General features: G+C 73.1%; 103 protein-coding genes, 1 pseudogene and 1 riboswitch (1 of these 105 cut by a window edge). Of the genes and pseudogenes, 67 read left to right on the top strand and 37 right to left on the bottom strand.

Annotation, left to right across the window (positions count from 1 at the left end; all coding sequences use genetic code 11):
* The 3 genes from ACZ3ZD_RS33650 to thiO all read right to left on the bottom strand — a co-directional run.
* Positions 1–342, bottom strand: partial view of a thiazole synthase gene (locus tag ACZ3ZD_RS33650; protein WP_467406009.1) — the 5' portion only. Its footprint begins 453 nt before the window's first position; 342 of the gene's 795 nt are visible here — the first part of the coding sequence; its start codon is at positions 340–342; its stop codon lies off the left edge, out of view.
* Between the two features lie 3 nt (positions 343–345).
* Complete coding sequence (gene thiS, locus ACZ3ZD_RS33645) at positions 346–558, bottom strand: sulfur carrier protein ThiS (RefSeq protein WP_467406005.1); 213 nt, start codon at positions 556–558, stop codon at positions 346–348.
* Entirely contained in the window at positions 555–1,745 is a 1,191-nt protein-coding gene (gene thiO / locus ACZ3ZD_RS33640) for a glycine oxidase ThiO (protein WP_467406003.1), read from the bottom strand. Before thiO ends, thiS begins: the two co-directional genes overlap by 4 nt.
* Positions 1,743–1,854: riboswitch (TPP riboswitch) on the bottom strand. (Overlaps the previous gene by 3 nt.)
* Before the next feature lie 53 nt (positions 1,855–1,907).
* On the opposite strand from thiO, the gene ACZ3ZD_RS33635 reads away from it, so the two are divergent.
* From ACZ3ZD_RS33635 to ACZ3ZD_RS33610, 6 genes are all read left to right on the top strand, one after another.
* Positions 1,908–2,258, top strand: a complete 351-nt coding sequence (locus ACZ3ZD_RS33635) for an avidin-fold protein (RefSeq protein WP_467406000.1) — start codon at positions 1,908–1,910, stop codon at positions 2,256–2,258.
* Positions 2,259–2,290: 32 nt separating this feature from the next.
* The gene (locus ACZ3ZD_RS33630) at positions 2,291–3,523 is read left to right on the top strand and encodes an NAD(P)/FAD-dependent oxidoreductase (RefSeq protein WP_467405997.1); all 1,233 of its coding nucleotides are present in this window, start codon (positions 2,291–2,293) and stop codon (positions 3,521–3,523) included.
* A 64-nt stretch (positions 3,524–3,587) separates the two neighbouring features.
* Positions 3,588–3,953: an Rv2175c family DNA-binding protein gene (locus tag ACZ3ZD_RS33625; RefSeq protein ID WP_366751452.1), complete on the top strand. Its 366-nt coding sequence runs from the start codon at positions 3,588–3,590 to the stop codon at positions 3,951–3,953.
* Positions 3,954–4,048: 95 nt separating this feature from the next.
* Entirely contained in the window at positions 4,049–4,699 is a 651-nt protein-coding gene (gene thiE / locus ACZ3ZD_RS33620; RefSeq protein WP_467405989.1) for a thiamine phosphate synthase, read from the top strand.
* A 96-nt stretch (positions 4,700–4,795) separates the two neighbouring features.
* The gene (gene metF / locus ACZ3ZD_RS33615; protein WP_467405987.1) at positions 4,796–5,719 is read left to right on the top strand and encodes a methylenetetrahydrofolate reductase [NAD(P)H]; all 924 of its coding nucleotides are present in this window, start codon (positions 4,796–4,798) and stop codon (positions 5,717–5,719) included.
* A 56-nt stretch (positions 5,720–5,775) separates the two neighbouring features.
* Positions 5,776–6,678, top strand: a complete 903-nt coding sequence (locus tag ACZ3ZD_RS33610) for an SCO2102 family sporulation regulator (RefSeq protein ID WP_467405982.1) — start codon at positions 5,776–5,778, stop codon at positions 6,676–6,678.
* A 28-nt stretch (positions 6,679–6,706) separates the two neighbouring features.
* On the opposite strand, the gene ACZ3ZD_RS33605 is transcribed toward ACZ3ZD_RS33610, so the two are convergent.
* The 4 genes from ACZ3ZD_RS33605 to ACZ3ZD_RS33590 form a co-directional block, all read right to left on the bottom strand.
* On the bottom strand, positions 6,707–8,209 hold the full coding sequence (locus tag ACZ3ZD_RS33605) for a phytoene desaturase family protein (RefSeq protein WP_467405978.1): 1,503 nt from the start codon (positions 8,207–8,209) through the stop codon (positions 6,707–6,709).
* Between the two features lie 271 nt (positions 8,210–8,480).
* Positions 8,481–9,110, bottom strand: a complete 630-nt coding sequence (locus tag ACZ3ZD_RS33600) for a TetR/AcrR family transcriptional regulator (protein ID WP_467405975.1) — start codon at positions 9,108–9,110, stop codon at positions 8,481–8,483.
* A 47-nt stretch (positions 9,111–9,157) separates the two neighbouring features.
* On the bottom strand, positions 9,158–11,242 hold the full coding sequence (locus tag ACZ3ZD_RS33595; RefSeq protein WP_467405972.1) for a YhgE/Pip family protein: 2,085 nt from the start codon (positions 11,240–11,242) through the stop codon (positions 9,158–9,160).
* Positions 11,214–12,080 (bottom strand): ATP-binding cassette domain-containing protein, encoded by an 867-nt coding sequence (locus ACZ3ZD_RS33590; RefSeq protein WP_467405969.1) that lies wholly within the window; start codon positions 12,078–12,080, stop codon positions 11,214–11,216. Before ACZ3ZD_RS33590 ends, ACZ3ZD_RS33595 begins: the two co-directional genes overlap by 29 nt.
* Positions 12,081–12,240: 160 nt before the next feature.
* Here ACZ3ZD_RS33590 and ACZ3ZD_RS33585 point away from each other — a divergent pair, with 160 nt between their 5' ends.
* The 3 genes from ACZ3ZD_RS33585 to ACZ3ZD_RS33575 all read left to right on the top strand — a co-directional run bounded on the left by ACZ3ZD_RS33585 (position 12,241) and on the right by ACZ3ZD_RS33575 (position 14,389).
* Complete coding sequence (locus ACZ3ZD_RS33585; RefSeq protein ID WP_467405966.1) at positions 12,241–12,804, top strand: SAV_6107 family HEPN domain-containing protein; 564 nt, start codon at positions 12,241–12,243, stop codon at positions 12,802–12,804.
* A 134-nt stretch (positions 12,805–12,938) separates the two neighbouring features.
* On the top strand, positions 12,939–13,709 hold the full coding sequence (locus ACZ3ZD_RS33580) for a methyltransferase (RefSeq protein WP_467405962.1): 771 nt from the start codon (positions 12,939–12,941) through the stop codon (positions 13,707–13,709).
* 296 nt (positions 13,710–14,005) lie between these two features.
* Positions 14,006–14,389 (top strand): DUF3040 domain-containing protein, encoded by a 384-nt coding sequence (locus ACZ3ZD_RS33575; protein ID WP_467405958.1) that lies wholly within the window; start codon positions 14,006–14,008, stop codon positions 14,387–14,389.
* Between the two features lie 81 nt (positions 14,390–14,470).
* Here the strand turns inward: ACZ3ZD_RS33575 and ACZ3ZD_RS33570 are convergent, their stop codons facing one another.
* Genes ACZ3ZD_RS33570 through ACZ3ZD_RS33560 form a run of 3 tightly spaced genes read right to left on the bottom strand, consistent with a single transcriptional unit; the run spans position 14,471 to position 19,253 of the window.
* Positions 14,471–16,855, bottom strand: coding sequence for a transglutaminase TgpA family protein (locus tag ACZ3ZD_RS33570; protein WP_467405955.1), 2,385 nt, complete (start codon positions 16,853–16,855; stop codon positions 14,471–14,473).
* Positions 16,852–18,213: a DUF58 domain-containing protein gene (locus ACZ3ZD_RS33565; protein WP_467405952.1), complete on the bottom strand. Its 1,362-nt coding sequence runs from the start codon at positions 18,211–18,213 to the stop codon at positions 16,852–16,854. The genes ACZ3ZD_RS33570 and ACZ3ZD_RS33565 overlap by 4 nt, the downstream gene beginning before the upstream one ends.
* Positions 18,213–19,253 carry an AAA family ATPase gene (locus tag ACZ3ZD_RS33560; protein ID WP_467405950.1) on the bottom strand — a complete coding sequence of 347 codons (1,041 nt, stop codon included), beginning with the start codon at positions 19,251–19,253 and terminating at the stop codon, positions 18,213–18,215. Before ACZ3ZD_RS33560 ends, ACZ3ZD_RS33565 begins: the two co-directional genes overlap by 1 nt.
* Before the next feature lie 671 nt (positions 19,254–19,924).
* Between ACZ3ZD_RS33560 and rsmH the strand changes: the two genes are divergently transcribed.
* The 16 genes from rsmH to ACZ3ZD_RS33480 all read left to right on the top strand — a co-directional run bounded on the left by rsmH (position 19,925) and on the right by ACZ3ZD_RS33480 (position 37,964).
* The gene (gene rsmH / locus ACZ3ZD_RS33555) at positions 19,925–20,881 is read left to right on the top strand and encodes a 16S rRNA (cytosine(1402)-N(4))-methyltransferase RsmH (protein ID WP_467405946.1); all 957 of its coding nucleotides are present in this window, start codon (positions 19,925–19,927) and stop codon (positions 20,879–20,881) included.
* A gap of 67 nt (positions 20,882–20,948) precedes the next feature.
* Positions 20,949–21,539, top strand: a complete 591-nt coding sequence (gene ftsL, locus ACZ3ZD_RS33550) for a cell division protein FtsL (RefSeq protein WP_467405943.1) — start codon at positions 20,949–20,951, stop codon at positions 21,537–21,539.
* 283 nt (positions 21,540–21,822) lie between these two features.
* Positions 21,823–23,772: a peptidoglycan D,D-transpeptidase FtsI family protein gene (locus ACZ3ZD_RS33545; RefSeq protein ID WP_467405940.1), complete on the top strand. Its 1,950-nt coding sequence runs from the start codon at positions 21,823–21,825 to the stop codon at positions 23,770–23,772.
* A 178-nt stretch (positions 23,773–23,950) separates the two neighbouring features.
* Positions 23,951–25,471, top strand: coding sequence for a UDP-N-acetylmuramoyl-L-alanyl-D-glutamate--2,6-diaminopimelate ligase (locus ACZ3ZD_RS33540; RefSeq protein ID WP_467405937.1), 1,521 nt, complete (start codon positions 23,951–23,953; stop codon positions 25,469–25,471).
* A 4-nt stretch (positions 25,472–25,475) separates the two neighbouring features.
* Positions 25,476–26,882, top strand: a complete 1,407-nt coding sequence (locus ACZ3ZD_RS33535) for a UDP-N-acetylmuramoyl-tripeptide--D-alanyl-D-alanine ligase (protein ID WP_467405935.1) — start codon at positions 25,476–25,478, stop codon at positions 26,880–26,882.
* Positions 26,879–27,952: a phospho-N-acetylmuramoyl-pentapeptide-transferase gene (gene mraY / locus ACZ3ZD_RS33530; RefSeq protein WP_467405931.1), complete on the top strand. Its 1,074-nt coding sequence runs from the start codon at positions 26,879–26,881 to the stop codon at positions 27,950–27,952. The genes ACZ3ZD_RS33535 and mraY overlap by 4 nt, the downstream gene beginning before the upstream one ends.
* Positions 27,934–29,367 carry a UDP-N-acetylmuramoyl-L-alanine--D-glutamate ligase gene (gene murD / locus ACZ3ZD_RS33525; RefSeq protein WP_467405927.1) on the top strand — a complete coding sequence of 478 codons (1,434 nt, stop codon included), beginning with the start codon at positions 27,934–27,936 and terminating at the stop codon, positions 29,365–29,367. The genes mraY and murD overlap by 19 nt, the downstream gene beginning before the upstream one ends.
* Positions 29,368–29,435: 68 nt before the next feature.
* On the top strand, positions 29,436–30,815 hold the full coding sequence (ftsW, locus tag ACZ3ZD_RS33520; RefSeq protein ID WP_467405925.1) for a putative lipid II flippase FtsW: 1,380 nt from the start codon (positions 29,436–29,438) through the stop codon (positions 30,813–30,815).
* A gap of 6 nt (positions 30,816–30,821) precedes the next feature.
* A complete protein-coding gene (murG, locus tag ACZ3ZD_RS33515; protein ID WP_467405922.1) occupies positions 30,822–31,910 on the top strand; it encodes an undecaprenyldiphospho-muramoylpentapeptide beta-N-acetylglucosaminyltransferase in 1,089 nt (362 codons plus the stop codon).
* Between the two features lie 26 nt (positions 31,911–31,936).
* Complete coding sequence (locus tag ACZ3ZD_RS33510; protein ID WP_467405918.1) at positions 31,937–32,731, top strand: cell division protein FtsQ/DivIB; 795 nt, start codon at positions 31,937–31,939, stop codon at positions 32,729–32,731.
* Between the two features lie 279 nt (positions 32,732–33,010).
* The gene (gene ftsZ, locus ACZ3ZD_RS33505; RefSeq protein WP_467405914.1) at positions 33,011–34,222 is read left to right on the top strand and encodes a cell division protein FtsZ; all 1,212 of its coding nucleotides are present in this window, start codon (positions 33,011–33,013) and stop codon (positions 34,220–34,222) included.
* Positions 34,219–34,947: a peptidoglycan editing factor PgeF gene (gene pgeF / locus ACZ3ZD_RS33500; RefSeq protein ID WP_467405912.1), complete on the top strand. Its 729-nt coding sequence runs from the start codon at positions 34,219–34,221 to the stop codon at positions 34,945–34,947. Before ftsZ ends, pgeF begins: the two co-directional genes overlap by 4 nt.
* Positions 34,948–34,953: 6 nt before the next feature.
* Positions 34,954–35,673, top strand: coding sequence for a YggS family pyridoxal phosphate-dependent enzyme (locus ACZ3ZD_RS33495; RefSeq protein WP_467405909.1), 720 nt, complete (start codon positions 34,954–34,956; stop codon positions 35,671–35,673).
* Between the two features lie 128 nt (positions 35,674–35,801).
* The gene (locus ACZ3ZD_RS33490) at positions 35,802–36,443 is read left to right on the top strand and encodes a cell division protein SepF (RefSeq protein WP_467405904.1); all 642 of its coding nucleotides are present in this window, start codon (positions 35,802–35,804) and stop codon (positions 36,441–36,443) included.
* Positions 36,444–36,503: 60 nt separating this feature from the next.
* Positions 36,504–36,794 (top strand): YggT family protein, encoded by a 291-nt coding sequence (locus ACZ3ZD_RS33485; protein WP_030347861.1) that lies wholly within the window; start codon positions 36,504–36,506, stop codon positions 36,792–36,794.
* A gap of 54 nt (positions 36,795–36,848) precedes the next feature.
* On the top strand, positions 36,849–37,964 hold the full coding sequence (locus ACZ3ZD_RS33480) for a DivIVA domain-containing protein (RefSeq protein ID WP_467405901.1): 1,116 nt from the start codon (positions 36,849–36,851) through the stop codon (positions 37,962–37,964).
* A gap of 183 nt (positions 37,965–38,147) precedes the next feature.
* Here the strand turns inward: ACZ3ZD_RS33480 and ileS are convergent, their stop codons facing one another.
* A complete protein-coding gene (ileS, locus tag ACZ3ZD_RS33475) occupies positions 38,148–41,291 on the bottom strand; it encodes an isoleucine--tRNA ligase (protein WP_467405899.1) in 3,144 nt (1,047 codons plus the stop codon).
* A gap of 874 nt (positions 41,292–42,165) precedes the next feature.
* Here ileS and ACZ3ZD_RS33470 point away from each other — a divergent pair.
* The 5 genes from ACZ3ZD_RS33470 to ACZ3ZD_RS33450 all read left to right on the top strand — a co-directional run bounded on the left by ACZ3ZD_RS33470 (position 42,166) and on the right by ACZ3ZD_RS33450 (position 47,222).
* A complete protein-coding gene (locus ACZ3ZD_RS33470) occupies positions 42,166–43,338 on the top strand; it encodes a TraR/DksA family transcriptional regulator (protein WP_467405896.1) in 1,173 nt (390 codons plus the stop codon).
* A 68-nt stretch (positions 43,339–43,406) separates the two neighbouring features.
* Positions 43,407–44,048 carry a signal peptidase II gene (lspA, locus tag ACZ3ZD_RS33465; protein WP_467405894.1) on the top strand — a complete coding sequence of 214 codons (642 nt, stop codon included), beginning with the start codon at positions 43,407–43,409 and terminating at the stop codon, positions 44,046–44,048.
* Positions 44,049–44,110: 62 nt separating this feature from the next.
* Positions 44,111–45,055: an RluA family pseudouridine synthase gene (locus ACZ3ZD_RS33460; protein ID WP_467405892.1), complete on the top strand. Its 945-nt coding sequence runs from the start codon at positions 44,111–44,113 to the stop codon at positions 45,053–45,055.
* Complete coding sequence (locus ACZ3ZD_RS33455; protein WP_467405890.1) at positions 45,052–45,519, top strand: GNAT family N-acetyltransferase; 468 nt, start codon at positions 45,052–45,054, stop codon at positions 45,517–45,519. Before ACZ3ZD_RS33460 ends, ACZ3ZD_RS33455 begins: the two co-directional genes overlap by 4 nt.
* Before the next feature lie 116 nt (positions 45,520–45,635).
* On the top strand, positions 45,636–47,222 hold the full coding sequence (locus tag ACZ3ZD_RS33450) for a Na+/H+ antiporter (protein WP_467405887.1): 1,587 nt from the start codon (positions 45,636–45,638) through the stop codon (positions 47,220–47,222).
* A gap of 25 nt (positions 47,223–47,247) precedes the next feature.
* Here the strand turns inward: ACZ3ZD_RS33450 and ACZ3ZD_RS33445 are convergent, their stop codons facing one another.
* A complete protein-coding gene (locus tag ACZ3ZD_RS33445) occupies positions 47,248–48,354 on the bottom strand; it encodes a mechanosensitive ion channel family protein (protein WP_467405885.1) in 1,107 nt (368 codons plus the stop codon).
* A 105-nt stretch (positions 48,355–48,459) separates the two neighbouring features.
* On the opposite strand from ACZ3ZD_RS33445, the gene ACZ3ZD_RS33440 reads away from it, so the two are divergent.
* Positions 48,460–49,032: a dienelactone hydrolase family protein gene (locus ACZ3ZD_RS33440; RefSeq protein WP_467405879.1), complete on the top strand. Its 573-nt coding sequence runs from the start codon at positions 48,460–48,462 to the stop codon at positions 49,030–49,032.
* A gap of 4 nt (positions 49,033–49,036) precedes the next feature.
* Here ACZ3ZD_RS33440 and ACZ3ZD_RS33435 read toward each other — a convergent pair whose 3' ends face one another.
* The 4 genes from ACZ3ZD_RS33435 to ACZ3ZD_RS33420 all read right to left on the bottom strand — a co-directional run bounded on the left by ACZ3ZD_RS33435 (position 49,037) and on the right by ACZ3ZD_RS33420 (position 53,808).
* Positions 49,037–50,707 carry an alkaline phosphatase D family protein gene (locus ACZ3ZD_RS33435; RefSeq protein WP_467405875.1) on the bottom strand — a complete coding sequence of 557 codons (1,671 nt, stop codon included), beginning with the start codon at positions 50,705–50,707 and terminating at the stop codon, positions 49,037–49,039.
* 117 nt (positions 50,708–50,824) lie between these two features.
* Positions 50,825–51,667 carry a thioredoxin domain-containing protein gene (locus tag ACZ3ZD_RS33430; protein ID WP_467405873.1) on the bottom strand — a complete coding sequence of 281 codons (843 nt, stop codon included), beginning with the start codon at positions 51,665–51,667 and terminating at the stop codon, positions 50,825–50,827.
* Positions 51,668–51,733: 66 nt separating this feature from the next.
* On the bottom strand, positions 51,734–52,414 hold the full coding sequence (locus tag ACZ3ZD_RS33425) for a hypothetical protein (RefSeq protein WP_467405870.1): 681 nt from the start codon (positions 52,412–52,414) through the stop codon (positions 51,734–51,736).
* A gap of 68 nt (positions 52,415–52,482) precedes the next feature.
* Positions 52,483–53,808, bottom strand: coding sequence for a DUF2252 domain-containing protein (locus ACZ3ZD_RS33420; RefSeq protein WP_467405867.1), 1,326 nt, complete (start codon positions 53,806–53,808; stop codon positions 52,483–52,485).
* Positions 53,809–53,998: 190 nt separating this feature from the next.
* Between ACZ3ZD_RS33420 and dnaE the strand changes: the two genes are divergently transcribed.
* Positions 53,999–57,538 carry a DNA polymerase III subunit alpha gene (dnaE, locus tag ACZ3ZD_RS33415; protein ID WP_467405864.1) on the top strand — a complete coding sequence of 1,180 codons (3,540 nt, stop codon included), beginning with the start codon at positions 53,999–54,001 and terminating at the stop codon, positions 57,536–57,538.
* An 80-nt stretch (positions 57,539–57,618) separates the two neighbouring features.
* Here dnaE and ACZ3ZD_RS33410 read toward each other — a convergent pair whose 3' ends face one another.
* Entirely contained in the window at positions 57,619–57,786 is a 168-nt protein-coding gene (locus ACZ3ZD_RS33410; protein ID WP_358637451.1) for a hypothetical protein, read from the bottom strand.
* 225 nt (positions 57,787–58,011) lie between these two features.
* Between ACZ3ZD_RS33410 and ACZ3ZD_RS33405 the strand changes: the two genes are divergently transcribed.
* The 4 genes from ACZ3ZD_RS33405 (at position 58,012) to ACZ3ZD_RS33390 (ending at position 61,875) form a co-directional block, all read left to right on the top strand.
* A complete protein-coding gene (locus ACZ3ZD_RS33405; RefSeq protein WP_467405861.1) occupies positions 58,012–59,232 on the top strand; it encodes an NYN domain-containing protein in 1,221 nt (406 codons plus the stop codon).
* Between the two features lie 58 nt (positions 59,233–59,290).
* Positions 59,291–60,304: an ABC transporter ATP-binding protein gene (locus tag ACZ3ZD_RS33400; protein ID WP_467405858.1), complete on the top strand. Its 1,014-nt coding sequence runs from the start codon at positions 59,291–59,293 to the stop codon at positions 60,302–60,304.
* A gap of 82 nt (positions 60,305–60,386) precedes the next feature.
* Positions 60,387–61,208 carry an ABC transporter permease gene (locus ACZ3ZD_RS33395; RefSeq protein ID WP_467405856.1) on the top strand — a complete coding sequence of 274 codons (822 nt, stop codon included), beginning with the start codon at positions 60,387–60,389 and terminating at the stop codon, positions 61,206–61,208.
* Positions 61,209–61,242: 34 nt separating this feature from the next.
* Complete coding sequence (locus tag ACZ3ZD_RS33390; protein WP_467405853.1) at positions 61,243–61,875, top strand: AAA family ATPase; 633 nt, start codon at positions 61,243–61,245, stop codon at positions 61,873–61,875.
* A gap of 118 nt (positions 61,876–61,993) precedes the next feature.
* On the opposite strand, the gene ybaK is transcribed toward ACZ3ZD_RS33390, so the two are convergent.
* The 4 genes from ybaK to ACZ3ZD_RS33370 all read right to left on the bottom strand — a co-directional run bounded on the left by ybaK (position 61,994) and on the right by ACZ3ZD_RS33370 (position 66,072).
* The gene (ybaK, locus tag ACZ3ZD_RS33385; RefSeq protein ID WP_467405850.1) at positions 61,994–62,497 is read right to left on the bottom strand and encodes a Cys-tRNA(Pro) deacylase; all 504 of its coding nucleotides are present in this window, start codon (positions 62,495–62,497) and stop codon (positions 61,994–61,996) included.
* Between the two features lie 18 nt (positions 62,498–62,515).
* Positions 62,516–63,256, bottom strand: a complete 741-nt coding sequence (locus tag ACZ3ZD_RS33380) for an LON peptidase substrate-binding domain-containing protein (protein ID WP_467405848.1) — start codon at positions 63,254–63,256, stop codon at positions 62,516–62,518.
* An 11-nt stretch (positions 63,257–63,267) separates the two neighbouring features.
* The gene (locus ACZ3ZD_RS33375; protein WP_467405845.1) at positions 63,268–64,320 is read right to left on the bottom strand and encodes a hypothetical protein; all 1,053 of its coding nucleotides are present in this window, start codon (positions 64,318–64,320) and stop codon (positions 63,268–63,270) included.
* A gap of 174 nt (positions 64,321–64,494) precedes the next feature.
* Positions 64,495–66,072 (bottom strand): oxidoreductase, encoded by a 1,578-nt coding sequence (locus ACZ3ZD_RS33370; protein WP_467405842.1) that lies wholly within the window; start codon positions 66,070–66,072, stop codon positions 64,495–64,497.
* A gap of 259 nt (positions 66,073–66,331) precedes the next feature.
* Here ACZ3ZD_RS33370 and hisD point away from each other — a divergent pair, with 259 nt between their 5' ends.
* The 10 genes and pseudogenes from hisD to ACZ3ZD_RS33320 all read left to right on the top strand — a co-directional run bounded on the left by hisD (position 66,332) and on the right by ACZ3ZD_RS33320 (position 73,519).
* Positions 66,332–67,657: a histidinol dehydrogenase gene (hisD, locus tag ACZ3ZD_RS33365; protein ID WP_467405838.1), complete on the top strand. Its 1,326-nt coding sequence runs from the start codon at positions 66,332–66,334 to the stop codon at positions 67,655–67,657.
* The gene (locus ACZ3ZD_RS33360) at positions 67,654–68,754 is read left to right on the top strand and encodes a histidinol-phosphate transaminase (RefSeq protein WP_467405834.1); all 1,101 of its coding nucleotides are present in this window, start codon (positions 67,654–67,656) and stop codon (positions 68,752–68,754) included. Before hisD ends, ACZ3ZD_RS33360 begins: the two co-directional genes overlap by 4 nt.
* Positions 68,755–68,757: 3 nt before the next feature.
* Positions 68,758–69,351 (top strand): imidazoleglycerol-phosphate dehydratase HisB, encoded by a 594-nt coding sequence (hisB, locus tag ACZ3ZD_RS33355; RefSeq protein WP_467405830.1) that lies wholly within the window; start codon positions 68,758–68,760, stop codon positions 69,349–69,351.
* Between the two features lie 3 nt (positions 69,352–69,354).
* Complete coding sequence (locus ACZ3ZD_RS33350) at positions 69,355–69,519, top strand: hypothetical protein (RefSeq protein ID WP_467405826.1); 165 nt, start codon at positions 69,355–69,357, stop codon at positions 69,517–69,519.
* A complete protein-coding gene (gene hisH, locus ACZ3ZD_RS33345) occupies positions 69,510–70,166 on the top strand; it encodes an imidazole glycerol phosphate synthase subunit HisH (protein WP_467405823.1) in 657 nt (218 codons plus the stop codon). The genes ACZ3ZD_RS33350 and hisH overlap by 10 nt, the downstream gene beginning before the upstream one ends.
* A 3-nt stretch (positions 70,167–70,169) precedes the next feature.
* Positions 70,170–70,895 carry a bifunctional 1-(5-phosphoribosyl)-5-((5-phosphoribosylamino)methylideneamino)imidazole-4-carboxamide isomerase/phosphoribosylanthranilate isomerase PriA gene (priA, locus tag ACZ3ZD_RS33340; RefSeq protein WP_467405821.1) on the top strand — a complete coding sequence of 242 codons (726 nt, stop codon included), beginning with the start codon at positions 70,170–70,172 and terminating at the stop codon, positions 70,893–70,895.
* Positions 70,892–71,287 carry a RidA family protein gene (locus ACZ3ZD_RS33335; protein WP_467405818.1) on the top strand — a complete coding sequence of 132 codons (396 nt, stop codon included), beginning with the start codon at positions 70,892–70,894 and terminating at the stop codon, positions 71,285–71,287. Before priA ends, ACZ3ZD_RS33335 begins: the two co-directional genes overlap by 4 nt.
* Positions 71,284–72,039 (top strand): imidazole glycerol phosphate synthase subunit HisF, encoded by a 756-nt coding sequence (gene hisF / locus ACZ3ZD_RS33330; protein WP_467405814.1) that lies wholly within the window; start codon positions 71,284–71,286, stop codon positions 72,037–72,039. The genes ACZ3ZD_RS33335 and hisF overlap by 4 nt, the downstream gene beginning before the upstream one ends.
* Before the next feature lie 74 nt (positions 72,040–72,113).
* Positions 72,114–72,248, top strand: a pseudogene (locus ACZ3ZD_RS33325) (transcriptional regulator); the annotation flags it as partial.
* Positions 72,249–72,280: 32 nt separating this feature from the next.
* Positions 72,281–73,519, top strand: a complete 1,239-nt coding sequence (locus tag ACZ3ZD_RS33320) for an MFS transporter (RefSeq protein ID WP_467405811.1) — start codon at positions 72,281–72,283, stop codon at positions 73,517–73,519.
* A 7-nt stretch (positions 73,520–73,526) separates the two neighbouring features.
* On the opposite strand, the gene ACZ3ZD_RS33315 is transcribed toward ACZ3ZD_RS33320, so the two are convergent.
* Both ACZ3ZD_RS33315 and ACZ3ZD_RS33310 read right to left on the bottom strand, forming a co-directional pair.
* Positions 73,527–73,925 (bottom strand): VOC family protein, encoded by a 399-nt coding sequence (locus tag ACZ3ZD_RS33315; RefSeq protein WP_467405808.1) that lies wholly within the window; start codon positions 73,923–73,925, stop codon positions 73,527–73,529.
* Positions 73,926–73,937: 12 nt separating this feature from the next.
* On the bottom strand, positions 73,938–74,573 hold the full coding sequence (locus ACZ3ZD_RS33310; protein ID WP_467405806.1) for a TIGR03085 family metal-binding protein: 636 nt from the start codon (positions 74,571–74,573) through the stop codon (positions 73,938–73,940).
* A gap of 119 nt (positions 74,574–74,692) precedes the next feature.
* On the opposite strand from ACZ3ZD_RS33310, the gene hisI reads away from it, so the two are divergent.
* The 11 genes from hisI to lgt all read left to right on the top strand — a co-directional run bounded on the left by hisI (position 74,693) and on the right by lgt (position 83,464).
* Complete coding sequence (gene hisI, locus ACZ3ZD_RS33305; protein ID WP_467405802.1) at positions 74,693–75,094, top strand: phosphoribosyl-AMP cyclohydrolase; 402 nt, start codon at positions 74,693–74,695, stop codon at positions 75,092–75,094.
* Positions 75,095–75,105: 11 nt separating this feature from the next.
* Positions 75,106–76,611 (top strand): anthranilate synthase component I, encoded by a 1,506-nt coding sequence (locus ACZ3ZD_RS33300; protein ID WP_467405799.1) that lies wholly within the window; start codon positions 75,106–75,108, stop codon positions 76,609–76,611.
* Between the two features lie 25 nt (positions 76,612–76,636).
* Positions 76,637–77,284: a TIGR02234 family membrane protein gene (locus ACZ3ZD_RS33295; RefSeq protein ID WP_467405797.1), complete on the top strand. Its 648-nt coding sequence runs from the start codon at positions 76,637–76,639 to the stop codon at positions 77,282–77,284.
* A 120-nt stretch (positions 77,285–77,404) separates the two neighbouring features.
* Positions 77,405–77,662 carry an HGxxPAAW family protein gene (locus ACZ3ZD_RS33290; protein WP_467405794.1) on the top strand — a complete coding sequence of 86 codons (258 nt, stop codon included), beginning with the start codon at positions 77,405–77,407 and terminating at the stop codon, positions 77,660–77,662.
* Positions 77,663–77,736: 74 nt separating this feature from the next.
* Positions 77,737–78,168, top strand: coding sequence for a DUF2752 domain-containing protein (locus tag ACZ3ZD_RS33285; protein ID WP_467405790.1), 432 nt, complete (start codon positions 77,737–77,739; stop codon positions 78,166–78,168).
* Between the two features lie 135 nt (positions 78,169–78,303).
* Positions 78,304–79,113 carry an indole-3-glycerol phosphate synthase TrpC gene (trpC, locus tag ACZ3ZD_RS33280; RefSeq protein WP_467405786.1) on the top strand — a complete coding sequence of 270 codons (810 nt, stop codon included), beginning with the start codon at positions 78,304–78,306 and terminating at the stop codon, positions 79,111–79,113.
* A gap of 20 nt (positions 79,114–79,133) precedes the next feature.
* The gene (gene trpM / locus ACZ3ZD_RS33275; RefSeq protein WP_467405784.1) at positions 79,134–79,340 is read left to right on the top strand and encodes a tryptophan biosynthesis modulator TrpM; all 207 of its coding nucleotides are present in this window, start codon (positions 79,134–79,136) and stop codon (positions 79,338–79,340) included.
* A 67-nt stretch (positions 79,341–79,407) separates the two neighbouring features.
* Positions 79,408–80,691: a tryptophan synthase subunit beta gene (gene trpB, locus ACZ3ZD_RS33270; RefSeq protein WP_467405781.1), complete on the top strand. Its 1,284-nt coding sequence runs from the start codon at positions 79,408–79,410 to the stop codon at positions 80,689–80,691.
* The gene (gene trpA / locus ACZ3ZD_RS33265; RefSeq protein WP_467405778.1) at positions 80,688–81,506 is read left to right on the top strand and encodes a tryptophan synthase subunit alpha; all 819 of its coding nucleotides are present in this window, start codon (positions 80,688–80,690) and stop codon (positions 81,504–81,506) included. Before trpB ends, trpA begins: the two co-directional genes overlap by 4 nt.
* A gap of 97 nt (positions 81,507–81,603) precedes the next feature.
* The gene (locus ACZ3ZD_RS33260) at positions 81,604–82,377 is read left to right on the top strand and encodes a DsbA family protein (protein WP_467405776.1); all 774 of its coding nucleotides are present in this window, start codon (positions 81,604–81,606) and stop codon (positions 82,375–82,377) included.
* An 82-nt stretch (positions 82,378–82,459) separates the two neighbouring features.
* A complete protein-coding gene (gene lgt / locus ACZ3ZD_RS33255; protein ID WP_467405773.1) occupies positions 82,460–83,464 on the top strand; it encodes a prolipoprotein diacylglyceryl transferase in 1,005 nt (334 codons plus the stop codon).
* Between the two features lie 64 nt (positions 83,465–83,528).
* On the opposite strand, the gene ACZ3ZD_RS33250 is transcribed toward lgt, so the two are convergent.
* Genes ACZ3ZD_RS33250 through ACZ3ZD_RS33220 form a run of 7 tightly spaced genes read right to left on the bottom strand, consistent with a single transcriptional unit; the run spans position 83,529 to position 91,397 of the window.
* Positions 83,529–84,341 carry an HpcH/HpaI aldolase/citrate lyase family protein gene (locus tag ACZ3ZD_RS33250; protein ID WP_467405769.1) on the bottom strand — a complete coding sequence of 271 codons (813 nt, stop codon included), beginning with the start codon at positions 84,339–84,341 and terminating at the stop codon, positions 83,529–83,531.
* A complete protein-coding gene (locus tag ACZ3ZD_RS33245) occupies positions 84,338–85,561 on the bottom strand; it encodes a CaiB/BaiF CoA transferase family protein (RefSeq protein ID WP_467405766.1) in 1,224 nt (407 codons plus the stop codon). The genes ACZ3ZD_RS33250 and ACZ3ZD_RS33245 overlap by 4 nt, the downstream gene beginning before the upstream one ends.
* Complete coding sequence (gene rbsK, locus ACZ3ZD_RS33240) at positions 85,558–86,451, bottom strand: ribokinase (protein WP_467405763.1); 894 nt, start codon at positions 86,449–86,451, stop codon at positions 85,558–85,560. Before rbsK ends, ACZ3ZD_RS33245 begins: the two co-directional genes overlap by 4 nt.
* Positions 86,448–87,809 (bottom strand): ADP-ribosylglycohydrolase family protein, encoded by a 1,362-nt coding sequence (locus tag ACZ3ZD_RS33235; protein WP_467405761.1) that lies wholly within the window; start codon positions 87,807–87,809, stop codon positions 86,448–86,450. Before ACZ3ZD_RS33235 ends, rbsK begins: the two co-directional genes overlap by 4 nt.
* Positions 87,797–88,975, bottom strand: a complete 1,179-nt coding sequence (locus ACZ3ZD_RS33230) for an ADP-ribosylglycohydrolase family protein (protein WP_467405758.1) — start codon at positions 88,973–88,975, stop codon at positions 87,797–87,799. Before ACZ3ZD_RS33230 ends, ACZ3ZD_RS33235 begins: the two co-directional genes overlap by 13 nt.
* Before the next feature lie 8 nt (positions 88,976–88,983).
* Positions 88,984–90,105 carry an ADP-ribosylglycohydrolase family protein gene (locus ACZ3ZD_RS33225; protein ID WP_467405757.1) on the bottom strand — a complete coding sequence of 374 codons (1,122 nt, stop codon included), beginning with the start codon at positions 90,103–90,105 and terminating at the stop codon, positions 88,984–88,986.
* A complete protein-coding gene (locus ACZ3ZD_RS33220) occupies positions 90,102–91,397 on the bottom strand; it encodes an ADP-ribosylglycohydrolase family protein (RefSeq protein WP_467405754.1) in 1,296 nt (431 codons plus the stop codon). The genes ACZ3ZD_RS33225 and ACZ3ZD_RS33220 overlap by 4 nt, the downstream gene beginning before the upstream one ends.
* A gap of 263 nt (positions 91,398–91,660) precedes the next feature.
* Between ACZ3ZD_RS33220 and ACZ3ZD_RS33215 the strand changes: the two genes are divergently transcribed.
* The 3 genes from ACZ3ZD_RS33215 to ACZ3ZD_RS33205 all read left to right on the top strand — a co-directional run bounded on the left by ACZ3ZD_RS33215 (position 91,661) and on the right by ACZ3ZD_RS33205 (position 98,831).
* Complete coding sequence (locus ACZ3ZD_RS33215) at positions 91,661–92,392, top strand: VIT1/CCC1 transporter family protein (protein ID WP_467405752.1); 732 nt, start codon at positions 91,661–91,663, stop codon at positions 92,390–92,392.
* Positions 92,393–92,863: 471 nt separating this feature from the next.
* Positions 92,864–97,375, top strand: coding sequence for a glutamate synthase large subunit (gene gltB, locus ACZ3ZD_RS33210; protein WP_467406025.1), 4,512 nt, complete (start codon positions 92,864–92,866; stop codon positions 97,373–97,375).
* Positions 97,368–98,831 (top strand): glutamate synthase subunit beta, encoded by a 1,464-nt coding sequence (locus tag ACZ3ZD_RS33205; RefSeq protein WP_467405751.1) that lies wholly within the window; start codon positions 97,368–97,370, stop codon positions 98,829–98,831. The genes gltB and ACZ3ZD_RS33205 overlap by 8 nt, the downstream gene beginning before the upstream one ends.
* A 232-nt stretch (positions 98,832–99,063) precedes the next feature.
* Here the strand turns inward: ACZ3ZD_RS33205 and ACZ3ZD_RS33200 are convergent, their stop codons facing one another.
* Together ACZ3ZD_RS33200 and ACZ3ZD_RS33195 are read right to left on the bottom strand one after the other, a co-directional pair.
* Positions 99,064–100,035 (bottom strand): acyl-CoA dehydrogenase family protein, encoded by a 972-nt coding sequence (locus tag ACZ3ZD_RS33200; protein ID WP_467405748.1) that lies wholly within the window; start codon positions 100,033–100,035, stop codon positions 99,064–99,066.
* Positions 100,035–101,174 carry an acyl-CoA dehydrogenase family protein gene (locus ACZ3ZD_RS33195; RefSeq protein WP_467405746.1) on the bottom strand — a complete coding sequence of 380 codons (1,140 nt, stop codon included), beginning with the start codon at positions 101,172–101,174 and terminating at the stop codon, positions 100,035–100,037. Before ACZ3ZD_RS33195 ends, ACZ3ZD_RS33200 begins: the two co-directional genes overlap by 1 nt.
* 66 nt (positions 101,175–101,240) lie before the next feature.
* Between ACZ3ZD_RS33195 and ACZ3ZD_RS33190 the strand changes: the two genes are divergently transcribed.
* The 3 genes from ACZ3ZD_RS33190 to ACZ3ZD_RS33180 are packed head-to-tail and all read left to right on the top strand — an operon-like array spanning position 101,241 to position 103,847.
* Positions 101,241–102,026: an SDR family oxidoreductase gene (locus ACZ3ZD_RS33190; RefSeq protein WP_467405743.1), complete on the top strand. Its 786-nt coding sequence runs from the start codon at positions 101,241–101,243 to the stop codon at positions 102,024–102,026.
* Between the two features lie 26 nt (positions 102,027–102,052).
* Entirely contained in the window at positions 102,053–102,664 is a 612-nt protein-coding gene (locus ACZ3ZD_RS33185) for a TetR/AcrR family transcriptional regulator (RefSeq protein ID WP_467405740.1), read from the top strand.
* A 25-nt stretch (positions 102,665–102,689) separates the two neighbouring features.
* Positions 102,690–103,847, top strand: coding sequence for an acetyl-CoA C-acetyltransferase (locus tag ACZ3ZD_RS33180; RefSeq protein WP_467405737.1), 1,158 nt, complete (start codon positions 102,690–102,692; stop codon positions 103,845–103,847).
* Here ACZ3ZD_RS33180 and ACZ3ZD_RS33175 read toward each other — a convergent pair.
* Genes ACZ3ZD_RS33175 through ACZ3ZD_RS33160 form a run of 4 tightly spaced genes read right to left on the bottom strand, consistent with a single transcriptional unit; the run spans position 103,831 to position 107,248 of the window.
* Entirely contained in the window at positions 103,831–104,889 is a 1,059-nt protein-coding gene (locus ACZ3ZD_RS33175) for an NAD(P)H-dependent flavin oxidoreductase (RefSeq protein WP_467405733.1), read from the bottom strand. The two genes, ACZ3ZD_RS33180 and ACZ3ZD_RS33175, sit on opposite strands and share 17 nt — an antisense overlap.
* Complete coding sequence (locus tag ACZ3ZD_RS33170; RefSeq protein WP_467405727.1) at positions 104,889–105,629, bottom strand: CoA-transferase subunit beta; 741 nt, start codon at positions 105,627–105,629, stop codon at positions 104,889–104,891. Before ACZ3ZD_RS33170 ends, ACZ3ZD_RS33175 begins: the two co-directional genes overlap by 1 nt.
* Complete coding sequence (locus ACZ3ZD_RS33165; RefSeq protein ID WP_467405724.1) at positions 105,626–106,477, bottom strand: CoA transferase subunit A; 852 nt, start codon at positions 106,475–106,477, stop codon at positions 105,626–105,628. The genes ACZ3ZD_RS33170 and ACZ3ZD_RS33165 overlap by 4 nt, the downstream gene beginning before the upstream one ends.
* Entirely contained in the window at positions 106,478–107,248 is a 771-nt protein-coding gene (locus tag ACZ3ZD_RS33160; protein WP_467405720.1) for an enoyl-CoA hydratase family protein, read from the bottom strand.
* 96 nt (positions 107,249–107,344) lie between these two features.
* On the opposite strand from ACZ3ZD_RS33160, the gene ACZ3ZD_RS33155 reads away from it, so the two are divergent.
* Together ACZ3ZD_RS33155 and ACZ3ZD_RS33150 are read left to right on the top strand one after the other, a co-directional pair.
* On the top strand, positions 107,345–108,139 hold the full coding sequence (locus ACZ3ZD_RS33155; protein WP_467405718.1) for an SDR family oxidoreductase: 795 nt from the start codon (positions 107,345–107,347) through the stop codon (positions 108,137–108,139).
* Positions 108,136–109,059, top strand: coding sequence for an SDR family oxidoreductase (locus tag ACZ3ZD_RS33150; protein ID WP_467405716.1), 924 nt, complete (start codon positions 108,136–108,138; stop codon positions 109,057–109,059). The genes ACZ3ZD_RS33155 and ACZ3ZD_RS33150 overlap by 4 nt, the downstream gene beginning before the upstream one ends.
* 240 nt (positions 109,060–109,299) lie before the next feature.
* Here the strand turns inward: ACZ3ZD_RS33150 and ACZ3ZD_RS33145 are convergent, their stop codons facing one another.
* Positions 109,300–110,181 carry a hypothetical protein gene (locus ACZ3ZD_RS33145; protein ID WP_467405713.1) on the bottom strand — a complete coding sequence of 294 codons (882 nt, stop codon included), beginning with the start codon at positions 110,179–110,181 and terminating at the stop codon, positions 109,300–109,302.
* A gap of 295 nt (positions 110,182–110,476) precedes the next feature.
* Here ACZ3ZD_RS33145 and ACZ3ZD_RS33140 point away from each other — a divergent pair, with 295 nt between their 5' ends.
* Together ACZ3ZD_RS33140 and pepN are read left to right on the top strand one after the other, a co-directional pair.
* On the top strand, positions 110,477–110,827 hold the full coding sequence (locus ACZ3ZD_RS33140) for a chorismate mutase (protein WP_467405711.1): 351 nt from the start codon (positions 110,477–110,479) through the stop codon (positions 110,825–110,827).
* 127 nt (positions 110,828–110,954) lie between these two features.
* Positions 110,955–113,456 (top strand): aminopeptidase N, encoded by a 2,502-nt coding sequence (gene pepN, locus ACZ3ZD_RS33135; protein WP_467405708.1) that lies wholly within the window; start codon positions 110,955–110,957, stop codon positions 113,454–113,456.
* The last annotated feature ends 152 nt before the right edge of the window (positions 113,457–113,608 follow it).

Here is a 113,608-nt window from a genome sequence, read left to right as displayed (position 1 = left end):
CTCCACCGGGTCCGGCAGCAGGGTTCGCTCGTCGGCGATGACCTCCAGCTTCACCAGGTCCGTACCGAGCGCCTCCCGGGCCAGCCGGGCGGTCAGCACGGCCTCTCCGGCGGTGAAGCAGCCCGCCGTGTTGGGCAGCACCCGGATGCCGAGCCGCTCCAGTACCGACAGCACCGAGCCGTGCACGCCGGGGTCCACCCGGCGCATCGCGACCGTGGTCAGCTCCGTGCCGGAGGCGACCAGCGCCCGCTCCAGCACGTCGAGGCTGGGTGCCCCGCCGGTTCCCATGATCAGCCGGGAGGAGAAGGTCAGGTCCCCGAGGACCAGCGGATCGTCGGCCATGGCTCAGCCTCCCTGTACGGCGGTGAGGACCTCGACCCGGTCGCCGTCGGCGAGGGCGGTCGTCGCCCACCGCGCGCGCGGGACGACGGTCTCGTTGACGGCGGCGGCCACCCCGCGCGGCGCGGCGGTGAGGGTCCGCACGAGGGCGTCGAGGGCGGTGCCCGGGGCGATCTCCCGGCGCTCCCCGTTGACGGAAATCAGGACCGGGCTGTTCATACGGGCTGCTCCAGCTTCTCCGGGTGCTCCACGTGGGTCTCCGCGCGCGCGGTGCCGAAGCGCCGCGGGTCGAACGGACGGGCCTCCTCCGGCACTTCCCCGGCGGCCAGGGTGTGCGCCAGCACGTCCCCGGTGACCGGCGTGAGCAGCACCCCGTTGCGGTGGTGCCCGGTGGCCAGCAGCAGCCCGGCCAGGCCGGACGGCCCGAGCAGCGGCGCGTTGTCGGGGGAGCAGGGGCGCAGCCCGGCCCGGGTCTCGGTGAGCGGCAGCTCGGTGATGCCGGGCACCAGCTCATGGGCGTCGCGCAGCAGCTCGTACACGCCCCCCGCCGTGACCGTCGTGTCCCAGCCCAGCTCCTCGCTGGTGGCGCCGACGACCAGTTCGCCGTTCTCCCGGGGCACGAGGTAGACGTGGCTGCCGCGCACCACGGCCCGGACGGTCCGGCTCAGGAACGGCGCGTACCGGGGCGGCACGGTCAGCCGCAGCACCTGCCCCTTGACCGGCCGCACCGGCGGCAGCAGCTCGTCCGGCACGCCTGCGAGCCGCCCGCTCAGACTGCCCGCCGCGAGCACCACCCGGTCCGCACGCAGTGCGGTGCCGTCCGCCGTGGTGACCCCGGCGGCCCGGTCGCGCACCACGTCCAGCCGTTCGGCCCACGCGCGGTGGAACACCACACCGGCCCGCTCGCACGCGGCCACCAGGGCCGCCGCCAGCCGGCGCGGGTCGATCTGGTGGTCGGCGTCCACCCGCAGCCCGCCGCGCACCCCCGGCGCCAGCATCGGCTCCAGACGCCGGCAGTCCCGCCCGGACAGCCACTCCGAGTCCAGCCCCGAGCGCCGCTGGAGGTCGTGCAGTTCCCGCAGGTGGGCGCGGTCGTCGGCGTCCAGCGCGACGGCGAGGGTGCCGCAGCGCCGGTAGCCGAGGTCGTGGCCCGTCAGGTCGGCCAGCTCGGCCGCGAAGGCCGGGTAGCGGCGGGCCGACTCCAGGTTCAGGGCGAGCAGGGTTTCCTCGCCGTAGTGCAGTTCGGTGACCGCGGCCAGCATCCCGGCCGCGACCTGCGCGGCCCCGCCGCCGGGCTCGGGGTCCACCACGGCCGTGGCGAGCCCGCGCTGCGCCGCGCGCCAGGCCGTGACCAGGCCGATGATCCCGCCCCCGATGACGAGGACGTCGGACGTACGTGACGACATGGGCGTCCAGCCCCTCCCTTCGCCGGCATGACCCGGATCAGGTTCGTACGGTCGGAGGCCGCCAGCCTCCCTCTCAGCCCGGTGCGTCCGGGCTCCCGCGAGTGCTTGTACGGTGGCCACCCTAGCCCGCAGCCCTCCTCACCCGTAAGGGAGCCCCGTTCCATGGCCCGGTCGCTCGACGGACTGATCCTCGCCCCGGTGGCGGACCAAGCCCCAGGTCAGGTGGGTACCCGCACCCGGTTCGCCTACCACGAGCAGGACGGCGGGATCTGGGCCGAGTACACGGGCGGCGACGTCGTACGCGGCCGTCTGGTCGGCACCCGGGAGGGGGACCGGCTGGACTTCCGGTACGTGCAGCTGAAGACCGACGGGACGACCTCCTCCGGGCACTGCGTGTCCACGGTCGTGGAGCTGCCGGACGGGCGGGTGCGGCTGGAGGAGACCTGGGAGTGGGAGTCCCAGCCGGGCTCCGGCACCAGCGTTGTGGAACAGGTCACCGGGCAGGCCCCCTGACTGACTGATCGTCACGTGTCTATGGTGATCGGGTGAGCGAGCAGACAGCGCAAGAGGGCACAGTGGCGGGCCGGCGCGTGGTCGTCGTCGGCGCGGGCATGGCCGGGGTGCAGACCGCGGTCGCGCTGCGCGAGCAGGGCTTCCCGGGCGGTGTGACCGTCATCGGTGCCGAACCGCACCAGCCGTACGACCGGCCGCCGCTGTCGAAGGCGGTGCTGCTCGGCAAGGCCGAGGACTCCGCCTTCGAGGTGGACTTCGAGTCCCTCGGAGTCGAGCTGCGGCTCGGCTGCGAGGTGCTGGGCCTGCGCCCCGCCGACCACGAACTGGACACCGAGGCGGGCCCGGTGCCCTACGACGTCCTGGTCCTCGCCACCGGCGCCGAACCGATCCGGCTGCCCGGCGCCGAGGGCGTGCCCGGCGTGCACCTGCTGCGTACCCTGGACGACGCCGAACGGCTGCGGCCCGTGCTGGCCCGGCAGCACGACGTCGTGGTGGTGGGCGCCGGCTGGATCGGCGCCGAGTTCGCCACCGCCGCCCGCGAGGCCGGCTGCGCGGTGACCGTCGTGGAGGCCGCCGAGCACCCGCTCGCCGGCGCCCTGCCCGCCGAGGTCGCCGCGCCGATGGCGGCCTGGTACGCCGACGCGGGCGCCGTCCTGCGCACCCACGCGCGCGTGGAACGCGTCGAGCCCGGCGAGGTGGTGCTCTCCGACGGCACCCGGCTGCCCGCGGGCGCCGTCGTCGTCGGCATCGGCGCCCGCCCCGCCACCGCCTGGCTGGCCGGCTCCGGCATCGAACTGGGCCCGCACGGCGAGGTACTCGCCGACGACCGGCTGCGCGCCTCCGTGCCGGACGTGTACGCCGTCGGCGACTGCGCCTCCTTCCCCTCGGCCCGCTACGGCGAACGGCTCCTCGTCCACCACTGGGACAACGCCCTCCAGGGCCCGCGCACGGTCGCCGCGAACATCCTCGGCGAGACCCCGGCCGTCTACGATCCGGTGCCGTACTTCTGGTCCGAGCAGTTCGGCCGGTTCGTGCAGTACGCCGGCCACCACGCCGCCGCCGACCGCCTGGTGTGGCGCGGCGACCCGGCGGGCCCGTCCTGGACGGTGTGCTGGCTGCGGGAGGGCCGCCTGGTGGCCCTGCTGGCGGTGGGCCGCCCCCGGGACCTGGCCCAGGGCCGCCGGCTGATCGAGGCGGGCCGGACCATGGACCCCCAGGCCCTGTCCGACCCGGCGCGCCCGCTGAAGGACGCCACCGCGGACTAGGACGTTCTCCCAGGTGGACCTGCCTGGCTTCCGACTGTCGGTGGGGGATGGCAGGCTTGTCCCTGTGACCGAGATTGACGCAAAAATCGATGCTCTCGTCCCCGCCTGGCTCACTCTGCCCGACATCGCCGACATGCTCGGCGTCGAGGTGACGCGTGTCCGGCAGCTGGTCAAGGAGGGCCAGCTCATCGCCGTGCGCCGGGGGGAGAACCGGGCGCTGCACGTCCCCGCCGCCTTCATCGACGGGGACAAGGTCGTCAAGGGCCTGGCCGGGACCCTGACGCTCCTGCGGGACGACGGCTTCACGGTCGAAGAGATGATCGAATGGCTCTTCACCCCCGACCCGACCCTGCCCGGCACCCCCGCGCAGGCCCTGAGCGAGAATCGCGGCACGGAGGTGAAGCGCCGCGCCCAGGCGCTCGCCGTCTGAGCCGACCCGCAGCAGGAGGTGGCGTGCGGGCCGGGACGCCCGTACGCCACCGCCCCGCACCACGGGGCACACCGACACCACGGGGGGACCCTCGCATGTCCGACACCGCCCGCGCCGCGCTCGCCGACGCCCGCCTGTACCTGTGCACGGACGCCCGCAAGCGCCAGGGCGACCTGCCCGAGTTCCTGGACGCGGTGCTGGCCGGCGGCGTCGACATCGTGCAGCTGCGCGACAAGGGCATGGAGGCCGCCGAGGAGCTGGAGCACCTGGAGGTCTTCGCCGAGGCCTGCGCCCGGCACGGCAAGCTGCTCGCGGTCAACGACCGGGCGGACGTCGCCCACGCCGCCCGCGCCGGCGTGCTCCACCTCGGCCAGGGCGACCTGCCGGTCCCCGCGGCCCGCGCCATCCTCGGCGACGACATCCTCATAGGCCGCTCCACGCACGCCGAGGCCGAGGCCGCCGCGGCCGCCGTCCAGGAGGGCGTGGACTACTTCTGCACCGGCCCCTGCTGGCCCACCCCGACCAAGCCCGGCCGGCACGCCCCCGGCCTCGACCTGGTCCGCCACACGGCGGCCCTCGGCACCGACCGCCCCTGGTTCGCCATCGGCGGCATCGACTTCGGCACCCTGGACCAGGTGCTGGACGCGGGCGCCCGCCGGGTGGTCGTGGTCCGCGCGATCACCGAGGCGGACGACCCGGGCGCGGCGGCGGCGCGGCTCGCGAAGCGGCTGGTGGACGCCGGCTAGCGCCGTTCTGTCCACCCACTGGACAGAGAAGCGGCAAATCGGGCAAATTTCCGACGTCCGGTTGGGGTACCGTCCACCCCTGGCTAACCTGCCGGTATGGCCCTCGGAACCGCATCCACCAGGACTGATCGCGCACGGACCGTGCGCGAGATGCTCGCCGCCGGCAAGACGACGTACTCGTTCGAGTTCTCCGCGCCGAAGACCCCCAAGGGCGAGCGAAGCCTGTGGAGCGCCCTGCGACGGGTCGAGGCGGTCGCCCCCGACTTCGTCTCCGTGACCTACGGCGCCGGCGGCTCCACCCGCGCGGGCACGGTCAAGGAGACCCAGCAGATCGTCGCGGACACCACGCTGACCCCGGTCGCCCACCTCACCGCGGTCGACCACTCCGTCGCCGAGCTGCGCAACATCATCGGCCAGTACGCGGACGCCGGGATCCGCAACATGCTCGCCGTGCGCGGCGACCCGCCCGGCGACCCGATGGGCGAGTGGGTGCCGCACCCGAGGGGCCTGACCTACGCGGCCGAACTCGTCCGGCTCATCAAGGAGTCGGGGGACTTCTGCGTGGGCGTCGCCGCCTTCCCGGAGATGCACCCGCGCTCCGCGGACTGGGACGCCGACGTCGCCCACTTCGTGGACAAGTGCCGTGCGGGCGCCGACTACGCCATCACACAGATGTTCTTCCAGCCGGAGTCGTATCTGCGGCTGCGCGACCGTGTGGTGGCCGCGGGCTGCGACACCCCGGTGATCCCGGAGGTTCTGCCGGTCACCAGCGTGAAGATGCTGGAACGGTTGCCGAAGCTCAGTAACGCCCGCTTCCCGGACGCCCTGAAAGAGCGGATCCTCACAGCGAAGGACGATCCGGCGGCGGTACGCTCCATCGGTATCGAGTTCGCCACGGAGTTCTGCGCTCGGCTGCTGGCCGAGGGAGTGCCCGGACTGCACTTCATCACGCTCAACAGCTCCACGGCGACCCTGGAAATCTACGAGAACCTGGGCCTGCACCATCCCCCGCAGGCCTAGACCGGCCGCACCGCGATACGACACACTGCGTAGCGGTCACTGGGAGAGGGGCGTACATGGGCTGGACGGTCCTCTACATCGCGTTCGGCGTCGTCGCGCTGTGGTTGCTGGGCGAGGTGCTGCTGCAGTACAAGGCGCGGCTGCGCTGGCGCCTGCTGGCCTTCGCCGGATTCCTCGGCGTCGTGCTGGGCGTGCTGATGCCGTCCGTCATCGTGATCGGGCTGGGCGCGATCGCCTTCGCCGTCGGACAGACCTACGTCACGCTGTCGTTCCGCCGCGGCTTCGCCTCCGGCTGGGCGGTCAAGCGGCCCGAACCGGAGGCCGCCGGCGGCAGCAAGCGCCGCCGCGGCCGGGCGGAGCGCCCGGGGCCCGCCCCGCGGGACGCCGACGCCGCGACCGCCGACGACCAGGCTCCCGACCAGGACGCCCACGGCGGCCCGGCCCAGGGCGCCTACGACGACGACCCCGACCGCGACGACGTCTTCACCCCGGCCCCCTCCCGCACGGCCGGGTCCACCGCCGAGACCACCGCCGTCTACGAGCCGCAGCCCCTCTCCGACGACACCGGCGGCTACGGCCTGTACGGCGACCAGGCCCCCGCGGACACCGCCCAGCAGAGCTACGCCTACGACTACTCCGGGTACGGCCAGCAGGGCTACGGCTACGACACCACCGGCCAGCAGGCCTATGCCAACTACTCCGACCCGTACATCGGCAGCCAGGCCTACGGCTCCTACGACCAGGGCTACGGCCAGCAGTACGGGCAGCAGCAGGGCTACGCCCACGACCCGTACGCCACCGGCGGTTACGGCGAGACCCCGGCCGGCGGGGTGTGGGTGCCGCAGCAGCGCACCGACGAGACCCACACCGGCGAACTCCCGCAGGAGCAGCCGTACCCGCACACCGCGGGCGGGCAGCAGCAGCCCGGGGTCGGGTACGACGAGCAGTACCGCTTCTGAGCAACCCCGCCCCAGCCGGTCGGGCCCGTCACCGCGAGCCGCGGAACTCCGGGCCCTCCACGATCAGTCCGTCCACCAGCGCGCCCGACATGCCGGCGTGCGCGAGCCCGCCGCCGGGGTGCGACCAGCCGCCGACCGCGAACAGGCCCGGCACCGCCGTGCTGTTGGCCGCATGCAGCACACCCCCCGGCCCGGCCAGCGCGGGCGGCGGAACGGCACCGCCCGTGGCGCCCGTCTCCCGCTCGGTGTCCAGCGGGGTGCGCACCTCCCGCCACAGCACCCGCCCGCGCAACCCCGGTACGGCGCGCTCGGCCGCCTCCAGCAGCCGGTCGGCGAAGGCGTCGGCGGCCCCCGGCGCCGCCCAGTCGTACTCCGTGGCGGCCGGCACGGTCGCCGTCAGCACCACGGACTCGTGGCCGGCGTCGGGGCGCAGGGCCGGGTCGTCCGGCCGGTCCACGACGACCTGCGGCAGCCCGGGCAGCGCCCCTTGCCCGGACGGGCCCCCGTCCGCGTCGGCCGCGTGCACCACCGTGCGGTGCACCGCGCCGGACTCCCGCGCCCCGCGCAGCGCCAGGCACACCACCACCCGGCCCGGGTAGCGGTCCTCGGGGGCCGCGGGCACGTCCCGCGCGCCGTACACCTCCCGGTCCGGGAGCAGGCCGCCCAGCCGCCGGGGGCCCACGCCGACGACGAAGTCGGCCTCGGCCACCGTCCGGTCGGCCAGCTCCACCCCGGCCGCCCGGCCGTCCTTCTCCAGGACCCGGACCACCTCGGCGCCGAAGACGAACTCCACCCGGCGCTTCAGGCACCGCTCGTACACCGCGCGCGCCAGCTCCCGGATCCCGCCGCGCACATACCAGGTGCCGAAGGCGTGCTCCATGTACGGCAGCACGGCCGCGCTCGCCGGAGCGGTGCCGGGGTCGACGCTGTACGCGAGCGCGTACCCCTCCAGCAGCCGCACCAGCCGGGGGTCGCGCAGCTCCCGTCCGCCGATCTCGGAGAGCGTGGCCACCCGGTGGGTGCGCAGCAGCCGCTTGTACCGGGTGCCCGGGTACGGCTCCTTGCCGGCCAGCACCTCCCAGTTCGGCCACAGGGGCTCCTCCAGCAGGGGGCGGCGGGTGCGGTCCCAGGCCTCGCGGGCGCGCACCAGGAACTCGCCCCAGCGCTCGCCCGCCCCCGCGCCCAGCGCCTCCTCCAGCGCCGCGACCACGCCCGCGCGGGAGGCGTTCGGCAGGGACACCTCCGTGCCGTCCGCGAAGACGTGCCGCGCGGAGGGGTCGACCTGCACCAGCTCGACGCAGGCCTCCAGCGGCTCCTTGCCGGTCTTGACGAACAGGTCGCGGTACACGGCGGGCAGCGTCAGCAGTCCCGGGCCCGTGTCGAAGCGGAAGCCCTCCCGCTCGAACCGGCGCACCGCACCGCCGTACGTCTCCGTGCGCTCGTACACCACCACCCGGTGGCCCGCGACGGCCAGCCGGGCGGCAGCCGCCATCGCGCCCATCCCGGCGCCGATCACCGCAATCCGTGCCATGCCTGCGACTTTATCGACCACCACTGACAACCCGGCCGCCGGGCGGCCCGGGCGCGGACGGCTGAGTACGCGTACTCAGGCCGCGAGATGAGTACGCGCGCGGATGGGGCGCGGGCCGCCGGGACGGGAGAGTGGGGGCACGACAGGGGGCACGGCCCGGAACCGCCGGCACGGGGCGGCGGAACGGCGCCTGGCACAGGGGGAACGTGAGGCGCCGGTCCGGCAACGGACCGGCGCCTCACGTGCGCGCCCGCGTGACGTCCCCGGGCTGTCAGACCGTGCCGCTGACCCGGCCCTGGAGCAGCCGGGACAGGGCCGCGTGGACGTCGTCCAGGGAGCGCTCCGGCTGGAAGGACTTCCAGTCCAGCGCGGCCACCAGGACCATGCCGACCAGCGCCGCCGCCGTCAGCTGGACGTCGATCTCGTCGCTGAACTCGCCGGCCGCCACGCCCTCGCGCAGCACCCCCTCGACCACCGCGACCGCCTCCCGCCGCACCACCGTCAGCGTGGACTGCCAGGCCCGGTTGGTGCGCCACAGCTCGGCGACGTACAGCTGGGTGAAGGCCGGGTAGCGGTCGATGAAGACCAGCCCCGCGCGGACCATCGCGTCCAGCGCGTCCACCTTGCTGCCGCCCTCGTGTGCCGTCTGCTCGGCCGCCTCCTTCAGGGAGGCGGTGAGCAGGCCGACGCCGTGCCTGAGCAGCTCCTCGAAGAGAACGGACTTGCTCGCGAAGTTGTAGTAGACCGTGCCCTTCGCGACCCCGGCCCGCTCCGCGATCTCGTCCACCGTGGTCGCGGAGAAGCCCTGCTCGGCGATGAGGGTGACGGCCGCCTCGTAGAGCTTCTGCCGGGTGGCCTCGCGGCGCGTGCTGCCGCCGGCCTTGGCGCTGCTGCTTTCCATGGCCCCGATTCTCACAGGTACGCGCGCGTGCGGACGCCGCCCCCTGATCACAGGCTCAGCTCCGGGTGCAGCCGGGCCGTCGTCCACACCTGGTGGCGGCGGGCCGCCAGCGCGGTCAGCGCGAGCGCGCCCGCGGTGAACGCGGTGAGCACACCGCAGGCCTGCCACACCGGGCCGAGCCCGCCGCCCGTGATCAGCCGGCGCAGCGCCTCCACGATGTAGCTCATCGGCAGGAACGGGTGGATCGCGTTGAAGAAGCCGGGGCTGGTCTGCACGGGATAGGTGCCGCCCGCCGAGGTCAGCTGGAGCATCAGCAACGCGAGCACCAGGATCCGGCCGGCCGCGCCGAAGCGGGCGTTCAGCCACTGCACGATCGCCGCGAAACACGCCGTGACCAGGCACAGGAAGCCGATCGTGCCGGCCGCCCGGAGCATCTGCAGCCCGACCGCCCAGTGCAGTACGGCCATCAGCGCCACCACCTGGAGCACTCCCACCGCGACCACCGGCAGCCAGCCGGCCAGCGCGATCCGCGAGGCGGGGGAGCCGGCCGCGAGGGCCCGCCGGTTGAGCGGCGGGATCAGCATGTAGGCCACCATCGCGCCGACCCACAGGGACAGCGGGATGAAGTAGGGGGCGAACCCGGTGCCGTAGTTCGGCGCCTTGTGCAGGTCGTGCGAGGCCAGCTGCACCGGGTCGGCCATCACGCCGGTGCGCCGGTCGCGGTCCTGCTTGTCGTAGTCCGGGATCTTCTTCGCGCCCGAGTGCAGACCGCCGGCCAGCCTCCCCGAGCCGTCCGAGAGCTTGTACAGGCCGCCGTTCAGGGTCTCGGCGCCCGACTTGGCGGTGCCGAGGCCCTGGTCCAGCGTGACCGCGCCGGTGTGGGCGGTGCCGATGCCGGTGTGCAGCTTCTCGGCGCCGGCGGCGACCTTCTGCGCGCCGGTGTTCAGCTTGTTGATCTTCTTGACGGCGTCGTCCACGTCCTCGTACAGGTGCGGGGCGCGCGCGGCGAGGGCGTCGGCCTGCTTCTGCAGCGTGCCGAGGTTGTCCCGCATCGTCTTCAGGTCGCCGTCCTGGTCGGCGATCAGGGTGTTGAGGTCGTCCGCGACGGTGGCCACCTCGGCGGCGGCCGTCCTGGCCCGCTTCAGCTCGGGGCAGCCCGGGTCGGGGAGGGCCACGCCCTCGCAGCGCTTGCGGTAGATCTCGTCGAGGAGGGCGGAGGATCCGTGGGCGACCTTCGCGGCGGCCGGCGCCCTCTTCACCAGCACGTCCAGGTTCTCCTTCACCGCCTTCGCCGAGTCGGAGACCAGCCGGGCGGTGTCCCCGATGGTCTTCTCGTTGGTCCGCAGGAACGGACCCGCCTCGGCGTAGACCCCGTTGACCTTGTCGGCGAGCGCCTGGGTGCCGTCTGCGACCTGCCGCGAGCCCTGCTGGAGGTCGCCGGAGCCGGTGTCCAGCTTCTTGAGCCCCTTGGCCAGCCTGCCGCTGCCGCCCTTGGCCTGCTTCAGCCCGTCCGCGAGGTCCTTGGAGCCCTTCTCCGCCTTCCCGATGCCGCTGTTCAGCTTGTCCGCGCCCTGTGCTGCCGTGACGGTCTTGTCATGGATGTCGGAGAACGACACGAAGATCTTGTCCAGGAAGCTCCGGGAGGCCTTCGCGGACGCCGCCGAGCGCACCTCGTTGAAGACGTTGCGGGAGATCTGGCCGACGATGTAGTTGTTCGCGTCGTTGGTGCGCACCCGCAGGGCGCCGGTCTCCGGGGAGTCGCCGGAGCTGGACGCGATACGGCGGCTGAAGTCCGCCGGCATGGTCAGCGACAGGTAGTAGGTGCCGTCCTCGACACCCGCGCGGGCCTCCTCGTCGCTCACCTCGTGCCACGCGAAGGTCCGGCTGTCGCGCAGCCCGTCCACGATGTCGTCCCCCGCGGTGATCTTCTTCCCGCCCGCCGTGGCGCCCTTGTCGTCGTTCACCAGGGCCACCGGGATCCGGTCCAGACGGCCGTACGGGTCCCAGAAGGACCACAGGTACAGGGCGCCGTACAGCAGGGGCAGCACGAGCAGCGCGACCAGGGCGGCGCGGGGCAGCCTGCCGCGTCCGAAGCGCCTCAGCTCAAGCGCGGCCAGCCTCGGTGAGCGCATCGCCGGCTTCCTCCTTCTTCGGCTCGGGCGTCCGGGGCTGGTCCCCGGGCTCGTGGTCGGGGGCGTTCTCGGGCTTGTCCGCGGGCGCGCCGCCCGCGTCCGTCTCCGGCCCGGGCTCCCGCCGCTCGGCCTCGGTCCGCTCCGCCCGGTCCGTCCGCACGGTGACGCAGTCCCCGGGGGCGGTGCGGCACACGGCGACGACCGTCGTCCCCGCGCGCGTGAGGGACCGCAACACGTCCCAGACGCCCTCGCGTTCGGCGTCCGAGAGCTTCATGTCGATGTCGTCCACGCCGAGCAGCCGGGGCCGGCCGAGCAGGGCCAGCGCGAGCGACAGCCGCACCTCCTGCGGCCGTTCCAGGTCGCGTACGGCCGTCCGGGAGCCCTTCGGGAGCGTGTCGAGGTCGAGTCCGGCGGCGGCCAGGGCCGCGTCGACCCGCTGCCGCGCCTGGCGTGCGCGCTCGGCGCGGGGCCGCAGCAGCTCGCGCAGGGAGCCGTCGAACCGGCGCTGCAACAGGGCCCCTTCGCGCAGGTGCTCGCCGACGGTGAGGGCAGGCTCCAGGTCGGTCACCCCGCTCACGTTGGCCACCGCGCCGACCCGGCGCAGGCCCGCCATGTGCCGGGGGAGTTTGAACCCGCCGACAACGGCCACTCCTTCGGTGGGCTTCATCCGTCCCGTGAGCGCGAGCAGCAGACTCGTGCGGCCGGAGCCGGACGGTCCCTCGATCGCGATCAGCGAGCCGGGCTCCGCGTCCAGGGTGACGCCACGGAAGACCCATCCCCGTGGCCCCTTGAGTCCCAGGCCCTCGGCCCTGACGTCCGCGCCGGCCGTGGCGTCCACTGGCCCCCCTGCGTGACAATTGAACTGACTGGTCAGTGCAAAAGTACGCCCGAACCTACGCTCGACGCAAAGGCCCAGGTCAGAACGGATTGTCAGTGGCATACCGCACGATGGGCACATACGGCATTCGTGCCGTCACCCAGACGACAGGAGGTTCGTCATGGCCCACTCGTCCGCAGCCGCCGCCCGCCGGCGCCGCGCCACCGGCCCTGCCCCCTCACTGACCGGCCCGGCGAGCGACGTGCACCCCGTGCTCCGCCGGGCCACGGCCCCGCCCGCCGCCCTCGACCTGCTCGCCCAGGCCCGGGCCGGACTGGAGGAGGCCACCGTCCAGGACACACCGAACGAGCGCTATGCGACGGCCCACCTGGCCGCCCTGCGCACCGCCGCCGCCGTGCTCGCCGCCCGGGGCCGGCCCGAGACCTCCCCGCGCCGCCGGGCCCGGATCCGCAGCGCCTGGGAGGTACTGCCCGAGATCGCCCCCGAGCTGACCGAGTGGAGCGCGCTGTTCGCCTCCGGCGCCGCGCGCCGCGCCCGCGCCGAGGCGGGCATCCAGGGCGCGGCCGGCCAGCGCGACGCCGACGACCTCATACGGGACGTGGCGATGTTCCTCCGCATCGTGGAGCGCATGCTCGTCCTCCAGCCCGTCCTGCCCCAGCCCCGCCGGGACGACGACACCGGCGCCGACGGCCCGGGTAAGAGGGGGGTGCCGGACGCGGGCTGACCACCCGGTGCGCGCCGGCGTCCGCGGGCCGAGACGCCGGGGCTCGTGCGCCGCCGCGGTGACCGGACGCGGCACGGAAGCAATAGGGTGGACCTCGCCTGATCGTGACGTTCGCCCTGCCGAGGAGTCATCTCGTGTCGGACCCGACGCGCCCCCGCGCCTCTCTCCGTACCGCCGTGGTCTGGGAGGTCCTGCAGGACGCCCTCGACCGCCGGGTCAAGGCCGCGGGCCGGGACTCGCTGGACGTCCTCGACACCGGCGGCGGCAGCGGCAACTTCGCCGTTCCCCTCGCCCGCCTCGGCCACCGGGTCACCGTCGTCGACCCGAGCCCCAACGCCCTGTTCGCGCTGGAGCGCCGTGCCGCCGAGGCCGGTGTCGCCGACCGGGTCAGCGGCGTCCAGGGCGACGCGCACGGCCTGTTCGACGTGGCCGAGCGCGGCGGCTACGACGCCGTCCTGTGCCACGGCGTCCTGGAGTACATGGACGACCCGGCCGAGGGCATCCGCAACGCCGTCGCCGCGCTGCGCTCCGAGGGCGTCCTGAGCGTCCTCGCCGCCGGTCTCGGCGGAGCCGTGCTCGCCCGCGCCCTCGCCGGCCACTTCACCGAGGCCCGGCAGGCGCTCCGGGACCCCGACGGCCGCTGGGGCACCGGCGACCCGGTGCCCCGCCGCTTCACCGCCGAGCAGCTCACCGGACTGGTCGAGGAGGCCGGGCTGCGGGTCGGCGCGGTGCACGGCGTGCGGGTCTTCGCCGACCTCGTGCCCGGCGTCCTGGTGGACACCGAGCCCGGCGCCCTCGACGCGCTGCTGAAGCTGGAGGCCGCGGCGGCCGAACTGCCCGCGTTCCACTCCGTGGCCACCCAGCTGCACGTGCTCGGTGAGACGACCGGTGCCGCCGAGGCCTGAGCGGCTCCCGGCACCGCCGCGCACCACCGGGGCGGCCCGCTGATCAGCACCTCGGCAGCGGATGGAGTACGCCACAAGCCCCCCGATCGAGGGGTTTGCGCCGTATGATCGAGGTACACCACCCGGCATGACGGGTCGGCCGCCGGGGAATGGAAGCTTCAGCGAGCCGGTACGGCCACGACGGATTCCGGTTGGCCGATTGGCGTAGAGGGGCGGGTTTCACGGGGGCGATTCCCTGCCTATCCTGAAGGGACCCCCCGGGTCGCCCCCGGCGACTGCACGATGAGGAGGACTCCGTGCCGCTCTCTGAGCACGAGCAGCGAATGCTTGAGCAGATGGAGCGAGCGCTGTACGCCGAAGACCCCAAGTTCGCGTCGGCGCTTGAGGGAAACGGGCTGCGGACGTACACCCGGCGGCGGGTCTACCAGGCGGTCGCAGGCTTCCTCGCGGGTATCGCGCTCCTCATGGCCGGAATGGTCGCGCAGCTGATCTGGGTCAGCGTGGTCGGTTTCCTCGTCATGCTGGGCTGCGCCGTGCTCGCGGTCACCGGCTGGCGCAAGACCCCGAAGCCGGGGGAGCAGCCCCCGGCGGGAATGCGCCGGCAGGCGCGTCCGAAGCGCTCCGTGATGGACCGGATCGAACAGCGCTGGCAGCGCCGCCGGGACGAGCAGGGGCACTGACCGCCGGCGCTTCCCGCGCCGGCCACAGCAGACACAGGTGAGGGGCGGCCACCGGATGGTGGCCGCCCCTCACCTGTGTGCTCAGCCCCGCTGCCCCGACGGCCGGCGCAGCGTCGGCCGGGCCGCCGCGGCCCGGGCCCGCAGTGCCGACCAGCGGGCCGACACCGCCCACAGCACCCGGACCGAGGAGCGGGGCAGGAACAGCGCCCGCAGCCGCGCCCCGGCGCCCACCCCGGCCCGCAGGCCCTCGGTCACCCGGCGCACGTCCTGCGCCGCGCCCGCCGCCGGGCGCGGCCTCGGCGCGTACAGCACCTGCTCCACCGCGTCCGCCAGCCGGTGCACGGCACCCCCGGCGGCCGGGTCGAGACGCCCGAGCCGGACGATCCGGTCGGCCGCCTTGCGCGGGGTCAGCGACTCGTCCGGCGGGATGCCGTGGTCCCAGGCGCTGTCCGTCAGCTCCTGCCAGGCCGCCAGGGTGTGTCCCGCCGCGCCCTGCGCGGTCCGGGCGTGCCCGCCCAGCCGCAGCGCGCGCACCCGCTGCCGCCACAGCAACGGCGACAGCGGAACCGCCAGGACCAGCAGCCCGCCCAGGGCGATCAGCAGCCCGGCCCACCAGTTCGTGCCGCCGCCGTCGTGGCGCGGGGCCGCCGCGGCGGACGGGCTCCCGCAGGCCTGGAGCCGGCGCAGCTCACCGTCGCAGCTCCCGCTCGCCGAGGCCGAGGCCGAGGGCGCCGCCGACGCGCCCTTGGACGGCAGCGCCTCCTCCGGCAGCGAGCTGCCCGGGGAGTCCGACTGGGTGTACGACGGTGTGGTGCCGCGGGTCGGCGTCGGCTCGAAGCGGGTCCAGCCCACGCCCTCGAAGTACAGCTCGGGCCAGGCGTGCGCGTCCTTCTGGGTCACCGCGATGGTGCCGTCGGCCTGCACGGTGCCGGGCGCGAAGCCCACCGCGACCCGGGCCGGGATGCCGAGGGTGCGGGCCATCGCCGCCATCGCGAAGGAGAAGTGGACGCAGAACCCCTCCTTCTGCTTCAGGAAGTTGGCTATGGCGCCGGGCCCGTGGCCCACCTTCACCGAGGTGTCGTACTGGAAGCCGCCGCTGACCGCGAACCAGTCCTGGAGCTTGACGGCCTCCTCGTAGTGGCTGTCCGCGCCCGCGGTGATCTCCCTGGCGGTGCGCTCCACCACCTTCGGCAGCGAGGCCGGCACCTTGGTGTACTCGCTCTGCAGCGCCGCCGGCGGCTGCGGCGCGGCGGCCAGCTGCCGCGCGGTCGGCCGCACGTCCAGGCTGGTCACCTGGTAGCTCGCGCCGCGCGTGGTCTGGCCGCGGTCGCCGACGAGGGTCATCCCGACCGGCTCGTACCGCCACCGGCCGCCGACCTTCACCCCGCTCGGCGGGTAGGGCATCGGCAGCCAGTTCTGGGCGTACCAGTCGGCCGCCCGGACCGACGTCCGCACCGTGCCCCGCCGTACGTCCGGGCTCAGGCCGGCCGGCGTGGGCAGCTTGTCCGGCACGCCGACGATGTGCCGCTGGGCCGGCGTCCAGGTGGTGCCGTCGAACTCGTCCAGGGAGACGATCCGCAGATACAGGTCGGAGATGTCGTCCGTGTCGGTCCGCAGGGTCAGCACCTGGCGGTCGTCGTTCGTGTTCAGGTTGTCGCGCAGCGACACCAGCGGGTTGACCGCCGAGATCGTGCCCCCGTCGCCGTTGCCCGCCCCCACACCGGTGCCGGCCGCGTCCAGCAGCCCGCCGTGCAGCGCGGGCAGGGCGAGCGGCACCACCAGGGCCACGCCGAGCGCGACCGCGCCGATCCGCCGCCCGGTGCGCACCGGCGCCACCGCACCCGTCTCCGGGGCGCCCGGTCCGCGCGGCGCGCCGCCGAAGACCCGGCCCCACTGGGTGAGCCGGTCCCGGCCCTCCGCGAGCAGCAGCATCAGATAGCCGGCCGCCGCCATCAGGAACCACAGCCAGTCGGCGCCGCCGTCGGACAGGCCCGCGGCCACCGAGTACAGCGCGAGCAGCGGCAGCCCGGCCGGGGCCGCGCTGCGGAAGGTCACCGCGAGCACGTCCACCAGCAGCCCGACGGCCAGCGCCCCGCCGAGCAGCATCAGCCTGATGCCCGGGGTGAGCGGCGCCGGTATCGCGTACCGGCCGACGTCCTCGCCGCCCTGCCGGAGCAGCTCGGCGAAGTACCGGAAGGTGTCTGGGCCGGGGAGCATCCCGGCGACCGCGTGCTGCCGGGCGAAGACCAGGGTCAGCAGCACCAGGGTGGCCAGGGCCTGAGCCGCCACGGTCAGCGACCGGCCCAGCGGCACCCGCCGGGCCGCCGCGCCCACCCCGGTCTGCACGGCCACCAGCGGCACCAGTTGCAGCAGCCAGGTCGGCCCGGCGACCAGCGGCAGCAGCGCGCAGGAGGCCATCAGGGTGGCCGCCGCCGCGCACAGCGCCAGTCGTGCCCGCCCGCTCATCCCCGCGCCTCCCCGCTCACGGCGGCCAGACCGGAACGCTCCCGGTCCGCCTGCCGCCACAGCTCGTCCACCGAGGCGCCGCGCGGCACGCTCAACGCCGTCCAGCCCGCCTCGCGCAGCATCCGCAGCCGCTCCGTGTGCCGGTCGCCCGGGCGGGGCACATCGGTCGCCTCCCGGGTCCAGGTGTCGGGGTCCAGCACGAAGGCGACGGCGCCGCCGCTGCGCCGGCTCATCCTGGCGACCGTCGTGGCCTGCTCCTCGTCCAGGTCGCCGAGGAAGGCGATCAGCAGCCCCTCGTTGCCGCCGCGCAGCACGTCGTACGCCCGGGACAGGCCGGTGCCGGCGGAGTGGTCGATCACCGCGAGGGTGTCCATCATCAGGCCGGCCGCGTCCGCGGTCTCCTGGCCGGCGCCCGCGAACCCGTCGGCGCCCTCGCCGGGCACCGCGCTGCCGCCGTCGGTCAGCAGCCGTACCGTGAAGCCGCGTTCCAGCATGTGCACCAGCACCGAGGCGGCACCGGAGACGGCCCACTCGAAGGCCGAGTCCGGGCCCGCGCCCTCGTAGGCACCGCCGCGGGTGTCCAGCAGGACCGTGCAGCGCGAGCGCCGGGGCTGCTCCTCGCGGCGCACCATCAGCTCGCCGTAGCGCGCGGTGGACCGCCAGTGCACCCGGCGCAGGTCGTCGCCGTAACGGTAGCCGCGCGGGATCACGTCGTCCTCGCCGGCCAGGGCCAGCGAGCGCTGCCGCCCGTCGCCGTAGCCCTGCGCCTCGCCGCCGAAGCGGACCGGGGTCAGCGGGTCCACGCGCGGGATCACCGTCAGCGTGTCGCACGCCGAGAAGGAGCGGGTCAGCTCGCACATGCCGAAGGGGTCCGTCAGCCGCAGCTGCAGCGGGCCCAGCGGATAGCGGCCCCGCAGGTCGGAGCGGACCCGGTAGGACACCTCGCGGCGGCCCTGCGGCTCCACCCGGTCCAGCACGAACCGGGGCCGCGGCCCCAGGACGTACGGCACCCGGTCCTGGAGCATCAGCAGGCCGGTGGGCAGCCGGGAGACGTTGTCCATGCGCAGGTGCACCCGGGCCTCGCTGCCGGCCGGTACGCGCGCGGGGGCGAGACGGCGGCTCGCGGCCACCCGGTAGCGCGTGCGGTACAGCACGCCCGCGCAGAGCAGGGGCAGCACGGCGAGCAGCAGGCCGACCCGCAGCAGCTCGCCCAGACCCAGCACGAACGCGCAGACCGCGGCGGCGATCCCGGCCGCGAGGAAGGAGCGGCCACGGGTGGTGAGACCCGCCAGGGCCGTACGGACCCCGCTGGTCTCCCCGCGGTCGGCCTCCGCCGGCGCGATCCCCCCGGTGCTCATCACAGACTCCGCGGCGGCTGCTGGGGATAGGCCGGGATGGTGCGGCCCAGGCCGCCGAAGCCGCTCTGCCGGCCCGAAGCGGCGGGCACCGGGGTGTGCTGCAGGATCTCCCCCACCACCTGTTCGGCCGTACGGCGGTTGAGCTGGGCCTGGGCGGTGGGCAGCAGGCGGTGGGCGAGGACGGGGACGGCGAGGGCCTGGACGTCGTCCGGCAGCGCGTAGTCCCGGCCGTCGAGGGCGGCGGAGGCCTTGGCCGCGCGCAGCAGGTGCAGGGTCGCGCGCGGGGAGGCGCCGAGTCTGAGGTCGGGGTGGGTGCGGGTGGCGGCGACCAGTTCGACCGCGTACCGCCGGACCGGCTCGGCCACGTGCACCCCGCGGACCGCCTCGACCAGCTTCACGATCTCGTGGGCGTGCGCCACCGGCTGGAGGTCCTCCAGCGGGCTGACCCCGCCGTGGATGTCGAGCATCTGCAACTCGGCCTCGACGCTCGGGTACCCCACGGAGACCCGCGCCATGAAGCGGTCGCGCTGGGCCTCGGGCAGCGGGTAGGTGCCCTCCATCTCGACCGGGTTCTGGGTGGCCACCACCATGAAGGGGCTGGGCAGTTCGTACGTCTGCCCGTCGATGGTGACCTGGCGCTCCTCCATGGACTCCAGCAGCGCGGACTGCGTCTTCGGCGAGGCGCGGTTGATCTCGTCGCCGATCACGATCTGCGCGAAAATGGCGCCCGGCTTGAACTCGAAGTCCCGGCGCTGCTGGTCCCAGATCGACACGCCGGTGATGTCCGAGGGCAGCAGGTCCGGCGTGAACTGGATGCGCCGCACCGAGCAGTCGATGGACCGCGCCAGCGCCTTGGCGAGCATGGTCTTGCCCACCCCGGGGACGTCCTCGATCAGCAGGTGGCCCTCGGCGAGCAGCACGGTCAGCGCGAGCCGTACGACCTCGGGCTTGCCCTCGATCACGCCTTCCACCGAACCGCGTACCCGCTCCACCGTGGTGGTCAGCTCAGTGAGGCTCGCTCGATCGTCATAGGTCGTCACCCGGCCCTCCTCGGCCCGTTCATCCGGGCCGACGCTCTCCGTGCGAGACCGGCCCACCCCGAAACACGGACACCACGCGGAAAAGGTTCCGCGTGACGTCACACCCCGCATTCTTGCTGCCGTTACCGATTCGTGTCACTCGCCTGTGGACAACTGCCCGCGCGATGTCGGCCTTACGGCCTTTTCGACCGTCTTTTCGAACTGTGTTCCCGCCACGGGTTCAGGCCTGACCGGCCTCGCGCGGCGGACCGGGGCGCACGTCGAAGACGAGGCCGCGGACGTCGTCGGTGCCGCCGAAGGACTCCGCCGGCCGGGCGGGACGCCGACGACGTTACTGGTCGCCCGGGGGCCCGGCCGCTCGTGAGAGCGGACAAAGAACGTCATCGCGGTGCGTTGTGAGCCAACCCACAGGGGGGCGAAGCGGGGCCGAACGGGAGGGCGGTTCGCATTGCGGATCCCGCCGTACCGCGGTACACGACGCGCAGGCCGGTTGATTGACCAGCGGACAGCGTGGACTAAAGTGACGCCGAAGCGGGAGACGAGTCTCTGCCCGCGGACGAAACCCCCGGAGACCCCGGCGCGTGCCCGGGCCGTCTCCCCGCGCGCGCGGCGCGTACGTACGGCTCGGGGGACCGACGGTGCGTACGGCCCGCCGGAACTGAGAGGCCCCCTTGAGCCAGAGTCGACACGTCCCGGTGATGCTCCAGCGGTGCCTGGACCTGCTGGCGCCCGCCCTGGAACGCCCCGGAGCGGTGGTCGTCGACTGCACCCTCGGTCTCGGCGGGCACAGCGAGGCACTGCTCGCCCGGTTCCCCGACGCGCGGCTGATCGGCCTCGACCGGGACAAGGAGGCGCTGCGCCTGTCCGGTGAGCGCCTGGCCCCCTACGGCGAGCGCGCCACCCTCGTGCACGCCGTGTACGACGAGCTGCCCGACGTACTGCACCGGCTCGGCACCGCGCGCGTGCAGGGCGTGCTGTTCGACCTCGGGGTCTCCTCCATGCAGCTGGACGAGGCCGACCGCGGCTTCGCCTACGCGCAGGACGCGCCCCTGGACATGCGGATGGACCAGACGGCAGGGATCAGCGCCGCCGAGGTCCTCAACACCTACCCGGCCGGCGAACTGGTGCGGATCCTGCGCGCGTACGGCGAGGAGAAGCAGGCCAAGCGGATCGTCGCCGCGATCGTCCGGGAGCGGGAGAAGGAGCCGTTCGGCAACAGCGCGCGGCTCGTCGAACTCATCCGGGACGCGCTGCCGCAGGCCGCCAAGCGCACCGGCGGCAACCCGGCCAAGCGCACGTTCCAGGCGCTGCGCATCGAGGTCAACGGCGAACTGTCGGTGCTGGAGCGGGCCATCCCGGCCGCGGTGAAGGCCCTGGACGTCGGCGGGCGCGTCGCCGTGCTGTCGTACCACTCGCTCGAGGACCGGCTCGTCAAGCAGGTGTTCGCGGCCGGGGCCGCCACCACCGCGCCGCCCGGGCTGCCCGTCGTGCCCGAGCGCTACCAGCCGCGGCTCAAGCTGCTCACCCGCGGTGCCGAACTTCCCACCGAGGAAGAGATCGCCGAGAACCGCAGGGCCGCCCCGGCCAGACTGCGGGGTGCCGAGCGCATCAGGGAGGACGTCGAGTGAGCGACACGGGTCGGAGGGCCGGCGCCGCGCACCGGGCCGGCGGCTTCCCGCACGCACCGGGGGAGCAGTGAGCAGGAAACCCCAACCGAAGGGGCGGGCCGCCCGGCTCGCCCGGCTCCTCCCGGCCGGCCGCGCCCAGGCGGCGCGCACCCCGTTCGTCCTGCTCGTCGTCGTGCTGCTCGGCGGTGGCCTGATCGGGCTGCTGGTGCTGAACTCGGCACTGAGCGAAGGCTCGTTCGCGCTGGCCGACCTGCAGCGGCAGACGAAGAACCTCACCGACCAGGAACAGGCCCTCCAGCGGGACATCGACGCCTTCTCGGCCCCCGACGCCCTGCAGCGCCGCGCCCGCGAACTCGGCATGGTCCCCGGCGGCGACCCGGCCTTCCTCGGCCCCGACGGCACCGTCAAGGGCGTCCCCGGCACCGCGGCCGAGCCCGCCGCCCTCACCGCCCCGGCACCCCCCGGCGCGATCCCCCCGGCCGCCGCCGTCCCCACCCCGGCCGACGTGCTGTCCACGCCCCCCGTCCTGCCCGCCGCCCCGGCCGACGCCGTCTCCGCCGCTCCGGGGGCGCCCACCGAGCCGCCCCTGCCCCCGGGCGCTCCCACGGGCCCCGTCCTCCCGGCGCCGCCCCTCCCGACCCCGACCCCCGGCAGGTGACGGACGTGTCCGACAGCCAAGCACCGCGCCGCCGGGCGCCCGGATCCGCGGGTGCGCTCCGCGCGGGCGCGTGCGGAGCGCGCCCGGGGCGGCCGGCACCGGTGTGTCGTGCGGCCCGTTCCGGTGCCCCGGTGGGGTGCCATGGCGGCGGGCCCGCCCGCCGGGCGCCCGAACCGGCAGACGCGCTCCACGACGCCGCGAGCGGTGCCGCCCGTTCCGTCGCGCCCGTGGTGTGCTCGGCCCCCCAGCCCCTCCCGACCTCGACCCCCGGCAGGTGACGGAAGTGTCCGACAGGCAAGCGCCGCGTCGCCGGGTGCCCGGGCCCGCCAAGCCTCCGCGGCCGCGGGGCGCCGGGCCCGGTGCCCGGCCGGTCCGACGGCCCGGTGGGGCCCGGCCCCCGGTCTCGCGCCCCCTCAGGCTCGGCAGCCCCCGGCCCCGGCTGCGCCTGGTCAGCCTCGCCCTGACGCTGGTGCTGCTGGCCTTCGTCGTACGGCTGCTCCAGGTCCAGGCCGTCGACGCGAGCGCCTACGCGGCCCGCGCCGAGCAGAACCGGTACGTGGTGCACACGCTGGCCGCCGAGCGCGGCGAGATCACCGACCGCAACGGCGTCGCGCTGGCCGTCAGCGAGGACGCGTACGACATCACCGCCGACCCGACGATGTTCGCCCCCAAGCAGCTGAAGATCGCCGACGGCCCCGAGAAGGCCGCCGCGCTGCTCGCCCCGATCCTCGGCCAGGACCAGGCCGCGCTCGTCAGGAAGCTGCGGCCGGCGAACCCGAACTCGCGCTACACCCGGCTCGCCACCCGGCAGACACCGCAGGTCTGGAAGCAGATCAAGGACCTGAAGACCGCGCTCGCCAACAAGTCCGGGACCGACCACACCACCGTCAACGTGCTGGCCGGCGTCTTCGCCGACCCCAGCAGCCAGCGCGTGTACCCCAACCGCGACCTGGCCGCCGGGATACTGGGCTGGGTCAACGCCGACGGCAGGGGCGGCGGCGGCATCGAGCAGCAACTGGACAAGCAGCTGTCCGGCAAGGACGGCAAGGTCCGCTACGCCCAGGCCGGCGGGCGCGAGGTGCCCACGGCCGGGTCCACCGAGACGCCCGCGGTGCCCGGCGCCGACGTCGAGCTGACCATCGACCGCGACATCCAGTGGGCCGCGCAGAACGCCATCACCGAGCAGGTGCGCAAGTCCCGGGCGGACCGCGGCTACGTCATCGTCCAGGACACCCGCACCGGCCAGATCCTCGCCATGGCCAACTCGCCCGGCTTCGACCCGAACGACCTGGCCAAGGCCGACGGCGACGCCATGGGCAACGCGGCCCTCCAGGACGCCTACGAGCCCGGCTCCACCGCCAAGGTGATGTCCATGGCGGCCGTGCTGGAGCAGAACGTGGCGACCCCGCTCACCCACGTCGTCGTCCCCAACCGGCTGCACCGCGGGGACCGGCTCTTCCAGGACGACATCGACCACGCCACCTGGTACCTCACGCTCAACGGCGTGCTCGCCAAGTCCAGCAACATCGGCACCATCCTGGCCACCGGCGAACTCGGCAAGAGCCAGCCCGCCGCCAACAAGGTCCTCTACAGCTACCTGCGCAAGTTCGGCATCGGCGGCTACACCGGCCTCGGCTTCCCCGGCGAGACCCCCGGCATCCTCGCGCCACCGCAGAAGTGGTCCACCTCGCAGCAGTTCACGATCCCTTTCGGCCAGGGCTTCTCCATCAACGCCATGCAGGCCGCGTCCGTGTACTCGACCATCGCCAACGGCGGTGTCCGCGTCGTACCGACCCTGGTGCGCGGCACCAAGGGCGCCGACGGCCGCTTCACCCCGGCGCCCAAGCCCCGGCAGAGCCGGGTCGTCAGCGCCAGGACCGCCAAGAGCATCGCCCAGATGCTGGAGTCCGTCGTCGACGACGAGCAGGGCACCGGCGTGAAGGCCCGCATCCCCGGGTACCGGGTCGCGGGCAAGACCGGCACGGCGAACCGCGTGGATCCGGCCACCGGCCGCTACCGCGGCTACACCTCGTCGTTCGCCGGCTTCGCGCCCGCCGACAACCCGCGGATCACCGTCTACTGCGCCATCCAGAACGCCACCTCCGGCAGCTACTTCGGTGGCCAGATCTGCGGTCCCATCTACAAGCAGGTGATGGAGTTCGCCCTGAAGACCCTCCAGGTGCCGCCGACCGGGGCGCGGCCCGCCAACCTGCCCGTCGAGTACAAACCCTGATCAGCACCCCCCTGATCAGCACGGAAACACCAGGAACGAGCTCGTGACAACGATCACCCCCGACGCCGGGGACCCCGGGGCCGCAGGCCCCTCACTTCGCTCCGGAGCGGGTGCGCCCGGTACGCTCACCGCCGTGCCACACGCTGATCAGTCCCAAACCACCCGGAAGGGCCAACCCGTGACATACCCGGGACTGCCCCGGCCGACGCGGCTCCCCGCCACCCCGCTCGCGGAGCTCGCCGACCAGCTGGGTGTCACCGCGCCGGATGCCACCGCCGAGATCACGGGTATCACCCACGACTCGCGCGCCGTCCGCCCCGGCGACCTGTACGCCGCCCTCCCGGGCGCCCGGCTGCACGGCGCGGACTTCGTCACCCAGGCCGCGAGCCTGGGCGCCGCCGCCGTGCTCACCGACCCCACGGGCGCCGAGCGCGCCGCCGCCGGCGGGCTGCCCGTCCTGGTGGTCGAGGACCCGCGCGGCCGGATGGGGGAGCTGGCGGCCACCATCTACCACCACCCGGGCCGCGACCTGCTGCAGATCGGCATCACCGGCACCTCTGGCAAGACCACCACCGCCTACCTGGTGGAAGGCGGCCTGAAGACCGCCCGTTCGACCGGTCTCATCGGCACCGTCGAGATCCGCATCGGCGAGGAGCGCATCAAGTCCGAGCGCACCACCCCCGAAGCCACCGACCTCCAGGCCCTGTTCGCCGTCATGCGCGAAGAGGGCGTCGAGGCGGTCGCCATGGAGGTCTCCAGCCACGCCCTGGTCCTCGGCCGGGTCGACGCCTGCGTCTTCGACGTCGCCGTCTTCACCAACCTCAGCCCGGAGCACATGGAGTTCCACTCCGGCATGGAGGACTACTTCCAGGCCAAGGCGCAGCTCTTCACGCCGGAACGCAGCAGGCTCGGTGTGGTCAACGCCGACGACGAGTACGGCCGCCGGCTCGCCCGGGAGGCGACCGTCCCGGTCGTCACGTTCTCCGCCGAGGGCCACCCCGACGCCGACTGGCGCGCCGAGGACGTCGAGATCGGCCCCCTCGACTCGACGTTCACCGTGCTCGGCCCGAACGGCGAGCGCGTGCACGCCACATCGCCGCTGCCGGGCCCGTTCAACGTGGCGAACACCCTCGCCGCCGTCGTCGCCCTCGCCGCGGCCGGAGTCGACCCGCAGACAGCCGCCGACGGCGTCGCCGCCGTCCCGGGCGTCCCGGGCCGCCTGGAGCGCGTCGACGCCGGGCAGCCCTACCTCGCGGTCGTCGACTACGCCCACAAGACCGACGCCGTCGAGTCGGTGCTCAAGGCGCTGCGCAAGGTCACCAAGGGCCGGCTGCACGTCGTCCTCGGCTGCGGCGGCGACCGCGACGAGACCAAGCGCGTCCCGATGGGCGCCGCCGTGGCCCGGCTCGCCGACACGGCCGTACTGACCTCCGACAACCCCCGCTCCGAGGACCCCCTCGCGATCCTCGCGACCATGCTCCAGGGCGCGGCCTCCGTGCCCGCGCACGAGCGCGGCGAGGTGCTGCTGTTCGAGGAGCGGGCCGCCGCCATCGCCGCCGCCGTGGGCCGCGCCCAGGCCGGCGACACCGTGCTGGTCGCGGGCAAGGGCCACGAGCAGGGCCAGGACATCGCCGGCGTGATCCGTCCCTTCGACGACCGCCAGGTGCTTCGCGAAGCTATCCAGAAGACCCAGGGATGAACTTGTGATCGCCCTCTCCCTCGCCGAGATCGCAGAAGTCGTCGGCGGGCAGACGCACGACATACCGGATCCGTCCGTACAGGTGACGGGACCGGTCGTCCGGGACTCCCGTGAGGTGGTGCCCGGCAGCCTGTTCGCCGCCTTCGTCGGCGAGCGCGTGGACGGCCACGACTACGCGGCGCAGGTCGTCGCGGCCGGCGCGGCCGCCGTGCTGGCGTCCCGGCCGGTCGGCGTGCCCGCGATCGTCGTGGCGGACGTGCAGACGGCCCTCGGCGCCCTCGCCCGGCACGTCGTACGCCGGCTCGGCGCGACCCTCGTCGCCCTGACCGGCTCGGCCGGCAAGACCAGCACCAAGGACCTCATCGCCCAGGTGCTCGGCCGCAAGGCGCCGACCGTGTTCACGCCCGGCTCGCTCAACAACGAGATCGGGCTGCCGCTGACCGCCCTGTCCGCCACCGAGGAGACCAGGTTCCTCGTGCTGGAGATGGGCGCCCGCGGCATCGGGCACATCCGCTACCTCGCCGGTCTCACCCCGCCGAGGATCGGCCTGGTGCTCAACGTCGGCAGCGCCCACATCGGCGAGTTCGGCGGCCGCGAGCAGATCGCCCAGGCCAAGGGCGAACTCGTGGAGGCCCTGCCGGAGGACGGGGCGGCGATCCTCAACGCCGACGACCCGCTGGTGAAGGCCATGGCCGCCCGTACCAAGGCGAAGGTGGTCCTTTTCGGAGAGTCGGCCGAAGCGGACGTACGCGCCGAGAATGTACGACTCACGGACAGCGGACAGCCCGCCTTCACGCTTCACACACCCTCCGGTGCAAGCGATGTGACCATGCGCCTGTACGGTGAGCACCACGTGTCGAACGCGCTCGCCGCGGCCGCCGTCGCCCATGAGCTGGGCATGTCCGCGGAAGAGATCGCCATCGCGCTCTCCGAGGCGGGCTCCCTCTCCCGCTGGCGCATGGAGGTCACCGAGCGCCCGGACGGCGTGACCATCGTCAACGACGCCTACAACGCCAACCCCGAGTCCATGCGGGCCGCCCTCAGGGCGCTCGCGGCCATGGGCAAGGGGCGCCGCACGTGGGCGGTGCTCGGCAAGATGGCCGAGCTGGGGGACGAGGCGCTCGCCGAGCACGACGCCGTCGGACGGCTCGCCGTCCGGCTCAACGTCAGCAAGCTCGTCGCCGTCGGGGGGATTGAGGCCTCCTGGCTGCAACTGGGCGCATATAACGAGGGTTCGTGGGGTGAGGAGTCGGTGCACGTGTCCGACGCACAGGCGGCGATCGACCTGTTGCGCAGCGAGTTGCGCCCGGGGGACGTCGTACTCGTGAAGGCGTCCCGGTCGGTGGGTCTCGAAGGCGTCGCCCAGGCGCTCCTGGAGACCGGTGCCGAGGGCGAGGTCGCCGCCCGATGATGAACCAGATCCTGTTCTCGGGAGTCATTGGCCTCTTCCTGACGCTGGTCGGCACCCCGCTGCTGATCAAGCTTCTGGCCCGCAAGGGCTACGGCCAGTACATCCGTGACGACGGCCCGCGCGAGCACGCCAGCAAGCGCGGTACGCCGACCATGGGTGGCATCGCCTTCATCCTGGCGACGGTCGCCGCCTACTTCCTCAGCAAGGTCATCACCGGCAAGCCGCCGACGTTCTCCGGGCTGCTGGTGCTCGGCCTGATGGTCGGCATGGGTCTGGTCGGCTTCCTGGACGACTACATCAAGATCGTCAAGCGGCGGTCGCTGGGTCTGCGGGCCAAGGCGAAGATGGCCGGCCAGCTGATCGTCGGCATCGCCTTCGCGGTGCTGTCGCTGCAGTTCTCCGACGCCCGCGGCAACACCCCGGCGTCCACGAAGCTGTCGTTCATCACGGACTTCGGCTGGTCGATCGGCCCGGTGCTGTTCGTGGTCTGGGCGCTGTTCATGATCCTCGCGATGTCGAACGGCGTGAACCTCACCGACGGCCTGGACGGCCTGGCCACCGGCGCCTCCGTGCTCGTCTTCGGTGCCTACACCTTCATCGGGGTCTGGCAGTTCCAGGAGTCCTGCGCCAACGCGGGCACCCTGACCAACCCGGGCGCCTGCTACGAGGTGCGCGACCCGCTGGACCTGGCCGTGGTCGCCTCCGCGCTGATGGGCGCCTGCCTGGGCTTCCTGTGGTGGAACACCTCGCCGGCGAAGATCTTCATGGGCGACACCGGTTCGCTCGCCCTCGGCGGTGTCCTCACGGGCCTGGCCATCCTCTCCCGCACGGAGCTGCTGGTGGCCATCATGGGCGGCCTGTTCGTCCTCATCACCATGTCGGTCGTCATCCAGGTCGGCTCCTTCCGGCTCACCGGCAAGCGCGTCTTCCGGATGGCACCGCTCCAGCACCACTTCGAACTCAAGGGCTGGTCCGAGGTCCTGGTCGTGGTCCGCTTCTGGATCATCCAGGGAATCTGTGTGATCGTCGGACTCGGCCTCTTCTACGCGGGATGGGCAGCGGACAAGTGACCTCCTCGGTGCCTTCGGAATTCCAGGGCAAGCGCATCACCGTCGCCGGGCTCGGCGTCTCCGGCGTCCCGGCGGCGAAGGTGCTGCACGCGCGCGGGGCGCTCGTCACGGTCGTCAACGACGGCGACGACGCACGCGCGCGGGAGCAGGCCGCGGAGCTGGAGGCGCTCGGCGTCACCGTGCGCCTCGGCGACGGAGCGACCCTCCCGGAGGGCACCGAGCTGATCGTCACCGCGCCCGGCTGGCAGCCCGACAAGCCGCTGTTCCGCGCCGCCGAGCGGGCCGGCGTGCCGGTCTGGGGCGACGTGGAGCTGGCCTGGCGGCTGCGCGGCCCCGACGCGGCCCCCTGGCTGGCCGTGACGGGCACCAACGGCAAGACCACGACCGTCCAGATGCTCGCCTCCATCCTTCGGGCCGCGGGCCTGCGCACGGCCGCCGTCGGCAACATCGGCGTCTCCCTGCTGGACACCGTCCTCGGCGAGGAGCGCTACGACGTCCTCGCCGTCGAGCTGTCCAGCTACCAGCTCCACTGGGCGCCCTCCCTGCGGGCGCACTCCGCGGTGGTCCTCAACCTCGCGCCGGACCACCTGGACTGGCACGGCTCCATGGAGGCCTACGCGCGCGACAAGGGCCGCATCTACGAGGGCAACAAGGTCGCCTGCGTCTACAACGTCGCCGACAAGGCCACCGAGGACCTCGTCCGCGAGGCCGACGTCGAAGAGGGCTGCCGGGCCGTCGGGTTCACGCTGGGCACGCCCGGCCCCTCCCAACTCGGCGTCGTGGAGGGCATCCTGGTCGACCGCGCCTTCGTGGCCGACCGGCACAAGAACGCCCAGGAGCTGGCCGAGGTCTCCGACGTCCACCCGCCGGCCCCGCACAACATCGCCAACGCCCTCGCCGCCGCGGCCCTCGCGCGCGCCTTCGGGGTGCCCGCCCGGGCCGTACGGGACGGTCTGCGGGCCTTCCGCCCGGACGCCCACCGCATCGCGCACGTCGCCGACATCGACGGCGTCGCGTACGTGGACGACTCCAAGGCGACGAACACCCATGCCGCGGAAGCCTCTTTGGCGGCATATGAACCGATCGTATGGATTGCGGGCGGTCTGGCGAAGGGCGCGACCTTCGACGAGCTGGTCGCCCGGTCGGCGAAGCGGCTGCGCGGTGCCGTCCTGATCGGCGCCGATCGTGCCCTGATCCGTGAGGCCCTCGCGCGACACGCCCCGGAAGTACCCGTGGTCGACCTCGACCGGACCGACACTGGGGCGATGCTCCAGGCGGTGACGGAAGCGAAGCGGCTGGCTCGGCCCGGCGACACGGTGCTGCTGGCCCCGGCGTGCGCCTCCATGGACATGTTCACCAACTACAACCAGCGCGGTGACGCGTTCGCGGCGGCGGTCCGCGAACTCGACGCCTGACCCCGGCCGCCTGCCGGGCGGACCTTCGGAGGGACGCGTGGGACGGTCGACGTGCAACGGAGGCGCCGATGCCCAGTAGCCGTACCGGAAAGCCGCCCGTGCAGCGGGCGTCCCGGCGCCCGCGTCCCGCCGTTCCCCGGCCCCCGCGCGAGAACCCCGTGCAAGGGCTCCTCACGCGCGCGCGCAGGGCCTGGGACCGGCCGCTGACCGCCTACTACCTGATCGTCGGCGGCAGTGTGCTGATCACCGTGCTCGGTCTCGTGATGGTCTACTCCGCCTCCCAGATCACCGCGCTGCAGCTGTCGCTGCCCGGGTCGTACTTCTTCCGCAAGCAGGCCCTCGCCGCGCTCATCGGCGGCGCGCTGCTGTTCGCCGCCTCCCGCATGCCGGTGAAGCTGCACCGGGCACTGGCCTACCCGATCCTCGCCGGCGCCGTCTTCCTGATGATCCTGGTGCAGATCCCCGGGATAGGGATGGCGGTCAACGGCAACCAGAACTGGATCTCCCTCGGCGGCTCCTTCCAGATCCAGCCCAGCGAGTTCGGCAAGCTGGCCCTGGTGCTGTGGGGCGCGGACCTGATCGCCCGCAAACAGGAGCGGAAGCTGCTGACCCAGTGGAAGCACATGCTGGTGCCGCTGGTGCCGGTCGCCTTCCTGCTGCTCGGGCTGATCATGCTCGGCGGTGACATGGGCACCGCGATCATCCTCACGGCGATCCTGTTCGGCCTGCTCTGGCTCGCCGGCGCGCCGACCCGGCTCTTCGCGGGCGTGCTGTCCGTCGCCGCGCTGATCGGTGTGACCCTGATCAAGACCAGCCCCAACCGGATGGCCCGCCTCGCCTGCATCGGCGCCACCGAGCCGAAGACCGGGGTCGCCGACTGCTGGCAGGCGGTGCACGGGATCTACGCCCTGGCCTCCGGCGGACTCTTCGGCTCCGGACTCGGCGCGAGTGTGGAAAAATGGGGCCAACTCCCGGAAGCCCACACCGACTTCATCTTCGCCGTCACCGGTGAGGAACTGGGTCTGGCGGGGACGCTGTCGGTGCTCGCCCTGTTCGCGGCTCTAGGCTATGCGGGTATCCGCGTGGCCGGACGCACGGAGGACCCCTTCGTGAGGTATGCCGCGGGAGGCGTGACCACCTGGATCACCGCCCAGGCGGTGATCAACATCGGTGCGGTGCTCGGCCTGCTGCCGATCGCCGGCGTCCCGCTCCCGCTGTTCTCCTACGGAGGGTCCGCCCTGCTGCCGACCATGTTCGCCATCGGGCTGCTGATCGCCTTCGCGCGCGACGAGCCCGCTGCGCGGGCGGCGCTTGCGATGCGGCAACCTCGCTTTGGTAGAAAGCGGGCGGGAGACCGGACGCCCGGCAAACGGCCGGCCGGGGCTCCTCGGAGATGGAACACGATGCGACGGCGTGCCTCGGCGGCGCGTTCGTCCGGAGAGCGGTGAATTTCGGTGCATGTCGTACTCGCCGGTGGGGGGACCGCCGGCCACATCGAGCCCGCGCTCGCCCTCGCGGACGCCCTGCGCAGGCAGGACCCCACCGTGGGGATCACGGCCCTGGGCACGGAACGCGGCCTGGAGACCCGGCTCGTCCCGGAGCGCGGCTACGAGCTGGCGCTGATCCCGGCAGTGCCGCTGCCGCGCAAGCCCACCCCCGAGCTGATCACCGTCCCGGGCCGGCTGCGCGGCACGATCAAGGCCGCCGAGCAGATCCTGGAGCGCACCAAGGCGGACTGCGTGGTCGGCTTCGGCGGCTACGTGGCGTTGCCCGGCTACCTGGCCGCCAAGCGCCTCGGCGTGCCCATCGTGATCCACGAGGCCAACGCCCGCCCGGGCCTGGCCAACAAGATCGGCTCGCGGTACGCGGCCCGGGTCGCCGTCTCCACCCCGGACAGCAAGCTGCGTGACGCCCGTTACATCGGCATCCCGCTGCGCCGCTCCATCGCCACGCTGGACCGCGCCGCCGTGCGTCCCGAGGCCCGCCACCGCTTCGGCCTCGACCCGAACCTGCCCACGCTGCTCGTCTCCGGCGGCTCGCAGGGCGCCCGGCGGCTGAACGAGGTGGTCCAGCAGGTCGCTCCGTGGCTCCAGCAGGCCGGTATCCAGATCCTGCACGCGGTCGGCCCGAAGAACGAACTGCCGCAGGTGCAGCAGATGCCGGGGATGCCCCCCTACATCCCGGTAAGTTACCTGGACCGGATGGACCTCGCGTACGCCGCGGCCGACATGATGCTCTGCCGCGCGGGCGCGATGACCGTCGCCGAACTCTCCGCCGTCGGGCTCCCGGCCGCCTACGTCCCGCTGCCCATCGGCAACGGCGAACAGCGGCTCAACGCCCAGCCGGTGGTCAAGGCCGGCGGCGGACTCCTCGTCGACGACGCGGAACTGACGCCCGAGTGGGTGCAGCAGAACGTGCTGCCCGTGCTCGCCGACCCGCACCGGCTGTACGAGATGTCCCGCGCGGCAAGCGAGTTCGGCCGCCGGGACGCCGACGACCTGCTCGTCGGCATGGTGTACGAGGCGATCGCCTCGCGCCGATAGGACCGTATGACGAAAGGGCAGTGAGCGTGGCCGGACCGACGACCGCCGAGCGCGGTGAACGCCAGCAGGAGTCGTCCGGCCCGCCGCTCGTGAGGGGGCTCAGGAATCCGCGCCTCCGGGCGATCGTCGTCCTGGTCGCCGTCCTCGTGCTCCTGGGAGCCGGCGGCGCCTGGGCGTTGTACGGCTCGAAGTGGCTGCGCGTCGAGCACGTCTCGGTGTCCGGCACGCGCGTCCTGACCCCCTCCGAGGTCCGGTCGGTGGCGGCCGTGCCGGTCGGGGACCCGATGATTTCCGTCGACACGGCCCGGATCGAGGCCCGACTTCGCCAGAAATTGCCCCGAATTGACACCGTAGATGTGGTTCGTTCCTGGCCCCACGGAATCGGCCTGAAAGTGGTCGAGCGCACTCCGGTTCTGCTTGTCCGAAAGGGCGGGAACTTCGTCGAAGTCGATGACGAGGGTGTCCGTTTCGCTACGGTTTCGCAGGCACCGAATGGCGTTCCGATGCTGGAATTGTCCGCGTCCCGCACGGGCCCGGGCGCCGCGAGCTTCCGGCGTTTCGGTACCGCGCGGCTGGTGCGCGAGGCCGTCCGGGTCGCCGGTGACCTGCCCGGGGCCGTGTCGCGGGCCACCCGGGCCGTCCAGGTCCACTCCTTCGACGCCATCTCGCTGGAGTTGGCCGACGGCCGCACGGTGACCTGGGGCAGCGGCGAGAGCGGCCGCGCCAAGGCACGGGCCCTCACGGCACTCATGAAAGCAGCTCCCGGCGCGCGGCACTTCGATGTCAGTGCTCCCACCGCCCCTGCGTCATCGGGGAGTTGACGCACATCAGCGCAGGCCAGCACCCTGGTTGGGCACTGCTACGGCTGATCACATAGGGTGAAAAGAAAAACGGGAGGTTCGGCGTGTTCGTTGAACGGGCGCCACTTGTCGACTTAGTGTCCTGTTCAGAAGACTCCAGGGAACAGACACACTGGTAACCCTAAACTTCAGGGTTAGGGTTCGGGTCGGCGCTACGGACCGTCCCATTCGGCATCCGTCGTCCCGGCGCGGGGCACCGCCCGGCGGCGACAACGTAATTCGAGGCGAGAGGCCTTCGACGTGGCAGCACCGCAGAACTACCTCGCAGTCATCAAGGTCATCGGTGTCGGCGGCGGTGGTGTCAATGCCATCAACCGGATGATCGAGGTCGGTCTCAAGGGCGTCGAGTTCATCGCCATCAACACCGACGCACAGGCGCTGTTGATGAGCGACGCCGACGTCAAGCTCGACGTCGGCCGCGAACTCACCCGCGGACTCGGCGCCGGAGCCAACCCGGCCGTCGGCCGCAAGGCCGCCGAGGACCACCGCGAGGAGATCGAGGAGGTCCTCAAGGGGGCCGACATGGTCTTCGTGACGGCCGGTGAAGGCGGCGGCACGGGCACCGGCGGCGCACCCGTCGTGGCCAACATCGCGCGCTCGCTCGGCGCGCTCACCATCGGCGTGGTCACGCGCCCGTTCACCTTCGAGGGACGGCGGCGCGCGAACCAGGCCGAGGACGGCATCGCCGAACTGCGCGAAGAGGTCGACACCCTCATCGTGATCCCCAACGACCGGCTCCTGTCCATCTCGGACCGCCAGGTCTCGGTCCTGGACGCCTTCAAGTCCGCGGACCAGGTCCTGCTCTCCGGTGTCCAGGGCATCACCGACCTCATCACCACCCCCGGTCTGATCAACCTCGACTTCGCCGACGTCAAGTCGGTCATGTCCGAGGCCGGTTCGGCCCTCATGGGCATCGGCTCGGCCCGCGGCGACGACCGCGCGGTGGCCGCGGCCGAGATGGCGATCTCCTCGCCGCTGCTGGAGGCGTCCATCGACGGCGCCCGGGGCGTGCTGCTTTCCATCTCCGGCGGCTCCGACCTCGGCCTGTTCGAGATCAACGAGGCCGCCCAGCTGGTCAGCGAGGCCGCCCACCCCGAGGCCAACATCATCTTCGGCGCGGTCATCGACGACGCCCTCGGCGACGAGGTCCGGGTCACCGTGATCGCGGCCGGCTTCGACGGCGGCCAGCCGCCGGCCCGCCGGGACAACGTCCTCGGCTCGGCCTCCGGCTCGGCCCCCGCCCGCCGCGAGGAGCCCGCCCCGGCCCGGCCGAGCGAGCCCAGCCGTCCGTCCTTCGGCTCGCTGGGCAGCGTCAAGCCGAAGGAGGAGCCCGAGCCGGCGCCCGAGCCGGTGGCCGACATCCCCCTCGCCCCGCCGGTCACGCCGGCGCCGCGTCCCCCCTACTCGGACAGCGCGGCCGAGGAACTGGACGTCCCGGACTTCCTCAAGTGATAGGACAGCGCGAGAGCGTGAGCGGCGCGCACTTCGCCTTCACCGACCGGTGGGGCGGGGTGAGCGCCGCTCCGTATGAGGAGCTGAACCTCGGCGGCGCGGTCGGCGACGCGCCCGAGGCGGTACGCGGCAACCGGGAGCTGGCGGCCAAGTCGCTCGGCCTGGACCCCGGACTCGTCGTCTGGATGAACCAGGTGCACGGCGCCGACGTCGCCGTGGTGGACGAGCCGTGGGGGGACCGGCCGGTACCGGAGGTCGACGCGCTCGTCACCGCCCGGCGCGGACTCGCCCTCGCCGTCCTCACCGCCGACTGCGTTCCGGTGCTGCTGGCCGACCCCGTCGCCGGGGTCGCCGCCGCGGCCCACGCGGGCCGGCCCGGCATGGTCGGGGGCGTCGTCCCCGCAGCCGTACGGGCCATGGTCTCGCTCGGCGCCGCACCGGAGCGGATCGTCGCCCGCACCGGACCGGCCGTCTGCGGCCGGTGCTACGAGGTGCCGGAGGCGATGCGCGCCGAGGTGGCCGCCGTCGAACCGGCGGCGCACGCCGAAACGAGCTGGGGCACGCCGGCGGTCGACGTGAGCGCCGGCGTGCACGCGCAGCTCGACCGGCTCGGGGTGTGCGACCGGGCGCAGTCGCCGGTGTGCACGCTGGAGTCGGGCGACCACTTCTCGTACCGCCGCGACCGCGCCACCGGGCGGCTCGCGAGCTATGTGTGGCTGGACTGATGGGGCATGACGGACCGTAAGACCGAACTCGCCGCGAACCTGGCGAAAGTGGAGGAGCGCATCGCCGCCGCGTGCACGGCGGCCGGGCGCGCGCGGGAGGAGGTGACCCTGATCGTGGTCACCAAGACCTACCCCGCGAGCGATGTGCGGACGCTGTCCGGGCTCGGCGTGCGCCATGTCGCCGAGAACCGCGACCAGGACGCGGCCCCGAAGGCCGCCGCCTGCGCGGATCTGCCCCTCACCTGGCACTTCGTGGGTCAGTTGCAGACCAACAAGGTCCGTTCCGTGGTCGGTTACGCCGATGTCGTGCAGTCCGTCGACCGTTCCCGGCTCGTCACGGCGCTGTCGAAGGAGGCCGTCCGGGCCGGGCGCGAGGTCGGGTGCCTCATCCAGGTCGCGCTCGACGCAGGCGCGAGCGGCCGGGGCGAGCGCGGTGGCGTGGCACCCGGCGGAATCGAAGAGTTGGCCGACCTCGTCGCCGGCGCGCCCGGGCTGCGGCTCGACGGGCTGATGACCGTCGCTCCGCTCACCGGGGAGTACGCGGGGCGCGAACAGGCGGCGTTCGAGCGCCTCATGGATTTGTCGACTGACCTGCGCCGAGCTCATCCGGCTGCAACCATGGTGTCGGCAGGGATGAGCGCGGACCTCGAACAGGCCGTGGCGGCCGGGGCGACACATGTGCGCGTCGGCACCGCGGTACTCGGAGTCCGCCCCAGGCTCGGGTAACGTCGCCAGGAAGTCGGACCACAGCAGAAAATATGGTCAATGCGCGCCAAGGCGGGCGCAAGGACCACGTGGATCGCGGGCACTTGGCAGTCGTCAGTCGATCCACCACAGAGCGGAGGACTCAGAGCATGGCCGGCGCGATGCGCAAGATGGCGGTCTACCTCGGCCTCGTGGAGGACGATGGGTACGACGGCCGCGGTTTCGACCCCGACGACGACTTCGAGCCCGAGTTGGACCCGGAGCCCGAGCGGGACCATCGACGGCACGAAGCGTCACACCAGTCGCACGGCGCGCATCAGTCCCAAAGGGACGAAGAGGTGCGAATCGTGCAACCGCCCGCGCCCCGCGAACCGGTGGCCCGTTCCACTTCGCTCGCCGCGGAATCCGGACGTCCGGCGCGCATCGCGCCCGTGGCATCCATCACACAAGAACGTCAGTCCCTGGAGAAGAACGCACCGGTGATCATGCCCAAGGTCGTGTCCGAACGAGAGCCTTACCGGATCACCACGCTTCACCCCCGGACCTACAACGAGGCCCGTACCATCGGGGAACACTTCCGTGAGGGCACCCCGGTGATCATGAATCTGACTGAGATGGATGACACAGACGCGAAGCGACTTGTCGACTTTGCGGCCGGTTTGGTGTTTGGTCTTCACGGCAGCATCGAGCGGGTGACGCAGAAGGTGTTCCTGTTGTCTCCTGCTAACGTCGATGTCACGGCGGAGGACAAGGCCCGCATCGCAGAGGGCGGGTTCTTCAACCAGAGCTGAGACGCAGGACCGGATCGAAGCACGGAAGAGCACGGAACAGGGGAGAGGGAACCACAGGCCATGAGCGTGTTCGCGCAGGTGATCTACATCGCGCTGATGGTGTTCCTCGTCGTGCTCATCTTTCGGCTGGTCATGGACTACGTCTTCCAGTTCGCCCGCTCATGGCAACCCGGCAAGGCGATGGTGGTCGTACTGGAGGCCACCTACACTGTCACCGATCCACCGCTGAAGCTTCTGCGGCGGTTCATTCCGCCGCTGCGTCTCGGGGGCGTGGCGCTCGACCTGTCCTTCTTCGTACTGATGATCATCGTCTACATTCTCATCTCCGTCGCCGGGAGCTTCGTGAGATGAGGGTGGGGACGATCCGGTCTTGCCGACTGCCGATGACTACGTTGAGGTGAAGAGATGCCGTTGACCCCCGAGGACGTGCGGAACAAGCAGTTCACGACCGTCCGCCTCCGAGAAGGCTATGACGAGGACGAGGTCGATGCCTTCCTCGACGAGGTCGAAGCCGAACTGACCCGTCTGCTCCGCGAGAACGAGGACCTGCGCGCCAAGCTGGCCGCCGCGACGCGCGCCGCCGCGCAGAACCAGCAGAACATGCGCAAGCCCCCGGAGCAGGAACAGCAGCATCCCCAGCAGCAGGGCATGCGAGGTCCCGGCCAGCCGGTGCCCGCCGGCATATCGGGCCCGCCGCAGCAGCAGATGGGCGGCCCCATGGGTGGCCCGCCCCAGCTGCCGAGCGGTGCCCCGCAGCTGCCCGCCGGCCCCGGCGGTCAGGGCGGCCCGCAGGGTCCCGGCCCGATGGGCCAGGGTCCGATGGGTCAGGGCCCGATGGGTCAGCCGCCCATGCAGCAGCAGATGGGTGGTCCGATGGGCGGCCCCATGGGCGGTCCGATGGGCGGCCCCGGTCAGGGCCCCGGTGGCGACAGCGCCGCCCGTGTCCTCTCGCTGGCCCAGCAGACCGCCGACCAGGCGATCGCCGAGGCCCGTTCCGAGGCCAACAAGATCGTCGGCGAGGCCCGCAGCCGCGCCGAGGGTCTGGAGCGTGACGCCCGTGCCAAGGCCGACGCCCTGGAGCGGGACGCGCAGGAGAAGCACCGCGTCGCCATGGGCTCCCTGGAGTCCGCGCGCGCCACGCTGGAGCGCAAGGTCGAGGACCTGCGCGGCTTCGAGCGCGAGTACCGCACGCGGCTGAAGTCGTACCTGGAGTCCCAGCTGCGCCAGCTGGAAACCCAGGCCGACGACTCCCTGGCCCCGCCGCGCACCCCGGCCACCGCGTCGCTGCCGCCGTCCCCGGCGCCCTCCATGGCCCCGGCCGGCGCGAGCGCCCCGTCCTACGGCGGCAACCAGACGATGGGCGGTTCGCCCGCTCCGTCCGCGCCGTCCTACGGCGGTCAGCAGCAGATGACCCCGGCCATGACCCAGCCCATGGCTCCGGTCCGCCCGCAGGGTCCGTCCCCGATGGGCCAGGCTCCCTCGCCGATGCGCGGGTTCCTGATCGACGAGGACGACAACTGACGGGCTGCTGAGACCAGTACGACCACGGCGTCGGCAGCGTCCCCAGGGCGGGCCCCCCGGACTTCGGTCACGGGGGGCCCGCCCTTTTTACGCGGGTTGCACGCGCGGCGGCACAGGAGCGGAGAAAGGGCCCGGCCTCCCCAGGAGACCGGGCCCTTCGCCAACCGGTGAACCGTTCGGCGCCTACGCCTTACGCAGCCGGAAGGTGAGGGAAAGGCCCTCGTCGGCGAACGCCTCGCCGAAGCCGTCGTCGCCCTCGCCCTGCCCGAAGTCCGTGGCCAGGACCTCGTCGGCGATCAGCTCGCTGTGCTCGGCCAGTGCGGCGATCACCGCCGGGTCGGTCGACGTCCAGCGCAGCGCGATCCGGTCGGCCACGTCCAGGCCGCTGTTCTTGCGGGCCTCCTGGATCAGCCGGATCGCGTCACGGGCCAGGCCCGCCTGCCGCAGCTCCTCGGTGATCTCCAGGTCCAGGGCGACCGTGGCACCGGAGTCGGAGGCCACCGACCAGCCCTCGCGCGGGGTTTCCGTGATGATCACCTCGTCCGGGGCGAGCGTGACCGTCTCCCCGTCGAGGTCCACCGAGGCCGTGCCCTCGCGCAGGGCGAGGGACAGCGCGGCCGCTTCGGCGGCGGCGATCGCCTTCGCCACGTCCTGCACCCGCTTGCCGAACCGCTTGCCCAGGGCGCGGAAGTTGGCCTTCGCGGTCGTGTCGACCAGGCTGCCGCCGACCTCGCTGAGGGACGCCAGCCCCTCGACGTTCAGCTCCTCGGTGATCTGCGTGTGCAGCTCCGGGTCCAGGGAGTCGAAACCGGCCGCCGCGACCAGTGCCCGGGACAGCGGCTGACGGGTCTTGACGCCCGACTCCGCGCGCGTGGCACGGCCCAGCTCCACCAGCCGGCGGACCAGGACCATCTGCCGGGACAGCTCCGGGTCGATCGCCGACAGGTCCGCCTCCGGCCAGCCGGCCAGGTGCACGGACTCCGGCGCGCCCGGGTCGACCGGAACGACCAGGTCCTGCCACACCCGCTCGGTGATGAACGGGGTGATCGGCGCCATCAGCCTGGTGACCGTCTCCAGCACCTCGTGCAGCGTGCGCAGCGCGGCCTTGTCGCCCTGCCAGAAGCGGCGGCGCGAACGGCGGACGTACCAGTTCGACAGGTCGTCCACGAACGCGGACAGCAGCTTGCCGGCGCGCTGGGTGTCGTACGCCTCCAGCGCCTGGGTCACCTGGTCGGTCAGCGCGTGCAGCTCGGACAGCAGCCAGCGGTCCAGCACCGGGCGGTCGGCCGGGGCCGGGTCCGCGGCGGACGGCGCCCACTGGGACGTCCGCGCGTACAGGGCCTGGAAGGCGACCGTGTTCCAGTACGTCAGCAGGGTCTTGCGGACCACCTCCTGGATGGTGCCGTGACCGACCCGGCGCGCGGCCCACGGGGAGCCGCCGGCCGCCATGAACCAGCGCACCGCGTCCGCGCCGTGCTGGTCCATGAGCGGGATCGGCTGCAGGATGTTCCCCAGGTGCTTGGACATCTTGCGGCCGTCCTCGGCGAGGATGTGGCCCAGGCACACGACGTTCTCGTACGACGACCTGTCGAAGACCAGCGTGCCGACGGCCATCAGCGTGTAGAACCAGCCGCGGGTCTGGTCGATCGCCTCGGAGATGAACTGCGCCGGGTACCGGCTCTCGAACAGCTCCTTGTTCTTGTACGGGTAGCCCCACTGCGCGAACGGCATCGAACCCGAGTCGTACCAGGCGTCGATGACCTCCGGCACGCGCGTGGCCGTCTTCCCGCAGCCCTCGTGCGGGCAGGCGAAGGTGACCTCGTCGATGTACGGGCGGTGCGGGTCCAGGGCCGACTGGTCGGTGCCGGTCAGCCCGGTCAGCTCCGCGCGGGAGCCGACGCAGGTGAGGTGGTCGTCCTCGCAGCGCCAGATCGGCAGCGGGGTGCCCCAGTAGCGGTTGCGGGACAGCGCCCAGTCGATGTTGTTGTTCAGCCAGTCGCCGAAGCGGCCGTGCTTGACCGTCTCCGGGAACCAGTTCGTCTTCTCGTTCTCCTGGATGAGGCGGTCCTTGATCGCCGTCGTGCGGATGTACCAGGAGGGCTGCGCGTAGTAGAGCAGCGCGGTGTGGCAGCGCCAGCAGTGCGGGTAGCTGTGCTCGTACGGCAGGTGCTTGAAGAGGAGGCCGCGCTGCTGGAGGTCGGCGGTCAGCACTTCATCCGCCTTCTTGAAGAAGACGCCGCCTACCAGGGGGACGTCCTCCTCGAAGGTGCCGTCCGGGCGGACCGGGTTCACCACCGGCAGGCCGTAGGAGCGGCACACCTTGAGGTCGTCCTCACCGAAGGCGGGGGACTGGTGGACCAGACCCGTGCCGTCCTCGGTGGTGACGTAGTCGGCGTTCACCACGAAGTGCGCCGGCTCGGGGAACTCGACCAGCTCGAAGGGGCGTTGGTAGGTCCAGCGCTCCATCTCGGCGCCGGTGAAGGTCTCGCCCGTGGTCTCCCAGCCCTCGCCGAGCGCCTTGGCGACGAGCGGCTCGGCGACGACGAGCCTCTCCTCGCCGTCGGTCGCCACGACGTAGCGGACCTCGGGGTGCGCGGCGACCGCCGTGTTGGACACCAGGGTCCAGGGGGTCGTCGTCCACACCAGGAGCGAGGCCTGGCCGGCGAGGGGACCGGAGGTGAGCGGGAAGCGGACGTACACCGACGGGTCCACGACCGTCTCGTAGCCCTGCGCCAGCTCGTGGTCGGACAGGCCGGTGCCGCAGCGCGGGCACCAGGGGGCGACGCGGTGGTCCTGGACGAGGAGCCCCTTGCCGAAGATCTCCTTGAGCGACCACCAGACCGACTCGATGTACTCGGGGTCCATCGTGACGTAGGCGTCGTCCAGGTCGACCCAGTAGCCCATCCGGGTCGTCAGGTCGGCGAAGGCGTCGGTGTGGCGGAGCACGGACTCCCGGCACCTGTCGTTGAACTCGGCGATGCCGTACGCCTCGATGTCCTTCTTGCCGGAGAAACCCAGCTCCTTCTCGACGGCCAGCTCGACGGGGAGGCCGTGGCAGTCCCAGCCGGCCTTGCGGGCCACGTGGTAGCCCCGCATGGTGCGGAAGCGGGGGAAGACGTCCTTGAAGACGCGGGCCTCGATGTGGTGGGCGCCGGGCATGCCGTTGGCGGTGGGCGGGCCCTCGTAGAACACCCACTCGGGGCGGCCCTCGGACTGCTCCAGGCTCTTGGCGAAGATCTTCTGCTCGCGCCAGAAGTCGAGCACGGCGTGCTCAAGAGCGGGCAGGTCGACCTGTGCGGGCACCTGGCGGTACGTCGGCGCTGTCATCTGCGAGCATCCTCCAACGGACTTGCTGCCTTCCGTCGGAGGGACGAGAGCCTTCGAATCCGTCTACGCCGTGTGCGGCGCGCTCCCGCGGTACCACCCTCCTTGGCCCGCCGCCGCGCCCTACGCGCCGGTGAGCCCCCTCATTGGGGTCGCGAAGCCGGTTCTACTGACCCTCGCGGGCGTTCCTCCGGCGGCTCCGGGGTGATCTTCACGTCGCGCTCGCCCCCGGGCTCACACCGTCCCCGGGTCGCTCTGGGCTGCGTACGCCGCTACTCGTCCCCATCCACGCTTCTCGCTCCGCCCAGTGTACGGCGCCGCACGGACATCGGCCGACAGGGTTTTCCGGGTGGTGGGGCGGTCCCGGTGCACGGGGGTTCGGTGACCCGAATGGCGAGGGGGCGGGTGCGCGGGTCCGCGCGGGGCGCGGCCGGCGGATTACCCGGCGGGGAGCGGGGCACAACGGATGCAGGCCCGTGGCTCGGGGGGTGCGGGCGGGCGAATCGGGCGGTGTGCCCCGTTGCCGCGGGACTCAAGTCGATTTATCGTCCCAGCACGATTCGCGAGCAAGATCACAATATGTGAAGGGGCCGCGGCCATGGTGGCGAAAAAGACCGCCGTACAGCAGCCGGCGACCGGGAAGACCGGCGCGAGGCCTGCCACCAAACAGACGGCCGCGGAACCTGTGGCCGAGAAGCGGGCTGCCGGGAAGAGGGCCGGTGCGAGGACGGCGGCTGCCGGGACGGCCCCTGCGGGAGCTGTCGCCGGGAAGCAGGCGAGCAAGGGGTCGGTGGCCGACGAGTCGGGCGCTACGAGGGCGGTTGCCAGGAAGACGGCTCCGAGCGCGGTGGCCGCGGGGGCGGTCGCCGCGGAGCCCGTGGCCAGGAAGTCGGTGGCCGGCAAGGCGGCCGCTACGGGCACGGCTGCCAAGGAGACGGCTGCGGGCAAGAGGGGCCCGAAGAAGGCGGTCGCCAGGAACGCGGTTTCGAAGAAGCCGGCCGCTGAGGAGGCCTCCGCCAAGAGGACCGCGGCCGGCAAGGACGCGGCGGCGAGGAAGAAGACCGCCGCCGCGAAGGCCGGGGTGAAGAAGACGCCCACGAAGAAGGCGGTCGTCACGACGGCGGCCGCGAAGAAGGCGGCCGCCCGGGAGACGGCGGTCGAGGGGACGGCCGGCAAGGAGAGCGGCGCCGGAAAGGCTGCCGCCGGCGAGGCTGCCGCCAAGGGGGCCGGCGTCGAGCAGGCAGGCGTCAAGAGGCCCAGCGCCAAGGCGGCCGGCGTCGAGCGGGCTGACACTGAGGAGGCCGGTGCCAAGAAGACCGGCGCCAAACGGGCTGCCGCCAAGGCGGTCGGCGCCGAAACGGCCTCCGCCGAGCAGGCGGCCGGTGCCAGGACAGTCGCCGGCAAGCGGGCCGCCGCCAAGGAGGCCGCAGCCGAGGAGGCCGGTGGCGAGGGAACGGGCGCGAAGAAGGCCGCCGCGCACAAGGCTGCCGTGGGGCGGGCGGCGGCCAGGACCAGCAGTACGGCCAAGAAAGCGGGTGCGGCGCGGGCCGCCGAGCAGACGGGAGCCACGACAGTGGTTGCGAAGAAGACTCCTGGCACGGCCACGGCGGCACAGACCGCCGTTCCCAAGGCACGCGTCTCCGCGGCGGAGCCCGGCGAGCTGGCGGTACGCCCCGGGGAGGACCCCTGGACCCCGGAGGAGGTCGCCGAGGCCCGCGCGGAGCTGGAGTCCGAGATGACCCGGCTGCAGGAGGAGATCCGCTCGTCCGAGGCGTCCCTGGTCGGGCTGATGCGGGACTCCGGGGACGGCGCGGGCGACGACCAGGCCGACACCGGCACCAAGAACATCACGCGCGAGCACGAGCTGGCGCTGGCCGCCAACGCGCGCGAGATGCTGACCCAGACCGAGCGCGCCCTGGAACGGCTGGACGCGGGCACCTACGGCCTGTGCGAGAACTGCGGAAACCCCATCGGCAAGGCCCGCATGCAGGCCTTCCCGCGGGCCACCCTGTGCGTGGAGTGCAAGCAGAAGCAGGAGCGCCGCTCCTGAGAGTGAGGGCCCCCAGGGGTGTGCCGTAGTCTCGTCCCCAGTCAGGGCACCTAGGTTGAGGGACTCACGTGGCAGAGGCGGAGCGCATCATCGGTACGCCGGACACCCCGGACGACGGCGAGGAGCGGACGGCGACGGACGGGGCGCCCGCCGGCCCCGGCACGCCCGGGGAGGCCGGTGCGTCCCGCGCGGGCGAGCAGGAGAGCACCGCGCGGCGGACCGGCCGCGGACGCCGGATCGCCGTGCTGTTCGCGGTGGCCGCGTTCGCGTACGCCCTCGACCTGATCAGCAAGATGCTCGTCGTCTCCCGGCTGGAGGGCCACGCGCCGATCCAGGTCGCCGGTGACCTGCTGGAGCTGCACGCCATCCGCAACCCCGGTGCCGCCTTCGGGTTCGGCGCGGCCTTCACGGTGATCTTCACGCTGATCGCCGCGGCCGTGATCGTGGTGATCATCCGACTGGCCCGCAAGCTGTACAGCTTCCCCTGGGCGGTCGCGCTCGGGCTGCTGCTCGGCGGCGCGCTCGGCAACCTCACCGACCGGATCTTCCGGGCCCCCGGAGTCTTCGAGGGCGAGGTCGTCGACTTCATCGCGCCCAAGGGCTTCGCGGTGTTCAACCTCGCCGACTCGGCGATCGTGTGCGGCGGCATCCTGATCGTGCTGCTGTCCTTCCGCGGCCTGGACCCCGACGGCTCCGTCCACAAGGACTGAGGCCGACCGGGTTTTCCACAGGCTCGTTCGGTGCCGTCCCACCCGTCCGGCATACTCGACGGGTGAGCACGATTCCCGAGATCCGTACCCTGCCCGTGCCCGACGGCCTGGAGGGCGAGCGCGTCGACGCCGCCATCTCCCGCATGTTCGGCTTCTCCCGCACGAAGGCGGCGGAGCTGGCCGCGGCCGGCAAGGTCCAGGTCGACGGCGCGGTGGTCGGCAAGTCCGAGCGGGTGCACGGCGGCGCCTGGCTGGAGGTCGAGATGCCGCAGGCGCCCGCGCCGGTGCAGGTGGTCGCCGAACCGGTCGAGGGCATGGAGATCGTGCACGACGACGATGACGTGGTCGTGATCGTCAAGCCGGTCGGCGTGGCCGCGCATCCGTCGCCGGGCTGGTCGGGCCCCACCGTCATCGGCGGCCTCGCCGCCGCCGGGTACCGGGTCTCCACCTCCGGCGCCGCCGAGCGCCAGGGCATCGTGCACCGCCTGGACGTCGGCACCTCCGGCCTGATGGTGGTCGCCAAGTCGGAGCGGGCGTACACCTCGCTCAAGCGCCAGTTCAAGGAGCGCACGGTCGACAAGCGCTACCACACCCTGGTCCAGGGCCACCCGGACCCGACGAGCGGCACCATCGACGCCCCGATCGGCCGCCACCCCCAGCACGACTACAAGTGGGCGGTCACGGCCGAGGGCAAGCCCTCGGTGACCCACTACGACCTCATCGAGGCCTTCCGCGCCGCCTCCCTGCTGGACGTGAAGCTGGAGACGGGCCGCACCCACCAGATCCGCGTCCACATGGCCGCCCACCGCCACCCCTGCGTCGGCGACCTCACCTACGGCGCCGACCCGACCCTCGCCAAGCGGCTGCGCCTGACCCGCCAGTGGCTGCACGCCGTCCGCCTCGGATTCGAACACCCGGGGGACGGCGGCTGGGTCGAGTTCGGGAGCGACTACCCCGAAGACCTCCAGAAGGCCCTCGACCAGGTCCGCGAGGAGACCTGGGCGTGAGCCCGGCCTGCACCGTCCGGGTCGCCGAGGACCCCGCCGACCGCGAGGCCTGCTTCGCGGTCCGCAAGGAGGTCTTCGTGGCCGAGCAGGGCGTCCCCGAGGACATCGAGTACGACGCCTACGACGCCGTGGCGGTGCATCTGCTGGCCGTCCGCGCCGACGGGGTGCCGCTGGGCACCGGGCGGCTGCTGTACGGCGAGGCGGCGGCCGGCAAGACCGGCGGGGACCCGGCGGTGGGCTCCCTGGGGCGGCTGGCCGTCTCGCGCGCGGCGCGCGGGCTCGGCGTCGGCGCCGCCCTGGTGCGCGCCGTCGAGGACGCGGCACGCGCGCGCGGCCTCACGGCGGTGGACCTGCACGCCCAGACCCACGCCCTGGGGTTCTACGAGCGGCTCGGCTACGTGGCGTACGGCCCGGAGTTCCCGGACGCGGGGATACCGCACCGGGCGATGCGCCGGGTCCTGTAGCGACCCGGTTCCGGCCCGGGACCCGCGCGGACCGGGGGAGTCGGGACGGCCGGGGTGCGGGCGGCATGGCAGGCTTGAGGTCTGCCGTGTGATCGTCGACCCCCGGAGCGCCGTCCGTGGATCAGCTGGCTCTGTTGTTCGTCCTGCTGCTCGGGGCCCTGGTGAGCGTCCCGCTGGGGGACCGGTTCGGGGTGCCGGCGCCGGTGCTGATGACCCTGTTCGGCGGGGCGCTGGCGGTGGCCGACTTCGTGCCCAACGTGGACATCCCGCCCGACCTGATCCTGCCCGGGCTGCTGCCGCCGCTGCTCTACGCCGCCGTACGCCGTACGTCCTGGCGGCAGTTCGCGGCCAACATCCGGCCGATCTTCCTGCTGGCCGTGGCCCTCGTGTTCGTCACCACGCTGTGCGTGGCGGTCATGGCCAACGCGATCGTGCCCGGGCTGCCGATCGCGGCCGCCGTCGCGCTGGGCGCCCTGGTCGCGCCGCCCGACCCGGTCGCCGCGACCAGCGTCGCCGGACAGCTGGGGCTGCCGCGCCGGCTGGTGTCGATCCTGGAGGGCGAGGGGCTCTTCAACGACGTGACCGCGATCGTGCTGTACCACGTGGCGATCGCCGCGGCCGTGAGCGGCACGTTCTCGCCCTGGCGGGCCGGGCTCGACCTGGTGCTGTCCGCGGTCGTCGCGGTGGCCGTCGGCCTGGTGCTGGGCTGGGGCGCCAACCGGCTGATGGACCTGCTGGGCGATCCGACCCTGCAGATCGGCATGACGCTGCTGGTGCCGTACGCCTCCTACGTGCTCGCCGAGAAGCTGCACGGCTCCGGGGTGCTCGCCGTGCTCACCACGGCGCTCTTCCTCGCCGAGTACGCCTCCGACGCCGACGACGTGATGACCCGGCTCGCCGGGCACACCTTCTGGGACATCATCGACACCCTCGTCACGGGCGTCGCCTTCGGACTCATCGGACTGGAGCTGCACAACGCCATCCGCACGGCCCAGGGGCGGTGGGCCGAGATGCTGGGCTGGGCGGCCGGCGTCGTGGGCGTGGTGGTCGCCGTACGGCTGCTGTGGCTGCTGCCGGCGACCTGGCTGACCAAACGGCTGCACGCCCGCCGGGACTACGACGAGGAGATCCCGGTGAGCTGGCGGGAGACCGTCGTGATGTGGTGGTCCGGGATGCGCGGGGTGGCCTCGGTGGCGCTGGCGCTGGCCGTGCCGCTGAAGACCGAGAACGGCTCCCCGTTCCCCGACCGGGACGAGATCGTCTTCATCGCCTTCGGGGTGATCATCGTCACGCTGGTGGTGCAGGGGCTGACGCTGCCGTGGCTGGTGCGGCGGCTCGGGGTGCGGGCCGACTCCGAGCGGGAGAAGGAGTTCGAGAAGCAGCTGGCGGTCCGGGCCGCGAAGGCCGCCAAGCGCCGGCTGCGGGAGATCGAACAGGTCGAGGAGCTGCCCGAGGAGCTGTCCGAGCAGATGCTGCGGCGCGCCTTCGACATCGGGATCCGGATCAGCCCGGACATGGGCGAGGAGGAGCGGCGGGAAGCCCATCACCAGCGGGCCCGACGGCTCAAGCGGGTACGGCGCATCCAGAACGAGATGCTGAGCGCCGCCCGCCACGAGGTCCTGGCGGCCCGCAGCGAGCCCGGCGCGGATCCGGAGATCGTGGACCGGGTACTGCGCCACCTCGACGTACGCAGCCTGCGCTGAGCGCCGGGGCCCGCGGAGCGAGCGGTCAGCCGCGGCCGGTGCGGGGGAAGTCGTAGGCCCTGCGGAGGGAGGGGCCGTCGGGGGACGGGATGCGGTACGGGGGGAGCACCGCGTCGGCGGTGTTCACGCGGGGCAGGGCGTAGGGGTGCTCGGCGGACAGCCAGGCGATCATCTGCTCGCGGACCGTGACCCGTACCGTCCAGATGTCGTCCGCGTCCTTCGCCGTCACCAGGGCGCGTACCTGGATGGTGGTCGGCGTGGTGTCCGTCACCACCAGGCCGTAGGCGCGGCCGTCCCAGGCCGGGCAGTGGCGCAGGATGTCGCGGAGCTTCTCGCGCATCGCCTCCAGCGGCGCGCTGTGGTCGAGGTGCCAGTAGACGATCCCGGTCATCTGCGGGGTGCCGCGGGACCAGTTCTCGAAGGGCTTGGAGGTGAAGTACGACACCGGCATGGTGATCCGGCGCTCGTCCCAGGTCCGGACGATCAGGAAGGTGAGGGTGATCTCCTCGACGGTGCCCCACTCGCCGTCGACCACGACGGTGTCGCCTATGCGCACCATGTCGCCGAAGGCGATCTGCAGACCCGCGAACATGTTCGAGAGCGTCGACTGGGCGGCGACACCGGCGATGGCGGCGATGATGCCCGCCGAGGCCAGCAGGGAGGCGCCGGCCGCGCGCATCGCCGGGAACGTCAGCAGCATCGAGGACGCGGCCACGACGATGACGATCGCGGACACCACCCGCATGATCAGCTCCACCTGGGTGCGCACCCGGCGCACCCGGGCCGCGTCGCGGTGGGCGCGGGCATAGCGGGAGTAGGTGGTCTCGACGATCGCCGCGGCGATCCGGATCACCAGCCAGGCCGCCGACCCGATCAGCACCAGCGTCAGCGTCCGACCGATGCCGACCTGGTGCCCCTCCACCAGCTTCGCCTGGTCGTAGGAGCCGCGCAGCAGGGCGGCGCACAGCACGAGCTGGTAGGGGATGCGGGCACGGCGCAGCAGCCCCCACAGGGGGGTGCCGTGGTCGCGCGCGTCGGCCTTGCACAGCAGCCGGTCGGTGGCCCAGCCGATGGCCAGGGTCAGCAGCACGGTGCCGCCGAGGACGATCAGGGGGCGGAGTACGTTCTCCATGCCTCCGCTCCTAACCGGCACGCGGCGGACATGAACATGTGAGTTCGGCGCGTTCCGGGGTACGGCGGCACCGGCACCGTCGTACCCGGCTGGCACCATGGCCTCATGAACATCATGCTCTTTCACTCGACCTACGGGCTGCGGCCCGCGGTGCGCGAGGCCGCGGACCGGCTGCGCGCGGCGGGCCACGAGGTGTGGACGCCGGACCTCTTCGAGGGGCGCACGTTCGACACCGTCGAGGAGGGCATGGAGTTCAAGGAGCGGGTCGGCAAGGAGGAACTGCTCAAGCGGGCCGTACTGGCGGCGGCGCCGTACTCCGACCGCGGGCTGGTGTACGCCGGGTTCTCCCTCGGTGCCTCCGTCGCGCAGACCCTCGCCCTCGGTGACGGCATGGCGCGCGGGCTGCTGCTCCTGCACGGCACGTCGGACATCGCGCCGAACGCCCAGGTGGACGAATTGCCGGTGCAGCTGCACGTGGCCGAGCCCGACCCGTTCGAGACGGACGACTGGCTGAGCGCCTGGTACCTGCAGATGGGCCGGGCGGGTGCCGACGTGGAGGTGTACCGGTACGCCGGGGCCGGCCATCTCTACACCGACCCCGGACTGCCGGACTACGACGAGGAGGCCGCCGAGGCCACCTGGCGGGTGGCGCTCGGCTTCCTGGAGTCGCTGGGCTGAGCGGTCACACCGGGTCGTAGGTCCGCTCGACCTTCTGCGTGCCGCTGCGGGTGAGGTAGGAACGCGTCCAACCGGCCGTGGCGTTCGGGTCGGCGCGGTCGGACACGACGTAGTAGTCCATCTGCGCGCGGTCGGCCGTGATGTCCAGCACACCGAAGCCGTGCCGGTCGGTGTCCACCCAGTGGACGTGCCGGTTGGCGGCCCTGATGCCCGGCGCGGCGACCGCGGAGACCGTGCCCTCGGGCAGCTTCACGATGTCGTCCAGGTTGTCGGAGGTCACCGAGGTCACGACGAACTCGGTGGCCGCCGACGCCGACAGCGGGTAGGTGCCGGCGTCCACCGGCACGTCGTTGGCCCACGCCATGTGGATGTCACCGGTCAGGAAGACGGTGTTGCCGATGGCGTTGGAGCGCAGGTGCGCCAGCAGCTCGCGGCGGTCGTCGGTGTAGCCGTCCCACTGGTCGGTGTTGGCGGCGATGCCCTCCTGCGGCAGCCCGAGCAGCTTGGCGAGCGGCTTGAACAGGTCGGCGGAGAGGGAGCCGAAGGAGAACGGCGAGATCATCACCGAGTTGCCAACCAGTCGCCACCTGGTGTCGGAGGCCTTCAGACCGGCCTTCAGCCAGTCGAGCTGGGCCCGCCCGGTGAGCGTGCGGTCGGGGTCGTCCACCGAGCCGCTCGCGGTGGACGCCTGCTGGGAGCGGAAGGAGCGCAGGTCCAGCAGGGACAGGTCGGCGAGCTTGCCGAAGCGCAGCCGGCGGTAGGTGGTGCCGGCGATGGCCGGGCGGACCGGCATCCACTCGAAGTAGGCCTGCTTGGCGGCGGCCTGACGGGCGGTCCAGGTGCCCTCGGCGCCCTCGGTGTGGTTGACCGCGCCGCCCGACCAGGCGTTGTCGGCGAACTCGTGGTCGTCCCAGATCGCGATGACCGGCGCCTTCAGATGCAGGGCCTGGAGGTCGGGGTCGGTCTTGTACTGCGCGTGCCGGATCCGGTAGTCGGTGAGGGTGAGGATCTCGTGGGTCGGCGCGTGCGGGCGGACGACCTTGCCGCGGTTGGCGTACTCGCCGCTCTGGTACTCGTAGATGTAGTCGCCGAGATGCAGCCAGGCGTCCAGGTCGTTGCGCGCCGCGAGGTGGCGGTAGGCGGAGAACCAGCCCGCCTCCCAGTTGGCGCAGGAGACCACGCCGAAGCGCAGGGAGGGGACGGCCGCGTCCGCCGCCGGCGCGGTGCGGGTGCGCGCCACCGGGGAGTCGGTGCCGCCGGCCGAGAAGCGGAACCAGTAGTCGGTGGCCGGCTCCAGACCGCGGATGTCGGCCTTCACGGTGTGGTCGGAGGCGGCCGTCGCGGTGACGGAGCCCTGGGCGACGACGGTCGTGAACGCCTTGTCCCGGGCGACGGTCCAGCGGACCTCGGTGTCCGGGCCGATCCCGGAGCCGGGTATCGCGTCGGGGGCCGGGGTCACCCGGGTCCACAGCAGGACGCCGTCGGGCAGCGGGTCGCCGGAGGCGACGCCGTGCAGGAAGGCGGGGGTGTCCGTGGCGGCGCGGGCCGGCGATGCGGCGGCCAGCGGGCCGGCCAGGACAGCGGTCGCCGCCGCGGCCTTGACGACCGTACGGCGGCGGGGCGAAAGCGAGCCGAGGCCCTGGGAGGCCTCGGACGATCTGTATCGACTGGTCACGGACGATCAGGTTACTGATCGGTACGCGCCGAGGCGGGCGAACCCTCGAAAAGTTCGCCCGCCCTTCCTCCGCGGGTCACCCGGCACCGGTCCGGGCGGCCCTCGACCGCGGCCCGGCTACTTCTTGAGCGCCGCGTCGAGGGCGGTGTTGAAGTCCGCGACCGTCATGGGCGCGTTGCCCTGGGGGCCGGCGGTGAGCTTGTTGCCGTCCATGACCAGGCTCGGGGTGCCGCTCACCCCGTCCTTGTTGGTGTCGAAGGACTTCGACATGGCGAGTGCCCAGGCGTCGTACGTGCCCTTCTTCACCGCGTTCTGGAAGGTGGCGTTGTTCTTCAGCGCGGGGACGCCGTTCGCCACCTTGATGAGGTAGTCGTCGCTCTTGAACTTGTCGTCGGTCTCGTCCGGGTGGTTCTTCGCGGAGTAGAGAGCGGTCTTGTAGTCGAGGAACGCCTGGGGGCTGACGTTCAGCGCGGCGCCCAGGGCGCTCATGGCGTTCTTCGAGCCCTCGCCGCGCGAGCCGATCTGGCCCTTGCCGAGCGCGTCGCCGTCGAGGAACGTGCCGCCGATGAACTGGATCCTGAACTTGCCGGCGTCGAGGTCCTTCCTGACCGTCGGGCCGACCGCCTGCTCGAAGGAGGCGCAGATCGGGCAGCGCGGGTCCTCGTAGACCTTCAGGGTCTTCTTGGCGGTGTCCTTGCCGATGACGACGGTGGTGCCGTCGGTGCCCGTGGTGTGGGCCGGTGCGGTGACCTTGGCGTCCTTGAGCCCCTCCCAGTAGCTGGGCTTGTTCGCCTGGACGACGGCATAGCCGATGCCGCCCGCCGCGGCGAGCACGGCCACTACCGAGGCGGCCACGACGACCTGCCTCCTGGCCTTGTCGCGCTTGGCCTGACGCTCACGCTCCTGGCGCAGCCGTTCCCGGGCCGCCGTCTTCGCCGTCTGGCTGTTTCGCTTGCTCATGTTGGTGATCTCCATAGGGGACGCGCACACGTCGTACGCGGGATACGTGTGGGGGACTGGCCGTGCTCAGGCGAATGCCGGTGAACACGGTGGTCCACGCCGTCCCAGGGAGTGCGCGAGGAGCCGGTCGCGGGCGGTGGCGCGGCGCGGGGCCGGCCGGGTGGGCCGGTGGTCCGGCAGCGGCCGTGCGACGACCGCGGCCACCGCCAGCAGCAGCGGCCGGAAGGTGGTGGCGGCGACCGCGCGCAGCAGCTGGGTCAGCGCCCGCTCGCCCCGGCGCAGCCAGCCGGCCGCGAGCAGGCCCACGCCGATGTGCGCGGCCAGCAGCAGCCAGGCCGCGGCCGGGCTGGCGTGGGCGAGCAGCGCGTCCGCGCGGTCGGCGCCGCCGGTCATCCGGACCAGCGGGGTGCCCACCTGGCCCTCGCACAGCACGTGCAGGCCGACCGCCCGCAGCGGGCCGGCGACCGGGCCGCCCGCCGGGCCGTAGCAGGCGTGCTGGCCGGTGGTGAACACCGTGTCGGCGGCCAGCTCCAGCGGGATCAGCAGGGCCGCGATGCGGCCGAAGCCGCGCTCCCGGCCCGCCAGCGCGTACGCGGTGACGAACACCCCGGCGGCGACCGTGCCCACGGTCGCCAGCGGCAGCGGAGCACGGGACAGCAGCACGTGCGACGCGGTGCTGAGCGTCACGACGAAGGCCGTGAACAGCGCCGCGCGCACGGCTCTGAGCTGGGTCCCGGATATGTCCATAGCGAGAGGAGAGTCTGTCACGTACGCGAGTAAGGGACCCCTAAAGGGTGCCTGTGAATCCGCGAAGGTTACAGCCCCGGAATCCGGCCGTTGCGGAACAGGTCGAGGAAGATCTGGTGGTCCGCACGCGCGCGTGCGCCGTAGCGGTGCGCGAAGTCCACCAGCAGGGGCGCGAAGCCCTCCTCGTCGGCCGCGAGCGCCGCGTCGATGGCCCGCTCGGTGGAGAACGGCACCAGCGACTCGCCGGAGGTGTCGTCCGCCGCCGCGTGCATCGCGGCGGTGGCCCGGCCCAGGTCGGCGACGACGGCCGCGATCTCCTCCGGGTCGTCGATGTCGTCCCAGCCCAGGTCCACGGCGTACGGCGAGACCTCGGCGACCAGCTGGCCCGCGCCGTCCAGCTCGGTCCAGCCGAGCCACGGGTCGGCGTGCGCCTGCAGGGCGCGCTGCGAGATCACCGTGCGGTGGCCCTCGTGCTGGAAGTACTCCGCGATGGCCGGATCCGTGATGTGCCGGGAGACGGCCGGGGTCTGGGCCTGCTTGATGTAGATCACGACATCGTTCTCCAGGGCGTCGCTGTGGCCCTCCAGGAGGATGTTGTACGACGGCAGGCCCGCCGAACCGATGCCGATGCCCCGGCGGCCCACGACGTCCTTCACCCGGTAGGAGTCCGGGCGGGCCAGGGAGGAGTCCGGCAGGGTCTCCAGATAGCCGTCGAACGCCGCCAGGACCTTGTACCGGGTGGCCGCGTCCAGCTCGATGGAGCCGCCGCCCGGCGCGAAGCGGCGCTCGAAGTCACGGATCTCGGTCATCGACTCCAGCAGCCCGAACCGGGTCAGCGAGCGGGCGTCGCGCAGCGCGTCCAGCAGCGGACCCTGGGCGGTGTCCAGCGTGAACGGCGGCACCTCGTCCTGCTTGGCGCCCGTGGCCAGGGCCTGGATGCGCTCGCGGTAGGCGGCCGCGTAGACCGTCACCAGCTCGGTGATCTGCGCGTCGCTCAGGGCCTTCGCGTACCCGATGAGCGCCACGGACGCGGAGAAGCGCTTGAGGTCCCAGGTGAACGGGCCGACGTAGGCCTCGTCGAAGTCGTTGACGTTGAAGACCAGGCGGCCGTTGGAATCCATGTACGTGCCGAAGTTCTCGGCGTGCAGATCGCCGTGGATCCACACGCGCGAGGTGCGGTCGTCCAGGTACGGGCCGCCGCGCTTCTCCGCGTCGAGGTCGTGGTAGAAGAGGCACGCCGTGCCCCGGTAGAACGCGAAGGCCGAGGCCGCCATCTTGCGGAACTTCACCCGGAACGCGGCCGGGTCGGCGGCCAGGAGCCGGCCGAAGGCGGTGTCGAAGACGGCGAGGATCTCCTCGCCGCGCTGCTCCTCGTCGAGCTGGGGGACCGACATCGCTGGGTGCCTCCTGGTGCAGTGCCTGTACGACAGCGTCTCTGCCGTACCCAACGCACGAAGGTACGCGGAGGTGCCCGCGCGCCGCCCGACCACCACCCCCCGATGTCGGTGGCGAGGCATAGACTTCGACGCTGACCCCACAACCGTCCGCCAGCCGTCGCCGAGTGTGTCCCCCGGAGGCCTCACCGTGTCAAAGCCGCCCTTCACGCACCTGCACGTCCACACCCAGTACTCGCTGCTGGACGGTGCCGCGCGGCTGAAGGACATGTTCAACGCGTGCAACGAGATGGGCATGACGCACATCGCCATGTCCGATCACGGCAACCTCCACGGCGCGTACGACTTCTTCCATTCCGCGAAGAAGGCCGGAATCACCCCGATCATCGGTATCGAGGCGTATGTCGCGCCCGAGTCGCGGCGCAACAAGCGCAAGATCCAGTGGGGCCAGCCGCACCAGAAGCGGGACGACGTCTCCGGCTCCGGCGGCTACACCCACAAGACGATGTGGGCCGTGAACAGCACCGGTCTGCACAACCTCTTCCGGCTCTCCTCCGACGCCTACGCGGAGGGCTGGCTGCAGAAGTGGCCCCGGATGGACAAGGAGACCATCGCCAAGTGGTCCGAGGGCATCGTCGCCTCCACCGGCTGCCCCTCCGGCGAGGTGCAGACCCGGCTGCGCCTCGGCCACTTCGACGAGGCCCTGAAGGCCGCCTCCGAGTACCAGGACATCTTCGGCAAGGACAGGTACTTCCTGGAGCTGATGGACCACGGCATCGAGATCGAGCGCCGGGTCCGCGACGGCCTGCTGGAGATCGGCCGGAAGCTCGGCATCCCGCCGCTGGTCACCAACGACTCGCACTACACGTACGCGCACGAGGCCGGCGCCCACGACGCCCTGCTGTGCATCCAGACCGGCAAGAACCTCTCCGACCCCGACCGCTTCAAGTTCGACGGCACCGGCTACTACCTGAAGTCCACGGACGAGATGTACGCCATCGACTCCTCGGACGCCTGGCAGGAGGGCTGCGCCAACACGCTCCTCGTCGCCGAGATGGTGGACACCACCGGCATGTTCGAGAAGCGCGACCTCATGCCCAAGTTCGACATCCCCGAGGGTTACACCGAGGTCACCTGGTTCAAGGAGGAGGTCCGCCGCGGCATGGAGCGCCGCTTCCCCGGCGGCGTCCCCGAGGACCGCCAGAAGCAGGCCGAGTACGAGATGGACACGATCATCTCGATGGGCTTCCCCGGCTACTTCCTCGTGGTCGCCGACTTCATCATGTGGGCCAAGAAGCAGGGCATCGCGGTCGGCCCCGGCCGAGGCTCCGCGGCCGGCTCGATCGTCGCCTACGCGCTCGGCATCACCGACCTCGACCCCATCCCGCACGGCCTGATCTTCGAGCGGTTCCTGAACCCCGAGCGCATCTCGATGCCCGATGTCGACATCGACTTCGACGAGCGCCGGCGCGTCGAGGTGATCCGGTACGTCACCGAGAAGTACGGCGCCGACAAGGTCGCCATGATCGGCACGTACGGCACCATCAAGGCCAAGAACGCGATCAAGGACTCGGCGCGCGTGCTGGGCTACCCGTACGCGATGGGCGACCGCATCACCAAGGCCATGCCCGCCGACGTCCTCGGCAAGGGCATCCCGCTGTCCGGCATCACCGACCCCAGCCACCCGCGCTACAGCGAGGCCGGCGAGGTCCGGGGGATGTACGAGAACGAGCCGGACGTGAAGAAGGTCATCGACACCGCGCGCGGCGTGGAGGGCCTGGTCCGGCAGATGGGCGTGCACGCCGCCGGCGTGATCATGTCCAGCGAGACCATCACCGAGCACGTCCCCGTGTGGGTGAGGCACACCGACGGCGTGACCATCACCCAGTGGGACTACCCGAGCTGCGAGTCGCTCGGCCTGCTGAAGATGGACTTCCTGGGCCTGCGCAACCTCACGATCATGGACGACGCGGTCAAGATGGTGAAGGCCAACAAGGGCCTCGACATCGACCTGCTGTCCCTCCCGCTCGACGACCCCACGACCTTCGAGCTGCTCCAGCGCGGCGACACCCTCGGCGTCTTCCAGTTCGACGGCGGCCCCATGCGGTCCCTGCTCCGGCTGATGAAGCCGGACAACTTCGAGGACATCTCCGCCGTCTCGGCCCTGTACCGGCCGGGCCCGATGGGCATGAACTCCCACACGAACTACGCGCTGCGCAAGAACGGGCAGCAGGAGATCACGCCGATCCACCCGGAGCTGGAGGAGCCGCTCAAGGAGGTCCTGGACGTCACCTACGGCCTGATCGTCTACCAGGAGCAGGTGCAGAAGGCCGCCCAGATCATCGCCGGCTACTCGCTCGGCGAGGCCGACATCCTCCGCCGCGTGATGGGCAAGAAGAAGCCGGAGGAGCTGGAGAAGAACTTCGTCATCTTCCAGGCCGGCGCCCGCAAGAACGGCTACAGCGACGAGGCCATCCAGGCCCTGTGGGACGTGCTGGTCCCGTTCGCCGGCTACGCGTTCAACAAGGCGCACTCGGCCGCGTACGGCCTGGTGTCGTACTGGACCGCCTACCTGAAGGCGAACCACCCCGCCGAGTACATGGCCGCCCTGCTCACCTCCGTCAAGGACGACAAGGACAAGTCGGCGGTCTACCTCAACGAGTGCCGCCGCATGGGCATCCGGGTCCTCCCGCCGAACGTGAACGAGTCGGAGTCGAACTTCGCCGCCCAGGGCGACGACGTGATCCTCTTCGGCCTGTCCGCCGTCCGCAACGTCGGCACCAACGTCGTCGAGTCGATCATCAAGTGCCGCAAGGCGAAGGGGAAGTACACCTCCTTCCCCGACTACCTCGACAAGGTCGAGGCGGTGGTCTGCAACAAGCGCACCACCGAGTCGCTGATCAAGGCCGGCGCCTTCGACTCGATGGGCCACACCCGCAAGGGCCTCACGGCGCAGTACGAGCCGATGATCGACAACGTGGTCGCGGTCAAGCGCAAGGAGGCCGAGGGCCAGTTCGACCTCTTCGGCGGGATGGGCGAGGAGACCAGCAGCGAGCCCGGCTTCGGCCTCGACGTGCAGTTCACCGACGAGGAGTGGGACAAGACCTATCTGCTCGCCCAGGAGCGGGAGATGCTCGGTCTCTACGTCTCCGACCACCCGCTCTTCGGCCTGGAGCATGTGCTGTCCGACAAGGCGGACGCGGGCATCGCCCAGCTCACCGGCGGCGAGCACGCCGACGGCGCGGTCGTCACCATCGGCGGCATCATCTCCGGCCTCCAGCGCAAGATGACCAAGCAGGGCAACGCCTGGGCGATCGCCACCGTGGAGGACCTCGCGGGCTCCATCGAGTGCATGTTCTTCCCGGCCACCTACCAGCTGGTGTCGACCCAACTGGTCGAGGACGCCGTCGTGTTCGTCAAGGGCCGGCTCGACAAGCGCGAGGACGTGCCCCGGCTCGTCGCCATGGAGCTGATGGTCCCGGACCTGTCCAACGCGGGCACCAACGCGCCCGTGGTCCTCACCATCCCGGCCACCCGGATCACCCCGCCCATGGTCAGCCGCCTCGGCGAGATCCTCAGCCACCACAAGGGCGACAGCGAGGTCCGGATCAAGCTCCAGGGCCCGCGCAAGACCACCGTGCTGCGCCTGGACCGGCACCGGGTCAAGCCCGACCCGGCCCTCTTCGGCGACCTGAAGGTCCTGCTCGGCCCGTCCTGCCTGGCCGGCTGAGACCGCCGGCATGAGGCAGCGGAAAGGGGCGCACCCACCACGGGTGCGCCCCTTCCGTATGCCGGGGCTTCAACTGCCCTTTAGTTGTGGCCGAAGCTCTTCTGCTTCTTACGGGCACCATCCGCGGGGCCGCCCTGGATGTGCGACACCGGCGACTCGTGCTCCTCCGCCGGGGGACGCTGCGCGTGCTCGCTCTGCTGTGCGCGGTTCTGCGGGCCGGCCTGCTTGCGGTTCTTGTTCTTGGCCATGGTGATCTGCCTCCTGTGGGGGATCTAGGGGCCAGGGCCGGGACCAGATTCACATACGCTGACATCGGCCGCATGTCGGATAATTACCGTGTGTGACAGGGAAGCTGGGCGGACCGGAACCCGAAACGCCACGCCGAAGATCGAGTTCGGGCCGTTAAGCCCCGCGCGGTCGGGCAGACTCGAAGGAAGTCCGAAGCAAAACCTCCCGGGAAGAGGGTGAGTCGCGTGGACCGATGCATCGTCCTGGTGGACGCCGGGTATCTGCTGGGGGCCGCCGCCAGCCTCCTCGCCGGCGAGCCCTCGCGGTCCCGGATCACCGTCGACCACGCCGCACTGATCCAGGCCCTGCGGGAGCGCGCGGAATCCGACACCGAGCGCCCCCTGCTGCGCATCTACTGGTTCGACGGCGCCCCCGACCGGGTCCCCCAGCCGGAACACCGCAGGCTGCGCGTGATGCCCCGGGTGACCGTCCGGCTGGGCGCCCTGACCCGCAGCGACGGACGCTGGGCCCAGAAGGGCGTCGACGCCGCCATGCACGCCGAGCTGACCGAGCTGGCCCGCAACCGGGCCTGCTCCGACGTCGTCCTGGTCACCGGCGACGGCGATCTGCTGCCCGGCATGATGGCCGCGAAGGAGCACGGCGTCGCCGTCCACCTGTGGGCCGTCCAGGCCGCCGACGGCGACTACAACCAGTCCGAGGACCTGGTCGCCGAGGCCGACGAGCGGCGCGTGCTGGACCGGGCCTGGATCACCCAGGCCGTCCGCGCCAAGGAGCTGACCGGCGTCTGCGCCCCGCCGCCCGCGCCCCGCCCCGAGATCGCCGCGATCCTCTCCGCGCCGCTGCCCGAGTCCGCGCTGTCGACGGCCGAGCGGCAGCCCGAACAGCCCGCGCACCCCCAGGCCGCCACGGCCACGGCGAACGGCACCGCGGAGCGGGCCCCCGCCGCCAAGGGCGTCCCCACCCCCAAGGACCTGGCCGCGCTGCGCGCACCCGGTGCCCCGTCCGCGCAGCACCCCACGACGGCGACCCTGCGCTGGTCCTCCGACAAGGGCTGGGTCGACCGGCCGGGCGTGGTCGCCGAGCCCCCCGAGGCCGCCTCCATGCCGACGCTGGCCCAGCTCACCACCGCCGAGCAGCGGTGGGCCGACCGGGAGGAGGACATCACCACCGTCGGCGGCGACCCCTACGAGGTGGGGCAGGTCTTCGCCCGCCGCTGGATCTCCCGGCTCGGCGACCAGAGCCATCTGCAGCGGCTGTCGCAGATGTACCCGCGCATCCCGCACCGCATCGACGGCGAGCTGCTGCGCTACGCGGCACGGTTCGGGCTGCTCGCGCACAAGGACGACCAGATCGACGAGCACGACCGTTACGCCATTCGGGCGGGGTTCTGGCGGGAGATCGACGTACCGGCGGCGGCCGAGCAGCAGACGCCCGCCGCCGACTGAAGCCCCCGACCGCCCCCAAAGGCGAGTAAAGGCCCCGGACCCCGTACCCTCGTCCCTTGTGAGTACGCGCGCGGGACAGGCACTTCGGTACGACGAGGTCGTACGCGTGCGCGGGCTCGGCAAGACCTACCCGGCCGCCAGGGGCCGCCGTGGCAGCCCGGGCACCCCCGAGGTACGGGCCACCGACGGCGTCGAGCTGGACGTGCGGCGCGGTGAGATCTTCGGGCTGCTCGGCCCGAACGGCGCCGGCAAGTCCACCCTCGTCCGGCAGGTCACCGGCCTGCTGCGGCCGGACACCGGCAGCGTCGAGATCCTCGGCCACGACATCGTGCGCCATCCCGAGCGCGCCGCCAGGCTCCTCGCCTACCTGGGCCAGGAGTCCACCGCCCTGGACGAGCTGACCGTCTCCCTCGCCGCCGAGACCACCGGACGCCTGCGCGGCCTGGACGTACGGCGGGCGCGGGCCGAGCGGGACGCCGTACTGGAGGAGCTGGGGCTGACCACCATCGCCGGGCGGGCCCTGAAGAAGCTGTCCGGCGGGCAGCGGCGGCTCGCCTGCTTCGCCGCCGCCCTCGTCGGTGAACGGCCGCTGCTCGTGCTGGACGAGCCGACCACCGGCATGGACCCGGTGGCCCGGCGCGCCGTCTGGGCGGCCGTGGACCGGCGGCGGGCCGAGCACGGGACGACCGTGCTGCTCGTCACGCACAACGTCATCGAGGCCGAGTCGGTTCTGGACCGGGTCGCCGTGCTCGATCAGGGCCGGGTCATCGCCTGCGACACCCCGGCCGGGCTGAAGGCGCGGGTCGCCGGCGAGGTGCGGGTGGAGCTGGTGTGGCGGGAACGGGCGCCGCTGGAGGTGCCCGAGGTCGCCGTGCTGCGCGAGCGGGCCGCGGAGTCCGGCCGGCGCTGGACGCTCCGGCTCGCGCCCGAGGAGGCCCGTGCCGTCGTCGCCACCGTGACCGGCGGGGCCGCGTTCGCCGCCCTGGACGACTTCACGCTGGCCACGCCCAGCCTGGAGGACGTCTACCTGGCGCTGGGCGGCGCGGCCCGGCAGGGGCTGGTGAAGGCGTGAGCACACCGGCCGCGGAACGCGTATGCATGTGCGCGACTGCCGTAGGGAACGCGACTGCCGTAGGGAAGAGGAGCAGCTCGTCGTGAGTGCCGTACCCGCCGAGGTCCTGCCGGGCGGCGCCCGGGCCGTGCCGGATACGGCGCCCGGCGCGGCCGAGCTGGGGCCGCCCGCACGGCTGTGGCCGTCGCTGGTGGCCGTGTACCGGGCGCAGCTGTCCCGTGCCCGGGTGGCGCGGATCCCGCTGCTGTTCGTGGCGACCTTCCAGTCCGTCGGCATCACCGTGATGATGCGCGGGGTGGTCGACAGCGGCCACGAGGCCCAGTCCGTGGTGGCCGGATCGTCCGTGCTGGTCGTCGCGTACGTCGCGCTGAACCTGCTGTCGCAGTACTTCGGGCAGTTGCGGGCCAGCGGCGGACTCGACCACTACGCCACCCTGCCGGTGCCGCCGGCGGCCGTGGTGCTGGGCGCGGCGGCGGCGTACGCCTCCTTCACCGTGCCGGGGACCCTGGTGACCGCGGTCTTCGGATGCGCGCTGTTCGGGCTGCCGCTGACCAACCTGTGGATCCTGGTGGCCGTCATCCCGCTCGCCGGGGCCGCGCTGGCCGGGCTCGGCGCGGCGTGCGGGCTGCTCGCGCCGCGGCCGGAGCTGGCCACGCTGCTCGGGCAGCTGGGCATGTCGGCGGCGCTGCTGCTGGGGGTGCTGCCCGCCGACCGGATGCCGGAGGTGGTGCGGCTGGCCCGCGATCTGCTGCCGTCGACCTACGGCGTCGAGGCGTACGCGCGGACGTTCGGGGAACATCCCGACTGGGCCGTGGTCCTCGCTGACCTGGGAGTGTGCGCGGGTGTCGGCGTGGTCTCGCTGGCGGCGGCGGCCTGGGCGTACCGCAGGGCCGCCGTCCGGTGACGCGGCCCACAGCACGACCTGGCACGATGTTCAGGTGACCGCACCGCTGACTCCGCCTCCGCCGCCGCACGACAACTCCGCGCACCAGGTCCGGCAGGCGCCGCCGCCTGCCGGGGGGCTGGGCGCGGGCGCGTACGAAGAGGACGGCCCCGGGATGAAGACGGAACTGCGGGAGGCCGCCGTGATCACGGTCGCGGTGGCGCTGTGCGGGGTGCTGCTCGGGTTGCTGTGGTGGTGGCTGGCGCCGCATGTGCCGCTGGTCGGGGACGAGATCGACAGGAGCTGGGTCGTCTACCTCAAGGACACCGAGGGCGAACAGGCGATAGGGGTGGACGGCACGTTCACCCTGCTGGGGCTCGCGTTCGGCCTGGTCAGCGCGGTCGTGGCGTTCCTGCTGCGGCGGCGCGGAGGTGTGCCGCTGGTGGTGGCGCTGGGGCTCGGCGGGCTCCTGGCCTCCCTGCTGGCCTGGCGGCTCGGGGTGTGGCTGGGCCCCGAGTCCGACGTGCTGGCCCACGCGCGCGCCGTGGGCAAGGGCGTGACGTTTTCGGCCCCGCTGAAGCTGTCCGCCAAGGGCGCGCTGCTGGCGTGGCCCCTGGCAGCCCTCCTGGCCCACCTCGCCCTGACCACCCTCTTCGGCCCCCGAGACCCCGAACCACCACTCGACTGAGCAAGGGGGCGGTGGGGGCGCTTCCCGGCCCGCGCCGGCCGGCGCGGGCCGTCGGGGGGCGGTACGAGCCCCGGGCCGGTGAGCCCGGGGCGGTCGGTGCCGGCATCGGGCGTCCTGGTCAGCCTCGGCCGATCGGGGCCAGGACCGCTTCCGTCAGATGGGCCAGGTCGGCCGGGGTCAGTTCCACCTCCAGGCCCCGGCGGCCCGCCGAGACGCAGATCGTGGGGTGGGTCCGGGCCGAGTCGTCCAGGACCGTGCGGAGCTTCTTGCGCTGGCCGAGGGGGGAGATGCCACCGCGGACGTAGCCCGTGGTGCGTTCGGCGAGGGCCGGGTCGGCCATGGTGGCCCGCTTGCCGCCCACCGCCGCGGCCAGGGCCTTCAGGTCGAGGGAGCCGGCCACCGGGACCACGCCGACCACCAGGGAGCCGTCCACGTCGGCGACCAGGGTCTTGAAGACGCGGTCGGGGGAGACGCCCATCGCCTCGGCCGCCTCCTCGCCGTAGGAGGGGTGGGACGGGTCGTGGTCGTAGGCGTGGACCGTGAAGTCCACGCCCGCCGCCGTGAGGGCGACCGTCGCGGGCGTCCCCCCGGACTGCTGCTGCTTCTTCGGCTTCTTCGCCATCGGGGTGTCGTGCTTCCCTCAGTTCAGACTGGTGGGCGTCCGGGTCAGCTCGAACGCGGGCAACGACGGCAGGTTACGGATGATGGCCGTCTCCGCGCGAAGGAGTTTCAGCTCGTCCCGCAGCCGGGACGCGGTGTCCGGGGCCTGGAGCAGGCGCTGCTTGGTCGGCGTGTCGTGCACCATCGCCGCAGCCACCAGGTACGACACCACGCCCGGGTCGTCCGGCAGTTCGGCGCCGGTGGACAGCGAGCGCTCCCGGGCGCCCGCCAGGCGCTTCTGGTACTGGCGGAAGGAGCGCAGCACGCCCTCGGCCAGCGCGCCGGCCTCGTCCCCGGGCTCCTCCGGCAGCTCCTCCAGCTCCGCGGTGAGGAACGGCCCCGACGCGTCCACGGACAGCAGCCGCACCCGCGTCGTGCCCGTCGCCAGCACCTCGAAGGTGCCGTCGGCCCGCTCCCGGACGGTCGCCGCGTCCGCCACGCAGCCCACCCCGTGGAGGGCCTTGAGCGGGTCGGGGCCCAAGCCGGCGGCCGGGCCCCGCTCGGGTTCGGCCGTGGGATCGGGCATGCCCGGGGCGCTCGGCGCCACCTCGTGGCCGTCGCGGATGGCGACGACGGCGAACCGGCGCGGTTCGTCCTCGGGGGTCTTCAGCAGCTCGCGCATCATGGCGCGATAACGCTCCTCGAAGACGTTCAGCGGCATGACGAGCCCCGGGAACAGCACCGAGTTCAGCGGAAAGAGCGGGAGACGGACGGTGGTCACGGCGCCCCAGCCTAGTGGTCCGCGGCGCCGGCGTGTCCGCCGTGGCCGTCGGGGGCGTCCGGGACCACCGTCAGCAGCCCGGCCGGGGCGGGCCGCGGGCCCCCCGTCTCCAGGTGCTCGCGCAGGCGCAGGAAGTGGCCGAGGGGGTCGTCCGAGAACCGGTCCCAGGGGAACGACGTGGCGTACGGGCCGATCAGGCGCAGCTGGGTGCGGGCGTCCTCCCAGCGGTCCAGCCGCAGCAGCACGTACAGCAGCTTGTTGCGGACCTCGGCGGGCCACGGGTCGGCCGCCGGGAACCGGCCGGAGAGCCCGATGGCGCGGTCGGCCGCCGCGTCCAGCCGGGCCCGCGGCATCTCGGGGCGGCTGCCGTCGGTGAGGTAGCCGAAGGCGGCCCGGGCGGGCAGCGCCTGGACGAGCGAGTCGGCCGGGGCGTCCTGCGCGGCCCGGTCGGCGAAGTCGAAGCGCTCGCGGTGCGAGCCGGGCCAGAAGGTGGCGAGGTAGCGCAGGGCGGCCACATGGCAGCCGTAGTGGTGCGGGGCACGCCGTACGGCGGCCTCCCACAGCTCTTCGAAGTAGCGGTGCCCGGCCCGCGAGCCGCGCGCGTGGTCCAGCGCGATCCGCCAGGGCACCGGGTCGCGGTCGTCGGCGCGGGCGGCCGCGGTGATCGGCGGGCTCGCCTCGCGCAGCAGCTCGGCGCGGGCCGGCGAGGACCAGGCGCGGTCCACCGCCAGCTGGGCCCCGACCAGCAGCACGCCGGGGTCGTCCGGGGCGGCGGCGCGCCACTGCTCGTACCACTCGGGACGGGAGCGGGCGAAGGCGGCCAGGCGGCGTACGTACCGGTCCCGGTTCTCCCACTCGGTCGCGGCGCGGGTGGCGGCGAGCAGGGCGGCCGCGGTGGCGTACTCGCCGCGGCCGGCCGCGACCAGCGCCGGGGAGAGGCGGTCGTCGGGCGCGTCGAGCACGGCCTCGTCCCCGGCCGGCGGTCGGGCGGCCGGGAGCGCGGCGCGTTTGGTCATCCGGGTGGGGCGGATGAACGAGGGCAGCAGAGCCATGGTGTCGACCATTGAAAGTCCGCAGGTCGGGGCGGCGCCAGAGGCTCCGGTCAAGTCATGGAAAGTTGTACGCCGGGAAGTCAAGGGCCGGTAAAAGGTGAATGTTCAAATTGTGTGCGCCCCGGCACCCCGTGAGGACGACCTTCACCCCGTGAGGACGCCGTGCCCGTCTTGCCCCCTGCGCCGTCAGCTGCGCCGCAGCAGCCGGGTCGCGCCCGCCGCCACCGTCGTGGCCAGGACCCAGCCGAGCAGGACCATCACCGTCGCCAGCCACTGCCAGCCGCCACGCAGCTGCCACTGGCCGACCTGGCCCAGGTCGATCACCGGCAGCAGCAGGTCCAGCGTGAACAGCGCCGGGCTCCACGCCGGATGGCCGCCGGAGTTCACCGGCGGATGGTCGGCGTGCGCGAACGCCAGCGTGCCCGCCGCCCACAGCACGGCCATCCACACCGCGGCACGGCCGGGCCGGTAGCCGTAGGCCACCACCCAGTCCTGCACGAACCCCCAGACCTTCCCGGCCGGGGGCAGCGTCTCGCGCCGCCGGCGCTGCTTGGCGAGCAGCACCTCGCGCGCGTCCTCGTCCTCGCCCGCGGCGCGCAGCACCGCCGCCAGCCGCTCGTACGGCTCCGGCGCGTACTCGGCGGTGGCCGCCGCCACCCACTCCAGGCGCCGGGTCAGCGGGAACGGGCCCTGCGGCACCAGGTTCTCGTAGGCGAATCCGCCCATGTGCAGACGGCCCGCCTCCGGCCAGCTGCTCGCGCGGTCCACCAGGTTCACGATCCGCGCGCCGGACAGCACCACCCGGCCGCGCTGCGGCTTGTCCCCGAGGAAGCGCAGCTCCGGCGTCTGCACCCGGCGCAGGGACAGCTCCTGGTCGTCGGTGAGGTCGAACCGGGCCCGCTCCAGGTCGACGGCGTCCCCGAACCGCCCGTCGTCCAGACGCACCCCGCCCCGGCACTCGAACACCTGGATCCGCGTCCCGCGCGCGGGTGTGGTGCCGCTCAGCAGCGGGCTGCCCACGCCGGCCGGGGTCAGGTACAGGGTGCGCTCGACGGTGAGCTGGGGGGCGTTCAGGGCGAAGCGGGCGTAGGGGTTGGCGAGCACCGCGCCGCGCAGGCTGAGCGAGACGCCGATCTGGGCGCCGCGCAGGCTGAACTCGCCGTGCGACTCCAGCAGCTCCGCCTGCAGGTCCTGGCCCACGGTCATGCCGTCCGCCGCGATCGACCGGCCGCTGCGGTCGCGGTGCGCGATCGCCTGGTTGAGCAGCAGATCGGTGCCGATGTGCGCGTCCGTCAGCCGGACCCCGCCGCGGAACCGGCAGCGCGGCAGATGCAGATCGCCCTCGGTGTGCACGCGGGCCGCCTCCAGGCGCGGCACCGAGCAGTCCACCAGGCGCACGGTCGTGAACCGGGCCTCCGGCACCCGGACCTCCTCGTCGAAGCGGCAGCGGGTCAGCTCCACGTACGGTGTGACGTGGCCGCCCGCCAGGTCCAGCGTGCCGGTGATCCGCACGCCGGCCAGCTTCAGCGCGGGCACCCGGCCCGCGAGCGCCGGCGGGCCGTCCAGCAGCAGCCAGCAGACGATGCGGGCGCGCACGGTCCGCCCGGGGCCCCACGGATGCCCGCCGTGCGGATCGTCCACCGCGGCGTCCCCGCTGCTCAGGTCGTACACGCTGCCGTTGCGGAAGGCCTGCCACATGCCGGCCTCGGTGGCGGTCAGCTCGTCCGGCAGGTCCCCGGTACGGATGCCGGGCCCCTCGGTCACCGCGCTCCTCATCCCCCTTCGATGGTTTTCGGCGGTTGTCAGCCGTTGTCGGCCGTTGCCAGTGGTTCTCCATGGTTCTCGGCGCGTCTCACTGGTTTTCGTACAGCCGTTCATGCCCGCTGGGTGACCACCGGAACACCACACGTGAAGGTGATCTTCCGGGTTCGGCCAGCCTATGTAGCAGCCATTGGCCCGCGTTCTGTATCAGCCATTGATACGCGCGGACGGCTCCCGACGGCGGTCTGAGAGAATTGGGACTGTGATTTCCCGAATCGATCTGCGCGGCGACGCCCTTCCCGAGGGCCCCGCCCTGCGCGACCTGCTGCCCCGAGCCGACTTCGACGTATCGGCCGCCCTGGAGAAGGTGCGTCCGATCTGCGAGGCCGTGCATCATCGTGGCGACGCGGCGCTGATCGACTTCGCCGAGAAGTTCGACGGAGTACGGCTGGAAACCGTCCGTGTGCCGGCCCAGGCGCTCACCGACGCGCTCACGCACCTCGACCCGGCGGTGCGCGCGGCCCTGGAGGAGTCCATCCGCCGCGCCCGGCTGGTCCACCGCGAGCAGCGCCGTACGACGCACACCGTCCAGGTGGTGCCCGGCGGCTCGGTGACCGAGAAGTGGGTGCCGGTCGAGCGCGTCGGGCTGTACGCGCCGGGCGGCCGCTCGGTCTACCCGTCCTCCGTGATCATGAACGCGGTCCCGGCCCAGGAGGCCGGCGTCGCGTCCATCGCGCTCGCCTCCCCGGCGCAGGCCGAGTTCGGCGGCCTGCCGCACCCGACCATCCTGGCCGCCTGCGCCCTGCTCGGCGTGGACGAGGTGTACGCGGCGGGCGGCGCCACCGCCGTCGCGATGTTCGCGCACGGCACCGAGTCCTGCCCGCCCGCCGACATGGTCACCGGCCCCGGCAACATCTGGGTCGCCGCCGCCAAGCGCTACTTCACCGGCAAGATCGGCATCGACGCGGAGGCCGGCCCCACGGAGATCGCGATCCTCGCCGACGCCGGCGCCGACCCGGTGCACGTCGCCTCGGACCTGATCAGCCAGGCCGAGCACGACCCGCTCGCCGCGGCCGTCCTGGTCACCGACTCCGCCGAGCTGGCGGACGCGGTGGAGCGGGAGCTGGAGCCGCAGGTCGCGGCCACCAAGCACATCGACGACCGGATCGTGCCCGCCCTCAAGGGCAGGCAGTCCGCGATCGTCCTCGTGGACGGCATCGAGGAGGGCCTGAAGGTGGTCGACGCGTACGGCGCCGAGCACCTGGAGATCCAGACCGCCGACGCGGCCGCCGTGGCCGACCGGGTGAAGAACGCCGGCGCGATCTTCATCGGCCCCTGGGCCCCCGTCTCGCTCGGCGACTACGCGGCGGGCTCCAACCACGTCCTGCCCACCGGCGGCTGCGCCTGCCACTCCTCGGGCCTGTCCGTCCAGTCCTTCCTGCGCGGCATCCACATCGTGGACTACAGCAGGGACGCGCTCGCCGAGGTCGCCCACCACGTGGTGACGCTGGCGGAGGCGGAGGACCTCCCCGCGCACGGCGCGGCCGTCAAGGCACGGTTCGGTTGGAAGGTACCTGAAGGCAAGTGACCGGCATCGACGATCTCCCCGTACGGGACGAGCTGCGCGGCGAGTCCCCCTACGGCGCGCCCCAGCTGGACGTCCCCGTACGGCTGAACACCAACGAGAACCCCTACCCGCTGCCCGAGCCGCTGGTCGAGCGGATCACGCAGCGGGTGCGGGAGGCCGCCCGGAACCTGAACCGCTACCCGGACCGGGACGCGGTCCAGCTGCGCACCGAGCTGGCCCGGTACCTGACCCGGACCGGCAAGCACCCGCTCGGCCCCGAGAACGTGTGGGCCGCCAACGGCTCCAACGAGGTCATCCAGCAGCTGCTGCAGACCTTCGGCGGTCCGGGCCGTACGGCGATGGGCTTCGAGCCGTCGTACTCGATGCACGCGCTCATCGCGCGCGGGACCGGCACCGGCTGGCTCTCCGGCCCCCGCGGCGAGGACTTCACCATCGACCTCGACGCGGCACGCCGGGCCATCGCCGAGCACCGGCCGGACGTCGTCTTCCTCACCACCCCCAACAACCCCACCGGCAACGCGGTGCCGCCGCAGACGGTCCTCGCGCTGTACGAGGCGGCGCAGGCGGCCAAGCCGTCCATGGTGATCGTGGACGAGGCGTACGTCGAGTTCAGCCACGGCGAGTCGCTGCTGCCCCTCCTCGCGGGCCGCCCGCACCTGGTGATCTCCCGGACGATGTCCAAGGCGTTCGGCGCGGCCGGCCTGCGCCTCGGCTACCTGGCCGCGCACCCGGCCGTCGTGGACGCCGTCCAGCTGGTCCGGCTGCCGTACCACCTGTCGGCGATCACCCAGGAGACCGCCCTGGCCGCCCTGGAGCACACCGACACGCTGCTGGGGTACGTGCGGCAGCTGAAGGACGAGCGGGACCGGCTGGTCGCCGAACTGCTCGCCGCGGGCTACGAGGTGACGGAGTCCGACGCGAACTTCGTGCAGTTCGGCCGGTTCCAGAACGCCCACGAGGCCTGGCGGAGGATCCTCGACCGGGGCGTGCTGGTCCGGGACAACGGCGTACCGGGATGGCTGCGGGTGACCGCCGGCACCCCGGAGGAGAACGACGCGTTCCTCGACGCGGTCCGTGAGTTGAAGAAGGAGCTGTAACGCATGAGCCGCACAGGACGCGTGGAGCGCACCACCAAGGAGACCTCGGTCCTCGTCGAGATAGACCTCGACGGCACCGGGAGGACCGACATCGCCACCGGTGTCGGCTTCTACGACCACATGCTCGACCAGCTCGGCCGGCACGGTCTGTTCGACCTCACCGTGAAGACCGACGGCGACCTGCACATCGACTCCCACCACACCATCGAGGACACCGCGCTCGCGCTCGGTGCCGCCTTCAAGCAGGCGCTCGGCGACAAGGTGGGCATCTACCGCTTCGGCAACTGCACGGTCCCGCTGGACGAGTCCCTCGCCCAGGTCACCGTCGACCTGTCCGGCCGCCCCTACCTCGTGCACACCGAGCCCGAGAAGATGGCGCCGATGATCGGCGAGTACGACACGACGATGACCCGGCACATCCTGGAGTCCTTCGTCGCCCAGGCGCAGATCGCGCTGCACGTGCACGTGCCCTACGGCCGCAACGCCCACCACATCGTGGAGTGCCAGTTCAAGGCGCTGGCCCGGGCCCTCAGGTACGCCTCCGAGCGCGACCCGCGCGCGGCCGGCATCCTCCCGTCGACGAAGGGCGCGCTGTAACCCATGAACGGTCTGTCGACCCTCCTGATCGTCGTCGGCCTCTTCCTGCTCGGCGGCATCGTCTCCTTCGTCAAGCAGAAGATGCCCACCAGCCTGATCGTGCTGCTCTCGATCGGCGCGGGCCTGTGCCTGGTGGCGGGCGTCATGCGGCTGGAGGTGTGGAATTGAGCACCGCGTCCGGGAAGAAGAAGGTCGTCGTCTTCGACTACGGCTTCGGCAACGTCCGGTCCGCCGAGCGGGCCCTCGCGCGCGTGGGCGCCGACGTCGAGATCACCCGTGACTTCGACCGGGCGATGAACGCCGACGGCCTGCTGGTGCCGGGCGTCGGCGCGTTCGCCGCCTGCATGCAGGGCCTGCGCGCGGCGCGCGGCGACTGGGTCGTGGACCGCCGGCTGTCCGGCGGCCGCCCGGTCATGGGCATCTGCGTCGGCATGCAGATCCTGTTCGCGCGCGGCATCGAGCACGGCGTGGAGGCCGAGGGCCTGGACGAGTGGCCCGGCACGGTCGCGCCGCTCCAGGCCGACGTCGTGCCCCACATGGGCTGGAACACCGTCGAGGCCCCCGCAGGCTCGCAGCTGTTCGCCGGTCTGGACGCCGACGCCCGCTTCTACTTCGTGCACTCCTACGCCGTCCACGAGTGGCACCTGGAGACGAACAACCCGGTGCTGGAGGCCCCCAAGGTCACCTGGACGACCCACGGCAAGCCGTTCGTGGCCGCCGTGGAGAACGGCGCCCTGTGGGCCACCCAGTTCCACCCCGAGAAGTCCGGCGACGCCGGTGCCCAGCTCCTCACCAACTGGATCGGAACCCTGTAGACCATGGCCAAGCTCGAACTCCTCCCCGCCGTCGACGTCCGCGACGGCCAGGCCGTACGCCTCGTGCACGGCGAGTCCGGGACCGAGACCTCCTACGGCTCCCCGCTGGAGGCCGCCCTGGCCTGGCAGCGCGCCGGCGCCGAGTGGCTGCACCTGGTCGACCTGGACGCCGCGTTCGGCACCGGCGACAACCGCGCGCTGATCGCCGAGGTGGCGGGCGCGATGGACATCAAGGTGGAGCTGTCCGGCGGCATCCGCGACGACGACACCCTCGCCGCCGCCCTCGCCACCGGCTGCACCCGGGTCAACCTCGGCACGGCCGCCCTGGAGACCCCCGAGTGGGTCGCCAAGGTCATCGCCGAGCACGGCGACAAGATCGCCGTCGGCCTGGACGTACGCGGCACCACGCTGCGCGGCCGCGGCTGGACCCGCGACGGCGGCGACCTGTACGAGACGCTGGCCCGCCTGGACCAGGAGGGCTGCGCCCGCTACGTCGTCACCGACATCGCCAAGGACGGCACGCTCCAGGGTCCCAACCTGGAGCTGCTGCGGAACGTGTGCGCGGCGACGGACCGCCCGGTCGTGGCCTCGGGCGGCGTGTCGTCCCTCGACGACCTGCGCGCCCTCGCCGGCCTGGTGCCCCTCGGCGTCGAGGGCGCGATCGTGGGCAAGGCCCTGTACGCGAAGGCGTTCACCCTGGAAGAGGCCCTGGAGGCGGTGGCCGAGTGAGCGACATCCGACGCGTGGCGACCGGCGCGCCCTGGGAGGAGCAGTTCGGCTACTCCCGTGCGGTGGAACTGCCGAACGGCCTGGTGCTGGTCTCGGGCTGCACGTCCGTCGTGGACGGGCAGATCGCCGGGGGCGGCCCGTACGAGCAGGCGGTCAACGCCTTCAAGGTCGCCCTGGAGGCGCTCGGGCGGCTGGGTCTCGGCCGTGACGACGTGGTGCGCACCCGCATGTACCTCACGCACGCCCGGGACGTGGACGAGGTCGGCCGCGCGCACAAGGAGCTGTTCGACACCGTCCGCCCCGCCGCATCCATGATCATCGTCTCCGGTTTCGTGGACCCCAGTCTGGTGGTCGAGGTCGAGGTGGAGGCGTTCCGAGGAGCTCCCGCATGACCCTGGCCGTACGAGTCATCCCCTGCCTGGACGTGGACAACGGCCGGGTCGTCAAGGGCGTCAACTTCCAGAACCTGCGCGACGCGGGCGACCCCGTCGAGATGGCCAAGGTGTACGACGCGGAGGGCGCCGACGAGCTGACCTTCCTGGACATCACCGCGTCCTCCGGTAACCGGGAGACGACGTACGACGTGGTGCGCCGCACCGCCGAGCAGGTGTTCATCCCGCTCACCGTGGGAGGCGGCGTCCGCACGGCCGACGACGTGGACAGGCTGCTGCGGGCGGGCGCGGACAAGGTGGGTGTGAACACCGCCGCGATCGCCCGCCCCGACCTGATCCGCGAGATCGCCGAGCGGTTCGGCCGCCAGGTGCTGGTCCTGTCGGTGGACGCCCGCCGCACGCCCGGGGGCACGTTCGAGGTCACCACCCACGGCGGCCGGCGCGGCACCGGCATCGACGCGGTGGAGTGGGCGCACCGGGCGGCCGAGCTGGGCGCGGGGGAGATCCTGCTGAACTCCATGGACGCGGACGGCACGAAGGACGGCTACGACCTGGAGATGATCGCCGCCGTCCGCAAGCACGTCACCGTCCCGGTGATCGCCTCCGGCGGCGCGGGCAAGCTCACCGACTTCCCCCCGGCCATCGAATCCGGCGCGAACGCGGTCCTGGCGGCCTCGGTCTTCCACTTCGGCGACCTCCGCATCGCCGAGGTGAAACAAACCCTGCGGGAGGCGGGGCACCCCGTGCGCTAGCGGCCACCCTGCCAGGCCCCGGCCGGGTGGCCGGGGCCGCTTCGTCTCCGCCTGCTGTTCGTCGCCGAGGCGGCAGCGCGGACGCGCGGGAGCGGTGGTGGCGGCCGTCGTCCGGGGGTGTCGCCATCCGCGACGAGGACTTCCAGGACGCGCCCGAGAAGGTCGCGGCGCGGCTGGCCGCCTCGCGGCTGTTCCCGGAGCAGCGTTCCCGTCCGACCACCGCCTCCGAGAGGACCACCCCGTGACCGCCGAGCTCGTGTCGCCGGTGACCGTGCAGGCCCATCGTGATCCGAACGTCCTGCGGTGGCTCGGTGCCTACACCGCCTCGATGCTGGGCGACAGCGTGTACTACCTGGCGCTGTCCTGGGCGGCCGTCCAGGCCGGGACGCCCGCCCAGGCCGGACTCGTGATGTCGGCGAGTGCGCTGCCCAGGGCGCTGCTGATGCTCGGCGGGGGTGTGATCGCCGACCGGCTGGGGCCGAGACGTGTCGTCATCGCCAGTGACGCGGTCCGGTGCGGCGCCGTCCTCGCCGTGGCCGCCCTGCTGTTCCTCACCCGCCCCGGCCTGTGGCCGCTCGCCCTGCTGGCCGTGGTCTTCGGCACCGTCGACGCCGTGTTCATGCCCGCTGTGGGCGCCCTGCCGCCCCGGATCACCGGCACGGACCAGCTCGCCCGCGTGCAGGGCATGCGCGGCCTCGCCATCCGCTGCGCGAGCGTCGTCGGCGCTCCCCTCGGCGGCCTCGGCGTGGCCCTCGGCGGCGCCCCGGCCGCCTTCGCCCTCGCCGGGGCGCTCATCGCCGTCTCCGTGCCGCTGCTGATCTCGGTACGCGTACGGGACCTGCCCGCGGACGACACGCCCCGCGGGCCACGCACCGCCCGCAGCGACCTCCGGGCCGGCCTGCGCCACGTCCGCCGGCACCGGGTCCTCGGCCCGCTGATGCTCGCCATCGCCCTCGGCGACCTGGGTTTCGGCGGCCCCCTGAACGTCGGACTGACCCTGCTCGCCGACCGGCGCGGCTGGGGCGCCTCCGGGATGGGCTCGGTGCTGGCAGGGTTCGGCGTCGGCGCGGGCGCCGCCTCGCTGCTGCTGACCGTCCGCGGCCGGCTGCCCCGGGCGGGACTGGTCGCGGGGTGCGCCATCATCGCCGGCTCGGTGGCCGTCGGCGCCCTCGCCTACGTCCCCGCCCTCCCGGCCGCCGTCGGCACCGCCGTGCTCGTCGGCCTGCTCACCGGCCTGAGCGGAGCCATGTGCGGCGCCCTGCTGCAGACCCAGGCCGACCCCGCCTACCTCGGCCGGGTCACCTCCGTCTCCAGCCTGGTCAGCCTCGGCCTCACCCCGCTCAGCATGCCGCTCGCCGCCGCCGCCGTCGGCACCTGGGGACTCGGCCCGGTCTACGTCGTCAGCGCCGCCGTCTGCGGCCTCGGCGGGGTCGTCGCCCTCGCCGTACCGGCCCTGCGCCGCGCCGAACTCCCCGGCTGACCGGGCCTCACTCCTTCGGCTGGACCAGCTGCACCAGGTTGCCCACGGTGTCGTCGAGCACGGCCGCCAGCATCGGGCCCTGCTCCTGCGGCGGATGCGGGAAGCGGACACCGAGGCCGCTCAGCCGCTCGTACTCGGCCCGGATGTCGTCCACGGAGAAGACGATGCACGGCAGCCCCGCCTCGTACAGCGCCCGGCGGTACGGCTCCGCGATCGGGCCCTGGCCGGGCTCCAGCAGCAACTGGAGATCCGGCTGCGCCCCGCCCGGCGCGCCGACCGTCACGAACAGGGTGCCGTCACCGAGGTCCATGCGGGTGCGGGTCTCGAAACCCAGGACGCCGGTGTAGAAGGCGTGCGCCGTCTCCACGTCGTCCACGAACACACCGGTCATCGCCACCTTGATCACGGGCCGGCCCTCTCAGATGCCCAGCTGCCGGGACTCGTGCAGCCGGTCGATCGCGTCCGCGTCGCCGTCCACGTCCACCCTGGCCGCGTTCTGCCGGCCGTACGCGAACAGCAGCAGCTCCGACGGCTCACCGGTCACCGTGACCACCGGGGTGCCCCGGTGCGCCACCGCCGTCTGCCCGTCCGGCCGGCGCAACACCAGGCCCGTCGGCACGCCCCGGCCCATCAGCCGCGCCATCCGCTCCAGCCGGGACCACAGCGCGTCCTGGAAGACGGGGTCCAGCTCCCGGGGCGTCCAGTCCGGCTGGGCGCGGCGGACGTCCTCCGTGTGGACGTAGAACTCCACGATGTTGGCCGCCTCGTCCACCTGCTTGAGCTGGAACGGCGAGAACCGCGGCGGGCCGGTGCGGATCAGCTGGATCAGCTCGTCGTACGGCTTCGCGGTGTACTCGGCCATCACCTTCTCCAGGCGCGGCGCGAGCTGCTTGATCAGCGTGCCCCCGGCCGCGTCCGGGCGGCGCTCGCGGACGATCACGTGCGCGGCCAGGTCACGGGTCCGCCAGCCCTCGCAGAGGGTCTCGGCGTCCGGCCCGACGGTTTCCAAGAGGTCGGCGAGGAGAAGCCGTTCACGCTTGGCGAAGGTCGACATGCTGTCAGCCTACGACCCGGTACGCGCTCCGCCCAGCGGGCACGCGCCGAACGGCCCCGCCCGGTCCGGCCCGTGGACCGGGACCGTCACCGTCGGTCCGGCGCGGCACAATGGCACCCATGACCAGTACGACCGGCGCCCCCCGCCCCAGCAGCCTCGACCCGGAGATCGCCGCGCGGCTCAAGCGCAGCGCCGACGGGCTCGTCCCCGCCATCGCCCAGCAGTACGACACCGGCGAGGTGCTCATGCTCGGCTGGATGGACGACGAGGCGCTGCACCGGACGCTGACCACCGGCCGCTGCACCTACTGGTCCCGCAGCCGCCGGGAGTACTGGGTCAAGGGCGACACCTCCGGCCACGTCCAGCGGGTGAAGTCGGTCGCGCTGGACTGCGACGCCGACACCCTGCTGGTCAAGGTCGACCAGGAGGGCGCCGCCTGCCACACCGGCGCCCGCACCTGCTTCGACGCGGACGTGCTGCTGAAGGACACCGGTTCCGGCGCGTCCGGCTCCGGTCAGTAAGGTCAGCGGCCATGGAACTGGAGACCTTCCGCAAGCTGGCCACCGACCGGCGTGTCATCCCGGTCACGCGCAAGCTCCTCGCCGACGGCGACACCCCGGTCGCGCTCTACCGCAAGCTGGCCGCCGAGCGCCCCGGCACCTTCCTGCTGGAGTCCGCGGAGAACGGCCGTTCCTGGTCCCGCTACTCCTTCGTCGGCGTCCGCAGCGCCGCCACGCTCACCGCCCGCGACGGGCAGGCCCACTGGCTCGGCACCCCGCCCGTCGGCGTCCCCACCGACGGCGACCCCCTCGCGGCCCTGCGCGCCACCCTCCAGGCGCTGCACACCCCGCACCAGGAAGGCCTGCCGCCCTTCACCGGAGGCATGGTCGGCTACCTGGGCTACGACATCGTCCGCCGCCTGGAGAAGATCGGCCCCGGCGAGCGCGACGACCTGCGGCTGCCCGAGCTGACCATGCTGCTCACCAGCGACCTCGCGGTGATGGACCACTGGGAGGGCTCGGTCCTGCTGATCGCCAACGCGATCAACCACAACGACCTGGACACCGGCGTCGACGAGGCCTACGCGGACGCCGTGGCCCGGCTGGACGCCATGGAGGCCGACCTCACGCGCGCCGTGGCCCAGCCGCCGGCCGTCCTGCCGCCCTCCGAACTGCCCGGGTACACCGCGCTGTGGGGCGGCCCCGACTTCCAGCGGGCCGTCGAGGACGTCAAGGAACGCATCCGCGCGGGCGAGGCGTTCCAGGTCGTGCCCTCCCAGCGCTTCGAGACCCCGTGCACGGCGAGCGCCCTGGACGTCTACCGGGTGCTGCGGGCCACCAACCCCTCGCCGTACATGTACCTGTTCCGCTTCGACGGGTTCGACGTCGTCGGCTCCTCCCCGGAGGCGCTGGTGAAGGTCGAGGACGGCCGCGCGATGGTGCACCCCATCGCCGGCACCCGGCACCGCGGTGCCACCCCGCAGGAGGACCAGGCCCTCGCCGAGGAACTGCTCGCCGATCCCAAGGAGCGCGCCGAGCACCTGATGCTGGTCGACCTCGGGCGCAACGACCTCGGCCGGGTCTGCGAGCCCGGCTCGGTCGAGGTGGTCGACTTCATGTCCGTCGAGCGCTACTCCCACGTGATGCACATCGTCTCCACCGTCACCGGCACGGTGGCGCCCGGCCGCACGGCCTTCGACGTGCTCACCGCCTGCTTCCCGGCGGGCACCCTGTCCGGCGCCCCCAAGCCCCGCGCGATGCAGATCATCGACGAGCTGGAGCCGTCCCGGCGCGGGCTGTACGGCGGCTGCGTCGGCTACCTGGACTTCGCCGGCGACTCCGACACCGCCATCGCCATCCGCACGGCCCTGCTCCGCGACGGCACGGCCTACGTGCAGGCGGGCGCCGGCGTCGTCGCCGACTCCGACCCGGTCGCGGAGGACCAGGAGTGCCGCAACAAGGCGGCCGCGGTGCTGCGCGCGGTGCACACGGCGAACCGCCTCGGGCAACAGGGCGCTTCTCACACGAACCCCGGGTGACGGTCCGCCCCGGAGTCAGGCGATAGTGGAGTACGTGACTGCCGTACCTGACCCCGCATCCGAAGCCGCCGAAACCGCCGCGTCCGCCCGGTCCGGGCGGCGGAGCCTCGCCGTGGCCCTCCTGTGCGGCGCGCTCGGCGCGGCCGTGGCGCTGCTCGCCACCCGGCAGCGCTGGGCGGAGGGCACCGCGACGGTGGCCGGCGGCGCGTTCCCGCTGACCGCGAAGGGCAGCGACGTCACGGGCGTCCCCGCGGCCCTCGCCATCGTGGGCCTGGCCGCGCTCGTCGCCGTCTTCGCCGTCCGCAGGGCCGGCCGGCTGCTCGTCTCCGGGCTGCTCGCGCTGTCCGGCGCCGGGATCGTCACCGCGGCCCTGGCGGCCGCCTCCGACGGCACCGCCCTGGACGAGGAGGCCGCCAAGGCGAGCGGCGACACCTCCGCCACGGTCGCCGCCCTCACCCACACCGGCTGGCCCTACGTCGCGGCCGTGGGCGGCCTGCTGATCCTGCTCGCCGGGCTGCTCGCCCTGCGCTACGGGAGGCTGTGGCCGGCGATGTCCGGGCGCTACGAACGCGGCACCGCCCGCCCGCGGCGCGCGGCCCGTCCGGCCGACCCGGAGCGGCCCGAGGAGATCTGGAAGGCCCTGGACCGCGGTGAGGACCCGACGGGCGCCTGACCCCGGCACCGGTGTGGTGAACCAGACGCCACCCCCGCGTCCGGCACGCGCGCGCGTACGGGAGAATGGACGGCGAGCCTCCGGCTCGTACGACACACAGACAGCAACGAGGAGCAAGTCATGGCGGGCAGCAGCCACGGTCACACCCCGGCCGCCTGGACCGGTGTCATCATCGCCTTCATCGGTTTCTGCGTCGCGGGTGCCTTCATGGTGATGGCCCAGCCCGTCGGCTTCTGGGCCGGCATGGTCATCACGGTCCTCGGTGGTGTGGTCGGCTGGATCATGCGCGCCATGGGCCTCGGCCAGCCGAAGCAGTCGGCGGCGCCGTCGCAGGGTGCGCCGGCGGCCAGGCGGGAGCCGGTGGCCGCGGAGAGCTGAGCCACGGGTCCGACGCGCGGGCGGTCCGGCATCCCCGGGATGCGGGCCGCCTTTCGCATGGGCAGAATGCCCGCGTGAACGCCTACAGCCGTCCGGTTCCGTCCCCCGTGCCCGTCCGGCGGCGGGTGGCCGTCCCGGCGGGCGTGCTCGGTGCCGTCGCCGGGGCCTTCGGGTACGTCGGTGCCGTCGACCCGGGCGAACCCGGCCACTACCCCGTCTGCCCCCTGTACCGGCTCACCGGGCTGTACTGCCCGGGCTGCGGCGGGCTGCGGAGCGCGCACGCCTTCGTGCACGGTGACCTGCTCGCCGCGCTGCGCGACAACGCGCTCGGCGTGGCCGCCTACCTGGGGTTCGCCGTGCTGTGGACCGTCTGGGTGGTCCGCGCGGCGCGCGGCCGGCCGCTGCGGATCGACCTCGGACGGCCCCACCTGTGGGCCCTCGGCGCGCTGCTGCTGGTGTTCACCGTCGTCCGGAACCTGCCGTTCGGTGGCCGGCTCCATCCTTGATCGAACGACGAAGGTCCAGGTAGTGGGACCGGCCTCGCCCGGATGCGAAGCCTCGGCCGTCCTGCGGATACCATCGCAGTGACCACAGGTTTGCAGAACCTCGAAGGAACCACCGTCTGGAAGGGGGCCGCTCGCGTGAGTGTGCTCGACGAGATCATCGACGGAGTCCGTGCCGACCTCGCGGAGCGGCAGGCGCGCGTCACCCTCGACGAGCTCAAGGAGCGCGCGGCCAGGGCCCACGCCGCCAAGGACGGGGTGGCCGCGCTCAAGGGCGACGGCGTCAAGGTGATCTGCGAGGTCAAGCGCTCCAGCCCGTCCAAGGGCGCGCTGGCGGCGATCGCCGACCCGGCCGGGCTCGCCGCGGACTACGAGGCGGGCGGCGCGGCCGTCATCTCCGTCCTCACCGAGCAGCGCCGCTTCGGCGGCTCGCTCGCCGACCTGGAGGCCGTGCGCGCCCGGGTCGACATCCCCGTCCTGCGCAAGGACTTCATCGTCACGTCGTACCAGCTGTGGGAGGCCCGCGCGTACGGCGCCGACCTCGCGCTGCTGATCGTGGCCGCCCTGGACCAGTCGGCCCTGGAGTCGTTGATCGAGCGGGCCGTGTCCATCGGCCTGACCCCGATCGTCGAGGTGCACGACGAGGACGAGGTCGACCGGGCGGTGGACGCGGGCGCCAAGGTCATCGGCGTCAACGCGCGCAACCTGAAGACGCTGGAGGTCGACCGCGGCACCTTCGAGCGGCTCGCCCCGGAGATCCCGGACAACATCGTCAAGATCGCCGAGTCCGGTGTCCGCGGCCCGCACGACCTCATCGCCTACGCCAACGCGGGCGCGGACGCCGTCCTGGTCGGCGAGTCCCTGGTCACCGGCCGCGACCCGAAGGCGGCGGTGGCCGACCTGGTGGCGGCGGGCGAGCACCCGGCACTGCGCCACGGCCGCGGCTGATCCGGCTAGGCTTGGCGTCGATGACCTGCTTCGTGACGACCGTGGACCGGCACGCGCGCCTGGCGCGCGGCTGCCGTCCGCGCGGCTGCCGCGCTCCCGCGCGCCGCGTACACGGCCGTCGCGTGCGGTACGTCATCGGTGACGAGCCGGGACAGGTCAACGGCATGCGATGGCAGCGCGCCCCCCAGGGGCGCGGGGATCTGCGCGACCGGCCGCACCCGGCCTGAGGTCGCCCGACGGCTCCGCCCCCCACGGCGACTCGTTTCTCGAAGAGCACTCACCGTGAGGTTTCGTATGCCCAGCGACTTCTTCATCCCCGACCCCCAGGGTCAGATCCCCGACTCCGCAGGCTACTTCGGAGATTTCGGCGGCAAGTTCATCCCGGAGGCCCTTGTCGCCGCCGTGGACGAGGTCGCCGTCGAGTACGACAAGGCCAAGCACGACCCCGAGTTCGCCCGCGAACTCGACGACCTGCTGGTCAACTACACCGGCCGGCCGTCCGCGCTCACCGAGGTGCCCCGGTTCGCCGAACACGCCGGGGGCGCGCGCGTGTTCCTCAAGCGCGAGGACCTCAACCACACCGGCTCCCACAAGATCAACAACGTGCTCGGCCAGGCCCTGCTCACCAGGCGCATGGGCAAGACCCGGGTCATCGCCGAGACCGGCGCGGGCCAGCACGGTGTCGCCACGGCCACCGCCTGCGCCCTGTTCGGCCTCGACTGCACCATCTACATGGGCGAGATCGACACCGAGCGCCAGGCCCTCAACGTGGCCCGGATGCGCATGCTCGGCGCCGAGGTGGTCGCCGTGAAGTCCGGCAGCCGCACCCTCAAGGACGCCATCAACGAGGCGTTCCGGGACTGGGTCGCCAACGTCGACCACACCCACTACCTGTTCGGTACGGTCGCCGGCCCGCACCCCTTCCCGGCCATGGTCCGCGACTTCCACCGGGTCATCGGCGTCGAGGCCCGCCGCCAGCTCCTGGAGCGCGCCGGCCGCCTCCCGGACGCGGCCGTCGCCTGCGTCGGCGGCGGCTCCAACGCCATCGGCCTCTTCCACGCCTTCATCCCCGACGACGGCGTCCGCCTCATCGGCTGCGAACCGGCCGGACACGGCATCGAGACCGGCGAGCACGCGGCCACCCTCACCGCCGGCGAACCCGGCATCCTGCACGGCTCCCGGTCCTACGTCCTCCAGGACGACGAGGGCCAGATCACCGAGCCGTACTCGATCTCGGCCGGTCTGGACTACCCGGGCATCGGCCCCGAGCACTCCTACCTGAAGGACTCCGGCCGCGGCGAGTACCGCGCGATCACCGACGACGCCGCCATGCAGGCCCTGCGCCTGCTGTCGCGGACCGAGGGCATCATCCCGGCCATCGAGAGCGCCCACGCGCTGGCCGGCGCCCTGGAGGTCGGCAGGGAACTGGGCCGGGACGGCCTGATCGTCGTCAACCTGTCCGGCCGCGGCGACAAGGACATGGACACCGCCGCCCGCTACTTCGGCCTCTACGACACCGACGCCGAGGTGGCCGCCGACGAAGCCGACACCGCCGAGATCGAGGGGGACGCCAAGTGAGCGGGAACGTCCGGCTGCTGACCGACACCCTCGCCGCCGCCAGGGCCGAGGGCCGCTCCGCGCTGATCGCCTACCTCCCGGCCGGCTTCCCGACCGTGGACGGCGGCATCGACGCGGTCCGGGCCGTCTTCGACGGCGGCGCCGACATCGTCGAGGTCGGCCTGCCGCACAGCGACCCGGTCCTCGACGGCCCGGTCATCCAGACCGCCGACGACATCGCCCTGCGCGGCGGCGTGAAGATCGCCGACGTGATGCGCACGGTCCGGGAGGCCCACGCGGCCACGGGCAAGCCGGTGCTCGTCATGACCTACTGGAACCCCATCGACCGCTACGGCGTGGAGCGCTTCACCGCCGAGCTGGCCGAGGCGGGCGGCGCGGGCTGCATCCTGCCCGACCTGCCGGTGCAGGAGTCGGCGCTGTGGCGGGAGCACGCCGACAAGCACGGCCTGGCGACCGTTTTCGTGGTGGCGCCCAGCAGCAGGGACGAGCGGCTCGCCGAGATCACCGCGGCGGGCAGCGGCTTCGTCTACGCGGCCTCCCTCATGGGGGTCACCGGCACCCGCGAGTCGGTCGGCACGCAGGCCCAGGACCTGGTCCGGCGCACCCGCGGCACCGGCACCGACCTGCCCGTCTGCGTCGGGCTCGGCGTCTCCGACCGGGCCCAGGCCGCCGAGGTCGCCGGGTTCGCCGACGGCGTGATCGTCGGTTCGGCGTTCGTGAAGCGGATGCTGGACGCACCCGACCCGGCCTCCGGTCTCGCAGCGGTCCGCGAGCTGGCCGCAGAGCTGGCCAAGGGCGTGCGGGGACAGGCGTAACCGCAGGTCACTTTCCCTATCGACATACACGGTCACTCGAACGAGTGGACCTCGGTCCGGGGAGGCGCGCTGCGCCTCCCCGGTTCGTTCTGGGGGTGTGAGCGAGAAGAACCGTGACGGAAAGCGCACCGCCCGGGAGCGGCTGGCGGTCGAGCGCGAGAAGCAGAAGACCGCGGAGAAGCGGCGGCGCACGCTGATCGTGGGCGCGAGCGTCGTCTGCGTCCTGGGCCTCGCGGCGGTGATCGGCGTGGTCGCCGCGAAGGCCGGCAAGGACGAGAAGAGCAGCGCGGGCCCGGCCGTGGCCCCCTCGGGCGCGCAGGGCAAGGACGGCCTCGCGGTCCCGGTCGGCAAGGACGGCGCCAAGTCGACGCTCACCGTCTGGGAGGACTTCCGCTGCCCGGCCTGCCAGGCCTTCGAGACGGCGTACCGGCCGGTGCTCCACGAACTGGCCGACGCCGGCAAGCTCAGAATCGAGTACCACCTGGTCCGGCTGATCGACGGCAACCTCGGCGGCAGCGGCTCGCTGCGCGCCGCCAACGCCGCCGCCTGCGCCCAGGACGCGGGCAGGTTCCGCGACTACCACGACGTGTTGTACGCGAACCAGCCCAAGGAGACCGACGACGCGTTCGCGAGCAACGCCAGGCTGACCGAGCTGGCCGGCAAGGTGAAGGGCCTCGACACGCCCGCCTTCCGGAAGTGCGTCGACAACGGCACGCACAACGCCTGGGTGGACAAGTCCCAGCAGGCCTTCCGCACCGGCGGCTTCACCGGTACGCCGACGGTCCTGCTCGGCGGCAAGAACATCTACCAGGACCAGACGATGACCCCGGCCAAGCTCAAGCAGATGGTGGAGGCCGCCGACCGCGGGTAAGCGTTTCTCACGCCCCCGTTACGGACCCGTAGCCGGGCCGCTTGCCGTCCCCACGGCCCGGCACGGTAGCGTCGGACCTGCCATGAACCTTGCCTACATCCCCAGCCCGTCGCACGGGGTGCTGTACCTCGGCCCCATCCCGCTGCGCGGCTACGCCTTCTGCATCATCATCGGCGTCTTCGTCGCCGTCTGGCTCGGCAACAAGCGCTGGATCGCCCGCGGCGGGCAGCCCGGCACGGTCGCCGACATCGCCGTCTGGGCGGTGCCGTTCGGCCTCGTCGGCGGTCGGCTCTACCACGTGATCACGGACTACGAGCTGTACTTCAGCGAGGGCCGTGACTGGGTGGACGCCTTCAAGGTGTGGGAGGGCGGCCTGGGCATCTGGGGCGCGATCGCGCTCGGCGCGCTCGGCGCGTGGATCGGCGCGCGCCGCCGTGGCGTCCCGATGCCCGCCTACGCCGACGCCGTCGCGCCCGGTATCGCCTTCGCGCAGGCCATCGGCCGCTGGGGCAACTGGTTCAACCAGGAGCTGTACGGCCGCGAGACCCATCTGCCCTGGGCGCTGCACATCACCTCCGCCGAGGGCGGCCGGGTCCCGGGCTACTACCACCCGACGTTCCTCTACGAGTCCCTGTGGTGCATCGGCGTGGGCCTGCTGGTCATCTGGGCGGACCGCCGCTTCCAGCTCGGCCACGGCCGGGCGTTCGCCCTGTACGTCGCCGCGTACTGCGCCGGCCGCGCCTGGATCGAGTACCTGCGGGTGGACGACGCCCACCACATCCTGGGCCTGCGCCTCAACGTCTGGACCGCGCTGATCGTCTTCCTGCTGGCCGTGGTGTACATGGTGGTGTCGGCGAAGAAGCGGCCGGGGCGGGAGGCCGTGGTCGAGCCGGGGGTCTCCGAAGGGCCGGCCGACGACACGAAGGCCGGGGCCGATGCCGGGACGGACGCCGGCACGGACCCGGTCACCGGCACCGGCACCGGCACCGGCACCGGCAAGGACACTGACACCGCCGTCGGCACCGGCTCCGGCCCCGATGCCGACGCCGGGGGCGAGGAGAAGACGGCGCCGGCCGAGAAGAGCTGACCGTCTCCGCTACGACACCGAGGGCGCCCGGAGCTTTCCGGGCGCCCTCGGTGCGTGCCGGGGGTCAGGTCCTGCCCGCCAGCGACAGCGTGCGCCGGGCCATCGCCACCACCGCCGCGTCGACGAAGCGGCCGTCGGGCAGGGCCAGCGCGCCCGCATTCCCCGCCGCCGCCTCGACGACCGTCTCCGCGTGGTCGATCTCGGCCCGCGTCGGCAGGTAGGCCCGCTCGATCACCGCCAGCTGACGGGGGTGGATCGCGGCGCGCCCCAGGAAGCCGAGGGCGCGGCCGTGGGCGCAGGACGCCGCCAGCCCGTCGAGGTCGCGGATGTCCGGGTGGACGGTCTGCGCCGGCGGTGCCAGACCCGCCGCCCGGGCGGCGACGATCACCCGGGAGCGCGGCCAGTCCAGGCCCGCGTCGGCCCGCATCCCCAGCTCGGCCCGCAGGTCGGCCTCGCCCAGGGCGATGCCCCGCAGGGCGGGGTGGGCGGTGGCGATGGCGTAGGCGCGCTCGATGCCGAGGGCCGACTCCAGCAGCGCGTACAGCGGGACCGGGACGGCGACGGCGGCCTGCCGTACCTCGTCCGGGCTCGTCACCTTCGGCAGCCGCAGCCCGGCCAGGCCCGGAAGGCCGGCCAGGGCGGCGAGGTCGGCGGCCGCCCAGGGACCGTCCAGGGCGTTGACGCGGACGTGCACCGGCACCGGCTGCGGCCGTGCGAGCAGGTCCGCGGTGGCCGTGCGGGCGTACTCCTTGCGGTCCGGGGCGACCGCGTCCTCCAGGTCGACCACCACCACGTCGGCGCCCGCCACCAGCGCCTTGGCCACCACGTGCGGGCGGTCTCCGGGGACGTAGAGCCAGGTCAGCGGGTAGCGGGTCACAGGGCGCCCGCCGCGCGCAGGGCCGCGATGTCGGCCGGGGCGAGCCCCAGCTCGGTGAGGACGGCGTCCGTGTCGGCGCCGTGCGGGCGGCCGGCCCAGCGGATCACGCCGGGCGTTCCGGAGAGCCGGAACAGGACGTTCTGCATGCGCAGCGGGCCCAGCTCCGGGTCGTCGACGGTGGTGACCGTGTCCAGGGCCTGGTACTGGGGGTCCGCGAGGACGTCCCGGACGTCCTGGACGGGTGCCACTGCGGCCTGCGCCTCGTCGAAGGCGGCGAGCACCTCGGCGCGGGTGCGGGCGGCGATCCAGGAGCCGACCGCCTCGTCCAGGACGTCGGCGTGCGCGGCCCGGCCCGTGCCGGTGGCGAACCATGGTTCCCCGACCAGCTCCGGGCGGCCCACCAGGCGCAGGACGCGTTCGGCGACCGACTGCGCGGAGGTGGAGACGGCGACCCAGGTGCCGTCGGCGGTGCGGTAGGTGTTGCGGGGGGCGTTGTTCGCGGACCGGTTCCCGGTGCGTTCCTGGACGTAGCCGAGCTGGTCGTACCAGGTGGGGTGGGGGCCGAGGACGGACAGGATCGGTTCGATGATCGCCATGTCGACCAGCTGGCCCGCGCCGGTGCGCTCGCGCCCGGCCAGTGCCGTCAGCACGGCGTACGCGGTGGCCAGGCCCGCGACCGAGTCGGCGAGACCGAACGGCGGCAGTGTCGGAGGCGCGTCGGGTTCGCCGGTGACCGCGGCGAAGCCGCTCATGGCCTCGGCGAGCGTGCCGAAGCCGGGGCGGTGGGCGTACGGGCCGAACTGGCCGAAGGCGGTGACCCGGGCGAGCACCAGCCGGGGGTTGGCCGCCGACAGCTCGGGCCAGCCCAGGCCCCATTTCTCCAGGGTGCCGGGGCGGAAGTTCTCGATCACCACGTCGGCGGTGGCGGCGAGCCGCAGCAGGGTCGTCCGGCCGCCGGGGGTGGACAGGTCGAGGGTGATGGTCCGCTTGTTGCGGCCGAGCACCTTCCACCACAGGCCGACGCCGTCCTTGGCCGGGCCGTGGTGCCGGGAGGGGTCGGGACGCCGGGGGTGCTCGACCTTGACCACCTCGGCGCCGAAGTCCCCGAGCAGGGTGGCGGCCATCGGCCCGGCGAAGAGGGTGGCCAGGTCCAGCACCCGCAGGCCGTCCAGGGCGGGGGTCGCGTGGGTCGTCGTACGCGGTGTGCTCGTCGTACTCATGCGCTGTACTGGGCCTCGATCTCCTGGCGGTACGGCATCGACGCCGACGCCCCCGCCCGCTGGACGGAGATCGCCGCCGCGGCGGCCGCCCAGGACAGGGCCTCGCGCACCGGTCTCTCCTCGGCGAGGGCCACCGCGAGCGTGCCGACGAAGGTGTCGCCGGCGCCGGTGGAGTCGACGGCGGTCACGCGGGGCGCGGGGACCACCAGCGGTTCGGCGCCCCGGGCCAGGTACAGGCAGCCGGTGGCACCCAGCGTGACGGCGACCTCCGGCACCAGGTCCGCCAGGGCGGCCGCCGCCTCGCCCGGGTCGGCGCGGCCGGTCAGGGCGGCGGCCTCGTACTCGTTCGGCACCAACAGGTCGATGGTACGCAGGAGTTCGTCGGGCAGCGGGCGCACCGGGGACGGGGTGAGGACCGTACGCACGCCGTGCCGGTGGGCCGCCTCGGCCCCCGCGACGACGGCCGCGGTCGGGATCTCCAGTTGCAGCAGCACGGCGTCGGCGGTGGCGATCAGGCCCTCGTCGCCGGGGGAGAGGTGGTCGACCGTGCCGTTGGCGCCGGGGATGACGACGATCGCGTTGCCGCCCTCGTCGTCCACCACGATGTGCGCGGTGCCGGACGGGCCCTCGACCGTGCGCAGGAAGTCGGTGTCCACACCGGAGTGTTCGAGGGTGTCGCGCAGCCGCACGCCGTGGGTGTCGTTGCCGACCGCGCCGATCATCGAGACGGTGGCGCCCGCGCGGGCCGCGGCGATCGCCTGGTTGGCGCCCTTGCCGCCGGGGACGGTCCGGAACTCCCGTCCCGTCACGGTCTCCCCGCGCTGCGGGGCCCTGGCGACATAGGTGACGAGGTCCATGTTGGTGCTGCCGAGGACGACGATGTGGGTCATGGGCGGGTCGCCTCCAGGTGAGTGAGGTGGGCGAGGGTGTCGAAGCCGGTGCCGTCGAAGTCGGCGACGGTGGTGGCGAGCCGGTTCTTCAGCGGGGCCCGCCAGCGGTCGGGCAGCGCGTCGGGACGGCCGGCGAGGAGCCCGGCGATACTGCCGGCGGTCGCGCCGCCCGAGTCGGTGTCCCAGCCGCCCGACACGGCACGGCAGACGGAGCCGGCGAAGTCGCCGTCGGCGTGGGTGAGGGCGGCGGCGATCAGCGCGGTGTTGGGGATGGCGTGCACCCAGTGGTGGTCGTGGGCGTAGCGGGCGTGCAGCCGGTCGACGACCTCCTCGAAGTCGGGGGTGGCCGAGGCCAGTCGGACGGCGTGGTCGACGGCCCGGGCGAGCCGGGAGCGGGCCGGGACCACCGCGCGGCCGGCGCGCAGGCAGGCGTGCACGTCGTGGTCGCCGGTGGCGGCCGTGGCGATGGCGGCGGCGGTGAACATGGCCGCGTAGACCCCGTTGGCGGTGTGGGTGAGGACCGCGTCCCGGTGCGCCTGCGCGGCGGCGGCCGCCGGGTCGCCGGGGTTGGTCCAGCCGTGCACGTCGGCGCGGATCAGGGCACCGATCCACTCGCGGAACGGGTTGCGGTGGCGGGCCGTGTGCGGGGGTTCGATGCCGGCGAGGAGGTTGCGGTGCGCGAGGCGCTCGGCGGTGAAGGTACGGCCGGGCGGCAGTTCCTCCAGCCAGAGCCGGGCCACGTCGTCGGTGGTGAAGTTCCTGCCGTGGCGCCGGAGCAGCAGCAGATTGAGCAGCGGGTAGTCGAGGTCGTCGTCCTCGGGCATGCCGTCGATGTTCTCGGCGAGCGAGGTGGCGGCCGAGCGGCGGTTCCAGGGGTGGGCGCGAAGGAGGTCCTCCGGGACACCGCGGGCGGTGAAGTAGCCGGTGAGCGGCCAGTTCCCGGCCGCCTTGGCGAGGGCGCGGATGCCGTCGAGGGGCAGCTTCTCGACGGGCTTGCCGAGCAGACACCCGATGGCCCGGCCCAGCCAGGCCGCTTCCAGGGCGCGGGGAGGGGGCGCGGGGGCGGGCGGTGCGGTGGGCCAGTCGGGGCACTGGCGGGTGATACGGGACAGCTCCGTCGGCTCGTCCTCGGCGAACCGGCTGGGCAGATCGGCGAGTTCGTCCAGCAGGTCCTCGGCCAGCAACCGCAGATAGCGCGACGCCCGGCTCGCGGACGCGCCCGCCCGCTCCGGCGCGTCCGGGCCGCCCGCCGCCCGCCAGCGCGCCTCGATCGCCGCCGGCTCCCGCCCGTCCAGCCGGGCCTGGCGCAGCTCGTGGCCCAGCAGGTCCTCCGGCTGGACCCAGGTCAGTCGGAGCACGGCCGGCCTCCGAGCGCGGCGAACGCCTCCTCGTGGGCGCGCCGGCGGCGCACGTCCCGGGCGAAGACCTCCCGCGTCACCTCGGTGAGCGTCCGGGCCGGCGCCCACAGGTCGAGACGGCTGGCGTCCGCGACCGTCTTCGCCCACTCCTCGGGGACCGGCGAGCCCAGCGCGCCCGCGAGGGCACCGGCCATCGTGGCGATCGAGTCGCAGTCACGGCCGTAGTTGACCGAGCCGAGCACGGCCTGCCGGTAGTCACCGCCGGACACGACCAGCATGCCCAGCGCGACGGGGAGTTCCTCGACGGAGTGCAGCCGGGAGGGGCGGCGGGCGGCGAGGGAGGGGGCGCGGTAGTCCGGGCCGACGGTGTCGTACGGGGCCACCGCCGCGCGCAGCGGACCGAGCGCCGACTCGAAGTCCCGGTACCGGGCGGCGACTTCGCAGACCTTCTCGATCGCCGCGCGGGTGCCGTCCTTGGCCGGCGACAGGCAGGCGGCCACCACGGAGTCCGGGGTCGCGCCGGGGGAGGCCGCCGCGGCCACCGCAGCGGCGAACACCCCGGCCGCCTCACGGCCGTACGACGACTGGTGCGCGCCCGCGATGTCCAGGGCCTCGGCGTAGGCGGCGGCCGGGTTGGCCGCGTTGACCAGGCCGACCGGGGCCATGTACATCGCCGCGCCGCAGTTGACGATGTTGCCGACGCCCGCCTCCCGGGGGTCGGCGTGACCGTAGGCCAGCCGGGCCACCAGCCACTTCTCGGCGAGGAACAGCCGGTGCAGCGGCAGGGCCTCGGCCTCCAGCTCCGGGATCCAGCGGGGGTTGGTCATCAGGTCCGGGACCAGGTGCTCGGCGACCGCGTACGCGTCGAGGTGGTCGCGGACGCGGTCGTAGACCCGGATCAGCGCGTGCGTCATCAGGGTGTCGTCGGTGACGTGGCCGTCGCCCTTGTGGTACGGGGCGATGGGCCGGGCGGTGCGCCAGGCGTCGCCGTGCCAGGGGCCGACGACACCGCGGACCGGTCCGCCGTGCCGCTCGGCGATCTGCTCGGGGGAGTAGCCCTCGACCGGCCCGCCGAGCGCGTCACCGACGGCGGCACCGACGAGGGCGGCGGTGACCCGGTCGGCGAGCGGGAGCGGAGGGGGATCTTTGGGGTGTTCGGGCGTCATGCCCCGAATCATCCTCCCGGCCGCCCCGGTTGCGCGGCTTCCAGCTGTTCGGCGAGTTCTACGAGGTCGGTGCCGGTGAGGCGGGGGAGGGTGCAGCCGGGGAGGGTGCGGCAGGCGTTCCGCCAGGTGGCCGGGATGGCCGCGCCGCCGCCGAGGGCGCCGGTGAGGGCGCCCACCAGGGCGGGGGCGGAGTCGGCGACGCGGGACAGGCAGGCGGCGGCCGGTACGGCCTCGGCGATCCGGCCCCGGGCGGCGGTGGCCAGGGCCAGCGCGACCGGGACGGTCTCGGCGGCGGCGATGCCGTAGCTGTAGACGTGGTCGACGATCTGGTGTTCCAGCAGGGGTACGAGCGCGAAGGCGGACTCCTCGTCCTCGGCCAGGGCGAGGGCGTGGCGGGTGTTGCGGCCGATCTCCGTGTCCGCGGGCAGCTCGGCGAGCGCGGCGGTCACGCAGGTGTCCGGCGCCGCGCCGACGAGGGCGAGGGAGAGGGCCGCCGCCATGGCCCGGGCGCCGTGCACGCCGTCGCCGTCCTGGGTGTAGCGGGCGTCGAACTCGGCGAGCGCGGCGGCCTGTTGCGGATCGCCGGGGTGGGCCACGGCGAGGACGCAGGCGCGGACGCAGGCCGCGTCGTCGAAGTAGTGCGGGTTGTCGTGCCCGGTGGCGGGCGGCCGCAGTCCGGTGGCGAGGTTGCCGAGCCCGGCGCGGACGGAGATACGGGCGCGCAGCGGCAGGACGGCGGACTCGATCTCCGGGGCGCGGTCCGCGGCGGCGGCGACCTCGGACGCCATGGCGGTCCAGGTGAGGTCGATGGCGGCGCGCATACGGCGGGCCCGGCTGAGGTCGCCGAGGACGTCGTCGTCACCGGCCCGCAGGACCGCCTCCGCGGCGAACACCGCCCACTCGGCGTCGTCGGAGGGGCCGAGGCGGAGGGGCTCGGGGGGCTGGTTGAGTGCGATCGGCACCGGGAGGGTGGTGGTGGCGTTCTGCTCGGCGAAGGTGTCCAGTTCCCGGGTGAGCCGGCGGGTCCACTCGGGCATCCGCGCGGCGCGGTGCCGGGCGGCGGGCCAGCCGGCGGCGTCTCCCGCGGCCAGGCCGAGCAGGAGACCCTCGACACGGCGCACCGCGGTCACGGCCGGCCCTCGCCGGCCAGGGGCCCGGCGGCCGCCGCCACCACCGTCGGCGGAGGGCCCGCCACCGCGCAGACGACGCCGGCCGCCGTCTTGGCCGCATCGGCCATGTCGGCCACTCCGCAGACGACGCCGGCCCCCGTCTCGGTCACATCGGCCACCCCGCAGACGACGCCGGCCCCCATTGCGGCCGCATCGGCCATGGCCGCCACCCCGCAGACGACGCTGGCCCTCATTTCGGCCACATCGGCCATCTCGGCCACATCGGCCACGACGACGTCACTCACGCCGCCCACCTCCCCGCCCGCCAGCAACTCCGCCACCTCCAGCACGTGATGTCCCGCCACCGCCGGCAGACAGCGGCCGCGGGCCGGGGTGATGGCGGTGGCCCACGGGGCGGGGATGGCCGAGAGGCCCTGGGTGGCGCCGGAGAGGGCGCCGGCGACCGCCGCCGTGGTGTCGGCGTCGCGCCCCATGTTGACGGCCGTCAGGACCGCCTCCCGGAAGTCGCCGTCGGCCGCCGCGTACGCGCCGAAGGCGAGCGCGACCGCTTCGGGGGCCAGGTCGGTCCAGGGGTAGCCGCCGATGACGACCGCGGAGCGGACCGCGCGTTCGCCGCGGTGGGCCACGGACACCGCGCGGCGCAGGGAGCGCGCCGTCCAGGAGTCGTCGGGGATCACCGCCAGGGCCGCGGCGATCACCACGGGGACGGGCGCGCCGGTCATCGCCGCCGCCACGCCCGCCGCGACCGCCTGGCCGCCGTAGATCCCCTCGCCCTCGTGGCTGACCGAGCCGTCGATGGCCACCAGCCGGGCCGCCTCGGCGGGCCGCCCCGCGGCGAACACGCCGAACGGCGCCGCCCGCATCGCCAGGCCGTCGCTCCAGGCGTGCCGGTGCTGGGCCGAGATGGGGGCGACGAGGCCGCGGCGGAGGTTCTCCAGCGTGCCGCGTTCGCTGAAGCCCGCGCCGCGGAAGGGGCCCTCGGCCCGGTCGGCGATCCACTCGTGCCAGGCCGCCTCCACATGCGCCGGGGTGAGCGCCGAGCCGTGCCGGGCCAGCAGCAGCCCGGAGAAGATCGCGTACTCGGTGTCGTCCGTGCCGCACGGCCGCTCGCTGACGTACCCGGTGATGCGGCCCCAGCGGGCGCGGATCTCGGAGGGCCTGAGGTTCTCCGCGGGCGCCCCCAGCGCGTCCCCGACGGCCAGGCCGAGCAGCGCGCCCCGGGCCCGGTCACGGCGTCCGGCGGCCTCCCCGGGCGCCGGAACAACCGGGGGAGTACGGGCGATCGATGCCATGGACGGCCTCCTTCGGCGGGGTCGCACGGGACCCTTTGCCGATGTCTCCCACCGCAGGCGGCGGGAGGAGCGCGGGGCGGGCTTCTGTCACCCGCTCGGCATCTGAGCAGCCTTTCGCACATACGAGCGTCCGCACCGAAACGCGCAGGTTAGCAGAGCCTTTCCTTGCTGGCGGAGGCGGAATGACAAGCGTAAATTCTGTGTTGTCGAAAAGTAGAACTCGTCCAAAGTTAGCTTTGGCTAAGCTTCCCTGGGGGGCCCGCATGGCCATCATCGAAACCGAGGCCGCGCTGCACGTGGCGCACCGAGACAACCACACGCACCGCGATGTGAACGGCGGCTGGCTGCGGCCCGCCGTCTTCGGCGCCATGGACGGGCTCGTCTCCAACCTCGCCCTGATGACGGGCGTGGCCGGCGGGGCCGTCAGCCAGCACACCATCGTCCTCACCGGTTTCGCGGGGCTCGCCGCCGGCGCCTTCTCCATGGCGGCCGGCGAGTACACCTCCGTCGCCTCCCAGCGGGAACTCGTCGAGGCCGAACTCGACGTCGAGCGCCGCGAGCTGCGCAAGCACCCGCAGGACGAGGAGGCCGAGCTGGCCGCGCTGTACGTGGCGCGCGGGGTCGAGCCGGAGCTGGCCCGGCAGGTCGCCCGGCAGCTGTCCCGGGACCCCGAGCAGGCCCTGGAGATCCACGCCCGCGAGGAGCTGGGCATCGACCCCGGCGACCTGCCCTCGCCGCTGGTCGCCGCCGTGTCGTCGTTCGGCTCGTTCGCCCTCGGTGCCCTGCTGCCCCTGCTGCCGTACCTGCTCGGCGCCACCGTGCTGTGGCCCGCCGTGCTGCTCGCCCTCGCCGGGCTCTTCGGCTGCGGTGCCGTCGTGGCCAGGGTGACGGCGCGGACCTGGTGGTTCAGCGGTCTCAGGCAGCTCGCGCTGGGTGGTGCGGCGGCCGGTGTGACGTACGCCCTGGGCGCCCTGTTCGGAACGGCCGTAGGATAGCCCCGCCGGTAGGTATGCGAGAGGCCGTATAAATACCCGTTACTCGCTGGTTTCGGGTGCGTGACCACCGGGCATGAGCCGTAAGCACTGCGGGCAACGACGCCCGACGCACCCCTCGGGGCGGGCGACGACGCCCGTCCCGGATTCCGGGCCTCCAGGCATTGATCTGTCCTGATTTGGTCCCCATACTTTTCGCCACGGAGCCGCGCGCCACCCCCGCCCGCGCACCCCGCGGCGTCCGCATGCTGGAACGGTGTATCCGCTTCCCGAGAACCGCCCCATCATGTAACCTGCACGAAATTTTGATCTCATCGCAGATCTCACGCAGAGGGCCAACGTCGTCCCTCGGCACCTGCCACATGCCACATGACGACGACGGGAGAGCCGATGCGTACGCCGCGCCAGCCGTCCCAGCACTCCGAGAACGGCCAGAACTGGTCGTTCATGGATGCTCGCCCTGCTGCGCAGGGTATGTACGACCCCCGCAACGAACACGACGCGTGCGGCGTCGGTTTCGTCGCCACTCTCACCGGCGAGGCGTCCCACACCCTGGTCGAGCAGGCCCTCACCGTCCTGCGCAACCTGGAGCACCGGGGTGCCACCGGCTCCGAGCCCGACTCCGGCGACGGCGCGGGCATCCTCTCCCAGGTGCCGGACGCCTTCTTCCGCGAAGTGGCCGGATTCGACCTTCCCGCGGCCGGTGGCTACGCGGTGGGCATCGCGTTCCTGCCGGGCGAGGGGACCGAGGACGCCGTCTCACGCATCGAGACGATCGCCGGCGAGGAGGGCCTGACCGTCCTCGGCTGGCGCGAGGTCCCGGTCGCCCCCGAGCTGCTCGGCGCCACCGCCCGCTCCACCATGCCGGTGTTCCGGCAGATCTTCGTGACCGACCACGCCAGCGAGGGCATCGCGCTGGACCGCCGGGCCTTCGTCCTGCGCAAGCGCGCCGAGCGCGAGGCCGGGGTGTACTTCCCCTCCCTGTCCGCGCGGACGGTCGTCTACAAGGGCATGCTGACCACCGGCCAGCTGGAACCCTTCTTCCCGGACCTGTCCGACCGCCGCTTCGCCTCCGCGATCGCGCTCGTGCACTCCCGGTTCTCCACGAACACCTTCCCGTCGTGGCCGCTCGCCCACCCGTACCGCTTCGTCGCGCACAACGGTGAGATCAACACCGTCAAGGGCAACCGCAACTGGATGGTCGCCCGCGAGTCCCAGCTGGTCTCCGACCTGTTCGGCCCGCAGGAGAAGCTGGACCGCGTCTTCCCCATCTGTACGCCGGACGCCTCCGACTCCGCCTCCTTCGACGAGGTCCTGGAACTGCTGCACCTGGGCGGGCGCTCGCTGCCGCACTCCGTGCTGATGATGATCCCGGAGGCATGGGAGAACCACGCCTCCATGGACCCGGCCCGGCGCGCCTTCTACCAGTTCCACTCCACGATGATGGAGCCCTGGGACGGCCCCGCCTGCGTCACCTTCACCGACGGCACCCAGGTCGGTGCCGTACTCGACCGCAACGGTCTGCGCCCCGGCCGCTACTGGGTCACCGACGACGGCCTCGTCGTCCTCGGCTCCGAGGTCGGCGTCCTCGACATCGACCCGGCCAAGGTCGTCCGCAAGGGCCGCCTGCAGCCCGGCCGCATGTTCCTCGTCGACACCGCCGAGCACCGCATCGTCGAGGACGACGAGATCAAGGCGTCCCTGGCGGCCGAGAAGCCGTACGCCGAATGGCTGGAGGCCGGCGAGATCGAGCTGGTCGACCTGCCCGAGCGCGAGCACATCGTCCACACCCACGCCTCGGTCACCCGACGCCAGCAGACCTTCGGGTACACCGAGGAGGAGCTGCGCGTCATCCTCGCCCCGATGGCCCGCGCCGGCGCCGAGCCGATCGGCTCCATGGGCACGGACTCGCCGATCGCGGCCCTGTCCGAGCGCCCGCGGCTGCTCTTCGACTACTTCACCCAGCTGTTCGCGCAGGTCACCAACCCGCCGCTGGACGCGATCCGCGAGGAGCTGGTCACCTCCCTGCGCTCGTCGCTGGGCCCGGAGGGCAACCTGCTGGAGCCGACGGCCGCCTCCTGCCGCACGGTCACCCTGCCCTTCCCGGTGATCGACAACGACGAGCTGGCCAAGCTCATCCACATCAACGCCGACGGCGACATGCCCGGCTTCAAGGCCGCGACCCTGTCCGGTCTGTACCGGGTCTCCGGCGGCGGTGACGCGCTCGCCGCGCGCATCGAGGAGATCTGCGCCGAGGCCGACGCGGCGATCGAGAACGGCGCCCGCCTGATCGTCCTGTCGGACCGCCACTCCGACGCCGAGCACGCGCCGATCCCGTCGCTGCTGCTCACCGCGGCCGTCCACCACCACCTCATCCGCACCAAGCAGCGCACCCAGGTGGGCCTGCTGGTCGAGGCCGGCGACGTCCGCGAGGTCCACCACGTCGCCCTGCTCATCGGCTACGGCGCGGCCGCCGTCAACCCGTACCTGGCGATGGAGTCCGTCGAGGACCTGCTGCGCGCGGGCACCTTCCTGAACGGCCTGGAGCCCGAGAAGGCCATCAAGAACCTGATCTACGCCCTCGGCAAGGGCGTCCTGAAGGTCATGTCCAAGATGGGCATCTCCACCGTCGCCTCCTACCGCGGCGCCCAGGTCTTCGAGGCCGTCGGCCTGGACGAGGCCTTCGTGGAGAAGTACTTCAACGGCACCGCCACCAAGATCGGCGGCGTCGGCATCGACGTCATCGCCCGCGAGGTCGCCGCCCGCCACGCCAAGGCCTACCCGGCCTCCGGCATCGCTCCCGCGCACCGCGCGCTGGAGATCGGCGGCGAGTACCAGTGGCGCCGCGAGGGCGAACCGCACCTGTTCGACCCGGAGACGGTCTTCCGCCTCCAGCACTCCACGCGCACCGGCCGGTACGACATCTTCAAGAAGTACACCTCGCGCGTGAACGAGCAGTCCGAGCGCCTGATGACACTGCGCGGCCTGTTCGGCTTCAAGTCCGGCCGCCCCTCGATCCCCGTCGAGGAGGTCGAGCCGGTCTCCGAGATCGTCAAGCGCTTCTCGACCGGCGCGATGTCGTACGGCTCCATCTCCCAGGAGGCGCACGAGACCCTCGCCATCGCGATGAACCAGCTGGGCGGCAAGTCCAACACCGGTGAGGGCGGCGAGGACCCCGAGCGCCTGTACGACCCGACGCGCCGCTCGGCGATCAAGCAGGTCGCCTCCGGCCGCTTCGGCGTGACCTCCGAGTACCTGGTCAACGCGGACGACATCCAGATCAAGATGGCCCAGGGCGCCAAGCCCGGCGAGGGCGGCCAGCTGCCCGGCCACAAGGTCTACCCGTGGGTCGCCAAGACGCGGCACTCGACGCCGGGCGTGGGCCTGATCTCCCCGCCGCCGCACCACGACATCTACTCCATCGAGGACCTGGCCCAGCTGATCCACGACCTGAAGAACGCGAACCCGCAGGCGCGGATCCACGTGAAGCTGGTCTCCGAGGTCGGCGTGGGCACGGTCGCCGCCGGTGTGTCGAAGGCGCACGCGGACGTGGTGCTGATCTCCGGTCACGACGGCGGCACCGGCGCCTCCCCGCTGACCTCGCTGAAGCACGCGGGTGGCCCCTGGGAGCTGGGCCTCGCCGAGACCCAGCAGACCCTGCTGCTCAACGGCCTGCGCGACCGGATCGTCGTCCAGACCGACGGCCAGCTGAAGACCGGCCGCGACGTCGTCATCGCCGCGCTGCTCGGCGCCGAGGAGTTCGGTTTCGCGACCGCCCCGCTCGTCGTCTCCGGCTGCGTGATGATGCGCGTCTGCCACCTGGACACCTGCCCGGTCGGCATCGCCACCCAGAACCCGGTCCTGCGCGACCGCTTCGCCGGCAAGGCCGAGCACGTGGTCAACTTCTTCACCTTCATCGCCGAGGAGGTCCGCGAGCTGCTCGCGGAGCTGGGCTTCCGCTCCATCGAGGAGGCCGTCGGCCACGCCGAGGTGCTGGACGTCGAGCGCGCGGTCGACCACTGGAAGGCGCAGGGCCTGGACCTGGAGCCGCTGTTCCACGTGCCGGACCTGCCCGAGGGCGCCGTCCGCCACCGGGTCGTCGCCCAGGACCACGGCCTGGAGAAGGCGCTGGACAACGAGCTGGTCAAGCTCGCCGCCGACGCCCTGGCCGCGAACGACGCGACCGAGTCCCAGCCGGTGCGCGCCCAGGTCGCCATCCGCAACATCAACCGCACGGTCGGCACCATGCTCGGCCACGAGGTGACGAAGAAGTTCGGCGGCGCGGGCCTGCCCGACGACACCATCGACATCACCTTCACCGGCAGCGCCGGCCAGTCCTTCGGCGCGTTCCTGCCGCGCGGGGTCACGCTGCGCCTGGAGGGCGACGCCAACGACTACGTCGGCAAGGGCCTGTCCGGCGGCCGGATCGTCGTCCGCCCGGACCGCGCGGCCGACCACCTCGCCGAGTACTCGACCATCGCGGGCAACACCATCGCCTACGGCGCCACCGGCGGCGAGCTGTTCCTGCGCGGCCGTACCGGTGAGCGGTTCTGCGTCCGCAACTCCGGCGCGCTGGTCGTCTCCGAGGGCGTGGGCGACCACGGCTGCGAGTACATGACCGGCGGTCACGCGGTCGTCCTCGGCCCGACCGGCCGCAACTTCGCCGCGGGCATGTCCGGCGGTGTCGCCTACGTCATCGACCTCGACCGCGACAACGTCAACATCGGCAACGTCGAGTCGGTCGAGGCGCTGGACGAGACGGACAGGCAGTGGCTGCACGACGTGGTGCGCCGCCACGCCGAGGAGACCGGCTCCACCGTCGCGGAAAAGCTGCTCGCCGACTGGGACGCGGCCGCGGCACGGTTCAGCAAGATCATCCCCAGCACGTACAAGGCAGTGCTCGCCGCCAAGGACGCCGCCGAGCGAGCCGGTCTGTCCCAGACCGAGATCACCGAGAAGATGATGGAGGCGGCGATCAATGGCTGACCCGAAGGGCTTCCTGAACCACGGCCGTGAGGTCGCCAAGACCCGCCCCGTCGAGGAGCGCACGAAGGACTGGAACGAGGTCTACGTCCCCGGCTCCCTGCTGCCGATCATCAGCAAGCAGGCCAGCCGCTGCATGGACTGCGGCATCCCGTTCTGCCACAACGGCTGTCCGCTCGGGAACCTGATCCCCGAGTGGAACGACTACGCCTACCGCGAGGACTGGGGCGCCGCCTCCGAGCGGCTGCACGCGACCAACAACTTCCCGGAGTTCACCGGTCGCCTCTGCCCCGCCCCCTGCGAGTCGGCGTGCGTGCTCGGCATCAACCAGCCGCCGGTCACCATCAAGAACGTCGAGGTCTCGATCATCGACAAGGCGTGGGAGACCGGGGACGTCGCCCCGCAGATCCCCGAGCGCCTGTCCGGCAAGACGGTCGCGGTCATCGGCTCGGGCCCGGCGGGACTCGCCGCCGCCCAGCAGCTGACCCGGGCCGGCCACACGGTCGCCGTCTACGAGCGCGCGGACCGCATCGGGGGCCTCCTGCGGTACGGCATCCCCGAGTTCAAGATGGAGAAGCGGCACATCAACCGCCGTATCGAGCAGATGCGCGCGGAGGGCACCCGCTTCCGCACCGGGGTGGAGATCGGCCGCGACCTGGGCGCCCGCGACCTGAAGAAGCGCTACGACGCGGTCGTGATCGCCGCCGGTGCCACCACCGCGCGCGACCTGCCGGTGCCGGGCCGCGAGCTCAAGGGCATCTACCAGGCGATGGAGTACCTGCCGCTGTCCAACAAGGTCCAGGAGGGCGACTACGTCACCCCGCCGATCTCGGCCGAGGGTAAGCACGTCGTCGTCATCGGCGGCGGCGACACCGGCGCGGACTGCGTGGGTACCGCCCACCGCCAGGGCGCGGCCTCCGTCACCCAGCTGGAGATCATGCCCCGCCCCGGTGACGAGCGGCACCCGACGAACCAGCCCTGGCCGACCTTCCCGATGCTCTACAAGGTCACCAGCGCGCACGAGGAGGGCGGCGAGCGGGTCTACTCCGTCTCCACCACCCACTTCGAGGGCGACGAGGACGGCAACGTGCAGTGGCTGCACCTGTCCGAGGTGGAGTTCATCGACGGCAGGCTGACCCCGAAGCCGGGCACCGAGCGCAGGATTCCGGCCCAGCTGGTCACCCTCGCCATGGGCTTCACCGGCACCGACCGGGACAACGGCCTGGTCGAGCAGTTCGGCCTGGACCTCGACGAACGCGGTAACATCGCCCGCGACGCCGACTTCCAGACCAACGTGCCGGGTGTGTTCGTCGCCGGTGACGCCGGCCGCGGCCAGTCCCTGATCGTGTGGGCGATCGCGGAGGGCCGCTCGGCCGCCCGCGGAGTCGACCGCTTCCTGACCGGAGCCAGCGACCTGCCGGCCCCGATCCGCCCGACGGACCGCGCCCTGGCGGTCTGACGGCACCCCTTGGACGTCCCGTACAACGGCGTACGGAACACCGACGGCGCCTGCCCGCCTGTCCCCGACCGGACGACTGGGCAGGCGCCGTCGCATGCCCGCACCCCCGGCGGGCAGCGGGTGCACGACGCCTCGGCGCCCGTGACCGTACGCCGCGTCCGCGCCCTGCTGCTGCGGCGGGGGCGGGGCGTCGAGGAGCGCGTCACCCGCCCGGAGGGCGCCCGGACCCCGCTCAGGGATCCGATCGTCCGCCGAGCGCGTCGGCGAGCACCAGCTCCCGGCACTCCTGCGGGGTCCCCCACGCCGAGCGCAGGGCCCGCGCCTTGGTGAGCCACAGCGACAGGTCGTACTCCGCCGTGTAGCCGATCGCGCCGTGCAGGTGCAGCGCCGTCCGGGCCGTGCCGTACGCCGCCTCGCACGCCGTGAGCTTGGCGGCGGCCACGTCGGCGGGGCGCAGCGACACGGCCGCGCCGAAGACCAGGGGACGGGCGAACTCGAGGGCCGTCTTCGCGTCGGCCAGCCGGTGCCTGACGGCCTGGAAGGAGCCGATGGCGACCCCGAACTGGGTGCGCCGCCGCACATGGGCCACGGTCCGGTCGAGCAGGGCGAGGCCGACACCGAGGGCCTGGGCGGCGGTGGCCAGACGGGTCCAGGCGACCGCCCGGTCGTAGGGCGCGTCCCGGCTGAGCGGTTCACCGGCGGGGGCGAGCCGGGTCAGCCGGCGGGCGGGATCGAGGGAGCGGCGCACCGGGCCGGGGGCCGCCGTGGCGAGGTAGAGGCCGTCGGGGGCCGGGCACAGGCGCACGCCGGCCGCGTCCCCGTCGAGGGCGTAACCGCCGGGCGCCGCCACCGTCGCCAGGTCGGCCCCGGCCGCGAGCCCGGGCAGGAACCGCCGGGCGAGCGCGGGTTCTTCCAGGAGTACGGCGGCCCCGACCGTCTCCGCGAGCGGACCGGGCACCGCGTGCCGGCCCAACTCCACGAAAGCGACGGCCAGTTCCACCGGGAGCGGGCCGAGCCCGCCGTACTTCCCGGGTACCGCCAGTGCGAACACCCCCGCCTCGGCGAGCCGGGACCACAGCGCGCGCCCGCCTGCATGGTCGCCGCGGCTCCAGGCCCGGATCACCGCCGGGGTGTCCGCGGCCGTCAGCATCGCGCCCAGCGTGTCGGCGAAGGCGCGTTGCTCGGTGTCGAGGAGGAAGCGCATCAGCGGCGTCCCTTCGGCAGGCCGAGCAGCCGCTCGGCGACGATGTCCCGCTGGATCTCGTTCGTGCCCGCGTAGATCGGGCCGGCCAGGGAGAAGACGTACCCCTCGGACCAGGCGCCGTCGGCGAGTTCGCCCTCCGCGCCCAGCACGTCGAGCGCCGTCTCGTGCAGCGCGAGGTCCAGCTCCGACCAGAACACCTTGTTCATGCTGGACTCCGGGCCGAGCCGGGCACCCTCCAGGACCCGGGAGGCGGCGGCGTAGGCGAACAGCTGGTAGGCGCGGGCCGCGACCAGGGCGTCGGCCACCCGGGACCGGGCGTGCTCGGGCGCGCCCTGTGCCCGCCACAGCCCGGCCAGTCGCGCGACGGAGGCGAGGAAGCGGCCCGGCGAGCGCAGGGTGAGCCCGCGTTCGTCGGCCGTCGTGGACATCGCGATCCGCCAGCCCTGGCCCGGCTCGCCGATCACGTCCGCGTCCGGGACGAACACGTCGTCCAGGAACAGCTCGGCGAAGGCCGGCTTGCCGTCCAGACGGCCGATCGGACGGACGGTCACGCCGGGGGCCCGCAGGTCGAACATCAGGTACGTCAGCCCCTGGTGCGGTCTCGGCGCGGCCGGGTCGCTGCGGAACAGGCCGAAGGCCCGGTCGGCGAACGCAGCCCGCGACGACCAGGTCTTCTGGCCGCGCAGGAGCCAGCCGCCGTCCGTCCGCACCGCCCGGGAGGTGAGCGCGGCGAGGTCCGAGCCCGCCTCCGGCTCGGACCAGGCCTGCGCCCAGACCTCCTCGCCGGTGGCCATCGGCGGCAGCACGCGCGCGCGTTGCTCCTGCGTGCCGTGGGCGAACAGGGTCGGCGCGAGCAGGCTGACGCCGTTCTGGCCGACCCGGCCGGGCGCGCCCGCCGCCCAGTACTCCTCCTCGAACACCAGCCAGCGCAGCAGTCCGGCGCCCCGCCCGCCGTACCGCTCCGGCCAGGACACCACCGACCAGCGGTCCGCGGCCAGTTCGGCCTCCCACGCGCGGTGGGCCGCGAAGCCCTCCCGTGTCTCCAGGGACGGCAGCGGCGTGCGCGGGACGTGCGCGCGCAGCCAGGCCCGGGCCTCGGCGCGGAACTCCTCGTCGGCCGGGGAGTGGGTCAGGTCCACGGGCACCGCCTTCCTTCCGCGCCGGCCACCTTCCCTAACAAGTGTTTGGTAGGTTAGCGTGGCCCTGTGACAGACGTCGAGAGCCCGGCCTACGTCCCCGGGCACGGACTGCTGCGCGGGCGCACCGCCGTCATCACCGCGGCGGCCGGCACCGGCATCGGCGGAGCCACCGCGCTGCGCTTCCTGGAGGAGGGCGCGCGGGTGCTGCTCAGCGACGCCCACCCGCGCCGGCTGAAGGAGCACGAGGCCGAACTCGGCCGCCGCTTCCCCGGCGCGGTCACCGCGGTGCCGTGCGACGTCACCGACGAGGCCCAGGTCCAGGCCCTGTTCGACGCGGCCGTGGCCGCACACGGGCGGTTGGACGTCGTCGTCAACAACGCCGGACTCGGCGGCACTGCGGATGTGGTCGACATGACCGATGCCGAGTGGTCCCGGGTGCTGGACGTCACCCTGACCGGCACCTTCCGCTGCACCCGGGCCGCCCTGCGCGCCCTGCGCGGCACCGGAGGCGGGGTCATCGTCAACAACGCCTCCGTCGTCGGCTGGCGCGCCCAGGCCGGACAGGCCCACTACGCCGCCGCCAAGGCCGGCGTGATGGCGCTGACCCGGTGCGCGGCCGTCGAGGCCGCCGCCTACGGCGTGCGGGTCAACGCGGTCGCCCCCAGCCTCGCCATGCACCCGCACCTGGCGAAGGTCACCTCCGCCGAACTCCTCGCCGAACTGACCGAACGGGAGGCCTACGGGCGCCACGCCCGGCCCTGGGAGGTGGCCAACGTGATCGTCTTCCTGGCCTCCGGCTACTCCTCCTACATGACCGGCGAGGTCGTCGCCGTCAGCAGCCAGCACCCCTGAGCGGCGGAGCAGACCACAATGGGTGCGTGCCGACCAAGAAGAAGCCCCAGGTGACCGCGGCAGCGGCCCGGCGCGGAGAACTCCTCAACACCGCAGCCGAGGTCTTCGCCGAACACGGCTACAACGCCACCACCGTCCGCCGGATCGCCGACCACGCCGGAATGCTCGCGGGCAGCCTCTACTACCACTTCGACTCCAAGGAGTCGATGCTCGAGGAGATCCTGCGCACCTTCCTCGACGAACTCTGGGACGGCTACGACACCGTCCTCGCCTCCGGACTCGGACCCCGCGAGACGCTGGAGGCGCTGGTGACCGAGTCCTTCAGGGAGATCGACCGGCACCGCGCCGCCGTCGCGATCTACCAGAAGGAGAGCAAACAGCTCGTCACCCAGGACCGGTTCGGCTTCCTCGCCGACTCCCAGCGCCGGTTCGAGAAGGCGTGGCTGAGCACGCTGGAACGCGGGGTCGCCGAGCGGGTCTTCCGCGCGGACCTGGACGTCCGGCTCACCTACCGGTTCGTGCGCGACACCGTGTGGGTCGCCGCCTCCTGGTACCGGCCCGGCGGCCGGCACAGCCCCGAGGAGATCGCCCGCCAGTACCTGTCGATGGTGCTGGACGGGATCGCCGTACGCGAATAACCCCTTTCCGACACAGGGAGTTGCCATGGCCGAGGCCTACATCGTCGAAGCGGTCCGCACACCGGTGGGGCGGCGCGGGGGAGGGCTGAGCGCGGTCCACCCGGCCGACCTGGGCGCGCGGGTGCTGACCGCGCTGGTGGAGCGCTCCGGGATCGACCCGGCCGCCGTGGACGACGTGGTCTTCGGCTGCCTGGACACGGTCGGGCCGCAGGCCGGCGACATCGCCCGCACCTGCTGGCTGGCCGCCGGCCTCCCCGAGGAGGTGCCCGGCGTCACCGTCGACCGGCAGTGCGGCTCCTCCCAGCAGGCCGTGCACTTCGCCGCGCAGGCCGTGCTCTCCGGCACCCAGGACCTGGTGGTCGCGGGCGGGGTGCAGAACATGTCCCAGGTCCCCATCGCCTTCGCCTCCCGGCAGGCCGCCGTCCCCCTCGGCCTGACCGACGGCCCCTTCCTCGGCAGCACCGGCTGGCGCGCCCGGTACGGAGACCGGCCCGTCAACCAGTTCGCCGGCGCCGAGACGATCGCCGCCCAGTGGGGCATCGGCCGCGCGGAGCAGGAGGAGTTCGCCCTGCGCTCGCACCGGCGCGCGATCTGGGCGATCGACACCGGCCGCTTCGACCGCGAGACCGTCCCCTGCGGCGAGGCCACCGTGGACGAGGGCCCGCGCCGGGACACCTCCCTGGAGAAGATGGCCGCGCTGCGGCCCGTCCTCGACGGCGGCACCGTCACCGCGGCCTGCTCCTCCCAGGTCTCCGACGGGGCCGCGGCCCTGCTGCTCGCCTCCGAACGGGCGGTACGGGACCACGGACTGCGCCCACGCGCCCGCGTCCACCACCTCTCCGCGCGCGGCGAGGACCCCATCCGCATGCTCACCGCCCCCATCCCGGCCACCGCGCACGCCCTGAAGAAGACCGGCCTGACCCTGGACGCCATCGACCTCGTGGAGATCAACGAGGCCTTCGCGCCGGTCGTCCTCGCCTGGCTGAAGGAGACCGGGGCCGACCCCGCCAGGGTCAACGTCAACGGCGGCGCGATAGCCCTCGGCCACCCCCTGGGCGCTACCGGCGCCCGGCTGATGACGACCCTGCTGCACGAACTGGAACGCACCGGCGGCCGCTACGGCCTGCAGACCATGTGCGAGGGCGGCGGCCAGGCCAACGTGACGATCATCGAACGGCTCTGAGCCCCGCCAGCGCGGCCAGCACCTCCTCCGCCTCCGCCATGATCCGCTCCACCAGCTCCGCGCACGACGGCAGGTCGTCGATCACCCCGGCGACCTGTCCGGCCGCCATCACCCCCAGGTCCGTACGGCCGTCCACCATCGCCGCCCTCAGCAGCACCGGCGTGTTGGCGGCGAGCAGCACCTGACTCCAGGACAGCTCCCTGCCGTGCCTGAGGGAGAGACCGTCGGCGGCCAACTGCCGCCAGGTGAGCCCCGACAGCCGCCGGAAGCCCGCCGCCCGCCGCACCGCGTGCGTGAAGGCGCGGATCCGGCCCGACCGCTCCAGCGCCGCCACCAGATCGGTGCGCAGCATCCGGTGCGGCAGGCCGTCCACCGCCCGGGTCACCGTGACGTCCCGGACCGTCGCCGCCAGATACCGGGCCTTCACCGCGTCCGGCACCGTCGAGTCGGAGGTGAGCAGGAACCGCGTGCCCATCGCCACCCCGGCCGCCCCGTACGCCAGCGCCGCCACCAGGCCCCGCCCGTCGAAGAAGCCGCCCGCCGCCACCACCGGTATGCGCACCGCGTCCACCACCTGCGGCAGCAGCACACTGGTCGCCACCTCGCCGGTGTGTCCGCCGCCCTCGCCGCCCTGCACGAGCACCGCGTCCGCGCCCCAGGCCGCCACCTTCTCGGCGTGCCGCCGGGCCCCCACGGACGGGATCACCACCACGCCCGCCGCCTTCAGCTCGGCGATCAACCCGGGGGAGGGGGCCAGGGCGAAGGACGCCACCCGGACGCCCTCCTCCAGCAGGATCCGCACCCGGTCCGGCGCGTCGCCCGCGTCGGCCCGGAGGTTCACCCCGAACGGCGCGCCGGTCCGGGACCGCACCTCCCTGACGGCGTCCCGCAGCTGATCGAGCGTCATCGTCGCGGAGGCCAGGATGCCCAGCGCACCGGCGTTCGCCGCCGCCGAGACCAGGCGCGGCCCGGCCACCCAGCCCATCCCGGTCTGCACGATCGGATGGCGGACCCCGACCAGCCGGGTGAACGCGGTCTCCATCAGCCTCCCGTTCCTTCGGGCACCTCGCGGGTGCGGGCCCCCTCCGGGTCCAGCACCTCACGGATCAGCCGCAGTTCAGCCGCCTGCGGCTCCCGGGTGCGGGGCACCTCGTCCGGCACGGCCAGCGGGAACCCCGTCGCCTCCCGCACCTGCTCCACGCTCACCCCCGGATGCACCGAAACCAGCCGCATCGAGTGGTCGGGGGTCGCGAAGTCGAGGACCGCCAGGTCGGTGACGACCCGGGCGAGGCGGTGGAACCGGGCCACGGCCCCCAGGCCGGCCGCCCGGTCGTACCCCACCCCGCACACCATGTCCACCCGCTCCACGAACACCCGCCGCGAGTGCCTCGGCACCCAGTAACTCGTCGGGTTGTTCAGCGTGTTCAGCGGTGCCCCGCGCACCCCGAGGAGCTGTCTGCGGGGCTGCGCCCAGTCTCCGACGCAGGAGATGTTCTGGTTGCCGTACCGGTCGAGCTGGCTCGCGCCCATCATCACGTGCCGCCGGCCGCCCGCCACCAGCTCCAGGTGCTGCCGGTAGGGCAGCCAGCCCTCCGGGGTGCCGTCCGGGCGGACCAGCAGGGCCTCGCCGTCGGTCAGCAGCAGGTCCGGTGCGAAGGTCAGCCGGGCCAGCCGCGCGCCCAGCGACGGGATCGGCCCCATCGGGCTCGCCAGGACCTCCCCGGCGCCGCGCCAGGCCTCGGCGCAGGCGATCACGCAGTACTCGGCACGGGTGGCGCTCACCGCTCCCGCTCCGTCCGCCAGTCCTGGACCGCCGACCGGTAGGCGGCCTCGTCCGCGCCGAGGAAGCGTGCCGAGAACTCCGGCCACGGTGTGGTCGCGTACCGCCGCTGGAACTCCTCGTCCCTGCCGTACTCCGGGGCGCAGGAGGTGAAGTGCGCGCCGTTCGGCGCCTCCACCACCCCCGTCACCGCGAGCCGCTTGAGCAGCAGCGACTGCGGGACGGCCGCCTTGGTCAGCTCCGCCGTGTCCACGATCCGTTCGCACGAGACGTAGGCCGCGTCCGCCGCCTCGCAGAACAGGTCGTCGAAGTACGGGTCCGGGCCCAGGCACTGGCCGTTGCCCAGCCGGTCGGCGCGGTGGACGTGCACCAGGGCCGCGTCCAGCCGCAGCGCGGGCATCGCCACCAGCGTCTCCCCGTCCGCGTAGGGCGATGTCACCGTCCTCAGACCGGGGTTGACCCGCATGACGTCCGAGCCGATCCCCGCCCGCACCGGAAGGAACGGCAGGCGCTGCGCCGCCGCGCGCAGCCCGCACTGGAACATGCCCTCGTCGACCTCCGTCAGCGCGAGGCCGCCGCGCTCGCGCGCCGCCCGGTAGTGCGGTTCCAGCGGGATGGAGTCCAGGGTGACGAACGCCGTGACCAGCCTGCGGATCCGCCCGGCGGCGGCCAGCATGCCGACGTCCGGGCCGCCGCAGGACACGACCGTCAGATCGCCGACACCGGACCGCAGCAGCGCCCGGACCAGTGCCATCGGCTTGCGGCGCGAGCCCCAGCCGCCGATGCCGAGGGTCATCCCGCTCGCCAGCCGGGACACCACCTCCTCGGCGGTCATCGTCTTGTCGGCCACCTACACCCCCTCCTTCCCCTGCTTCGCCCGTTTCTCCGGCTTGCCGAACGTGTCGCGGACCCGGTCGGCCAGTCCGCTCAGGTTGGCCTCGAAGGTGAAGCCCTGTTCGAAGCGGTAGCTGCGGCGCACGTCGACCGGGTCGATGCCGTTGATGGCGGCCTTGGCCATGCGCAGCAGCCGTCCGTCCTTCGCGGCGATCTGCCGGGCCAGCTCCAGCGCCGCGCCCGGCAACTGCGCGCGCGGCACCACCCGCCACACCGAGCCGTGTGCGTGCAGCTCGGCGGCGCTCGCCGTGCGCCCCGTGTAGTACAGCGCGCGCATCAGGTGCTGCGGCACCAGCCGGGCCAGATGGGTCGCCGCGCCCAGGGCCCCCCGGTCCAGCTCGGGCAGCCCGAAGGCCGCGTCCTCGCTCGCCACCACCGCGTCCGCGTTGCCCACCAGGCCGATCCCGCCGCCCAGACAGAAGCCCTGCACCGCCGCGACCACCGGTGTCTCGCACTCGTAGACCGCCGCGAACGCCTCCGCGCAGCCCCGGTTGGCGCCGATCAGCGCCTCCTGGCCGGCCGCCTGTATCTCCTTGATGTCCACGCCCGCGTTGAACCCGCGCCCCTCGGCGGCCAGGACCACGCAGCCGGTCCCCGGGTCCCGGCCGGCCGTGCGCACGGCGTCGGCCAGGGCGAACCAGCCGCGCACCGGCAGCGCGTTGACCGGCGGGTAGTCGACGGTGACTACGGAAATCCCCTTTTCCGGGGACGAACAGGAGACACCCATGGGCGCATCAGCTACCTTTCCCCTACCTTTCCACCAAACATTTGTTAGGTGCGAGGCTTCGAAGCTAGCAGTCGGCGCGGACAAGCGGGAGGCCCTGTGGACAACTCACTGCGCGGCAGCACCGTCGTGGTCACCGGCGGCACCCGGGGGGTGGGCGCGGGGGTCGCCCGGGCCTTCGCGGACGCGGGCGCCCGCGTCCTGGCCTGCGCCCGCCGGCCCCCCGAACAGCCGCTGCCCGGCGTCGAGTTCGCCCCGCTGGACCTGCGCGACCCGCCGGCCGTCCGGGCCTTCTTCGCCGCACTGCCCCGGCTGGACGTGCTCGTCAACAACGCCGGCGGCACCCCGTACCGGCGCCTCGCCGACGCCGACGCCGAACGGCACGCCAAGGTCGTCGAGCTGAACCTGATCACTCCGCTGACCGCGTCCCTCGCCGCCTACGACCACCTCCGGCGCGCCAGGGGCTCGGTCGTGATGGTCGGCAGCGTCAGCGGGGGCCGCCCCTCGCCGGGCTCGGCGGCCTACGGCGCGGCCAAGGCGGGACTGGCGAGCCTGGCCGCCTCCATGGCCGTGGAGTGGGCGCCGGAGGTCCGGGTCAACACGCTCGTCGTCGGCATGGTCCACACCGGCCTCGCCCACCTGCACTACGGCGGCCCCGACGGCGTCGACGCCGTCTCCCGCACGGTCCCGCTGGGCCGCCTGGCCCTTCCCGCCGACGTCGGCGCCGCCGCCGTCTTCCTCGCCTCCGACGCCGCCGCCTACATCAGCGGGGCGAGCCTGCATGTGCACGGAGGCGGCGAACGGCCCGCCTTCCTGGACGCCGTCACCGCCGCACCCCGCACCCGGACCCCGTTCCCCCCACGCCCCGACCACCGCCAGGGAGAGCTGACATGAGCGTGCCCGCACGGAGGGACGGGGTCTGTTCGGGCCGGGTCGTGGCCGTCACCGGCGCCGGTCGCGGGCTCGGCCGGGCGCACGCGCTCGCCTTCGCCGCCGAGGGCGCCCGGGTGGTCGTCAACGACCTGGGCGTCGCGCTGGACGGCGCGCCGGGCGCCGAGCGGCCGGCGGACGCCGTCGTGGCGGAGATCCGGGCGGCGGGCGGCGACGCGGTCGCCCACGGCGCCGACATCGCCACCGGCGCGGGCGCGGCCGACCTGGTCCGCACCGCCGTGGAGACCTACGGCCGGCTCGACACGCTCGTCAACAACGCCGGGTTCCTGCGCGACCGCATGCTGGTCAACCTCGGCGAGGACGAGTGGGACGCCGTGATCCGCGTCCACCTCAGGGGGCACTTCCTGCCGCTGAAGCACGCCGCCGCGCACTGGCGCGCCGAGGCCAGGGCCGGCCGCACGCCGGTGGCCCGGGTCGTCCACACCAGCAGCGGGGCCGGCCTGCTCGGCTCGGTCGGACAGGGCAACTACAGCGCCGCCAAGGCCGGGATCGTCGGCCTCACCCTGGTCGCGGCGGCCGAGCTGGCCCGCTACGGCGTCCAGGTCAACGCCGTGGCCCCGGCCGCCCGCACCCGCATGACGGAACGTACCTTCGCCGCGGCCATGACCGCACCGGCCACCGGTTTCGACGCCATGGCGCCCGAGAACGTCTCCCCGCTCGTGGTCTGGCTCGGCTCGGCCGGCAGCGCGGGGGTGACCGGTCGGGTGTTCGAGGCGGAGGGCGGCCGGATCACCGTCATGGAAGGCTGGCGCCCCGGCCCCACCGCCGACAAGGGAGCCCGCTGGACACCGGCCGAGGCGGGCGAGACGGCTCGCCGACTCCTGGCGGAGGCGGAACCGCCGGGGCGGGTGTACGGGACGTAGGCACCCGCATGGGCGGGGGCGTGCGGGCCGTGCGCGGCTGTGTCTCGCACTCCGGCCCAGCGCGCCGCCGCGCCCCGTACCCGCCTATGCGCCGCGCCCTCGTACCCGCCTATGCGCCGCGCCCCCGTACCCGCCTATGCGCCGCGCCCCCGTACCCGCCTATGCGCCGCGCCCCCGTACCCGCCTACGCGCCGCGCCCCCGTACCCGCACTCCAGCGCCCCCGCCACCCCCGCACCCGCTCACGTGTCGCACTCCAACACCGTCCGGCACAGCCCGCAGCGCGCGCGTACCCGGCCCCGTACCGGCACCCTGATCCGCTGGTGGCAGGTCGGGCAGGGAAAGCTCACCCGGAGGCGGCCGCCGGTGTCGGGGGTGAAGGAGTAGCCGGCCGTCGGCGCGGTGGCGTCGGCGTGCCGGCGGTCGTGGGCGTAGCGGCGGCGGCCCGCCCAGCCGGCCCCGGTCAGCGGCGGCTGCCGGCCGTCCCGGCGGGCCAGGTCCAGGCCCTTGACGTAGGCGGTGTAGGCCTGCGGGCTGGTGAACCACACGGACGGGTCCTCGCCGAACAGCAGCGCCCGCTTGGCCAGGACGTACCCGAACTCCTCCGGGGTGAGATAGCCGAGCTTCTGGGAGGAGACCGCGTCCTCCCGGTAGGCGTCCAGCAACAGCCAGCCCGCGCCCAGGTAGGACGTCGCCGTGTCCGTCAGGATCTCGTTCTCCGCCGTGGTGGGGAAGGAGAGGCCGAGGCGGTGCAGGTAGACGTGCGCCACCTCGTGCGCGAGGGCCGCGCCGATGTCCCTGCGGTGCGTGCGGAACCGGTCGTTCAGCTCGACGAAGTACTCGGGGCCCGCCGCCAGTTCGACGTTCGCCGCGTGCGTCATCTCCCGGAAGCCGACGATCAGCCGCGCGTCCGGCAGCCGGAAGTGCCGCACGATCTCCCGGGCCACCCGCTGCGCGCCCAGGTACAGGTCGTCGGTGTCGCAGAAGGCCACGTCGGCCGGGGCCACGCTGACGGAGAACGTCTCGACGGTGTCCCGGGACAGCCGCCGGTACAGGGCGGTGACGGCGGCCCGCACCGTCTCCAGATGCGGGTAGCCGTGCTGGACCGGTCCGCCGTTCGCCACCTCGGCACCCCCAAAGACGCCGGAACTCCTTCCCACTGTAGGCGCGAAGGGCCCGCAGTGGACGGCGACGGCCCGGGACGGTGGCCGTACGCCGGGAACCACCTGCCCGGCACCCGGCTCACCCGGGCCGAGGACCTCCTCACGGGCACCGAGCCGCCCGTCGAGGCCCGTCGGGCCCGTCCACGGCCGTCCCGTCGGCTACGACGTCCCCGGCCCCGCTCCGCCGAGCCCCCGCCGATCCACTCCCCGGACACCCCGTGGGGCCAGGCCCCCGCAGCGCATAGGGTGGGCCCCCATGACCACCAGCAACACCGGTACCGGTGCCGTCGACCCCGAGGTCCGCCAGGAACTGGAGCGGCTGCGCGACAGCATCGACAACATCGACGCGGCCGTCGTCCACATGCTCGCCGAGCGTTTCAAGGCCACCCAGCAGGTCGGCCGGCTCAAGGCGCTGCACCAGCTGCCGCCCGCCGACCCGGCCCGCGAGGCCCGGCAGATCGAACGGCTGCGCAGCCTCGCCGAGAACGCCAAGCTGGACCCGGCCTTCGCCGAGAAGTTCCTGAACTTCATCATCGCCGAGGTGATCCGGCACCACGAGCGGATCGCCGAGGACACCCACCACGGGCAACCGGCGCACGACGCCTGAACCCGCCACCGACCAGGGCCCGACCGGAGGCCGGCGAGACGGCGGGACAGGGGCGCGCAGCGGGGACAAAAGCCGTGTACCGATCCGCCCCTGTGCGCTGTCGGTCCCATCAGGCAGCATGTCCTGCATGTCCGTACTCACGCGCGACGAAGCGCAGCTCCGTGCACAGCTCCTCGACGTCCACCGCTACACGGTCGAACTGGACCTCACCACCGGTACCGAGACCTTCGACTCCCGTACCGGGATCCGGTTCACCGCGCGGTCCGGCGGGGACACGTTCGTCGAGCTGAAGCCCGCCGAGCTGCGCGCCGTCACGCTCGACGGACAACCACTCGACCCCGAGTCGCTCGACGGGGGCCGGCTCCCGCTGAAGAACCTCACCGCCGGCGAGCACGAGCTGCGCGTCGACGCGGTCATGCGCTACTCCCGCACCGGCGAGGGCATGCACCGCTTCACCGACCCCAGCGACGGCGAGACGTACGTCTACACCCAGATGTTCATGGACGACGTCCAGCGCGTCTTCGCCGCCTTCGACCAGCCCGACCTCAAGGCGGTCTTCGAGCTGTCGGTCAGGGCGCCGGAGGGCTGGACCGTCCTCGCCAACGGCGTCACCGAGCACCGCGGCGACGGCGTCTGGCGGGCCGCGCCCACCCCGCCGGTCTCCACCTACCTGGTCGCCGTCGCCGCCGGCCCCTGGCACTCGGTGCGCACCGAGCACCGCGGACTGCCCTTCGGCATCCACTGCCGCCGCTCGCTCGCCCCCCACCTCGACGCCGACGCCGACGAGATCCTCGACGTCACGCGCGCGTGCTTCGACCGGTACCACGAGAAGTTCGAGGAGCCGTACCCCTTCGACTCCTACGACCAGGCGTTCGTCCCCGAGTTCAACGCGGGTGCCATGGAGAACCCGGGCCTGGTCACCTTCCGGGACGACTTCGTCTACCGCTCCGCCGTCACCGACACCGAGCGGCAGACCCGCGCCATGGTCATCGCGCACGAGATGGCCCACATGTGGTTCGGCGACCTCGTCACCCTGAAGTGGTGGGACGACATCTGGCTGAACGAGTCCTTCGCCGAGTACATGGGCTACCAGACCACCGCCGAGGCCACCCGGTTCACCGACCCCTGGACCGAGTTCGGCGTCACCCGCAAGTCCTGGGGCTACGACGCCGACCAGCGGCCCACCACCCACCCGGTCGCCCCCGAGAACGTCGACGACACCGCCTCCGCCCTGCTCAACTTCGACGGCATCTCCTACGCCAAGGGCGCCTCCGCGCTGCGCCAGCTGGCCGCCTGGCTCGGCGAGAAGGACTTCCTCGCCGGCATCAACACCCACTTCAAGCGGCACCGGTTCGGCAACGCCACACTCGCCGACTTCATCGACTCCCTCGCCTCCGCCACCGACCGCGACGTGCCCGCCTGGGCCGACAGCTGGCTGCGCACCACCGGCGTCGACACCCTCACCCCGGTGATCGCCTCGGCCGGCGGCACCTGCACCCTGACCGCCGGGCACACGGGCAGCCGCCCGCACCGCCTGAGCGCCGGCCTGTACGACCACGACGTGGCCGGCGAGGACCGGCTGGTGCTGCGCGAGCGCGTCGACCTCGACGTCCCGCAGGCCGCCCCGCAGCCCATCGGCAAGCGCCCCGCACTGGTCCTCCTCAACGACGGCGACATCACCTACGCCAAGGTCCGCTTCGACACCGCGTCCTTCGAGACGGTCCGCGCCGCCCTGTCCGGCCTGCCCGACCCGCTCACCCGCGCGGTCGTCTGGAACGCCCTCAGGGACGCCGTCCGCGACGGCGAACTCCCGCCCGCCGCCTACCTGGAGACGGCCCGCGCCCATCTGCCCCGCGAGACCGACCTGGCCGTCGCCCAGGGCGTCCTCGCCTTCGCCGCCGGTCAGCTCACCGAGCAGTACCTGACACCCGAGGACCGCCCGGCCGCGCTGGCCACCCTCACCTCGCTCTGCCGCGACCTGCTGCGCCGCACCGAGGACGGCGACCACCCCGGCCTGCGGCTGATCGCCGTACGGCACCTGATCTCCGTCGCCGCCCACCCCGAGACCATCGCCGCCTGGCTCGCCGACGGCACGGTGCCCGGCGGACCGGAACTCGACCCCGAGCTGCGCTGGCGCATCCTCGCCCGGCTCGCCGTGCTCGGCGCCACCGACGAGGACGCCATCGCCGCCGAGCTGGCCCGCGACCCGAGCGCCACCGGCCAGGAGGGCGCCGCCCGGTGCCGCGCCGCCCTGCCCGACCCGGCGGCCAAGCGCACCGCCTGGGAGGCGATGTTCGCCGGCGACGACCTGTCCAACTACCTGTTCACCGCCACCGCCCAGGGCTTCTGGCAGCTCGAACAGGCCGAGCTGGTCAGGGAGTACGTGCCGCGCTTCTACACGGACGCCGTCGCCGTCGCCGCCCGCCGCGGCCCCGCCATCGCCGTCGCCGCCGGCCGCTGGGCCTTCCCGGCCCACGCCGTCGACACCGGGAACCTGGCACTCGGCGAGGCCTGCCTGCGCGACGCCGACCTCACCCCGGCCCTGCGCCGCACCCTCGCCGACCGCCTGGACGACCTGTCCCGCGCCCTGAAGGTGCGCGGTCGACAGGGCGCGGAACAGGGGGAGTAGGGGGCGCGCGGACGGCCCAGGTCCCTTCCTCCGGCGCCGGCAAGATCCGAAGGGGGGCCTAGGTGTATGGCCCTGTGAGGTTGGGGATGCGGCTGGCGGGTGGTTGGCCCTTCAGCGCGGTGTGTCCGCGGTGGTGATTGTAGGTGTGCAGC

Source organism: Streptomyces sp. NPDC023481, assembly GCF_055560195.1.
The sequence above is the reverse complement of the archived record's forward strand: the minus strand, read 5'-3'. Positions and strand labels throughout refer to the sequence as shown.

Excerpts from the sequence above, each read along its gene's own strand:
- thiS (WP_467406005.1), bottom strand. The coding sequence starts at position 558 with ATGAACAGCCCGGTCCTGATTTCCGTCAACGGGGAGCGCCGGGAGATC.
- thiO (WP_467406003.1), bottom strand. The coding sequence starts at position 1,745 with ATGTCGTCACGTACGTCCGACGTCCTCGTCATCGGGGGCGGGATCATC.
- ACZ3ZD_RS33635 (WP_467406000.1), top strand. The coding sequence starts at position 1,908 with ATGGCCCGGTCGCTCGACGGACTGATCCTCGCCCCGGTGGCGGACCAA.
- thiE (WP_467405989.1), top strand. The coding sequence starts at position 4,049 with ATGTCCGACACCGCCCGCGCCGCGCTCGCCGACGCCCGCCTGTACCTG.
- metF (WP_467405987.1), top strand. The coding sequence starts at position 4,796 with ATGGCCCTCGGAACCGCATCCACCAGGACTGATCGCGCACGGACCGTG.
- ACZ3ZD_RS33610 (WP_467405982.1), top strand. The coding sequence starts at position 5,776 with ATGGGCTGGACGGTCCTCTACATCGCGTTCGGCGTCGTCGCGCTGTGG.
- ACZ3ZD_RS33605 (WP_467405978.1), bottom strand. The coding sequence starts at position 8,209 with ATGGCACGGATTGCGGTGATCGGCGCCGGGATGGGCGCGATGGCGGCT.
- ACZ3ZD_RS33600 (WP_467405975.1), bottom strand. The coding sequence starts at position 9,110 with ATGGAAAGCAGCAGCGCCAAGGCCGGCGGCAGCACGCGCCGCGAGGCC.
- ACZ3ZD_RS33595 (WP_467405972.1), bottom strand. The coding sequence starts at position 11,242 with ATGCGCTCACCGAGGCTGGCCGCGCTTGAGCTGAGGCGCTTCGGACGC.
- ACZ3ZD_RS33585 (WP_467405966.1), top strand. The coding sequence starts at position 12,241 with ATGGCCCACTCGTCCGCAGCCGCCGCCCGCCGGCGCCGCGCCACCGGC.
- ACZ3ZD_RS33570 (WP_467405955.1), bottom strand. The coding sequence starts at position 16,855 with ATGAGCGGGCGGGCACGACTGGCGCTGTGCGCGGCGGCGGCCACCCTG.
- ACZ3ZD_RS33565 (WP_467405952.1), bottom strand. The coding sequence starts at position 18,213 with ATGAGCACCGGGGGGATCGCGCCGGCGGAGGCCGACCGCGGGGAGACC.
- mraY (WP_467405931.1), top strand. The coding sequence starts at position 26,879 with ATGATGAACCAGATCCTGTTCTCGGGAGTCATTGGCCTCTTCCTGACG.
- murD (WP_467405927.1), top strand. The coding sequence starts at position 27,934 with ATGGGCAGCGGACAAGTGACCTCCTCGGTGCCTTCGGAATTCCAGGGC.
- ftsW (WP_467405925.1), top strand. The coding sequence starts at position 29,436 with ATGCCCAGTAGCCGTACCGGAAAGCCGCCCGTGCAGCGGGCGTCCCGG.
- ACZ3ZD_RS33495 (WP_467405909.1), top strand. The coding sequence starts at position 34,954 with ATGACGGACCGTAAGACCGAACTCGCCGCGAACCTGGCGAAAGTGGAG.
- ACZ3ZD_RS33490 (WP_467405904.1), top strand. The coding sequence starts at position 35,802 with ATGGCCGGCGCGATGCGCAAGATGGCGGTCTACCTCGGCCTCGTGGAG.
- ACZ3ZD_RS33485 (WP_030347861.1), top strand. The coding sequence starts at position 36,504 with ATGAGCGTGTTCGCGCAGGTGATCTACATCGCGCTGATGGTGTTCCTC.
- ACZ3ZD_RS33480 (WP_467405901.1), top strand. The coding sequence starts at position 36,849 with ATGCCGTTGACCCCCGAGGACGTGCGGAACAAGCAGTTCACGACCGTC.
- ileS (WP_467405899.1), bottom strand. The coding sequence starts at position 41,291 with ATGACAGCGCCGACGTACCGCCAGGTGCCCGCACAGGTCGACCTGCCC.
- ACZ3ZD_RS33445 (WP_467405885.1), bottom strand. The coding sequence starts at position 48,354 with ATGGAGAACGTACTCCGCCCCCTGATCGTCCTCGGCGGCACCGTGCTG.
- ACZ3ZD_RS33440 (WP_467405879.1), top strand. The coding sequence starts at position 48,460 with ATGAACATCATGCTCTTTCACTCGACCTACGGGCTGCGGCCCGCGGTG.
- ACZ3ZD_RS33430 (WP_467405873.1), bottom strand. The coding sequence starts at position 51,667 with ATGAGCAAGCGAAACAGCCAGACGGCGAAGACGGCGGCCCGGGAACGG.
- ACZ3ZD_RS33425 (WP_467405870.1), bottom strand. The coding sequence starts at position 52,414 with ATGGACATATCCGGGACCCAGCTCAGAGCCGTGCGCGCGGCGCTGTTC.
- ACZ3ZD_RS33420 (WP_467405867.1), bottom strand. The coding sequence starts at position 53,808 with ATGTCGGTCCCCCAGCTCGACGAGGAGCAGCGCGGCGAGGAGATCCTC.
- ACZ3ZD_RS33410 (WP_358637451.1), bottom strand. The coding sequence starts at position 57,786 with ATGGCCAAGAACAAGAACCGCAAGCAGGCCGGCCCGCAGAACCGCGCA.
- ybaK (WP_467405850.1), bottom strand. The coding sequence starts at position 62,497 with ATGGCGAAGAAGCCGAAGAAGCAGCAGCAGTCCGGGGGGACGCCCGCG.
- ACZ3ZD_RS33375 (WP_467405845.1), bottom strand. The coding sequence starts at position 64,320 with ATGGTCGACACCATGGCTCTGCTGCCCTCGTTCATCCGCCCCACCCGG.
- hisB (WP_467405830.1), top strand. The coding sequence starts at position 68,758 with ATGAGCCGCACAGGACGCGTGGAGCGCACCACCAAGGAGACCTCGGTC.
- ACZ3ZD_RS33350 (WP_467405826.1), top strand. The coding sequence starts at position 69,355 with ATGAACGGTCTGTCGACCCTCCTGATCGTCGTCGGCCTCTTCCTGCTC.
- priA (WP_467405821.1), top strand. The coding sequence starts at position 70,170 with ATGGCCAAGCTCGAACTCCTCCCCGCCGTCGACGTCCGCGACGGCCAG.
- hisF (WP_467405814.1), top strand. The coding sequence starts at position 71,284 with ATGACCCTGGCCGTACGAGTCATCCCCTGCCTGGACGTGGACAACGGC.
- ACZ3ZD_RS33310 (WP_467405806.1), bottom strand. The coding sequence starts at position 74,573 with ATGTCGACCTTCGCCAAGCGTGAACGGCTTCTCCTCGCCGACCTCTTG.
- hisI (WP_467405802.1), top strand. The coding sequence starts at position 74,693 with ATGACCAGTACGACCGGCGCCCCCCGCCCCAGCAGCCTCGACCCGGAG.
- ACZ3ZD_RS33300 (WP_467405799.1), top strand. The coding sequence starts at position 75,106 with ATGGAACTGGAGACCTTCCGCAAGCTGGCCACCGACCGGCGTGTCATC.
- ACZ3ZD_RS33290 (WP_467405794.1), top strand. The coding sequence starts at position 77,405 with ATGGCGGGCAGCAGCCACGGTCACACCCCGGCCGCCTGGACCGGTGTC.
- trpM (WP_467405784.1), top strand. The coding sequence starts at position 79,134 with ATGACCTGCTTCGTGACGACCGTGGACCGGCACGCGCGCCTGGCGCGC.
- trpB (WP_467405781.1), top strand. The coding sequence starts at position 79,408 with ATGCCCAGCGACTTCTTCATCCCCGACCCCCAGGGTCAGATCCCCGAC.
- lgt (WP_467405773.1), top strand. The coding sequence starts at position 82,460 with ATGAACCTTGCCTACATCCCCAGCCCGTCGCACGGGGTGCTGTACCTC.
- ACZ3ZD_RS33245 (WP_467405766.1), bottom strand. The coding sequence starts at position 85,561 with ATGAGTACGACGAGCACACCGCGTACGACGACCCACGCGACCCCCGCC.
- rbsK (WP_467405763.1), bottom strand. The coding sequence starts at position 86,451 with ATGACCCACATCGTCGTCCTCGGCAGCACCAACATGGACCTCGTCACC.
- ACZ3ZD_RS33230 (WP_467405758.1), bottom strand. The coding sequence starts at position 88,975 with ATGACGCCCGAACACCCCAAAGATCCCCCTCCGCTCCCGCTCGCCGAC.
- ACZ3ZD_RS33220 (WP_467405754.1), bottom strand. The coding sequence starts at position 91,397 with ATGGCATCGATCGCCCGTACTCCCCCGGTTGTTCCGGCGCCCGGGGAG.
- ACZ3ZD_RS33215 (WP_467405752.1), top strand. The coding sequence starts at position 91,661 with ATGGCCATCATCGAAACCGAGGCCGCGCTGCACGTGGCGCACCGAGAC.
- gltB (WP_467406025.1), top strand. The coding sequence starts at position 92,864 with ATGTACGACCCCCGCAACGAACACGACGCGTGCGGCGTCGGTTTCGTC.
- ACZ3ZD_RS33205 (WP_467405751.1), top strand. The coding sequence starts at position 97,368 with ATGGCTGACCCGAAGGGCTTCCTGAACCACGGCCGTGAGGTCGCCAAG.
- ACZ3ZD_RS33200 (WP_467405748.1), bottom strand. The coding sequence starts at position 100,035 with ATGCGCTTCCTCCTCGACACCGAGCAACGCGCCTTCGCCGACACGCTG.
- ACZ3ZD_RS33180 (WP_467405737.1), top strand. The coding sequence starts at position 102,690 with ATGGCCGAGGCCTACATCGTCGAAGCGGTCCGCACACCGGTGGGGCGG.
- ACZ3ZD_RS33175 (WP_467405733.1), bottom strand. The coding sequence starts at position 104,889 with ATGGAGACCGCGTTCACCCGGCTGGTCGGGGTCCGCCATCCGATCGTG.
- ACZ3ZD_RS33160 (WP_467405720.1), bottom strand. The coding sequence starts at position 107,248 with ATGGGTGTCTCCTGTTCGTCCCCGGAAAAGGGGATTTCCGTAGTCACC.
- ACZ3ZD_RS33150 (WP_467405716.1), top strand. The coding sequence starts at position 108,136 with ATGAGCGTGCCCGCACGGAGGGACGGGGTCTGTTCGGGCCGGGTCGTG.
- ACZ3ZD_RS33140 (WP_467405711.1), top strand. The coding sequence starts at position 110,477 with ATGACCACCAGCAACACCGGTACCGGTGCCGTCGACCCCGAGGTCCGC.
- pepN (WP_467405708.1), top strand. The coding sequence starts at position 110,955 with ATGTCCGTACTCACGCGCGACGAAGCGCAGCTCCGTGCACAGCTCCTC.